This is a genomic window from Aquimarina ulvae (assembly GCF_053613295.3).
Genome location: NZ_JBSIBP030000002.1, coordinates 115,344 through 230,686, shown reverse-complemented (window position 1 = coordinate 230,686; position 115,343 = coordinate 115,344). Strand labels below are relative to the sequence as shown.

The following is a 115,343-nucleotide window of genomic DNA, read 5'->3' as shown; positions in this document are numbered from 1 at the left end:
AATGAACAGAATAAAAGCAAAGCTTTCAAAAAAATTAAAAAATAAATAGAATGGAACTATTGGAATTAAAATCAGTTTGGGATGTGATAGTTGAAGATACTATTACAAAAAATAATGTGGACGAATCTATGGTAGAAGAATCCATCAAAAAAGATTCAAAATCGGTATTGGCGAAAATAAGAAGAGTGATGTACGTGAAGTTTTCACTTGGTGGTCTTTCTTTGATTCTTTGTGTAGCAATGCTTATAGGTTCGTTCATAAACCCTGAAAAATTTCTGTTCTACGAAAGTATTTTTGATTTGACTGACAACCGTATATTCTTGGCAACGGCAATCGTTTTTCTTTCTGCTATGCTATCTTGGAACTTTAAGGCATTCCAAGAAATTAAACATTTTGAAACCAAAACAACAAACGTAAAAGAATCTTTGGTAAGGTTCATAAACATTATGGGGCGCGCTATAAAGCTCAACGTCTATTCTGGTGCGGTATTCAATTCAATAGCATTCGGTTGGATATGCTACTTAGCAAACAACAAAAAAGATTTTGTTGAAGGAACTTTTCAAATAACATTGATGGTCACTTTAGCAATTGTTTTAGGTGCAGTTGTTTTTTATTACATGTCACAATATGAGCAAAAAGTCAAGTTCGGCAACTATCTGGACCAACTAAAAGCATTTTTAAAAGACCTTCAGGAAAAATAAATCTGTAAAAGTGTAATTATAACATCTCTTCTGTAACATACTGTATAAACAAAACAATGTTACAATGAAAGATTCGACAAAATTTAGGAATCTAAAGCCAATTCAAAAAGTTGGTAGTATTATAATGCTACTAGCTGGGTTGATGGTTATTCTCAAAATCACAACATTACTTCCAAAAAGTGAATATACAACCGATGACGTTAGAAATTATATCTTTTTATTTGGTGCTTTATTGTACTTCATACCAAGGATATTGAATCTTTTTTTGGGTTCAAAATCAAAAGCGATGGCAATTACGGCACTATGCTTTTTAGGAAGTCAAACTATTTTAGCACAGGATTACTCTAAACAAATAAAAGCTTTTGAAAAAAGCTTTTCTGAGAAATCTGTTGCCCCTTTACAGGCATATGTGAGCCCAACGTTGAAGTTTGACCCAATTCCTGTGGCAAACACACCAGCGATACTCAAAAATATTGTTTCCAATCTTCCTAAACTAAACTCAATGGCTATTTTGGAAAGTTCCAAAGGCAAAGCAAAAGTAAAGTATGACTTTGTGGGGTTAGGTGTTCGCGAATCTCATGTATATTTTGATGGTGAAGGTAAATTTACACGGATTGAACTTATCGAGAACCTGATAAAACAGGAAATGGAAGCACAAAAGAAGATGAAAGCCAGTGTACAAGTTCCTAACCCTGGAACTTTGGGCGAGAAATACGAACCAGAAAAAGTAGAATTCAATGCCGCAGATGGTCTTTTGGTAACAGGAAACCTTTATGATATAGGAAAAGACAAACCAACAATACTATTGTGTCATCAAGCCGGCTATAACCGTTTTGAATATGCTGACATCGCACCAAAACTCAATGAGATGGGCTACAACTGTCTTGCTATTGACCAACGCTCTGGTGGAAATTTTGCAGAGAAATCCAATACAACTGCTGAAAGAGCAAAAAAGAATGGATTGAAAAATGAGATGGTAGATGCGCAACAAGATATCAAAGCGGCTATTGATTTCTTAAATAAAAAATACAACCAAAAGATAATTCTCTGGGGAAGTTCATATTCGTCTAGTTTGGCATTGTTAGAAGGTGTTTCAAATGATAACGTAAAAGCTATCATTGCCTTTAGTCCAGGTGATTATTTTGGCGATGCTGCACCTTCATTAAAAACTGCTTTCGTGAAAACAGACAAGCCATTTTTGGTGACGTCTTCCAAAGAGGAGGCTACGGCATTGACTTCCTTGTTGGGAACGGCAAAACAAAATGATAATCAATCACAGTTTATTCCAAAATCTGACGGGTTTCACGGTTCAAAAGCATTATGGACGGGTCAAAAAGGGGCTGAGGAATATTGGAACGCGACTACGGCATTCCTTAAATCAATCGATTAAATAAACATTTAATTAACTAAGTATGAGTTTTACGCCTTCCGATGGGTTTCCCTATTACTACAATCTTACGAAATACAATGATTGTAAAAAACTCTATTCGTCTTTGTTAATCTTAGAATTCCTTGAAACAATAGACGAGGAAAAGGCAACCTATCGCTATGCAATTGATAAATGGAGCATTAAACAAGTGATAGGGCACATTACTGACCATGAAAGGATAAAAATTTCACGCGCTTTTCTGCTTAGCAGAAAACAAAAAGTACAGTTATGGGGTTATGACCAAAATTCCTTGGTACAAAATAGCCGTTTTGAAGAAATGACCATTCAGCAATTGATTTCTGACCTTCAGAACGTCAGAAAAGGAAGTATCAGCTTCATTAATGGGTTATCAAATAGTCAACTGAAAATAAAGGGAATGGCCAATGAGTTTGAAGTAACTCTAGAAGATTTTTTAAAATCAATCATCGGTCACGAGATGCATCACATTGATATTCTCAAAGAGAGATATTTTTGAAAAGATGAAGTTCATGAGTATTATATCCCGGCAAATGATAAAAGAGAATGTCAAAAAACGAAAAGGATGGATTGCTGTTGGGAACACACTTATTATTTCAGGTTTCCTATCTTTTAGCAGTCATCCAGATTGGGGCATTTGGTGCTCTGCTATCGGTTTTGTTATTACACTGGCAAGTCTTCTAAAAAAGTAATGATGATGAAAAACCTCGTAATTAAATTCTCAGTATTTGTTTTAATACTATTTCTAAGTGCTTGCAAAACAGAGAAATCTAACCCGAAAGAGGATAATTCTTCAACCAAAGAAAATTTTTATTTTGGTCAAAAACCGCCTGGTTTAACTCCTGAAGTTTTTGCTCCTGATATCGTTTCAATTGATGGAAGGTTTGAGGGTACCGTTTCGTTCTCTCCGGAGTTGACTGAAATGTATTTTGCAGCTGATAACAAAGACGAAGAAACATCTATCTATTTTTCAAAACTCGAAGATGATGAATGGACCCCCATAAAAAGAGTAGATTTTACTAATGGAGAAAAAAAGGAAGAAATGCATCCATTCGTTAGCCCTGATGGTAAGAGGATTTATTTCACGGCTATGGACTCTGCTTTTGTAGATGAAAAAATTTGGTATGTAAACCGTTTAGGGGATTCTTGGAGTGATGCAACCCTGCTTGATACACCAATAAATGAAGACCTTGTGTTTTTCCCGAATCAGGCCAAAAACGGTGACCTTTATTATTTCAATTTGTCAAAATTTAAAACGTATTATGCCCCCAATAAAAATGGTGCGTTTCCCGAAGTAGAAGAAGTTGCACTTGAATTTGGTCATCATGCTTTCATTTCACCATCTCAAGATTACTTGATAGTAACTGCACGCAGTAATCAAGAAAAGGGAAGAAAAGACAATGATATGTATGTATATTTTAAAGAGAAAGGCGGTACATGGACAAAACCCACAAATCTTGGAAATACCATAAACACTAGTTTTAATGAAAAAGGGCCAAGAATCACTCCGGATGGTAAGTATTTGTTTTTTGGCAGGGACGAAAGAGCTATAGAGCCTGGACTATCAAATATTTATTGGGTAAGCACGGATGTAATAGAAAAGTTAAGGCCAAAACAATGAAACCAGAGTTCATACTCATTCACAAAAGCATTATGTTCTTGAATGCCGCGTCCTGAATAAAGGCTACATAATTTTAACATTATGTAGAAAAATGACAAAGTAATTAGACCATATTCAGAAACCTTTAAATTTAAAATTCTAAATAAACTTACAACAGGAAAGCCAAAAAATGAAAAAAGAACTTCTTAATCGTATAGATAACAACTAAGAAGGTGTATAACTAATAGAGCAAAAGTATAAACATAGAAAAAAGCTTAAGGCAGAACCAAAAAAGTAAACCATGAAAAACATAATAGGACTACTATTTTTAATATTTCTTTTTCTCTCATGTAATAATGAGCCAAAAAAGGTCATCGATACCGTAAAAAGTTCTTCACCAAAATACGAAACCTATAATTACTCAGGCTTTACAAAAGAAGAGATTTATGCATTTCATAATCATATTTACGAAGGTGGTAGCTGGACTGTGTATGGTGATACAGAGCGCTATTTTTATCTCAATTTTTCAGAAATTAAAAATCATTCACGTATTCGTAGGTCAGATACACCAAAAATTCTTGAGGAAACACCAAGAGATGATGTGAAAAATTTCATCACCACAACAGATTTGAAAAAAGGAGGTGGACTTTCATTAAACGACTATGTACAGCAAGTAGAAGTTAATGGGCTAATTATAATTCATAAGGGCAAAATTGTATTTGAAGGCTATCCAAGAATGTTCCCAACCGATTTGCATGTTAATTTCTTAATAACCCAAACCTTTGTGAGTACATCAATTGCCATTTTAGAGGATAGAGGATTAATTGATACCAGTAAACCTATTGATTATTACTTTGATGCCCTTAAAAATTCAGGTTGGGAAGGTGTCCCAATAACCGATATACTGTCCATGAGTTCCGGAATTGATCGGGCGTCAATGGACATATTTGAGCCAAGGTTTAATCCTATTGAAGATTTAGTTACCGCAAAATCTATTAAACCTTCAGGAACAGAACACCAATTTAACAATGCAGACGCACTGGTATTAACATTATTAGTCGAAAAGCTAAGCGGTCAAAGATTTAGTGACTTTGTAGAGCATGAAATATGGGAGAAAATAGGTGCGGAACATAGTGCACTTTTAGCAATTAACACAAATGGGATGTCTCTTTCCTATCTTGATGGTATGTCAACAACACTTCGAGACCTAGCTAGATTTGGTCTTGCTTTTACGCCTAGTGGTAGAGATATTGAAAATCCAATAATTTCTGATGCATACTTATCTAAAATACGGAATACAAATAAGAACCTCGAGACGATGTCACAAAATTTTAAAGAAACCATAAATCGCAATTATCAATGGAGTGCAGTTTTCGATGATGGCGATTTTTTTAAAGGAGCACATGGAGGGCAAGGTCTTTATATATCACCTACAAAAGATTTGGTTATCGCATTTTTCGGAACTTCAAATACTAATCGTGAAAGAAGTCAACTTGATGTCATTTCTCGACAGCTTTCCCAATCTGGACTGTTTGATATTGAATAGAATAAGGTACATATGGATAAAACTGAAACAGATTTAAATAGTTTACTAAAGAAGATGCAACCTTCATTGAACAAAGGGCAATTTGTCTTTTTTTCTTCACCAAAAATAGAGAGTAATATTCTTAAACAAGCAATACTTTTATTTAGAGAAACAGAGGGCAATACTGTAATTCTTCCAAAGAAAATAGCTGACAATTTAAACATAGCGTACTCGTCTATATTTTCTTGGATAACTCTTTTGGTGAACTCATCATTAAATGCCGTTGGATTTACGGCTAAATTTTCTTCTGAATTGGCAAAGCACAATATCAGTTGTAACGTAGTAGCTGGCTTTTACCACGACCATATTTTTATAAACAGAGCACATTCAGAAAAAGCGATGAACGTTTTGTACCGCCTTTCTGAAAGCTATAAATAACTTAAAAAAAATGAAGAACCACTTATCACATTTCGCAATCTATATCGACGATATGAAGCGGGCAAAACAATTTTACTCAAATCTCTTTGGATGGGATTACAATAGCTATGGGCCAGATGACTTTCTTCAAATAAAGGACAGTTCAGAGAATGACGCGTCTTTAATTGGTGCGTTACAAGCCAGAACATATAGTCCAATCGATGAAAAAATCATCGGTTTTGAATGTTCTACTGCTGTTGAAAATATTGACGATATTGTAGCAAAAATCGAAGCTAATAACGGTAAAATTGTTATGCCCAAAACTGAAATTCCGTATGTAGGCTGGTTGGTTAAGTTTCTCGACACCGAAGGTAATATTGTCTGTGCAGTTCAATATTTCGAGAGAGGCTAAACCAGAATTTATGAACCTAAACCAAACAAACGGATTGATAAAAATGAAAGTGTCCAATATTAAAATATTGATAACTATTCTCTTTTTCGGTATAGCGAATTTATCTGCTTTCAGCCAATCAATGATTACAGAACGCTCGTATTTAGAGAATGAAAATGGAAAAGAAATAACATATGAAGCTTTCGTTTCAAAAATGGATTCTGGAAAGTTTACTATGATTCCGTTACAGAACGATGCTAAAGAAGTGATAGGTTATAGACTTAAATCTTTAGTGGAAATTAAAGATAAACTCAATAAAAAAATAGCCAGCACTAAAATTGAAATTGGAGAAATTGTAGAGTTAAATGTGATTTACCATAAGCACATACTTATTCCTGTCACCTTCAATTCTGAAAATGAATCTAAAGAGGCGTGGATGATTTTTGATACAGGTACATTCATTCCTGTCATAATTACCAATGAAAGCTTTAAAAAGGAATTAGGCAGGCTAGAAAGTGTTGAATTAAACGGATTAAAAATTAGTAATCCAATAACTGGTACTTATGGGTTGCCATCTGTAATTCAACAGTACAATGATACATATACTAATGAAATAGGAGATAAACTTAACGGAAAAAAAATAGTTGGTATTATGGGTTATCAATTGTTGAAGGATTATTTGGTATCCATCGATTTAGGCGATGGTAAAATATACCTTAGAAATCAGCTTACAAAAGAAAAGGCTATATTATCAAATAAATATTTTAAGGTAAACTACCGTGATGATATTCAAAACATTTGGCTTCCAGTAAAGATTAATAATACTGAGGGGTTTGCCCATTTAGATACGGGTTACCCTTTTACCTGGGTTGAGGAAAGTCTTATAGCTAAAAAGATTGATAGTTTTACAATTAGCAATTTTGATGTTTTTAAGCATCAGTATATCGACTACAAAATGACTAAACAAACTAATAATTATTCTAATTTGCCATTTCAGTTAATAGCAAATATTGGCAACAATTTATTAAAGAATTTTGTGGTCACTATAGATTCTGTAAACAAGCAATTATTTTTTGAATTGACTGAAAAATAAAACAAACTATTATGTCCACCAAAAGAGAAATACACCCTGATTTTTTTAAACACTTGAAGTACAGAGAACAAGAGCTTATTGATTTGTATACTAGTCTTCGAGACTATATACTTTCAATTCATCCTAAAAGCAATGAACTTTTATACCATACCCACGCACTCACTTCATTATATTCAGTTTCAGCAAAAATGGGCGATGCTTTCTGTATGATTCCGATTTATACCAATCATTTAAATCTAGGTTTCAATAAGGGAACCTTACTCAAAGACCCACAAAATTTACTTCAGGGAACAGGTAAATGGATTCGTCATATTCCTATCGAAAAAGTGGAAGATTTTAATAATGAAGCGGTAAAGAGTTTAATTGAAAGAGCGATTGCTTTAGCCATTGAAGATTCAAATTCGAAAGAATTGAATCAAGGATTGGTCATTTCAAAAATTAAGAACTGATTTTAAGTCAATATTATTGGTAAACCGATATTAACGAGATAAAACAGAATAAAAATTTTGGTTAATTCCAGTATTTAATTATTTTTCAATTCAAATAGTTTTTATTGATATTCAAATCCCATATAATACCTTCCCATTTATCGAAATACTTAGTCGATATAATTTATCATAGGGATTTCCAACCAGCTCACAAAAAAGATAGATACCTTCCTGATGGAACTATAAACATAGTTTTTGAATTTACCAGTACACCTAAATATATCTACAAAAAAGGTACTGACGAAAAAATTCAAGAATGTAAAGACGCTTGGTTCTCTGGGGTTCAAAAGAATTTTTTGACCATTAGTGCCGAGAGTGAAGAGATGATGGTCATTGTATTTAAGCCAGGTGCAGGTTTCCCGCTAATTCACAAACCAGTTTCTGAATATACCGATAAGGTAGTACAAGCAGAAGATGTATTCGGAACAGGTATAATGAGCCTTTATAAAACTCTGAAGAAAACCGAAAAAACTGAAGATAAGTTCAAGATTGTAGAAAATTGGTTGGACGAACAGCTGAGTGAAGACGATTTTTACACCAATATTATTCAATATGCCATAGATGCGATTGAAAATTCGCCAACTCAAATAAATCTGAGCGAACTTTCAGATAAATTGGGGTATTCCCAAAAGCAGTTTATTCAACTATTCAAAAAGTACGTAGGAATAACCCCAAAACAATTCCACAGGATAGTTCGATTTAATGAAATACTTACCGCAGTTGAAAATAAGGAAGAAATATCCTGGACCATAATAGCTGCGGATTGTGGATATTTTGACCAAGCACATTTTATAAAAGATTTCCAGTCTTTCTCGGGTATCAACCCTAAAAAGTATATTAAGGACATCGAGGACTTTCCCAACTTTTTACCAGTCAAGTAAATTTTTTACAATTTTAAGCGATTGAATTACGATTACTTTGTACCATAATAAATCAATAAAAACAAATTATGGAATCAATGTACATTAATCATCTAGCAGTATTTGCCTGCGCATTTTTAAATTTAGCAGTTGGAGCATTGTGGTATAGTCCTGCACTATTCTACAAAGCTTGGAAAAAAGAAAACGGGTTAACCGATGAAGATTTTAAAAACATCAATATGGGAAAGATGTATGGTGTAAGTTTTATCCTAGCACTTATTATGTCGTATAATATGGCGTTTTTTCTCGGCGATGCAGAAACGGATTGGATTTGGGGAATTACGGCTGGGTTTTTAACAGGCTTTGGGTGGTGTGCTATGATTTTTGCAGCTATTGGGTTGTTCGAGAAGAAATCGTGGAAGTACATCTTTATCAATAGCGGATATATTATCGTTTACTTTACATTAATTGGTTTCATTCTTGGAATCTGGAGATAGAACAGTTATGAAAAAAATACTCTACGTCATTTTGACAATTACATTCAGTTTGGGATGTTGTGCACAACAGAAAATCGCATATAATGTTTTAGAAGATGCGGCAACACAAAATTATGAAATCTACGTTATGGACATAGATGGTACTAATAGCACCAATATTACCAACTCAAAATCTGTAGATTGGGTATATGATAGCTTTGAGGATAACATCTATTTCCTGTCTGACAGAAATGAATGCTTCCGATGCTTCTATCTTTATGAGATGGATTCTAATGGAAAAAATCTAAAAAAAATCACAGATTTCAAATTAGGGGACAGTTGGTTAAGTAGCAGAAAAGAAGGGAAAGAATTTATAGTAAAACCTGCCGAAACCAAGGATTCATCTTTTTATATTATTGATTCAGAAGGTACTATTATCGAGAAAATAAAAATTGACCTCACCTACTTTAATGACCCTACCTTTTCGCCAGATGGAGATAAAATAGTGTTTAGGGGAAGTGATAAAAAATCGCCAAGAGAACTTGGTTTTACCGATGCGCTTTATGTGATGGATTTGTCCTCAAAAGAGATGACTAAAATTACCTCACATCCCGATGAAAATGCGGGTAAACAATGGACTGGCTATTTGGCAGCAGCACCTAGATGGAGAGCGGACGGAAAAATATCCTTTGCTTCAAAGCGAGAAAATAATTACGACATATATACCATTAATCCTGATGGTACAGAAATGACATCGGTAACACCCTTAGAGAACAATCAAGTATATCATCATTGGAGTGCCGATGGAGAATTAATCTTTGAGGCATCGATGAACAATCACAATGGTTATGAGCTATTCAAAATAACTAAGTATGGTAAAACAGTTCAATTAACCAAGGACACAATTGAACAGTATGCACCTGTGTTTGTTAACCAAAAAAAGTAATGGCAGCCGTTGGATATTCTAAAACGCCACTTCTGAAGAAGTTAGGGATAAAAGAACAGATGAAGTTGCTCACCGTTAATGAACCGCGTCCCTATAAAGAGCTGTTCTCAAACTTTCCAGATGCTATTGACACCAGTCCACAACTGCAAAACCAAAGTCTTGACCTTATCCATATTTTTATAAAAACCAAGACAGAACTGGTTACAATCGTCAATAGAATAAAGCCTTTACTTAAAAAAGAAGGAATCCTTTGGGTAAGTTGGCCCAAAGGTTCTTCTAGTATCAAGACTGAGCTTAAACGAGAACCTATAAGGGAATATATTTTAAAGACCGGACTTGTGGATATTAAGGTGTGTGCAGTTGACGCTGATTGGAGTGGATTGAAATTTGTATTTAGAAAAAAGATAGATAAGCCTTTGCCCAAACTATGAAAAAGATTGGATTAATCGGTGGTATGAGTTGGGAATCAACACAGGTTTATTACCAAATAATAAATCAGCTCACTAGAGAAATAAAAGGTGGTCATCATTCAGCAAAGTGCATTATTGAGAGTTTAGATTTTGCGGAAGTGGCGAAACTTCAAAGCGCTAACAATTGGGACTTATTGAATGAAATGATGCTTACGTCCGCCAAAAACTTAGAACATGCTGGCGCTGAATGCCTGGTGTTGTGTACCAATACAATGCATTTATGCAGTCCTTCTATAATCTCTGGAACAAATATTCCATTTTTGCACATAGCAGAAGAAACTGGCAAAGCGATTGCGAACCAAAAATTAAAAAAAGTCCTCTTGTTAGGAACCGACTTTACTATGAAAAGTAGGTTCTACTCAAAAATACTCAATGAGAAATTCGGGATAGAGGTTTGTATACCAAGCAATGAGGATAGGACAATCATTCACCGTATAATTTACCAAGAATTAGTGCTTGGAGTTTTTAAACTACAATCCAAAATTAAATATATCCATATTATAGAAAAGGCAGTTAAACAGGGCATAGAAGGTGTTATTTTGGGATGTACAGAAATTCCCCTTCTTATTAAGGATGATGATATAAGATTGCCCGTTTTTGATACTACACATATCCACGCTGAAAGTGCAGTAAAGTTCTCAATTGCTTAACAGTTCCAGTCGCTAAGCTTAGAATTTGCTATTGCTTAAAGTAAATTTTTTACAATTATTTCTTTCCTAAGAGCCATTACTTTGTTGTGAACAAAAACAACACGTAAAATGGCAAAAACATCTTTTCAAATCGAGCAGGAATTTATAAATAATATAAATTCTATTACAGGTAACGACTTAAAATCCTGGTTAAAAATTATTGGGGAAACGAGCTTATCTAAGCGTAATGAAATTTTAAACTGGTTAAAATCAGAGCACAATTTCAGACATCAAGATGCTTCCCTACTTGCTGGAATCTATGTCAATGATGGCAAACCCGTCTATGCAGATTCTGGTGACCTATTGGAAAACCAGTTCAATAAGAAAGAACACCTAAGAGCGCTTTATGATACCTTGATGGAAACGATAGTCAAACGACTTCCAAACACCCGTGTCGAAGCAAAGAAAACCTACGTCTCGCTCAATGCGAAGCGAGAATATGCAGCTATCGGTATCAAGTCGAAAGAAATCCGCTTGGCCATGGACTTAGATGGTGAACCCAACGATGGTGATTTTGTAAAGCAAACCGGTATTGGTTGTATGCCACGGATTTCACATATGATAAAACTCACCGATGCATCCCAGATTACGGACAACCTTTTGGACAAGATAGAAAAGGCTTATAAACGAATGGAATAATTCATCTGACTATGGAAACACAACTATTGGAAACCTGGCAAATTCAAAATCAGCTTAACCTCTACTTGCTTGAGCATATAGACGAAGCGGATTTAGATGCTGAAATGACGAGCAAAGGACGCTCAGTTTTTAAGCAATTCGCTCATATAAATAATGTACGGTTGATGTGGCTTAAAGAAGCTGCACCAGAAATTTATGATAGTCAACATAAAATTGAAATGGACAACAATCTATCTAAGGAACTGCTTCAAAAAAAGCTGGTAACGACAGGTGAACTGATATTGATGTTATTATCCAAAGGCATAGCCGAAAACCGTATTAAAGGTTTTAAACCACATCCATTGTCCTTTTTGGGTTATTTAATTGCGCACGAAGCACATCATCGAAGTCAGATAATAATAGCCCTAAAACAAAGTGGGAAACCAGTAAGTAAAAAAATCGGTTTCGGATTATGGGAATGGGGAACTAAAATTTAAAAGTATGAGATATTTAATAACAATCCTGTGTATGCAACTTTTCATTTTCAGTTGCAATGCACAGATAAAATCGGGAAAACAAATCTTAATAAGTAAGGGCATCGATTTCCCTTTAACGGAACCCCATTTCTTAATCAACCCTAATAATGAGAAACACTTTCTTGTTGCGGCTATTGTAGGCACAGAACCAGAGGTGCTTGATTCTAATTTCCCTGCAAGTCATATTGTTCTATTTCAATCATTTGATAGCGGTAAAACTTGGCAAACCAAACATTTTGATGAAAATGTAGATTTAGGCGCAGACCCTTGGTTAGCCATAAACAAAAACGGAACAGTAATCCTCTCAGCACTAACAAAATTCAAGAACAAACAATCAGTTTATTTGGTCACATATACCTCAATGGATGAAGGAAAAACTTGGGAACATCCACAAAATTTTGGTTTTGGCCACGACAGGCAATCAATTATCGTAAACCCCAAAACACAGGAATTTTTAATTGTTTCTAGTAAATATTTTCTAAATGATGAGGAAAAGCGAAGAAGCGGTATGATGTGCATTCACTTGAGCAGAGCAGGCACTTTTATGAGAAGCAACACCTATTTACACGGTAATGTGGATATTCAAATGAATATGCCAGTTATAACACCAGATGGAGAGTTACTAATTCCGTTCATTGGGTATTTGGCGAATAATAAAATGCTTGAGTATCGAAAAACGTGGTTACTTCCATCAAAAAACTTCGGTAAATCATTTTCGGAGCCGCGGCTTATATATGAGTCGGAAACGGGACACACTAATATAGTTATTGACACAACTGAAAATTTTAAGAACAGGATTTACAGCACGAAACCATTCGGCAAGTTTCGTGAATATAAAGGTTTTGCAATGTTGTATACGGACGATAATGGCGAAAGCTGGTCCGAACAAGTAAAGTTTGGTAATGAAATTGGAGCTTCGGAGTATATGCGAAACGCTAATATATCAGTCAGTAAAAATGGTTTGCTAGGAATTTTTTGGTACGACAGAAGAAACGACCCAGACAAAAACGATATTTACTTCACAGCATCTTTAGATGGTGGCAATACATTTCTTCCCGAAGAAAAAATAACTAAAACTTCAACAAATCCAGCTACCAAAGAAAACGGATGGACTGGAAAACGCTGGCCAGTAGGTGGCGACTATGCAGGCATCCAAGCTCTATCTGATGGGAGCTTTCAACTCGTCTGGGCAGATAGTAGAAATGGTTATTATCAACTTTTCACTAACAATATTGCTATATCTCAAAACTAAAATTTAATACTTCAAGCTATGAAAAACCTAATAATCATTTTCCTTGTAACCTTTTTAATTTCTTGTAATTCCGATGATGACAATAGTCGGCAATGTCTCGAAGAACCGTGTGGTACAATTGTAGAGAACAGCGTAAACTTCACAGTATTTACTGATATTCAAAATTTTGAGGCTCTAAGCCTTAATTCAACTACTGATGTAACTGAAGTAAATCTATCAGGATTAGACGTAGCCAATCAAGTCTTTTTTAGCTGTTGGCAGGTATTAACAGTAACTCAGGTTCAAGATGTCTCGGTAACTATTTCTGGCGAAACGTTTGAGATTCCCAACATTGAAAATAATTCAAATTCTGAGCTTATTTCAATTAATATAACTGAACAGAATAACGAAATCGTTGTTGCTATTCAAGATTTTACCGAGTGTGAAGATGTCTTTGACCTATAATCTTAACGATTAAAAAGCTATGTAAAATGCAATTATCGAAGCTTAAAATTTTAATTACAACATTATGAAAAATATAAAACTCGCAGCCCTATTACTATTATTCTTTATATCATTTTATTCAACCGCCCAAGAATACCCAATTCATATAACCGAGAAAGGATATATAATGGTGCAGGTAGAAATAGCGGATAGCATAAGTGGAAATTTTATTTTAGATACTGGTGCTGGTGCTAATGTCCTTTCCCAAAAAATGTTCGACAAGATTAAAGAGCAAGCAACTAAAAAAGGATATTTCACGGGCTTTAGACACGATGGCGATAGATTAGATGGTGCCACTTTTGAAATCCCCTATTTGGCTTTAGGCCAAAAAAGACAGGAAAAGCCAATTATCGGCGTATATCCACCTCTGGATGCGATGGGTATTGATGGATTACTGTCTCTAAAATTCTTTGAAGAAAAACCATTTTCTATAGATTTTAAAAACAGTAAAATAACATTCTTAACCGATACGGAATCAAAACAACTTACTAAAAAGCATACTACAGTACCAATACAGCTTCATAAGCACACTAATGTGATGCTAGATGTTTTTATACCCATAACTATAAATGACAATATCGAGATATTAGCGGAATTTGATACTGGTAGCGGTTACGAGAGATATCTGATAAATCAGGAATATATTAATGACTTAGAGATACCAAAGGATGCCATTACCGAAGAAAAATACACCACACAAATTTCTAGAGAAGAACGAACGGACAAAGTTGTAGCCCTTAAATCCATATCCGTAGGTAATGGAATGAAAATGGCCAAGAAAAAAAATGTACGCACAATATTTAGAAAAGGAATGATTTTTAATGCGCTAATTGGTAGCGGATTATTTAAAGACTTTACAATAACTATTGACATTCCTAATAAAGTGTTTATTGTAGAATGATGTGTTTCTAGACACAGAAAGTCAAAAATTAAAATAACAGAATGCAAACCAGTATAAAAAACATACTTGATGAATATAAAAGTGAAATTGAAGACGTAGGTTTAGGTAACCTCGAAGATTTTTTGGTGGTAGAAAAAGGAATACAAATTTCCCGTAGATGCATCCAAGGTCTTAGAGTACTACTTAGAAATAAAGAATTTGATAGCCCGGAAGATGAGATAAGATTTTTCAAAGAGCAAAAGCCCTGTGTATACTCAAAAATAAAATTTTACTCAAAGCTCTACCAATTTCTATTAAGGCGACCTCAAGGTAGTCTAAACAAACAGCGTCGATTTATTGACCAAGAAATTGAAAAGCTGCAAGAGGACATTCACGAGAATTTAGATTTCGTGAAATATTAGAGAGAAGGCAGCACCTACCTAGATAAATATTATTTTTTGCGTGGCAAAGACGAGGTAAAACTAATCACCGATACCTCGTATTACTTGACCGATAATGAATTTTCGACCAGCCACGATAATTTGGTAGCAGAAATTTTAGCCTATGACTTACTAATTAACCATTATCAGCAACTTCTGGGAGAATTGCGATTTCTAAGGAAAAACGGCAAAGCTGCTAGTCGTCATACTAACAGTTTACGAAAAAGAGCTTTAAGATGGACGGCTTCAAAAACCGATTTAATCGAATTAATTTATGCACTTCATATTACCGGAGCAATCGAGGAAGGTCAATTATCAATTAAAGAATTGGCTGAATCTTGTGAAGAGTTATTTGAGTTAGAGTTTGATAATGTATATCGGACTTATTTAGAAATCAAAGGGCGTAAGAATAACAGAGCAAAGTTTTTGGATAAACTGAAGATTTCCTTGATTAATAAAATGGATAAGGATTTAGAATAATGAACTACATGGGACAAGCCTAAAAAGGGCCTTTTTCCCTCGGACCTTTGCTAGTTACTTTCCATTGGCCATCATCTTTAACAAGTTTAAAGATACCAGGCTTATTGTCATAATTAGAACTGTATTTGACCCACGCAGTATCAGTCTCGATTACTTCATCCGATATTGTAACCTTTGCATCATTATCAGCATCTGGCACTAAACCTTGAATCATCATCAAACTATCATAACCATCAGAAGTTGTATGTTTTTTTAAAGTGTTATTATCCTTGGCATAAAAACTCTCTACGACAGTTTTTACGGTTTCTGATGGCGACATATTCTTGGTTTCAGAACAAGAAATGAATAAAAGTAAGAGTGAGCTAATGACTAATCTTTTCATAATATTATTAATTTGGGTTATTGATATATCTGTGCGATATGTTCAGTTTTATATTGCGTTCGCCATCTTTCTCGTTCAATTCTAAAATCACCCTACGGTCATTGGACAACGAAAATTTGGGCATTACATAAACCAACCTTACCATTTTATCTTCTGCAATTTTTGAAGGCTGATGGTGCTTATAAATAGGTTTTTTATACAAACTCTGTAAAGATTTCCTTTTCCCTTTTTGTCGAGTCTCTATGGATAGGTTCAAGAAATTCAAATCGTAATCCATTGTAGAATTATTCTCAATCTGGATAACGAAGTAGAGCTCTTCTTTATCAAAAACAACATTTTCAATGGTCAAGACAATGCCTTGAGTTCGCTTCTTAATACGACCGATACGTTGGTTTCTGTTAAGAAGATAGGTGCAGAATTTTTGATAATAATAGGTTCTGTTATCTATATTTTTTTCAGAAGTTACAACCTGAATCGAATCGGTTACGATTGGCTTTTCATTCCCAATACTATTCGATAATGGGATAAAATAATTGAGCTTAGACAGCTGTTTTTTATATCTTACAATATACGAAAAAATCGCACCATTTCTATTGACTACCAGCAGATTACTTTCTTTCCCGGGCTTTGCCTGAAGTAGTCCGAAGTATTGTTCTTTTTCACGATTATAGGTAAAGATAAAATTATCCGAACCGGTTATGCCTTGTCGTATGGGTTCTGGAAAAAATAGCGCAACGTTTTTAGTGTCGTTTGCATAAATTGTATCTAGGACTGTATTCGTTTCCGCAGTCGCTTGTGCTAAGCAAGGTCGAGATACAAGAGCTGAAATCGACACAAGCAGTAATATAATTGTTCTCATAATTTCGGTTTTAGAATTAATTTGTAGTTGTTGAGCACAGTTACCTTTACACTTCGATTACGGCGTCTAAATACCTGTGTAATTCCGCCTACCTGCGGAACAGTTGGGATATTGATATCACCAATAACATCATCCAAAACTTCTGTGGTAGCTTCTGCCCTAAAATTGTTCTGTACATAGATGCCTTCGCTACCATCTAGCAAATCAAATGCCTTTAGCTTGGTAGGATGATGCTTTATGTTCTCAATTTCGATTAAAGCACGATTTGGCTGAAAGCTTATAAAACCAAAAACTGGTGTATTCTTTGGCATCGGCTTACCATTAATAGTAGCTGATTTAGTAAGGCGCATCCGTAATCTAGTGTTCGCTTTAACAACCTGGTCGCCATCGACAACCACATATATCGTTTCATCTGTATTACCAATAATTGAAACTTCATTGGGTTTTGGCGAAGCAGCAAAGAATAACTGATGTTCTAGCCCTAATTCTTTGGCTTGAATTTTTTGTTCTCGCATTATTTCGGCAGAATCGATTTGTATTGCGCTCTTTTGCGCAACTTCCTTTTGCCCTAAGTTGCGATACTTCTTTTTAGAATATTGAATCTTACCTGCGTCGTAAATACTATCTACAATGCGTTCTTTTTCTTGTTCTGGTAAATCAGGATTGTAAAGACCTGTTGAATCCAAAAATTTTTCATCATAGATGCTGGGTGCATTATTCTCGCGCACTTCTTTCAGGTCATTGATAGCATCCAGTTTTGAATCATATTCTTTTTGGTTTTCATCTAAATCAGGAACTAAGGTCTGTTCAAGGTTTTCATTCTCATTCTCATCATCGCCCATAACCATCATAGAATAGGAAATCAGGAATATGAAAATCACAGCTAATACAGCCGAAAAGACGATTTTATTTTTTTCTATCTTCATCTGTTAGTTTTTTTAAAGTGTTCTCGAAATAATTTGTAATCAACAAACCGTGGGGATTGTTTGGAAAGTTTCTATCAACAGGAATTAAGTTTCCACTAGAAACGAGTTCGTAGGTATCTATTATAGACCCTCTATTGATTTCAAAGACGGTAACCGTTCTAAAAATGTATATTCCGTTTTGTTCTTCAATTTGTGAATCAATGCTCAGTACTTTTTGAACGAGTGAATACTGAAGTAATCTGTTGTAGACACCATCCGCTTTTTTCTGACGGTAGAGATTGTCCACGGAACTATTACCCAGCCAAAGTGCCTTTTCCAAATTGCGTTCATAATTACTCGCATCTATATTATAGAAGTAGTTGTGGAACAGGTCTAGATGCGCCAAAGCTTCGACCTTAAAATTTTCTTTTTGTGTAACGAGCTTCAGCGGAATAATACTGCCATCCGTATTAATGGCGAAGGCGCTATTAAGCGCTTCTTTATTCGTTTTAAAAGCCATCCAAAGTGAAAAGGTGCTGGATAGCATTGCAAAAATGACAACTGCCAACACGATAAACCTGTTTAATTTTAAGACTTTATAGATATTTTTATAAGGTGTTTTCATTTTCATTGGAATTAGCTTGTAAACAATCTGAGGGTAAATGATGTGGCGCGCTTGTATAATTTGAACTTTAGAATAACAATGAAAAAAACTGACCCAAGCTGAACCACAGGTGCAAAAAAGCCCTGGCCAACATCTGTCTCAAAAAGGTTAGTCCAGAAGTTTGTATTGATTTCAGTATAGAGCGCATTTACGAATACATTGACCAGAAAGAAAGCTGGCACCAACATATATACCGCTGCATATAGTTTGAAAAAGGTATAGGCAAGCGAACGGAATTTTTCAAAAACTGCAAGACTTATCACTAATGGGAAAAAGGCCTGCATTATGCCTAATAGGAAATAGCGTTCTGCAAGGAATAGCGGATAGATAAACAAATCCAAAATCCAAAGTATGAGGCTAATGATAAACGCAAATATTTTGAACCCATAAAGAGGTGTAACCAGAGCTTCGTATAATAAGGCCATTGCCGCTTGAGCGGCCTCTAAAAAATTGATTTCTTCCTCGATAGGAATATCCTGCATCTGTAATGGTAACAAGGCTGGTGCTGTGCCACGATATTGCGCTTCTATGGAAACCAAGATACTATCGAAGAAGCCCAAAACCTGTGTTGAAAATATGACCAGAAGCACAACCGCAAAATTCTTGGTCAATTCCCCTGGGCTTAATCCCCAAGTGTAACCGTCCTTATCCGCAACACCTTCATTATACTTTTTTAGGATATTGACCAGAAAGAACAATACAGCAAGCGTTTTCATTCCTGCAATGGTATATTGCGAGAAACTACTGTTCTGTATGGTTTGAAATACCGCATCGACGTATTCCAGTCCAATCCCTAAAAGTATGGTTGCGGTCATTATTAATATTCTGTTTCTCGGTTATTGATTTTATCTTGCATTTTTCTAAAAGAAATGATATCTCGATAGCGTTTTGTTTTTGTGTTGATAATCGAAACCATTTCCTTAGATTCTTTCTCTTTCTGTTTTAAAACTTCGGCACGTTCTGCATCGGACATTTTAAGATTATCGCTGGATAAGATTTCGCTCATAAAATCAACCGTGTCCAAAGAGTTTTGAACTATGGCCTCAAAGGATTCCGCAACCCGTGTTACTTCCTCTGGTTTGATGTAAGGCGAGTTTAAAATATCCTGCAAATCGTTTTGCATTATATTGATAAGACGTTGATTGTTCTGTGCAATTTCTTCGACAGCTCTAAGTTGTTGAACAACACTAGATACTTTCTCTATTGCTTCTTTTGCATCTTTCAAAAACTTTACGGATTTGATAAGTTGAGAGGTCTGTTTTGCCGATTCTACAAGCGATTTTACCAAGCTGATAAAGTTGGTGTTGTCATAAACTGGCATTCCTTGAGCGGTAGCACCGCTTGGTGCAAAAATGGCAACCGTCAAGATTAGCGCGAACAAGATTGTTTTGATTTTTGTCTTCATAATATTATGTTTTAGATGTGAATTGAATTATTGCTTTTTCCATATCGTGATGCTCATTGTAGAGCTTCATTATTTCTTCGTTTTCCTGACCGTCGGTTAGGTAAGCTGCATAGACTTCTTTAGGAACTTCAAGCCTAAAAATGTTGCTTTCCTTTCCTATTTTGATAAACATTTCGGTATACTTCCGTGGTCCAGAAAGATTGTTTTTAATGGACTTTAATTGGTTTAAATCGTGACTAGATAGATTGAGTCTTTTGACCAGTTCGTCATAGCCTTTTTCATTATTCAAGCTATAAATGACCTGTGTGTTTTCTAATATGCTGGCTGATGTTGAATTGTTCGGAAGCTGATTTATGGATTGCAGAATAATACCAATCGCACCATTTTGTTTACGAATGGCTTGATAGTAGAATTCTACACTTTCCAGTACATTGTCAAACTTCAGTTGCTTCGCAAACTCGTCAAATAAAATGATGCCTTTTTCAGCTCTGTTTTTCCAAATGGTTCTTTGGATGGCAGACTTAATCAGCTTCAACATTACGGACAGGATTTCTTTGTTATCCTTTACTTCATCCAGTTCAAAAACAATCAGGCGTTTATCCTCAATCTTGTAGGTCTGGTCTTCGCTTACTTCAAAAAGGAAGCTATATAGACCATCGCCGACATATTCAGACATTACGTGCAAGAAGCTCGTGATATTGAAGTAGTCGGGATGGATTTTTAAGGTGTTCAGAAGGTCTTTCTGATTCCGCTCTATAAAGTTGTAAAAACCATCCAGCGAATGATTTTCTGAAGTATTGTTGTAATAGTGACGTAATATCTTTTTAACCGAAACCGACTGTGCTTTGGTAACTTTTAAATCAGAAGCAAAAAGTTCAAATAGGAAAACAGACAAGTCTTCCAACCGTTCCGGTGTCAGGTCATTTACATCACTTATATAAAAGGGATTGATGCCCAGATTTTTGCCACTTTCATAACGAAGCACCGTGTATTTTTCGGGATAGAGTTTGGCAAATTTGGTGTAGGATCCACCAAGGTCAATTATGACCAAGCGAACGCCACTTTCAAAATATTGACGTAAAATGTTATTGGCCAAAAAGGATTTGCCTTCACCCGTTGGGGCGAATATGGCAAAGTTTCGAGCCTTGATGCGTTTCTTTCGTTCGTCCCAGACATCTTTTAAAACGGGAATGTTATGCTCACGGTCATTGAAAATGATTCCGGTATCGTCAGATTTATAATTGGTGTTGTTGATGAACAGGCAGAGTGCGTGTTTTAAATCGGTAACATATAAATCGGCATTTGAAAAGTTAGACGAGTAACAGCAGAAACTGTTTAGGATATAGTTCTTCCGTTCTTCACCTCTTGGGTAATATGGAATGATGTCAAGTTCCTTAAACTCTGTCTTTATCCTGGAACCTATTTGACCTAGCTCTCGGGCTTCCCGAGCCCAATAGACAATGTTGAGATGACCTCTTATAATTCGCGCATTATCATCTGCATTGATTTGGTCAAGAATGTGCTGGATTTTGCCGAGTACGACTTTGTTTTGTGACCCAAAGTTGGAACTCTTATTGAGTTCCTCAACTTTTTTGTCGAGCATTTTGCGCCACTTCTGTTTATCATCGAGATACAGAATCTGATTGACGATATGATTTTCGTTAAGGGTAAGCCCTAGACCATCAATAAACCCTTGATGAAACACAAAATCGTCAGAAGTGAATTTCTCATTGGTCTTGCTACTCTGTACACTTTCGCCAAAGCACAGTTCGCTGTTGATGGCCAGGGAATCAAAATAGTTTTCCCCTATATAAATGTCATTTTTCCCCAGTATGGCATCGGTATCAAAGCCTTCGTTGAAACCGTTGAAATAGTCGCTTGTGAATTGTTGGATTTCTTCCGCTCTAAGCGAAACAAAACGCATCTTTCGACTATTGTTTATGAAGGAAACCGAATCACTAACCGAGTTGATAAAACTCTTTACATTATCGTCCAGTTCCTGAACGATTCCTTTTGAAACCTTGCGGAAAGGATTCACATATTTAGGATTATTTAATGCTTTGTTTTTAGTCAGGATGAAGAACAAATAACATTTATGTTCTATGTGTCCACGACCTTTAAAATGCTCGTGTGTGGCTTTCTCTAAAAAGGTAGTATTCGGTAGTTTTTCCGAGGTATAGGATTTCTTCAGATATACGTCTTGTTTATGAACGACTGTACCCACAGGAAGCGATTTCAATGCCTGAAACCAAGCACCGTGCATATCTTCAAAATCCTTTTCTGACAAGGAATAGATTTCTGGCAAGTTCCCTTCATAGCACAACACTACATTGCCATTATTGGTAAATATGATATTGTCTTGAATATCTACAATGGGTTGATATGCCGAAAGATTCATCTTATTCATAATCAAAGCCAGAGTTTCGTTTGTTACTAATAATTCTTGGGAAAGGCTTTGCCAGTTGGAATAATTGCGGATTGTGTGCAATCCTAGTTAAGGCTACATATAGCGAAGCGTTGAAAACTAGTACGCCAACAATAATCCCAAAACTGAATGAAAAAATGATGAACATTAACGACGCCAGTATGGACATCATCATTAAAGCAAACAGGGAAATGGGCAGCCCAAAAATGACCGCCCGTTTTCTAATGTTTCTATAGACTTCGAATTTCTTCATCGTTACACCACGATTCCAATGAGGTAAGTAAAGATTCCGACTACTGCACCTGCAATAAGTACAAAGACCAGAACTCTGGTAATACCTTTTTTGAGGTCTGCATTTTCGCCGAAGAAGTGTCCTGCATTAAATAAGAAACCCACCAAGAAGATGACACCCAATAAAATCGGGAATATGGTTCTTATGGTATCGCCAACATCGTTAACGGAATCTTCAATGCCACCAATCTGGGCAAAAAGCGAAGTTGATAATAGCGAAAGGATGGATGCCAAATAGTGTGATTTTTTCATAACGGAACGGTTTTAATTTGTGTTCATTTTCGTTATGAGAAATTTACATATATTTGATTATAAAACACTGTAAATAAGTATTTTGTGAATAAAATATTATTTGATATTGTTTGAATTAAGATGTTATTATTTGACATCAAATGCTATGATTTTTTGAAACCAAGCTGTTGATAACCCGAAAATTGAAAATGAAAAAAGTGCTCAAAAACGTCAGTTTTATGATTTTGCTCTTCAAAATGTGCATCATTTTGGCGCAAGAAACGAGTGCTCAAAAACGAATTGTAATTGACGTTGGACACGGCGGAAAAGATGCTGGTGCAATCGGCATAAATGGCATCCAAGAAAAGGATGTTGTACTCAATATTGCAAATGCCATTCTGAAGCTAAATAGTAATTTGGAAAAGCCTTTGGATATTTATTTGACTAGGTATACCGACACATTAATTTCTTTATCAGATAGAACGAAGCTGACAAAAGCTTTAAAAGCTGATTTGTTTTTGTCCTTGCATTGTAATCACTCGGATAACCCGGACGCAAGAGGTGTTGAAGTTTATGTGGCCAAGAAGGTATCTAAATATCGAAATAATGCCACTTGGTTGGCTTTTCAGCTTCAAGAAAAACTGAATATTAAGTTGGGTTTTGAGAGTAGAGGTGTCAAGTTTGCGGATTTTCAGGTGTTGCGGGAAAATGTTTCTTGTCCTGCTGTGTTGTTGGAATTGGGTTTTTTGAGTAATAGGGATGAGAGTGAGTATTTCAAAGTATCTCAAGGGTATTGTGCTTTAGCGATAGTATTATTAAATGAATTACTAGATAGATTATGAAGGATATCGGATTAAGATTAATTGAATTAATAAGGGAAGTTATAAAGGAGTACGCTTTTACAATAAGGAATTACTTAAAAACCAGATGAACACTGGTTTTATTGACTTTCCACCAATAATTTGTTAAAATAAAAAAAGGTTTGTATTTAGAAATGGCTTTTAATATCGCTACTTTTGAGAAAAAAGAACAGATGGTATTTTCTGGACACGACACTTTTCATTGCCGCTTGTTTTGGCTAAAGAAAGGTATAGATTACTTAAGCTCTGGTGAACAATTTAGGATTGATTCTGGGGTTGACCTTGGTGTAGGAAAAAATATGGTCAATTCAATGAAGTTTTGGTTAAAGTCTTTTGATGTCTTTGATGAAAAATCAGATTTAAAGCAGCCCTATGAGAAAGTATTTTTAGACGGTGGCTGGGACCCATATTTGGAAAACGAAGGAACGTTGTATTTACTACATTATAAATTATGTTCTAGAAACCACTCTTCGATTTATAATTTAATCTTCAGCAATTTCCGAAAAATCAAACCAGAATTCACACAGAAAAATTTTATTGACTTTGTAAGAGATTTGGATTCCAAACAAAAAGAAAAATTAATTATTAAAGATTTTTCTGTTTTTAAAAGGATGTACGGTCAATCCAACGGAGATTCATTAGACGATGGTTACACGGGATTATTTACTGAGTTGGGGCTTTTAAAAGAAATAGGAAAAAACAGAAATGGAAAAACCATTTATAGGGTTCATAATGGCAATCAAATAGGTATTCCAGAGGCTATAATTTTATATTGTATTTTAATTAATCCTAATTATTCAAAAACAATCAGTTTCAGCAGTTTATATACTGATGATTTTGGCGTGGGTAATATTTTTTGTTTTGATAGAGATATCTTGGAAGATAAATTAAAAAGTATTTCTAATAGATACAAGAATATAGTTTATAGCAGTGAAGCCGGAATAAAAGAGCTGCAAATCAAAAAAGAAATAGACCCTGTAACCGTTTTGGACGACTATTATGGATTATAAAATAAATACATCTACTAATATTATTCGGGATAGTAATTCCGATGTGAAATATTTGGTAACGCCGAATGCCGAAAGAGTCTTATCCTTAATTGAAGAAAATGTTAATAGAGGGCAGAAAGCCTTTAATCTTATAGGTTCTTTTGGTACAGGCAAATCATCCTTTTTATTAGCCCTTGAAAAATCCCTTTTAAAAACAAACGAATACTTTGCCGGCAAATTTAATGGTAAAGCAAAGGTCATTAAATTGGTTGGAGAATATCGTTCACTGACTGATTCACTAAACGATGAGTTTGGAATAAAGAATGACCTTGATGGGAATCAAAAGCTATTTGATGCTATTTATCAAGAATATCGGTCTTTAAAAAAAGAAGATGGTGCGCTATTCATTATTCTTGACGAGTTTGGTAAACATTTGGAATACGCAGTACAAAATGATACTTCGAGAGAAGTATATTTTTTGCAAAAGTTTGCAGAGTTTGTAAATGCGGAAGACCGAAACATCATACTCATTACGTCCATTCATCAGAATATTCTATCTTATTCAAATACTTTATCGAAAAATCAGAGAGACGAATGGAAAAAGGTTCAAGGACGATTTTATGAATTGCCTTTTAACGAACCGATAGACCAACTACTTCATTTAGTAGCCAAAGTATCTAAATCGGTCAAAAAAAATAAATTTCATACTTCAAAATTAGCAGAAAATCATACTCTATTTTCCTCGATAAATCCTAATTCAAATAAACTAGAGTCCTCGCTCTATCCGTTAAGCTTTATTAGTGGTTATGTTCTAGCTTCATCTCTTCAAAGGTATGGTCAGAACGAAAGGTCTCTATTCACTTTTTTAAACTCTATATATTTTTCACAAGTAAGAGAGAAAGAACAAAGGTTCGAGCTAGCAGATTTATACGATTATTTATTTCAGCACTTCTATTCTTTTTTAGTCGAAAAGGGGAATCCAGATTTCAATAAGTGGTCAGCGATTAGATTGGCGCTAGAACGGGCAGAAAGTATCGTTGACATTGATAGAAGTATTTCTGATGCTTTCTTAAAATCCATAGGTTTACTATCCATTTTTTCAAAAGCAGGCGCAAGACTAAACGAGAATTTCTTTGTAGAGTATCTTAACTATACTTTCGACAAAAAAAGAATTAGCCAAACGCTTAATATCTTAGAGAAAAATAAAATCATTAGATATAGCAAATTCGATGATTCCTTAAAACTTTTTGAGGGTACTGATTTGGATATCGAAAGCGCAATTTCCGAAGCGGAGAATAGAATTGATGAGATAGATGTTCTAAAAAAATTAAACTCTCATTTTGTTTTTCCAATACGTATTGCAAAAGCAGAAACCTACAAGAAAGGAACACCTAGATTATTTAAATTTGAGTTAACCAATAGGCCTGATAAAAAGACACCTGAAGGTCAGATAGACGGATTTATTAATTTGATTTTTTCTGAAAAATCCCTCTCTAAAAATGAAATGGCAGAAGCTAGTGTCTCGGACCTGCCAATTCTATTTGGATATTTTACAAACACTTCCGAGATAGCCGCTACCTTAAAAGAAATCGAAAAAACTGAGGAAGTTTTACGTAACATAGAAGACCAAAACGACCGAGTAGCTATCAGAGAGCTAAATGCCATAGTCAATAGCAATAAAAATCTTTTGGAGCACTATGTAATGGATAGCCTCTATTCATCAAAAGTTAGTTGGTTTAAGAACGGAAACGGTATAGAAATTAAATCGGGTAGAGAGTTTAATAAAATTCTTTCTAAAATTTCAGAGAAAGCATATCCGTTAACACCTGTTTTTCATAGTGAACTTATAAATAGGCATAAAGTTTCGGGTTCTATATCATCTGCTCGAAAGAATTATTGGAATGCGCTAGTAAATCGTAATGATGAAGAAGATTTAGGTTTTTCCAAGGATAAATGGCCTGCTGAAAAAACCATTTATTATAGTTTCTTAAAAAACACCGGAATACATCGTCTTGAAAATGATAAATGGGAATTAGGGCAACCTCTCAGAGCCGATTTTCAATCCTTATGGCAGGAGAGTCTTGATTTTCTTGATAAATGTAAAGTTCAAAGAAAAAGCATATTAGAATTTCAAAACCAATTAAATAAAGCACCACTTAAATTAAAGCAGGGTGTAATAGATTTTTGGATACCAACTTTTCTATTTATAAAAAGAGGGGATTTTGCCCTATATAACGAAAATGGATTTGTGCCATACATTGATGAGAACATCCTCTATATGATGACCAGAAACCCAAAGGAATATGTTATCAAGAGCTTTGTTTTAAATGACTTGAGGCTTAAGCTCTTTAATAAATATCGTCATTTCTTAAATCAAGATAATCTTGATGTATTGGACAAAAAGTCTTTTATTGAAAGTATAAGGCCTCTCTTGGTTTTTTATAAAAATCTAAACGTCTATTCGCAAAGGACAAGGACTATTTCAGATAGCGCAATACGTCTTAGGGAAACTATCGAAAAAGCCGTTGACCCTGAAGAAACTTTTTTTGAGAAACTGCCTGCGTCTCTGGGCTATAGTTTGAACGAGCTTTCAAATAATGATACGTTATTCGAAGATTATATAATTGACTTCCAGAATAGCATTGAGGAAATAAAAAATTCTTTTGAAGATTTATTGAATAGGATAGAGCTTTTCTTATGTAAAGAAATTCTAGGCACTGAAATGAGTTTTGAAGATTATTCTACAAAATTGAAAAACCGTTATTCTGGCATTAAAGAACATTACTTAAAGGCTCACCATAAATCACTTTATTGGAGACTATCTATGGATTTCAATGACCGCAACACCTATTTAATGTCCATTAGTCAGGCTGTGCTAGGTAAATCTTTGGAGAGAATAAATGATAAAGACGAAGAGACTCTTAAAATCGAGCTTAAAAAATCCTTGGAAGAACTGGACAACCTTGTTGACCTTAGTAAAATTAAAATTGATGAAAATGATGAACTCATCAAGCTTAAATTATCTACATTTCAAGATGGAGATATAGAAAAAACTGTTAGAATTACGCATAAACAGAGAGATAAAATTAATGCTATCTCTTCTGAGATTGAGGACTTACTAAATAGAGACAAGAATCTGCGATTACATATACTGGCATCGTTGTTAAATAAAGAAATCACTGAAGAATGAGCAAGGCTAGACACATATTGGGCATTTCTGGCGGGAAAGATAGTGCTGCTTTAGCATTATATCTCAATGGTAAATACCCACACATCGAATTCGAATATTATTTCTGTGATACAGGAAAAGAACTGGATGAAACCTATCGTCTAATCGAGCGACTCGAAGATGAGTTGCAACGACCTATCCAAAAATTAGAGAACAAAGAAATATCGAGTACAGGTGATAATCCATTCGATTTTTATTTCAAATCATTTAGAGGATATCTGCCATCGCCTCAAGCTCGATGGTGTACGTCGATGATGAAATTGAAGCCGTTTGAAGATTTCATTAAAGACTCGCCCGCTATCTCTTATGTAGGTATAAGAGGTGATGAAGATAGAGAGGGATATGTTTCTAGAAAGGATAATATCCAATCTATTTTCCCTTTTCGAAGAAATATATGGAGCAACGATGTAATATCAAACTTTTTCCATCCAGATAATAACGAGAATGCAATCTCTTACTTTTCTGAATTTTATAAAGGGGCTAAAATTGATAGAATAGCTTCTATCATACAAGAACCTTATAGCTTGAATAGAAACGATAGAAAAGAAACCGATAAAATACTCAAATCCAAAACAGACAGGCTACTAGACTTTGGAATTCCAGAATTAAATAGAACAATATTCAAACATTTGAAGAATACGTCTTATCCACTTTCTTTGGAAGAAGATTATGCCCTACTAGATAATGAAGATGTTTTGATAAGAGAAGACATTTTTCATATTCTCAGAACATCTAATGTAGGTGTTCCAAAATACTATGAGAAGGTTGAATATGAGGTAGATGGTCAAAAAGGAGAATATGCTAGAAGTCGTTCTGGGTGTTATTTTTGCTTTTTTCAACAGAAAATAGAATGGATATGGTTGTACGAGCAGCATCCAGACTTATATATGGAAGCAATGAAATATGAGAATGAGGAAGAATGTTTCACTTGGGCTGAAAATGAAACGTTGAAGGAACTGATAGAGCCTCGAAGAATTAAAGAAATTAAACTAGACCATTTAAAGCGCACGAGTAAGCAAAAATCTAAGGCATCCCCCTACCTTTTGGATATTCTTGAAGGAACTGAGCGTGATGGTTGTAATACCTGTTTTTTATAATAATGAAATATTCTATAGAGGAAGTAACAGTCCGGGAACTAACCGAACTAGTAAAAAATAATAAGATTGATTTAAACCCTTCTTATCAAAGAAACTTTATTTGGTCAACAAATGACCAAAGTTCATTAATTGATACAATGCTTAAGGGCTATCCTTTGCCCAATTTTTTTATTTACAAAAAGAGTGATGGTCAGTTTGAAATGGTCGACGGCCAACAACGAACAACGACTATATATAACTTTGTAAATGGCAAGGTCAAATCAACAAAAGAATTCGGCAAAATAACAATTCAGGATATTGAAGATGATAGAATATGGGAATATCGGCTTCCAGTAGTTTACTTGTCAGATGTAAAAAATCTCGAAACTCTAAATGAATTTTATGTTCTAATTAACAAAAAGGGTAAGCATCTGAATATCCCAGAAATGAACAAGGCTGATTTTTATAACAGCAGATTTTTAAATCTGGCAAATGAATTGTTATCTCATCAAGAGTTTATTGACCTTAACTTATTTACAGAAGCAAGTTCAAAAAGAATGAATGACAGAAGCTATGTAGAAGAATTGTTAGCCTATCTATATGAGGGAATAACTGAAAAGAAAAAAATTGTAAAGTCACTCTTGGAAAACGATATCGACGAAAATGAGTATGAAGAACTAAAAACTAATTTCAAAGTTGTTATTTCTATAATTCATCAGATGAATGAATATATACCCCTAGCTAAAACTAGATATAAGCAAAAAAGTGATTTTTACACTCTATTTTCATTTGTAGAAAAATATAGAGAACAACAATCTTCTGAACTATTTTCTTATCAGTATAAAATCTTGCTGCTTCTTGACCGAAAAGATGAAGAAGGAAGGCAATTCATTCGTCCTTCAAATGATGAATGTGATTTATTAAAAGACTATGCAACAAATTGTGTCTCACAGTCTAATTCTAAAATGGCAAGGCTTAGAAGATTGTCAATTTTTGAAACAGTTTTAAGAAATACTGACTTCCAAAAAAATGATGGATTCAGAGAGCTGCTCGAATACCTCTCTCAAATTTTTGGAGAAGAAAATATCGACTTGACCAATGTAGATGGATTTGAACTTATAAACTTATCACTACTTCCTGATGCATAATTTTACGTTTCCTGAAAATAAATGCCTTCATAAAGGTGTGATAAAAAATTATTCCATTTCCAATGGGAAATTTGACTTTTCCAGTATTGATATTAGCAAGCCCTCGGATAATCTGATTACTATCGATAAAATTGATTATTGTTTTACTTATATCAACTCAACAGGTCGTAATAAAGGAGGTAATTCAGTTATATTATTTTTGTACGAAAGTCAAAAAATTGACCGCGATGACTTATCCTATGAAGAGCCTGATTTGGTATTAAAAATTTTGAAATTCAAGAAAGCAACTAACCCGAGGTTTGCGCGTAAATCTGAAATAAGATTTAATAAAGAAGTTGAAGCACTTAGAGCTTGTAAAAACAATAAATATCAAAATGTTGTCGTAATTGAACAACACGGAACTTGTAAAATATTTAATCCGTTTAATAATAGCTATCAAGACTATCTATTTTATACAATGGAATATGCCGAAAGCGATTTAAAAGCATTTCTTGAGAATAACATCGAGCTTTCTTTAAATGAAAGAATTGCACTCTGTTTGAGCTTATCCAAAGGTCTAAAAGAATTAAATTCAATGGGCTACTTTCATAGGGATATAAAACCTGATAACATTTTTATTACTGATAAGACTTGGAAGATTGCTGACCTTGGTTTGTTAGACGAGCGTGACGAAAGTTTAGATATTGATGACCCAAATGAATTTATTGGACCGAGAGGTTGGCATTCACCCGAAGCGATGAATAAATACCTGTGCGAAGGCAAAGATTTTAAAGAAAATCACGATTGTATAATTGACCATCAATCCGATATCTTTCAACTAGGAAAAGTCTTTTGGTATATAATTCAGAATAATGCACCGACAGGTATTTTCAAACAGCAGGATGCATATATAAAGAATAATGATGTCTATGTAATAATTAGGACTATGCTCAACTATTCAAAAAAAAGACGGTACAAAAACATAGATGAAGTAATAAATCTGCTTAAACCAATCGAAAGAAAATTACAATTGGCAATTTAAAAGTTTCAATCCCCAATTCCCTGCATCATAGTTTCCATACCGCCGAAATTGAGAATAAAAGTAGAGTAATAGTGGTCAAAAAGGTCTTTCAGGTATTGCCCTAAATCAACATGTTCAAGTTCATCTTTTCCTTCAATTTTCTGCTTAATTTCGTATCCCCTATTTTTGCTTATAGTGTAGAGAAATAGAGTATGGAAATATACTGACGAGTAATATTTACGATTGGCCAATTCCAATTGCTCTTGGTTAATGTTCTTTTCTTTCGACTTAAAATTTTTGAGAACGCTACTGTCCATATTGATAAAAATCCTTTTGAGCATATCACCTTCCGCTTCAGGAATCATAACAGTACCGTAATCTACATCAAGGCTTGTAGCAGTTTCTACATCTTCCCAAGACACATCTACCTCAGAATCTTCTGCTGGATTTTTATACATAAATACAAGTTTTGGTAAACCTAAAAGCTCATTGTCACTTTCTTTTTTTGGTACTTTATTTTTTGGTTTGTTGTTATCAGCAATTTTGACCCAAAATAACTCTTCCAAATTCCCATTCGGTGAAGATAAATTTGCTTTTATCTGAACGCTATCCCCAACCTTTAATTTATCTTTTGGGTTGAGTGATATCCTTATTTTACCTTTATTTGGACTGCTTTTAACGACATTAAATATTTCACCTATTTCTTTTGGTTCGCCAGGTTCAGTGCCACCTTCGGTTTCATTAGGCCTGATATTTAAGACACTTACCATCAAGTCACCAGGTTCATCAACTCGGTCAAAGTAATCGTTCACAACATCAGTAGAAAATTTAATAGTCTTTTCACCGTTGAGGGGTATTTTGGGAACCTCAGTTTCGTTATCAGATTTCGAATCAATTTGAAAAAAAGATGGAAATCTATTAGGTTCAAATGGGGTTGGTTCTTGTTCAGTAGAAGAACGCTTTTTGTTACCTTCTTTCTTCTTTTCTTTCTTGATATCCAACTTAAACGTTTGACTCAAAAGCTTAGCCAGCTCTGAATCAAGCGGTAGGTTTTTTGTAAAATTTTTAAGTAGCTCATTAGTATTGGAAGAAGTGTCAATATCGACCGCTTGTTTTCTCTTCTTTTCAATTTCTGCAAGCCTTCCATCTTTTGCACTTAGCCTTTTTGCAAGATAACTTCTTAGGAATTGGGTTTCATCACCATCTTTAAGCCTATCTCTAGATGCCATAAATAACTCTTTCCGAAAATTATACTTCATATTGGTACAATCCACGTGAATCAGTAGATGACTTTTAAGAAGATTTAATTTTAAGGAACGTGTAATGAATTCAGAAGTATAGTTACCGTGGTTTTGACCATTAAGAGAAAACATTACGGACATTGAATTTTTGAAATACCTATCCTGAATAATTTTCTTGGTTTTCTTCAAATCATAGTCTTTCACCTTTGTCTTGAAGACGTAACAGGAAACCTTCATTGTGCCGAAGGTTTCATCCGAGAATTCTTCAGAAAAACTCTCGTCTAAATATTCGGATTCCTCAGATGACAGACGGCGCTTTAAACCGAAAAGGTCATTATCTAAAACCTTATTATTCGGATAACGTTCTTTAGAATCAACTGTTAAAATCGGAAGAGCAGGCTGAAACAAAAACTCGTTAATACTTTGATTCAAGTCTTGGGCAAATCCCGAGTAACCTTTTGGAAATTGATAAGAGTAAAGTTTTAAGATTGTACCTGTTTTAAACTTTCGATTATGTAAACCAAGGTCTATCTCGTCAATTGCAAATGAGGGTATTTTACCGTCTATAAGTAAATATTCGTACCACGTCTCTTTTGCTTGGTCTGACTCTTTTTTAGGATGTTCTCTAACTAAGGTAAAACCTAAATGACCATCTGCGGTGTATCTTTTTGACGCAACCAATTGATATCTCTTTTTACCACAAAAAACGATAGCACCACTTCCGCCCATATTATATTTACCCTGAACGAAATGAATATCATTCTTATTTCCTTTTAATAGAGATAGGAATGTATCTTCAAATTTTTCAGGATGCTGTCCTTCACCATTGTCATAAACAATTACTGAAGTAGGGTATTGATTACGTTGTGTTCGTGGTCCTTTCCCATCCGCAATAATTTGAATATTCTCTGACTGTTTTTTTCTAAAAGATGACAAATCCCAATTATTCTCGGGGAAAAATCTTATGATAGCTTCATCCATGGACTTCGGTGCTTCAAGAGATTTAGGATTTATTCCAGAAACCAAACATTCTTTTGTAAGTATCGCATCAACTGCATTTGTGACCTTTTCTATAAGCGCAGCTATCGGATTGGACTGTTGATTTTTAACTACGCCATAATTACTCTCATTATCACCAAGTGGTTTCCAGTTTTTATCATCAAAAATATCTGGATATACACCTATGATTTCCGATAGTTCATCTTCATCCTTAGCACTATATAGTTTTTCAAATAAAGATTCATTGTTGATTTTTGTTTGGGATTCAGTAAATAGGTTGGTCATATAGTTTTGAAAAATTATGATTTTGGAATACAATATAACAAAATCATATGCCGTAGGAAATAAACTAATGGTCATTCACTTCCTCTTATCACCCGAACTAGTATCAAAAGCAATCAAATTAAACAATTCCCGCATTCGGCTACGAACCCGATTTCCATAGCGTTGTTCTAGTTCTTCAGCATTTAGGTTCGTGGTAGCGTGGGTTTTGATTTTGTGTTTAGTATCCAGATAGAGTTCATATCGGGATAACAGTACTTCGCCCATCACGTTCAAATCTTTTCCATAAAACCTGCCAGCAGGTTCCACGCCTAAATCATCAAAACAATAAAATTTGTTATTGCCATATTCCTCAACCGTTTTAAAGCCAAGATGATTAAAACCGAAAGTGACATTCCGACAAGGAATCATTTCATAAGGTCGTTGTAAGGGAACAATGTGGCGCAATAATTTCATAAGGCTCGTTTTGCCGCATCCAACAGGTCCGGAAAGCAAAATGCCTTTGTCAATATCAATATCGTAGGTAGCACAGTTCTCTTTATCTTTAATGAAGTATGAACAAAGTTTAAGCAGTATGCTTTTATCCTCTTCATAGATTCTAAATTTCTTGCCAAACAATAGTTTTCCTTTTGCATTCAGGTAAATCAAAATTTTTGGAAAGTCATAGACAACGCTTTTTCCGTCAAATTTTCCCAGCGAATATTCTACACCACATTCGGTAATTTTAGAGGGGTTGTCCATAATCTTTGTTTTTAGTGGTTCGCAAATTGTCCTTGATTTGGTGCGCTTCTTTTTTGTTTGCTTTGTTTTCTTCTTCAAAAAGTTCGGTTCTATCCATCCAGTTTGTGGCCAATGAGCGCCAATCTCTGATTGGTTCGCCGTCACTAGTTTGCCATTCTCGTTCTGTGTAATGTTCATAGAATTTTTTTGCTTCATCGGCATCAAAACCTTTTTCTTCAAAAAATAAAATAACAGCCTGCCTGCCCTTTGGTTGTTTTATAGTGTTTTCTTGTTTAGTATTGTTTGTACTAGATACCAATGCTTGTCCACTGGTGGGACGGTGCTGTCCCACAACTGGTTCACGTATGGGATGGTACTGTTCCGCAAGTTGTTCTAATGTGGGATTGTACCGTCCCATATCTGGTTCGGTACTTGTCCTTATAATGGACATCTTAATTTTGCTGCCTTTATAGGGATTGTTGGAAGGAAAGTAGAATAGGTAATGCCAAGAATCGAGGTCGGTCACGCATCTATGGTAGGTGGATTTTGAACCAATCTTTGCAGCTCGCATCAAGTCACGACGGTTCACATAGAATTCATCCGCAAAACGGCTACTGTTCCATTCTTGGAACAACGCCATATACAGACTAATATGGCTAGGATTTAGGCGGTCATCAAAATAGAACTTTTCAAAAGCCGCGTTGAGTAGCTTTATATAATTCATCTTCTAAACGTCGAACTTGTGTTGAACACGATTAGCGTCCATCACTTTTTGAATTTCCTCTGTGTCATAATAGATAATCCCACCGACTTTAGTGTAAGGTAATGTGCCATTAATACGAAGATTTTGAAGTGTGCCAGGACTTACTTGAAGTAAATCCATCACCTCTGAGGATTTAAGGTATTTCTTAAGCTTTCCGCTGGCTTGTTTGGTCAATAATTTTTTAATGTCGTCGAGCAATTCCATTTTGAAATCTCGAAGGTCGTCTGTGGTAATAATACTTGTCGGCATAATAGAACGGTTTAAAAGAAAAGGACTATCAAGAATTCTAAATTTTTAATTGATAGCCCTTAACCTGAGTTGACTTTCGTTCTACAAATTTGAATAAGATTATTGGGTTTTGTTCACAACCTATTACCAAGTTGGATATAATTTTAACATCTTAATATTTAGCTAGTTTTGAGTGATTTTAGTCCAACTTAAAGGTGTTTGTAGGTCTAGAGTTTTATTAAAATACAAACACCCAAGTTGGTACCAACTTGGGTGTTTTCAATAGTGTTTAATCAAAATACCCTAACCTAAAATTGTTCGTAATTTACTCATATCTTCACAAACTTTTTTCTCTACAACCCGCGCGTATATTTGTGTTGTAGCCAATTTAGTATGACCTAACAATTTTGAAACTGTTTCGATTGGAACACCGTTGCTTAAAGTAACTGTTGTTGCAAATGTATGACGTGCCATATGAAATGTCAGGTTCTTTTTGATTCCACACAAATCGGCTATTTCTTTGAGGTAGCTATTTAATTTTTGATTTGAAAGTCGAGGAAGAATAGTATTACCGCCGTGAGTTCTTGGATGGTCTTTGTACTTTTTTACCAACTCAGCAGCTTGAGATAGCAACGGAATTTTAAACGGTGTTCCTGTTTTGACTCGTTCTGCAATTATCCAAGGATTGTCGTCCATACCTATAATGATATTATTGTGGGTCAGCTCAACAATATCAACATAAGAAATTCCAGTATAACAGCTGAAAATAAAAATATCCTTTACGGTAATAAGTCTTTCTATTGAAGAGGTCATATCTTCAATATTTCTCAATTCCTTAGCTGTCAAAAACTCACGTTCCTTCTTTTCGATTCTAATAGTATAATTATCAAAAGGGTCTCTATCCAGCCATTCCATTCTATAAGCTAAAGTAACCATTCTACGCAGACGTTTAATATGTTTCATTGCCGTATTATGACCGATTTTAGGTTGGCCTGGTTTTGGAACAAAGCTTCTGAGATAATTCTCAAAACCTACTACAAAACTGTAATCCATTTCAATAAGCAAGATATCTGATTTCTTGTATTCCTTTAAGATATAGGCGAGCATATATCTTTGGCTTGTTTTGTATTGACCAATCGTATTATTATGCAATTTGTGTTGCATTTTTTCATTGTGATAGTCAATTAAATTCCGGAAAGAATAACTTTTCCTTGATTCGCCCAAAAATCTATCTTTTATAGATTGTGAAGTAAAAGGAATTTCTTCTGATTTTAACTGCTCATATATTCGATAGATTTTCGATTGAACATCGTTCAAATAAAGGTTGAGTGCCTTCGAAATTTTACTGGTGCCATTTGCTCGTTGAGTTTTGGCGTTCCAAGTGGTAGCATTAACTTTTCGTTTCAAACTAACGTTGACTCGTTGGCCATTTAGCGTAAGTCGTACATAAATATTTGTCTGGTCATTTACAGCACGAGAAGCGTATATCCAGAACAGGATTGAAAATGTTGATGAAGTGCGCATAGTTGTCGTCATTTAATGGTTAAACATCGTTGGACGAAAGTCAAATCAACTATACTTATATCAGTAAGTTACATCATTCTGTCAACATTTTATTTATAAAAAAAGATATGTTGACGATTTGTGACCTTTTAAATGCAAATCATATCAAATTATATGATTGCCCTAAAACTATAAAACCTTGTAAATCATAAGATTTACAAGGTTTTGAGGAAATTTGATTTCCCATTAAGCGGTCTGGACGGGACTCGAACCCGCGACCCCCTGCGTGACAGGCAGGTATTCTAACCAACTGAACTACCAGACCGTTGCTTATTGCGGATGCAAATATACACCTCATTTTAATACTCGCAAATGTTTTTTTGGTTTTTTTTAAATTAAATTTTGATAATTATACAAATTTCTGCCTCTCAACTAAATACGTGGTTAGGATTTTGTCAAAATCTTTTGTGATATCTGACTCTACATACTTTATTTTGTATTGAGAACACTTTAGTTTAAGGTTGTAGAAATAAGACGTAACAGCCTCTTTGTAGTTTTCCTTGATATTGTCGGCATATAAATTCACATGCTCACCGGTTTCTATATCTACAAATCGAGTAGGTTGATTACTAAAGTCAAAATTTAACTCTTTCGTACTGTCAAAAGTGTGAAAAAGCACTACTTCGTGTTTGTTGTACTTAAGATGTCTTAGTGCCTCAAACAATTTTTCTGGACTGGAGGTAGCTTGTAGCATGTCTGTAAACAGGAAGATCAATGATCTGCGATGAATTTTTTCTGCTATCTGATGTAAAAATGTGTAGGTGTCTGTATTGTTCGTGTCTGGAGTAGTGGTTACAATCTGGCTTAGCTTGCTTAAAAGCATTTGATGATGTCTCTCGCTTCCTTTTTCTTGAGTATAATAGTCATATGTATCACTATAAATACTAAGACCAATAGCGTCTCTCTGTTTTTTTAAGATGTTCATTAAACAAGCAGTGGCGAGAACAGAAAAACTGATTTTATTTAACGATCCCAAATGATGTTCTTTTATGTCAGGATAATGCATAGAAGACGAATTATCAATAATGATATGACATCTTAGGTTGGTTTCTTCTTCATATCTTTTAGTAAACAACTTATCTGTTTTGGCATAAAGTTTCCAATCTATATGCTTGGTGCTTTCTCCATTATTATACACTTTATGTTCTGCAAATTCTGCAGAAAACCCGTGAAAAGGACTTTTATGCATGCCGGAGATAAAACCTTCTACGACCTGTTTTGCTAAAAGTTCTAGGTTTGTAAAGCCACCTGTTTTATTAATTTCATTTTGGATATTCATCATCCTTAATTGATTCTATAAAAGGTTATGCAATTTATTATAATAAACAATATACGGAGAAGTAAAGTATATTCTATGAAAAAAGGGTTGACAATCTGCCAACCCTTTTTAATTTGTTATGCGATGTCTTAGATCAAAGAATCTAATGCTTCTGCATATACATTTTTAGGAGAAACGCCTACTTGACGACCAACTACCTCTCCATTTTGGAAAACTAATACCGTTGGAATATTTCTAACTCCGTATTTCGCAGCAAATTCTTGATTCGCATCTACATCGACTTTACCTACCACGGCTTTTCCGTCATATTCTTCACTAATTTGTTCAATGATTGGACCTACCATTCTACAAGGACCACACCATGCTGCCCAAAAATCAACCAATACAGGTTTATCGCTTTTAAGTACTACTTCATCAAAAGTAGCATCCGTTATCTCTAATGCCATATTATTTATTGTTTAAAATTCTTAATCGCTTTTAGTTTCACAAAATTAGTCAATAATTCTCCCAAAGCTTACAACGATAATATTTGTTTTCACTATAGGGTTATCAGATTTCTTGATACCAAAGATATAGTAAATCAAGCATACAAAGAATTATTTTTTTAATCTTTAGCCGGTTTCTAATCAGATTTACAAAGTATATGAGCAACTGGTTTGATCTCAAAAAAAACTAACATTACATATAGTCATAAAAAGAGAATGGAAAAAAACCGAATTACCATATTGTAATCTTATTTTCAAAGAAAGCCATGCGATATTAGAAATGAAGCCTAGTTTTGCAATTATGATGCAAACCGAAACAGAAATCTTGGATTAGCTTGAAACATATTATAATGGAAATAAATTTAAATTTATTACTCATAGAAAATTTCCTTATGAGATAGATCTAAATGTTTATAGGGAGAAATACTCAAAAACATAATTGGTTTTGCTATTGTTTCTGAAAACCTTGAAGAAATAAAAAGGGCCTTGCAGCAATAACCTTATGGAATGAATGAAGCTTTTACGTTTTTTAAAGAGCTCTGTGAAGCAGATAATTGAGCCAGAAGCTTTTTTGATTAATTAATTTTCTCTTTTTTTTGACTGTAGATACCTATCAAATGAGTTCTTATATCGACTGAAACCTCATCACCTTCCGGTATTTTTACTTTCATCGTTTCACTTTTCACTAATGGCATATGACATTGAATACAATTGTTATTAGCCATTTCTACTGCGCGCGAATCGCCAGAACAATGTAAAGGTTTTTTCATCGTAGAGTGACAACCTACGCACTTTTGATTAAAGGAAACAAAATTCCCTCTTTCTACTTTATGTGGATCGTGACAAGTACTACAGTCAAGAGTGTTGCTTTTCGAAAAACACTTACTGGCTTTCAATAAGCCATATTGATTGCCGTGTACATCCAATTCTTTAAGACTTGATTCATCATAATCAGGGAAAGAAAACTTTTTTAAGGTATCCCCAACCATAAAAGAAAAGGCACGTTCTGTAGTTTCTGTTCGTAAACCAGAATGACATAATGCACAAGCATCCAATCGTTGTTGACGGGATAAGGAGCTATACTTTATGATATGTTTTGCAATCTTATCATTGGGATGTTGTTTGTGGTACGCTATGTGATTTTTTACCGGTCCGTGACAGCGCTGGCAATCAATTCCATATACTAAATTTTCTCGATGAAACTGATTAACATTCTTATTTCCTGATATATTCTGAGCATACGTGGTATGGCATTCCAGACAACGTTCTAATACGGGTCTCGCAGGTGCCAAATAATCCGGAGCTCCTGGACTATTAATCCAGCTATCAGTGGGTGTAAAATAAGAAGCTTGTAATTGGAGGAGGCTACTGTTATTCCACATTAAATAAGATTGCCCTTTAGTTCCAGAACCTACAACAATATCCATTTTAGCAGAATAAAAAGGAGCGTCTTGATCCTTAAAAACGGGTTCCTGATAAAAGATTGTATCTTTTTCTACAAAATTAAAGGTAATGTTTTCATTTAATCTTAGTGTATTCTTACCTGTCTCGAAACTTCCTTTGATTGTGTTTTTATTAGCAGTTTGAAATGAATTGAAATGTGCTGTATTATAATGATCCTGTACAATTTTGGGATGACATTCCATACAGGTTGACGAATCAATAAACTCCATTCCATTCGTATGCGTAGCGATTGGTACAATTGCTGTATACTCACTTTTGTCGTCAGGTTTTACCTGGTAAAAGACAAAATATAATCCGACACTGAGCATAATAATACCAATACTTAGAATATATATTGTATTCTTTTGCATATGTTTTTGATGTGTGATTCTTTTACAAGATATGATAATTTTAAAATAGACAAATTTATAATGTAACTAATAATTGATAAAGATGTATTTCTTTGTCGAGGCTCAATTTCTTTTTTAGTAACCCAGCAAAACATTTAGTTTTACCTCTAAAAAAGTTTTGTAGAGTTCTTAATGAGCTCGAGATTCTCTTGAAGTAAACGCAAGCGTTTGTCATAGTTATATTGAAAGTAATCCGATAAGGAATCGAATTTATAAAGGCGCTCCTATAAAGTTAGAAGGGGGAATAAAAATAATACTTCTTCAAATACTTTGGATTAGAATATTTTAGGATACTAACCGACCAGGAACTGGCGTGTTTGGAACGTAGTTTTTAATTCAGAATAAAAAAGCTTAGCAGCATATTGCAACTAAGCTTTTAATACTAATTAAAACAAACATTTATATCATTTTATTTGTCTTCTTGATTAGTTATTACGAGGTAATCCAACTTGAGTTCCAATTACACTTTCTGAAGGTTGTGTAATTACTGGGCAGTTAATAATTGCTCCTGTAGCGGTTAGCAAGTCAGATAATGAATTTGCTAATGGACTAGGGTTGGCATTTCCTCTAAAAGGAATTAGAATACCTTCTTCCAGAAGTTGATTTACTTGATTGAAGCTTTTTAGTATTGGACGATCTGATTCTGGAACAGTGAATTCGGTAACATGTGCATCCCACATTGGTGCATACCGTGTGTCATTAGGATCTATCGGAAAAGTATTTGTAGGATCCTGTACTTGTTGATCACTTAAAGAAGCTGTATTTAAACCTTGAACTCCAAAACCATCAGTATCTGTAGTTCTGCCGTTTGCTGTAGGGCTGAAAGGCAACATAGAACCTCCCGGAAATAATCCAAATGCTGGTAAGTTGGCCAATCTTGGAGCAAAAACTCCTAACTCTATAGCTGCAGGTCCGGGATCAGAAGTGTCTGTTACAATATGAAAATAATAAGGTCTTTCATCATGCCAACCATCTAAAAGCTGCATTACAACAGATGCTTGATCAATAGCTAGGTTAGGGTTATTTAGATCATCCTGATCATCAATACTATTTCCAGTTGGATTAGGAATTCTATCGTGAATACCAGTACTGTTGGCTACTAATTGAGCGTTAATAACTACACCACTAGGAAGTACTACATATGAAGACCATTTAGAATCTGCTATAGCACCTGGGTTAGCCTCTGCTGGTGGGAAACCAAATAATAGTCCATCTTCAGAACCAGCAACTAGTGATCTCTTAGGCGAAAAATCTACAGACCCTTCAAAAACTAGTCTTCCACTACGATTAAAATATGCTTTTTGTTCGCCACCTGATCCTACAGATGCTGCCATTCTAGGAGAAAAAATCACACCTAATTTTTTAGCCATAAATTTATCAGATGCTTCGGTTATTACATAATATCCTTTTCTTTTATTTCCATCTGGCAAGGTTTCCCAACCTTGAAACAAAGGAAACCTTGCTGTAGGTCCCGCAGGAACAATAGATCTGTCTATTCTGAAATCAATACCTAAAACACTTGGTAGAAAGACATTCTGTGATTCTGTAAACCTTAGTGCAGGATTAAATACATTAAACGGGATTCCACCATCTTTACGAATACTACTCAGTAATATTTTAGCTTCTTTTAAAGCTCTTAATGATTGGAATAAGCCTCTTGATTTAGCTTCTAATTCTAATTCATCTTCTGCTGTTTCATTTATTTCTAGTTGATCTTCCTGGACAATAGCATCATCATTACTGCAGGCCATGAAGAAAAAAGCTGCGAATACGCCTAAAAGCGATAATTTTAAATTTTTCATTTTTTGTGTTTTAAGAGTTAAATTCTAAAAAATTAAAAATAATTGGCCAATCATTTTTAGGAAATCAAAAGGTTTTAAGATTTGATATATGTTGAGACGCTACCAATATTTTATACTTACAGAGGAAAGTTTTAAAATATAATGAATAGTATGTTTTTAAAATCGATAATTTTTTTATTTATTTGATTTTCAGTATTTTGTATGGTAAATCGTTAAAAATTTTAATTTCAAAAAAAATAATTTATAACAAAAATTAGTATATTTTCTCACTATTTAAGAAAGTGAGAAAATGTTAGAAGTGTTAGATCACTAACATAAAAAGTAAATATCTTTATCTTTTTTATAGGGATCAATTGAAGAGTCTATATCTTTATAAGAAATCTAATAATGTTCAATTTTATATTGGAAATAATTGGAAATTTAATTCAGTTTATAATAAACAGAATCATTTTCTAGAGCTGTTAGTAGTTCTGGAGAAATATTTACTTTCTGTTTTCTGCTAGGCATATGTAATTTTAATTTTTCAGACATTTCAAAGATTACAAAATTCAAGGTATGATTTCCAGAATGTTCTGTCAACAGTCCTTTTAGATCATCAATTCTTTTATCAGAGAGAGCATTTATGTCTAATTGTATCGTTAATTTTCTGGCATAAGTTTCCATCACATCATGAAGTAACTGAAAACTATTAAACTGTATTCTTGGATCCCCTTTTTTACCAGTATCTCTGTTTACCCAACCTTCTTTAATAAACGCTTTTGCATAGACAAAGGTGCTTTGCACTAAAAACGGTCTGTGCTTAAGGTAGTCTTCGCCAAAAATTCTAAACTCATGAGCGGTGTTATAATCTTCAATGGTGAAGGTGGCCCAACCTTTCCCATTTTTCGAGGTTCGATGCTCCACGCCAGTGATGACACCACCAAATGAAATTTCACGATTTAGATTGTTTTCTAAATCTGTGAAATTTTGTAGTGTTCCATTACAGAAATATTTCATTTCGTATTTAAAGTCATCCAAAGGATGTCCAGATAAATAAATACCAACCACTTCTTTTTCCTGCGCAAGTTTTTCCATGGTTCCCCATTCCTCGCAAGGAGGAACAACAGGCTCAGGAATCTGAACATCACTAGCTTCACCAAACAAACTTACCTGAGAAGAATTTTCATTTTCCTGATATTTTGCCCCATACTTTATTGCCTTTTCAAGAAAAGTAATATCATCACCATCTTTATGAAAATATTGGCCTCTATGTGTTTCGGCAAATGAATCAAAACCTCCAGAGAGCGCTAAACTTTCGAATGCCTTTTTATTGGCAGCACGTAAATCAATACGTTTTGCCATATCAAATATGGATTTGTAATGCCCGCCTTCTTTTCTATTGTCTACTATAGTGGCAACAGCTCCTGTACCAACGCCTTTGATCGCTCCCATTCCAAATCGAACCGCACCATCTTTATTCACCGAGAATTTCCGGTAAGATTCATTGACATCTGGGCCTAAAACATCTAATTTCATTCGTTTACATTCTTCCATAAAGAACGTAACTTGTTTAATGTCATTCATATTGTTCGAAAGTACCGCGGCCATATATTCTGCGGGGTAATGGGCTTTTAGATAAGCGGTTTGATAGGCGATCCAAGCATAACAAGTAGAGTGAGACTTGTTAAAAGCATATGCTGCAAAAGCTTCCCAGTCCTTCCAGATTTTTTCAAGTTTATCCTCTGCATGACCTTTAGCAGCTGCTTGTTCAATGAATTTAGGCTTCATTTTGTCAAGAACTGCTTTCTGCTTTTTACCCATTGCTTTACGAAGGACATCAGCCTCACCTTTGGTGAAGTCTGCTAATTTTTGAGATAATAACATCACTTGCTCCTGATACACAGTGATTCCATAGGTTTCTTTTAAGTATTCTTCGCAGGCTTCCAGATCATATATAATTTCTTCTGTACCGTGCTTTCTATTGATGAAGCTTGGAATATATTCTAACGGCCCTGGTCTATATAATGCGTTCATCGCAATGAGGTCTGCAAAAACGGTAGGCTTTAACTCCTTCATATATTTTTGCATCCCAGGAGATTCATATTGGAACACTCCCACCGTTTCTCCACGCTGGAACAAGGCATAGGTTTCTTCATCATCCAAAGGAAAGTTTTCGGGGTCGAGTGCTACTCCGTGTTTTGCTTTAACAATTTTTACAGTGTCTTTGATTAAGGTTAAGGTCTTTAATCCTAGAAAATCCATTTTTAGCAGACCTGCGCTTTCTACCACTGAGTTATCGAACTGGGTGCAGTACATGTCAGAATCTTTTGCCAAAGCAACCGGAACGAATTTAGTAATATCGTCTGGCGTGATGATCACACCACAGGCATGAATCCCTGTGTTTCTAACAGACCCTTCTAGCACTCTTGCTTGATTTAGTGTTTCAGCTTCCAGGTCACTTCCTTCCGCAATATTAAGTAACTCGTTTACTTTTTCTAATTCATCACTTCTAAACTTTTTCTTTAGTACAGCTTCCTCTACGCCAAATATTTTACCAAGTTTTGACATATTAGGAATCAACTTGGCTATTCTGTCTGCATCACTTAGAGGTAAATCCAGCACGCGTGCTGTATCTCTTATCGAGGATTTTGCTGCCATGGTACCATACGTGATGATTTGTGCTACTTGATTAGATCCGTATTTTTCGATTACATAATCCATGACGCGTCCACGTCCTTCGTCATCAAAATCAATATCAATATCGGGCATGCTTACACGATCAGGATTTAAGAAACGCTCAAAAAGTAAATCATACTTAATGGGATCAAGGTTGGTGATCCATAAGCAATACGCTACTGCCGAACCTGCAGCAGATCCACGCCCCGGACCAACTGAAACCCCCATATCCCTAGCGGCACGAATGAAATCCTCAACAATTAAGAAATATCCAGGATATCCGGTATTTTCAATTACTTTTAGCTCAAAATCCAGTCGCTCATCAATTTCTGGAGTGATTTCTCCATATCGTATTTTGGCACCTTTGTAGGTTATATGCCTTAAGTATGCATTTTCTCCTCTTTTGCCTCCATCAATCTTGTCCTCTTCCGATTGAAATTCTTCTGGAATATCGAAAGCAGGTAATAATACATCTCTAGCCAGAACAAAAGGTTCTATTTTATCAACGATTTCCTGTATATTAATAATTGCTTCAGGAAGATCTTTGAATAAGCTTTTCATCTCTTCAGATGATTTAAAATAATATTCTTGATTAGGTAATCCGTATCGATAACCTCTTCCGCGACCTATAGGTGTCGCTTGTTTCTCTCCATCTTTAACACATAAAAGAATATCGTGCGCGTTGGCATTTTCTTTCTCACAGTAGTATGTGTTGTTTGTGGCTACGGTTTTGATATTATGTTTTTTAGAAAAATCTATCAAAACCTGGTTTACCCGATTTTCATCCTCTTGATTGTGACGCATAATCTCAATATAAAGATCATCGCCAAATTCTTCTTTCCACCAAAGTAGGGCTTCTTCTGCTTGTTTCTCTCCTATATTTAGAACTTTGCTTGGAACTTCACCATAAAGATTTCCAGTAAGTACAATAATATCCTCTTTATATTGCTTGATAACTTCTTTATCGATTCTTGGTAAATAGTAAAACCCATCCACAAAACCTATTGACGACATTTTAGCCAGATTATGATATCCGTTTTTGTTTTTAGCAAGCAAGACGATCTGATACCCATTATCTTTTCTGGATTTGTCTTTATGATTTTCGCACACAAAGAATTCACAACCTACAATTGGTTTTATTTCTATTCCAGTAGGTTCCTCCCCATTTTCAATAGCTGTCTCATTAGCAGCCTTTACATTTTTATTGTGGTTAGTAACTGCTGATACAAAATGAAAAGCACCCATCATATTGGCATGATCGGTCATAGCAACAGCAGTCATTTTATGTTTTGCTGTTTCTTTTACCAAATCAGGAATGCTGGTCGTTGATTGTAAAACCGAAAACTGCGTATGATTATGGAGATGTGCAAAGTTTACTGAATCGAGCGCAGCGATATTTTCTTTAATTTCTTGTTGGGAAATATCAGGACTTCCTTGTTGATCCAGCTCCTCTTGGATTTTTTTTGAAGCTTTTTTAAGATTGATGTGCTTAAGACCTATAAGCTGAATGGGTGCCGGGTTTACTTCTTTGAAATTTTCAAAATAATCCGGTTGTACATCAAGTTCTTCTTTGGTAAAAACTTGTTTTCTGATCAATTCTAAAAAACATCGGGTAGTGGCTTCTACATCAGCAGTTGCATTATGGGCTTCGCCAAAGGTAGTACCAAAAAGGAATTCATGTAATTCTGTTAAGGTGGGTAATTTAAATTTTCCTCCGCGACCTCCTGGAATTTGGCATAAACTAGCAGTTGTTTCTGTACAAGTATCCAGAACTGGTAATTCTTGTAGTTGATTATCAATACCAAGCCTATAGAATTCGGCTCCCATAATGTTAACATCAAAACCCACATTCTGACCTACCACAAATTTTGTTTTGGATAGCGCTATTTTAAATTTTTCTAGAACTTCTTCTAATTTGATACCATCTTGTTCTGCTAAAGCTGTGGAGATTCCATGAATTTTCTCGGCATCGTAAGGAATATTAAATCCTTCTGGTTTTACCAAATAATCCTGATGCTCGATACAATTTCCCATTTCATCGTGTAATTGCCAGGCTATCTGGATGCACCTTGGCCAATTGTTTGTATCACTTATTGGAGCATCCCAGCGTTTAGGTAAACCCGTAGTTTCGGTATCAAAAATTAAATACATAAAAAGATCAGTTTCGACAGAATTTTACTTCGGAATAGAAGCACTTACAAAAATAAGTAAAAGGAACACCCTATTAGAGAAAAATTGTTTACAGTTATTAACTAAAAAAAGCCGAAGTGTTAACTTCGGCTTTTTATAACTATTTATAATAATGTATCAAAAATGTGTTCGTGTTAAATACATTAATCGTTTATTAGGAAAAATTATGCTTGTATACTTTCAAATCTTTTAGCATCGTCTAGTGCGCTGATGGCTAGGCTTCTTTGCTTCATGATGAGTCGTTTGGTGCTTTCGGGTAATGAAACTTCGCTTAAAATTTCATTATATTCTTCTACAAAAGCTTCCTCTCCCCGCACAGTTTCCTTTAAAATAGCTTCTTCATCATTATTTGATAAAGCTGCTTTGAAGTTCATCCACACTCGGTGTGCATCCGCGGTGAAACTTGTTCCTTTTCTAGGGTCTTCACCATACAGTTTGATTTCATCTTTCAGTTCGTGTCCAAAATTATTACGTTCACTTTCGCGGTCTTTGAAATAGTCTTTCAACGCTACATTATCGACGTTTTCCATTGCAGTTTGATATCCTTTTTCTGCATCATAATTTTTTTCTAATAAGTCATTTAATCTTTTTGTAATTTTTTCTGTGTACTTCATAATCTTTTTCATTTTTAAAATTTCAATAAGTTATTTTATGATGTTTATTGTTTATCATCATTTTTAACTTAATAGTATATGCTGCCTAAGTCAAGCCATTTAACAGGGTTTGTGAACTTTTAACATCAATTAACAACCTGAAACCATTAGATTTGTTAAATATGTTAAACGAGAAAAGCGTTCATCAATTATTATGAAGAACGCTTTTGCAACTATAGTTGAGTTTGAATTAATATCCGTAATCAAATAATCCTTCTGTGACAATCATTCCACTGGCTGTAGTAAATTCAAAACTTCCACGAATACATTTGGATTCGGTGTTATGCGATGTTACAGTAAGTGTTCCAGTGATTGCGGATGATTTATCATTATACAAGCTATACGTTGCACTATATTCTCCGGATCCTGTTAAAGAATGTGTTCCGATAGCAACATCTATAGGAAAAACAATAGTTATTTCTTCATCTTCATTACTTGCTTTTATTAGAATTGATGGATTGTTTACTCCAAAAGGGATTGCATCGTGATCATCGGTGATCATTGGGTTGCTATTGATCATAGCTGTCAGGGATGCATTAAGAAGACATGGATTGGTTTCAGGATCTTCTTCTTCCTCTTCATCAACATTAATGATTATCTCTTCTTCCTCTTCTACTACTTCAGGAACAAAGTTTTCTATGGGTAGTTTATAAAACCATCCATTTTGGAAGCTCATGGATTTTCCGTTATTGCTCCTTAGATCTTTAAAATAAAAATTTCCGGAAACCTCATTGTTAGTGATTTCAGTAATAACTATTTGTCCGTTACTTACGCCATCTTCTGAGATAAATTTCACATCATTATCTTCAAAACTTACTTTGTTAGTGGCTTGTGGTTCTAGTCTGTAGGTTCCGATGCTGGTTGAAGAAGTAGTAAAACTTATCGATTCGGTACCGGTGTTTCCAACGATAACTAATGTACCATCATCGTGTATAATTGCTTTTCTAAAATCAGGCCTAAATAGTTTTCCATCCATTGTAGCCTGTAATCCAGGTGTGTTATATTCCAGATCCGTGGTACAAGAATTAAAAATTAGGCAGATTAGTACTAATAATGGGGTAATTTTTTTAATCATACGCTTGGGGCTTTAAAAATCTAAAAAACGATAAAAACGGTGTTTAGAAGTTCTGGTACAAACATATAAGGAAAATCTTAGTAAAACAATTTTTAATAGATAAAAAACGTATTTTTCACCGATTAATGATAGAAAAGATCGACAAAATACACAAAACATAGTTTATTTATAAATAAAAGTAAGTTTTTATACTTCTAATTAGGATACGGTTTTATGGATTAGGAAGGTTCTATACATATTAATTTTAAAAAATATGACAACACAAAATAAAGAGAAATCATTTTAGTGCTAATTTGTTAAAAATGATTACATTTGCCCACTTAATTATAAACAGGGTCGAGAACCCAAAAATTAATTCAAATATGTCTGTTAAAATTAGATTACAGAGACACGGTAAAAAAGGAAAGCCTTTTTACTGGATCGTAGCAGCAGATGCTAGATCAAAAAGAGACGGTAAATTTTTAGAAAAAATCGGTATCTACAATCCTAACACTAACCCGGCAACAATTGACTTAAATGTAGATGGAGCTGTAAAATGGTTACAAAATGGAGCGCAGCCTACCGATACTGCCAGAGCTATCCTTTCTTATAAAGGAGCGATGCTTAAAAACCACCTTGCTGGTGGAGTAAGAAAAGGTGCTTTAACAGAAGAACAAGCTGAAGAAAAGTTCAATGCTTGGGTACAGGAAAAAGAAAGTACTGTTACTGCTAAGAAAGATTCTTTAGCAAAGTCAGAAGCTGATGCAAAAGCAAAAGCTCTTGCTGCAGAAAAAGAAGTAAATGCTAAACGTGAAGCAGATGCTGTAGAAGCTGAGGCTGCTGCGAAAGCAGAGGAAACTGCCGCTGAAGTAACTGAAGAAGCTAGCAACGAAGAAGAATAGTTGTACTACTACTGATGAAGAAAGAAGATTGCTTCTATCTAGGCAGAATCGTAAGCAAATTTAGTTTTAAGGGTGAGGTATTAATAAAACTTGATACCGATGAACCTGAAAGTTATGTAAAAATGGAATCAGTTTTTGTTAGTTATAACAAAAATTTGGTTCCATTTTTTATAGAGAGAAGTTCACTCCATAAGAGCGATTTACTTAGAGTGAAGTTTGAGGATGTAGATTCGGAAGAAGATGCAGATGATCTCATGAAAGCAGAAATATACTTGCCACTAAGTCTCTTGCCAAAATTAGAAGGTGATCAGTTTTATTTTCATGAAGTAATAGGTTTTAAAATAGTAGATCTTACTTTTGGCGAAGTAGGTATAATTAAACATATTAATGACAGCACTGCTCAGGCACTTTTTGAGATTGATCGAAATGGTATTGAAATTTTAATACCAATGAATGATGAGTTTATAGATAAAGTGGATCGAGAAACAAAAACTGTTTTTGTAAACACTCCAGAAGGATTGATTGACCTTTATCTTTAGATAAAATCAAAAAAAAACAAGTTTTCAAATTTTTAAGAAGCTGAAAAAGTGTTTCAGTCTCCAGCTTCAATGGTACTTTTAATCCTCTAACGAAAACCCTAAGAAAAGAAGTTATAGGATCTAACCATTACTTAATGTTTATTCTAGACTTTTATTATAAATTAAGAGAAAAGCTATTTCAGATTTCAGATCTATTTGATGAAACCATTCCATTTTAAACAATTTACCATACATCAGGATCGATGTGCCATGAAGATCGGCACGGATGCGGTTTTACTGGGTTCCTGGGTTCCACTACCTGACACAGTGAATTCGATATTAGACATAGGCACGGGTACGGGCGTTATTGCATTAATGATGGCTCAGCGATCTTATGCAGAAACTATTGATGCTATAGAGATTGATGATCATGCCTACGAACAGTCGGTAGAAAATTTTGAAACATCGGATTGGGCAGATCGATTATTTTGCTACCACGCTTCTTTTCAGGAGTTTTTCCAAGAAATTGATGATCAGTATGACCTATTAATAAGTAACCCTCCATTTTATACTGATGATTATAAAACCTCAGATGCAAATCGTAATATGGCTCGATTTGCAGATGCATTGCCTTTTGAACACTTATTTTTTGGAGCTTCACACCTGTTGTCAGAAAAAGGAAGCTTTGCAGTTATTATACCTTATAAAGTAGAAAACACTGTGCTTGATATCGCAAAAAAAGTGGGATTATATCCTTACAAATTAGCTAGAGTTAAAGGAAATCCTTCCTCAGAAATTAAAAGGAGTATGGTTCTTTTTGGTTTTGATCAAGCCGATTATGAACCTGAAGAAATTATCATAGAAACAGCCAGACATCAGTATACAAAAAAATATATTGAATTAACCCGTGCATTTTATTTAAAAATGTAAGAGAATGAAGATAAAAGAGGAGAATTATTATAATTCTCCTCTTTTATTCAAATTCAATCACTTTACGAAATTTAACTTATATTTCTATAAATTAAAACTTTTAAAAATTGATGCGGTAATTAGTCTTTAGTTACCCAATTTCCTTCGGCATCACAATGTACTTCTACAGTTTCTCCATCTTCCTTGGTAAGTTCCAATTTAAACTCAGAAGCATCTTCTTTTGCGGCGGCTTTACTAATGGTTGCACCGGCAAAATCCTTCGCTACAGCATCAAGTACTGGTTGTGGAAGATTTTCAACAGCTAATTCAATATATTTCTCCTGAGTAGTAATCTCCATAGTTTCTTTAGAAGACATTTCTTCAGCACTAATACTTTGCGATCCTAATAAAAGTCCAAAAGCGAATACTGGTAATACAAATAAATTTTTCATTTTGTTTCTAGGTTTTAATTATTCTTTATTTTCTTATATAATAGAGAGGAATAATTGTGCCATATGGTTTTTGATAAATTATTTCAGCATAAGAAATTGAAAAACAGTGTTTTACATAAAAACACAATATTGTTAAAAGTATCTAAAATGTGTAGAAATCAGTTTCTAAATGCGGAAATTATCCACAAATATTTGTATTGGAAATGTGTTTATTTGTGGTATGTTTATGTCAATGAAGCTAGATTGTTGATATTAGATATCTTCAGTATTTTATATTATATTTTAAGAAGTCAAAAAAAATTGGCAGCTCTTTTTTCATTAATTACATTTGTTGGTGACTTAATTACCATAATTTTGAAAATAGTTTAAAAATAAATACACAATATATGAAGCCTGATCTTTTTGAAGCACCAGATTATTATAATTTAGATGAACTTTTGACGGATGAACATAAATTAGTCCGTGATGCTGCTCGTAGTTGGGTAAAACGAGATGTATCGCCTATCATAGAAGAGTATGCCCAACGTGCGGAGTTTCCGAATCAAATCATCAAAGGATTAGCAGAAATAGGAGCATTTGGCCCTTATATTCCTGAAAAGTATGGAGGAGCAGGATTGGATCAGATTAGTTATGGATTAATTATGCAAGAAATAGAAAGAGGAGATTCTGGAGTACGCTCTACAGCATCGGTACAATCCTCTTTGGTAATGTATCCTATCTGGAAATATGGTAGCGAAGAACAACGAAACAAATACCTTCCTAAACTTGCATCAGGAGAATTTATGGGATGTTTTGGTCTTACAGAACCAGATCATGGATCTAATCCTGGTGGTATGACCACTAATTTTAAGGATAAAGGGGATCACTATGTACTTAATGGAGCTAAATTGTGGATATCCAATGCTCCTTTTGCTGATATAGCAGTGGTTTGGGCAAAAGACGAAGAAGGAAGAATCCACGGGTTGGTTATAGAGCGCGGGATGGAGGGTTTTTCTACTCCCGAAACCCATAATAAATGGTCTTTGCGAGCTTCTGCAACCGGCGAACTTATTTTTGATAATGTTAAAGTACCAAAAGAGAACCTATTGCCTGGAAAGAGTGGATTAGGAGCGCCTTTGAGCTGTTTGGATTCAGCCCGTTTTGGTATTGCCTGGGGCGCTATTGGAGCGGCAATGGATTGTTATGATACTGCTTTGCGTTATTCCAAAGAAAGAATTCAGTTTGATAAACCTATCGGAGGAACTCAATTACAGCAAAAAAAACTTGCAGAAATGATTACCGAAATTACCAAAGCGCAATTATTAGCCTGGCGATTAGGAGTATTAAGAGAAGAAGGAAAGGCAACCTCTGCACAGATATCTATGGCAAAACGAAATAACGTGGATATGGCTATAAAAATTGCCAGAGAAGCCAGACAAATTCTTGGCGGTATGGGAATTACAGGAGAGTATAGCATTATGAGACACATGATGAACTTAGAAAGTGTAATTACCTATGAAGGTACGCACGATATCCATCTCTTGATTACAGGAATGGATATTACAGGAATAGCTGCATTTAAGTAATATGAATTATTAAAATAATAAGACGTCTTGGTTTTACTAAGGCGTTTTTTTGCATATTTTTCGCTCAAAAAATAAAGTTAATGAAAAAAGTAGTTCTTATTTTAGTAGGTAGTTTATTTGGTTGTGTTTCTTTTGCTCAGGATATAGCAAGGGTAGAGCCAGTACAATTTCGATTAAATTTTTTAGCTCCTGGTGCAGAAGTTGAGCTTGGAGTAACCAAGAGTTCTTCAATACTATTAAATGCAGGTTTTTTATGGGGTATTGGAACAAGTGAAGACTTTAACGGAACAACAGAGACCAATTTTGCGATCCTTCCTATACTTGATGGTCAATATAGATACTATTATAATTTAAATCAAAGACAAGAAAAAGGTAAAAACATATCCAAGAATAGCGGTAACTTTATTGCTGTTAAAAGTACATATTATTTTACTGAGAGTTTTTTGAAGGGGCTTGAAGGCAATGAAGAAGATCTTTTTACGGATGAAAGCGACTTGTGGGTAATTGGATTAACATACGGGATACAACGAACCTATTTTGATTGGCTTCATCTAGGTTTTGAGGGAGGAATTGGGTATGGAAAAACCCGAATAGATAGTTTGATATTACCCATACTATCTTTTACAATAGGGTATGCTTTCTAATAAATTTACAAATTAATTTTAAACCGATGAAAATATTTGGGCATCGTGGAGCAGCTGGTTTGGTTGCAGAAAACACATTAGAATCTATAGCAAAAGCTATGAAATATAACATTGATGGAATTGAAATTGATGTACATAAGTGTAAGTCAGGAGAATTGGTAGTCGTTCATGACAAAACCTTGCAAAGAACAACCAATGGCAATGGCGAAGTGTCTGATATTATTTGGCAGGATTTAAAGCAGTTTAGAACTGCTGAGGACTATAGAATACCTACTTTAAAGGAAGTTTTAGACCTTATAGATGGGAGATGTATTTTAAATATAGAATTAAAAGGCATCGGAACAGCACTACCAGTTATAGAATTATTAGATAAACATGTAAAGGATACGAAATGGAATTGTAATGATTTTATCGTATCTAGTTTTGATCATTCTCAGTTATTTCAAATAAAATCAATGACTTCTTTATTCAGGTTGGGAGTGTTAACAGAAAAAAATATTCCAAGCGTACTGAATGTCGCAGAGGCGTTAAAAGCATTTTCTATCCATCCACCGATATATTCTTTGACCCAAGAAGATGTTTTTTTAGCTTACAGAGAAAAATTTAAAGTATATACCTGGACCGTAAATGATCCAGCGAAGATAAAAACATTAAAAACTTGGAAGCTTGATGGAGTCATTACAGATTTTCCTAATTTTGCTTAATGCAATATGATCTCTTAATAATTGGTGGTGGAGCAGCGGGATTTTTTACAGCTATGAACGTGGCAGAAAAGGATCCTAATCTCAAGATAGCTATTCTTGAAAGAGGAAAAGAAGTTCTGTCTAAAGTTAGAATTTCTGGAGGAGGTCGTTGTAATGTGACCCATGCGGAGTTCGTTCCAGACGATTTAAGTAAAAATTATCCCAGAGGCCAAAAAGAGCTTATTGGTCCTTTTCACACGTTCATGACCGGTGATACGATGGATTGGTTTGATCGTCGAGGTGTAGCATTAAAAATAGAACCTGATGGAAGGATTTTTCCAGTTTCTGATTCATCCCAGACGATTATAGATTGTTTTTTATCAGAAACCCAACGATTAGGAATCAAAGTCCTGACTAATCATGTAGTAAAGGATTTTTTTAAAGAAAAGGAGAATTGGAAAACAATCACGAATCAAGGAAATTTTGAAGCTAAAAAACTTCTAATTGCTACCGGTAGTAATCCTAAAATATGGTCAAAGCTAAACACACTAGATCATCAAACTATTGATGCGGTTCCATCATTATTTACCTTTAATATAAAAGATCAAAGAATCAAGGATTTACCCGGTATCTCAACAGACGCCTCTGTTCTGGTGAAGAATTCTAAATTATTTAGTGATGGACCGTTACTGATTACGCACTGGGGGATGAGCGGCCCTGCAATCCTTAAGCTTTCAGCGTGGGGCGCAATTGAACTTAATTCCTATCAATACAATTTTGAAATTATCGTTAATTGGCTGCGGGATTATTCTAAAGAGGAAACTTTAGAAACACTAAAAGTTTTAAAAAATACAAATCCAAAACAACAAGTATCTAAATATGCTCAGTTTGAACTACCAAAAAGGCTTTGGCAAAATTTAGTTGCTTTTTCGGGAATCGATAAAACCACGCGATGGGCGGATACCAATAAAGTTCAATTGAATACACTCTCTGACGAATTGACTGGAGGTGTTTATAGTGTTAAGGGAAAGAGCACGTTCAAAGAAGAGTTTGTAACGGCAGGAGGGATCGATCTTAAAGAAGTGAACTTTAAAACCTTTGAGAGTAAGAAACACGAAAATTTGTATTTTGCCGGAGAAGTATTAAATATCGATGCTGTAACCGGAGGGTTTAATTTTCAAAATGCCTGGACAGGTGCTTATATTGCTGCTCAGGCAATCACATCAGTAGCATGAAAAAAAATATCGCTTTATTAAGAGGAATAAATGTAGGAGGTCATAAAAAAATAAAAATGGCTGATCTAAAACAGATGTTCGAGAAACTGGGTTGTAGTTCGGTAGTTACCTATATCCAAAGTGGAAATGTAGTTTTTGAAAATACTTCAGACGATCTGCCTGTTTTAGAAACAAAGATCCGCGTTGCAATTAAAAAGCACTTTGACTTTGATGTACCAGTAATTGTGATGACTCACCAAACTTTAAATGAAATTCTTCAAAACAATCCTTTTGCTGATAAATTGGCAACAGGTGAAATAGATAGTAAAAAAATGTATTTCATGTTTTTATGTGATCAACCGAATCCATTGGCAGTAAAAGAACTTTCTACAATTTCATATAACCCAGAGGAATTTACAATTACAAAAAAAGTAATTTATTTACACGTTTTCAATGGCTATGGCAAGACTAAGCTAAATAGTAACTTCTTTGAAAAAAAATTAAGGTGTAACACAACGACCAGAAACTTAAGAACAATGAATAAGTTATTGGAATTAAGTTTTTTAAGAGTATAATTGTTCAGATACTTTTCGGAAATCTGCGTAAAATTTTGTATCTTAAAATGGTTTAACCATTACCTTAATAACTATGAAAAAAATTACACTAGCACTTATGATTGTTTTGATGTGCAATAGCACACTTATAGCCTATACAAGTAACGAAGAGCCTATAAAACAACTATTAATGGATTATATTAGTAAGATCAATGATCTGGAAAGAGGAGCTAAAAAGAACGATATTTTGTATCTGTTTGATGAGAAATATAGCGGCAATACCGTATATGTCAATTTATCAGGTGCTTTGGTCAGAAAAAACTATGATAAGAAAAATATTTCATCCCAATTGGATGATATCATAAATGACGACAATTACAGTTTCAAGCTCACTTTAGAGGAAGTTGTTTTTAAAAGTCAAAAGGCAAACGCCGGAATCATATCTGCCGTTGTTAATTTTGAATCATTTATTAATAAAAAACTAGCAGAAAAAGGAACCATGTTAATGGACTTGGTTGGTATTAAGATTGATGAGCGATGGAAAATTGTTCAAAATAATATGGTTAGAGTTTCTGAAGCAAAAGACATTGGAGAGTGCGTTTGCTATATGTACGGAAATGGAGACACTAAGTTTGTAACAGAGGTTTATTTTCCTGCCGGACTAGAATACAATCAGCAACTAGAGTCTTTTCAGATTACTAGAAAAGATGATTCTCGATTAATAAAAACCCACAGTGATGAATTTTATTGGAAAGGCAATGGTGGGATATATTATAAAGGAAAATCTATCGGTAAGACAAAAGATTCAAAACAAGCCATACAAATAGCAGTTAAAAATTTATACAAAGATTCATGTATAAAGGTCGTATTCAATTAGATTTATTTTCAGCGTAAGAATTCAAAATTTATATACTAATGTATCCTGTTAGATTAGCACAAGGCAGGGTACATTATGAAATTGTTACGATCAATTTTGGATATTAGATTGTTTAAGTGAGACTGTAATTTGTCATTTTGGTTGCTTTAGAATGAGAGGGAGTCAATCAATATTTTCTCTAAAAATTTTTAAAAAAAGTAAAAAGTCTAATCTCTTAAAAATCCTTTCCAAGATATTTCTATAGCTTGGTTAATATGTTTGTCTAGTAGTTTTACTTTTTCATTTTCATGGATTTTTACAATAGAAACTACATTACCAAAAAATAGTTCTTCCATCACCATAGGATTGTATGACTTAAAAACTTTCTGCCGGATTCCTGTTTTAAAATAATTCTCAATTTCACTGTAATACTGTCTTGCTTTATCTTTTAAGGATTGAGGTATTTCTGGCGATCTGGCTATTTGTTCAGAAAATACAAATGCAAGTGGATTATTTACAAAATAATGAAATAAATTGATCCACATTGTAGAAAACTGTTTTTTTGTATCATCTTCAGGAATATTACGCATGACCACAGTTCCAAAATCTTGAGTGAGCATTAAATAGAGTTCAGTAATGATCTCTTCTTTGTTCTTAAAATGATGATATACAGTTCCATTGGCAACACCAGATTCTTTGATGATTTGCGAAAGCGAAGTTGCCTGGATTCCTTGTCTTGTAATTAATTCTAAAGTAGTTTGTAAAACTATTGACTTTTTGTTCATAAATAATTTATTCCTTCATTCTTGGTTTAGTTAAGTTGCCATATACTAAAATTTAATGCAGTCGCAAAAGCAACCCAAATCAAATAAGGGATAAGTAGGTAAGCGGCGGTCGAATTTACAACTTTAAACCACTTGATTGTAAATAATAACAGGATAAACAGGGCAAGTATATCCACAAGTGCAATCAATGGATTACGTATTCCAAAGAAAAAAATGGACCACGCAGCATTGAGTAAAAGTTGAAACCCAAAATGATATAACGCAATTTTTACCCATTTATGATAAAAACCTTTACTCCAAACAATACCCGCTGCAATTCCCATCATAATATAAAGAATTATCCAAACAGGAGCAAAAAGCCAATTAGGGGGCGTAAAGGATGGTTTTTTCAAAGCTACATACCATGTAGTAATCGATGTTTGTGTTGCAACGCTACTTAAAAAGCCTATTAATAGACATAATAAGACGGCGATGCCGATACGAAGTAACTTTTTTCTCATTAGGTTTAGTTAGTTACATACTAAAATAGCAATTTATTTTTATTAGCTTACTCTTTAATCCACTTAACCATTTATCTTTGCCAAAATTATTTTTATATTATGGGTGATTATAGTCAGTTTATCACTAAAACATCTTTATTATTACCAAATAAGGGATCTATTTCCTGTTCATCACCTAGTAATATTGCGTTAGTGAAATATTGGGGCAAACGACCTGTACAATTACCAGAGAACCCTTCTATAAGTTTTACATTAGACACTTGTAAAACAAAGACCACATTACACTATAAAAGATTAGAAAGTATCTCAGAAGATTTTCAGTTTGAACTGCTTTTTGAGGGAGAGCCAAAACCAGATTTCAAACCAAAAATTAGAAATTTTTTTCAACGAATTTATGAGTATGTTCCTTTTCTGAAAAATTATAAATTTGTTATCGAGACAAGCAATACCTTTCCTCATAGTAGTGGGATTGCCTCTTCTGCAAGTGGTATGAGCGCACTGGCGTATTGTTTGATACAATTAGAAAAACAGATAGATTCAGACCTAACAGATGAGAAGTATTTACAAAAAGTTTCCTTTTTGTCCAGATTAGGATCCGGAAGTGCTAGTAGAAGTATTGAAGGTCCTATTACTGTATGGGGTGCACATAAGGAGATAGTGGGAAGTAGTGATGCCTATGCCGTTCAATTTCCTTACGAGATTCATTCAAATTTCAAAAACTATCAGGATACGATCCTTCTTATAGATAAGGGTGAGAAACAAGTAAGTAGTTCTGTAGGTCACGATTTAATGCACGGTCATCCGTTTTCATCAGAAAGATTTAAACAAGCAAACAAAAACATAATCAAATTAAAAGACGTCTTGGTGTCAGGTGACTTGGATAGGTTTATTGAAATTGTAGAAAATGAAGCATTAACACTTCATGCTATGATGATGACTTCATTGCCTTATTTTATATTAATGAAACCTAATACATTATCTGTAATACATAAGATTTGGGAATATAGAAAAGAGACAGGGTCTAAGATTTGTTTCACCTTAGATGCCGGAGCAAATGTACACGTACTGTATCCTCACAGAGAAAAGGATCAAGTGATAGATTTCATTAAAAATGAGTTAGTTGTATATTGTCAGAAAGGGCAGTATATTTGCGATAAAATAGGATTAGGTGCCAAATTGTTGTAACTTTATCCTGAAGAGTTAGACAAATTGGATATAAGGCTAATAAACAAATGAAGGGACCGTTATTTTACTCGAAAATACTTTTATTCGGCGAATATGGAATTATTAAAGATTCCAAAGGGCTTTCTATACCCTATAATTTCTTTAAAGGAGCGCTAAAGGTTTCTGAAAATCCTGATTCACAGGCTGTTAAATCTAACAAAAGTCTTGTCGATTTCACAGAATATTTGGAAAAAATTCAAGATAAAGGTGTTGTCAAATTTGATATGCAGCGGTTGAAAGACGATGTAGCTTCTGGAATGTATTTTGACAGTAGTATTCCTCAAGGATATGGAGTTGGAAGTAGTGGAGCGTTGGTAGCAGCAATTTATGACAAATATGCTAATAATAAAATAACCGTTTTAGAGAACCTAACTCGTGATAAGCTATTAAAACTAAAAGAGGTTTTTGGATTGATGGAATCTTTTTTTCACGGCAGTAGCTCGGGGTTAGATCCCCTAAATAGTTACCTAAGCCTGCCTATTCTCATTAATTCTAAGGATAACATCGAGCCGGCGGGGATTCCTTCACAAAGTGTTGATAATAAAAAAGGAGCTGTTTTTTTATTAGATAGTGGTATGGTAGGTGAAACTGCACCAATGGTAAGTATTTTTATGGAAAGCATGAAACAAGAAGGTTTCCGTACAATGCTTAAAAATCAATTTGTTAAACATACGGATGCCTGTGTCGATGATTTTTTAAAAGGCGATATTAAATCCTTGTTCCTTAATATTAAGCAATTATCTAATGTGGTATTAGATAACTTTAAGCCTATGATTCCTGCACAATTTCATGCATTGTGGAAAAACGGAATCGAAACTAATGACTATTACTTAAAATTATGTGGTTCCGGTGGCGGAGGCTACATTTTAGGATTTACGCAGGATTTTGATAAAGCTCAATCTGTGCTCAAAGATTACAAATTAGAAGTAGTATACAACTTTTAATAGGTTCAAATCAGGATGTTTTCCAGAAAAAATAAACTCACTCTTCTTAAGCTATTGAGTTTTTTTTCTATCATAAGAGGTTATAATATTCTTATCATTGTACTGGCACAATATCTCACTTCGGTATTTATTTTGGCTCCAAATATCCCATTAAGAAAGGTGCTTCTCGATCCTAATTTGTTTGTGATCGTATTAGCATCAGCAGGAGTAATAGCCGCTGGATATATTATTAATAATTTTTACGATCGAGAAAAAGATATTATCAATAGACCCCAAAAAACGATGCTGGATCGTTTGGTTAGTCAGCGCACCAAACTTACTGGATATTTTGTACTTAATTTTCTTTCTGTAATTCTTGCTAGCTACGTGTCGTTCAGGGCAGTTTTGTTTTTTTCCTTATATGTTTTCGGGATATGGTTCTATTCTCATAAGCTAAAGAGAAAGCCTTTTTTGGGTAACTTTGTTGCCTCTACCTTATCAATAACGCCGTTTTTTGCTGTTTTCATATATTATAAAAATTTTGATGAGGTTATTTTCGTACACGCTACTTTTCTATTTTTAATGTTGGTGATGCGCGAAATGGTTAAGGATCTTGGAAACCTAAGAGGCGATGTGGCGCAGAATTATAAAACAATTCCTATTATCTACGGTGAGGCAACTTCTAAAAAACTAATAAGTTTACTTATACTTGCTTCCTGTATTCCAATTTATCTGCTTCTTACCAGGTATGAAATTGGATATATGTACTTGTATTTTTATGTTTGCCTGTCACTTTTATTTCTATTCCTTATTGCTTTATGGAAATCAAATAACAGGACGCATTATATCTGGTTACACAATACTTTAAAATTTATTATTGTATCAGGTGTGTTTAGTATTGTTCTAATTGATGTTCATATGATTCTTGATAGAATTCTTGGGTAACAAAAAAGCAGCTACATTTTTTTTATGCAACTGCCTTCTAATTACTTGTCTCAAGTATACGCTTATGCTTCTGGGTTTACTACTTTTAGCCTTAGTTTAAATACTTTGTTTCCTGTTTTCTTAATATCCGAATGAACTTTTTTATAATTCAATCTGTTTTTTACATAATAAGTAACTGCTTCTTTTTCAGAATCAACATTTAAGATTACAATCTCTCCTTTTGCATTTAGAATAAATTCGATGTCTGCATTAATTTCATTACAATCCAATTGGATTTGCGGCTTTTCTAATAAAAATGCTATTTCACTTCTTAGTTTTTGTTCGTTCGTTTCTTTTGTGTTTTTGTCATTTGCAAAAATCTGCGTTGATGCTAAAATGGCTACTGCGAATACAATTAATTTTTTCATTTTTTTTACGTGTTTATTAGGTTTGAGTTTTAAGATATTATTTGTTTTAATTTTACAAGACAAATGTAAATTTGAGAATCCTATTCTTTCGAGTTTACTTTTTATCAGAATGTATTGTTAAGTTTACTATTATGTAAATTAGTGTACATTTTAACATAAGTTGAATTTTATGAAATATATACTTATAATAAGTTTACTTTAGGAGTATCAATGCGGACTAATTTGATTGATGTTGCATTGATACATGTAGATATCTATTTAATGCGAATAATTCAATTTTTAACACGTCTCCAATGTTGCCAAAATGTTATCAGGTGGTTTAACTGTAAAGCAGATTGATACATTTAAGTGTTTGAAATTCAATTTTTTGCATATTATTTATTCGCTAACAGGATCTTGAATATTTAAAAATACGAACCAGAAATTTGAGATTTAAAAACAATAAAACTGAAATTCTTCATGAAAGATCAATTACTGACGGTTGCTATAGCGCAAATTTCGCCTGTTTGGCTGGATAAAAATGCAACCATTGAAAAGATTAAAGAATCTATCATTGAGGCAGCTACAAAAAAAGCAGCACTCGTTGTATTTGGGGAGACGTTACTTCCCGGATATCCTTTTTGGGTTTCGTTAACTGATGGTGCTCAGTTCGATAATAGGGTTCAGAAAGAAATCCATGCGCACTATGCTCAGAATGCGGTGGTTATAGAACAAGGGGATTTGGATGCTTTTTGTACACTGGCTAAAGAGTATAGTATTGCTATTTATCTAGGAATTATAGAAAGACCATTAGACCGAGGAGGTCATAGTATTTATGCTTCTTTAGTATATATAGATCAAAAAGGAGAAATCAAGTCTGTACATCGCAAATTACAGCCAACCTATGAAGAGCGATTGACTTGGGCACCTGGAGATGGTAATGGACTTAGAGTACATCCTCTCAAAGCTTTTACTGTTGGTGGTTTAAATTGTTGGGAGAATTGGATGCCGTTACCAAGAGCGGCATTATATGGACAAGGAGAAAATTTACACGTAGCCACCTGGCCCGGAAGTGATTATAATACCAGAGATATTACACGCTTTATTGCCAGAGAATCTAGGTCTTATGTGGTTTCTGTTTCTGGTTTAATGCGTAAAGAAGATTTTACGTCAGCAACACCTCATTTGGAGGAAATTCTTAAAAAAGCTCCTGATGTCTTAGCCAATGGTGGTTCCTGTATTGCTGGACCAGATGGAGAATGGGTTTTAGAGCCGGTGCTGAATAATGAAGGGATATTCATACAAACTTTGGATTTTGACCGGGTATTACAGGAGCGACAGAACTTTGATCCGGTTGGGCATTATTCCAGACCAGATGTAACGCAGCTAAGTGTGAATAGAAAACGACAAAGTACCGTTTGGTTTGGTGAGGATTAGTTGTTATTTCTAAAAACTAAACAACTATCTTTGCAAAAAATGTAAGATATGAGTCGTGGAGATAATTCTAATAGAGGAAAAGGAAGTGGAAGACAAGGAGGGAATCCAAAAAGAAAGTCATACGCCAGAGGTAATGCCCCTATAAAAAATAAAGATAATTCACCAAAGAAGATTTCTAATTCTGATGAGATCCGATTAAATAAATTTGTAGCGAACTCTGGGGTTTGCTCCAGGAGAGATGCGGATTTATATATACAAGCAGGAAACGTTTGGGTAAACGGAAAGCCTGTTACAGAAATGGGGCACAAGGTAAAATTGACTGACGAAGTGAAGTTTGATGGGCGTTTGATTACACCAGAGAAAAAGGAATATGTATTGCTCAACAAGCCCAAAGGTTTTGTAACCTCTACAAGTCCGGAAAAAACAAGAACGGTTATGGATCTGGTAGCGAATGCTTCCAGAGCAAGATTAAAACCTATAGGAAGATTAGAACGCAATACCACAGGATTATTGTTGTTTACCAACGATGTAGATTTAGAAAAGAAACTAACACATCACAAAACAGGCGTTCGAAAAATCTTTCACGTAGAGTTGGATCGTAATCTTAAGTTTGAAGATTTCCAGAAAATTGAGAAAGGGATCAAGCTAGAAGAAGGATTTATACCAGTAGATGAAATCTCTTATATAGAAGGCGCATCTAAGAATGAAATAGGAATCCAGTTAATGTCCTCAAAAAACGGTATCGTTACCAAACTTTTCGAGCATCTTAATTATGGAGTTTTAAAACTAGACAGAGTAATTTTTGCAGGGTTGACCAAAAAAGATCTACCGAGAGGTCATTGGAGAATACTAACTGAGCAAGAAGTTATTAATTTAAGAATGATGTAAACCAAGAATTACATAAATTAAAATGGAGGAACTAGATTATTAATTTAGTTCCTCTATTTTTTTAATACCTCGCCAATAATTCCTTCAACTCATCATAGTACTGTTTAGAAAGATAAATGCCATTATGACCAGCACCTTTGATAAGCGTAAGTTCGATTTTATCGGGATATAATTTCTTTAATCGTTTAGAGTGTTCTTCTGGTTTAATTAGAAAATCTTTAGAACCGTGAAAAACCCGTATAGGACACCTGACCTCACCTAAGAATTTATAAGATGGGATTTCGTAGTTAATCAATGACTTTGGAACAGGTGCTATACTAGCTATAAACTCATTCCAGGCATAATAAGGAGCTTCAAGTATCAGAAGTTTAGGGTTGTTTTTTGCTGCGGTATAGGAAGCAAACCCTGTTCCTATTGAATATCCTAATATAATAATATCTTTTTCTTCATAACGCGTAAGAACATAATCATAAACCTTTTGTGCATCGTTATATAGTTCGGATTCTTCTTCATAAAAGCTGTCACTTTTACCATATCCTCTATAATCTACAAATAGGACGTCAAACTTATTTTCTGTGTATAAATACGCACGTTCTCCCCACTCGTGGATCGCTCCTGCATTGCCATGGAAATAAAGAATAATACCTTTGCTTATTGAATCAGTTTTAAATAATAACGCATTTAAATCTATGTTATCTTCTACTGGAATATTAATTTCTTCAAAAGACTGATCGAAGGAATACGTGTAATCTTTATCTAAAACCTTAGGATTGAAAAAGAAACGCTCTTGTTTAACATATAAAAAAACATAACCGCAAAGTATTAAAATAACTATGAAAGCTAAGAATCGTACGAATCTTCTTCCTATTTTTCTGAAATTAATTCTCAATGTAAATTGATTTTAGTGATGTAATCTGGGTATGCTTAAAGCCTTCGAAAATAAAAATACCAAATACAAGGCTATATTCCAGAGCAACAAACCATAAATTTTCTTTAAAATCAGGATGGGTATATGCTGTATAACTAAATATAATGACAAAAGACCACCAAACTGGAAACCGGTAGTTAGTGAATATGCAAAGTGCAAGAGGAACAGCAATATACCAGGGATGGACAGTAGTTGATAAGAAATAATAGCTACAAATACCAAGAACCATAACGGTAATTAACTCGACGGTATTTTTATTTTTTCTAAAAAAAGTAAATAACAAGAGAATGCCAATGACGATTATTGGCAAAATTTTACCAACCGTGCCAATAATATTCCATCCAATAGTTTGATAACCAACCCACCGAATGATATAATAAATACTGGCGTTAAACTCAAAATTCTGAAACCAGAGACCAATAGTTTTACTAAAATTAGAAATGAATTCAGAAGATAAAAAAGGTGCAAAAAGAAGGATGGTAACGATCATGACGATACTATAAAAGCCACTAAGTTTCAAGAAACGTTTTTTAAGAGATGTCTTATCAATGCCGACAATAAACTTCTGAAAAAATAATGGTAAAAATAACAAAGGAATTAATTTAACCGAAACAGAAAGTGATAAAGTAATTGCTGCCCAATACCAGTGTCTCTTTTGTAACAAATATAAAGACCAGATTATAAAAAATATCATAACTGCCTCAAAATGAAGATTTCCAGTAAGTTCGATAATAACAAACGGATTTAAGATATACCAAAATATTCTATTTTCTGGAATTTTTAGTTTACGCAATAATTTTATCCCAAAGAAAAAAGTTCCAATATCTGCTAGGATAATAAGTAGTCTCATCACAATTGCAGAACCTAAAATACTTTTTCCTGCAAAAATTCCAGCCACTAAATAACAGAACTGACTTACCGGTGGATAATTGGTAAAGTGACTGCCATTAAGTGCTCCCATTCCTTCATATAATTCTTTTGCTTGAGCGATTGGAGCATTACCCTGCATAATCCAGGTCTCTGGCAATGATAAATAAGGATTGATTCCTTCCAGTAGCATTCTGCCGTCCCAAATAAATCTGTAGAAATCCTGAGAAAGATTAGGTATAGCGACAAGAAATATCATTCTAAACCCTAAAGCAATACCTGCTAAGAGTTTTATATTATGAGGATTGATTTTAATGATTCTGTAAGACACAAAAAACAATCCAGTCCAAAGGCCTATCATTTTTGTAAAATCTGTGCGTTCTAATTGATAAGCAAAACTCCAGTAAAATAAGGCGCAAAGCGAGGTGAAGATGATGGAAAACTTATGGTATTTCCAAATGCTAATCATTATAATTTAGAAGTCACAGATTTAAAGAATACAAAACCAAACCCAAGAAACAACATGATATGAAATAAGAACAATCCAAAATCCTGTAGTTTAAAAGCACTGTACAGGGCAAATGCAAAATAACACATCAATAATGCTTCTATAATGGTGTTTCCAGAAATGTTCTTGCTCACATATTTATTTCCTTTCCAAGAATCTTTTAGCGTACTTATATTAAATTTTGGAGTTCTCACAAATTCACTTTTCTTACCGAAGTGACCTTCTAGAACGGCCATAGAGTTGTGTACTGAGAATCCCATGGCGATCGAAAAGAAAGTGAAAAACATCTTGATGTATTCTATAAATTTCCAAAACCCTCCATTATGGATTTTCTTAAATGTGTGCCAGTAACAAAAGAAAAATATTACTGTGCTTAATGCGAAAAAGGCGATTACATTAAAATACCAACTAAACATTGGATTCCTATTTTTAATGTACATTACGGGAACACTTAATACAGCAACAAGTAATACTAATAGAAACATGCTGCTATTTAAAAGATGAAAGAAACTATGGAATTTTGTTTCGAAAGGAACAGTTTTATCTTTAAGAAGTTTCCAGTACAATTTCTGAAAATTCTCTGCGGCACCTTTGTTCCATCGAAACTGTTGCGAACGTGCAGCACTAATAACTACAGGTAATTCTGCAGGAGTTTCTACTTCTTCCAAATATTTAAATTTCCATTTTTTAAGTTGAGCACGATAACTTAAGTCCAGGTCTTCTGTCAATGTATCTCCTTGCCAATTTCCTGCATCTTCAATGCACTTTTTTCTCCATACACCAGCAGTTCCATTAAAATTAATGAAATGATTCTTATAGTTACGCCCTACTTGTTCCATAGTAAAGTGAAAATCCAACGCGAATGCCTGAATTTTAGTCAACATAGAATAATCCCTATTGATATGTCCCCAACGGGTTTGTACCACACCAATGTTTTTATTTTTGAAATAAGGAATTGTTTGTAACAGCCATTTTTGACCCGGAAGGAAATCAGCATCAAAAATCGCGATAAACTCACCTTTCGCAATTTTCAACCCTTCTTTTAAAGCTCCTGCTTTAAACCCCGTACGGTCTTCTCTGCATATATGATGAATATCTAATCCAGTTTTTTGAAGTTCTTTTATATGGGCTGCAGTAGTATGAATTGATTCATCAGTAGAATCATCTAGTACCTGTATTTCCAACTTATCTTTAGGATACTCTAACAAAGCGATATTGTCCAGTAACCGCTCCATGACATAGAGCTCATTATATACCGGTAGTTGTACAGTAATATATGGTGTTTCTTCTTCTATGGAAAGATCAAACGTAGGAGAGTTGTCATTCAGTTTTCTAGCTTTTAAATAGTTAAATAGTAAATTCAACTGGGCTAAACTGTACAAGAAAATTATTATTAACGCAACTGTATAAATTACAATGATAGCAATATCCATTACTGAAAGCTATATTTAAAAATCCAACTTAAAATCTTAACGCCTGCAAAGATAGCACCTTTTATGGTACCTGAAACTTTTGAAACGCCTATTCTCTTTTTATAGCGAACCGGAACTTCTACATATGAATAATGCTTTTTTATGGCTTTTAGTTGCATTTCTACAGTCCATCCATACGTTTTGTCTTGCATGTTTAGTTCCAGAAGCTTATTATACTTAATCGCTCTAAAAGGACCTAGATCTGTGAATTTTGCACCAAAAAATAACCTCATCAGACTTGTAGCAAGCCAATTTCCAAATATCTGAGGCACTGTCATTGATCCATTTTCTCTTAATTTTTTATCTCTTGCTCCAATCACCATGTCGATATCTTCATGGATAATAGGAGCAACGATCTTTGTCAACTCTTCGGGATAATCACTATAATCACCATCCAGGAATACAATGATATCTGAATTGGTTTTTTGAGAAGCTATATAATCCAACCCTTTTAAACAGGCATAACCATATCCCATTCTTTCTTCTCTTAATACTGTAGCTCCAGAATCTGTTGCCACAATTTCAGTATGATCAGTAGAATTATTACTTACAACAATTATCTCTGAAACCACTTTGGGAATCTCATTAATTACGTGACCAATAGAATTACCTTCGTTAAAAGCAGGTATAATGACTTTAATTATTGGATTCATTTACAGAGAGGCATTGGGGTTATCTTTTTTAAAGCTATAAATATCCGTCCATTCTCCAGTTTTTTGATCATCAATGTATTTTTCAGCTTTAAAAAGTTTATTTTTTCTATATAAAAGACCGTATCCGTTTTTTTTGTCATTTTGATATTGATACTTCCTTGTAACCTGATCCTTTATATTACTGGTGGCAATATCGTAAATAATCCACCATTTTTCTGCTTTATTATCTATAAAATGCCCTTCTTTAATGAGTTTGTTTTCTTGGGAATAGAAATACCAATATCCATTTTTTTTATTGTTGCTATAATGTCCCTGTTCCGAAATATTTCCATTGCGATGGTAAGTATACCAATAATCTATCTTTTGATTGTCCATTATCCAACCCTCAGCCTTAATAGCCCCATCTGTGTAGTACTCTCTATGATATTCTTTAGTAATTGCTATTTGGCTGCTAGAAAAAGCATATATCACGGTAAATATAAAAAGCTTATACATCATCATTGTATTTCTATAGAAACTTAGACGAAAGCTTTTAGCAATACCAACAATTAGAGTAAAAAAAGATCCTCATATAATTAAAAGCAACCCCTTAAAAATGTATTAATAAGCCTACGTAAATTAATTAAAAACTAATTAAAAGTGTTTTTTATCTAATTTTTTGTTAAATTTATCGATAAAATAAAATTTAAAACTATTGTTCTTTGTAAGGTTTAACGGGGCTAATTTAATGGATATTTATATGGATATTAGTAACACAACCCAAGAATCACCCAAGTTCTTCCAATTTGATAAGGTGCTATTTACAGTAATGTTTATTGCATTGCCAGGAATAATATTGGATGGTATCGTAGAATACAATGAGGGCGGTTTAAGCCCATATTTTTATAGAGCGTTGATCACTTTTGTCATAGTTACTGGTGGTTTATTAGTACAGAGAACAGGTTTAATGAGAAAGTCAAGATTGCTTACACTTTCTGTATATACGATAGTTCTTGGGATGATGTCTTCTGTTTTTTTCGGGATTCACGATCCGGATTTCAGCTTTGAATCATTTTTTTTAAAGGTTGAAGTAATCATTTCTTTGCTATTTTTTGCAGTTGGAATGTTAGTTCACTTTAGGCATATTATTTTTTTGTTGACAATTAATTTCCTTTTCATTTTCTTATGCACGTTTTATTATCCTTACTTTCCTCTGGAGAAATTGACGTTTTACTTTGTGATTGTTAGTGGTGGCGGACTTATGGCGTATTTCTGTCAGCGAGTATTAGTACAGTTATCCAGAAAAGTTAAAGAAGCAAATAGATTGATAAGTATAAAAAATGAGGAGCTAAAGGAAATGAATCAATCTAAAGATGACCTATTCAGAATTATCGGACACGATTTGAGAACACCATTTTATCAGCTAAGATGTTTAATAGATATGGTTGATGATGTTGATGATGAAAAGGAACGAGAACATATTAAAACGATGATTAAAGAAGCAGCGGATAGAGGTAATCATTTGCTTGAGGATTTATTGGAATGGGGAAACATTTATAAAAAACAGTCTCGGTTATTGTTAGAAAAAAAAGAAATATCTGTAATTGTGGATAAAGTTTTTGCGTTTTCAGATTTAAAAACAAAAAAGAAAGAAATTAGTCTGATCAATAGATTACCGAGAGATCTTAAGGTAACTATCAACCCTATTATGATGGAAACTGTAATGAGGAACTTAATTACAAATGCTATAAAATTTTCACACCGAGGTTCTGATATTATTGTAAAATCAGAAAAAATGGATAGTTACATAAGAATCGCGATAGAAGATAAAGGAGTAGGAATGTGTGATCATAGTATCTATAGTTTATTTACGGAAGAAAAAAACAATTCTACTACAGGAACCGAAAATGAAAGAGGTACTGGATTTGGTTTAAGTATTGCCAAGAAACTAGTGGAAAAGCAACATGGTATTCTCGAAATACAAAGTGAGTATAATAAGGGAACTACAATTAACCTTTATTTTCCTTATACCTTGAGCGCCTAATGGTATTATTAACCTAACATCTAAACACTAAGAGCCTAATCAGTCATTAGGCTCCTTTTGTTCAATGGAAATTAATGTGGTTACTTATTATTTACATGATCCATAAGATTTACATCATTTCCTAATAAAATTTCATTGGAGTTAATTCTTCCTTCCAGATTATCATTTTCTAATTTCAATACACCTCTAGGACATACGGCAGAACAAATCCCACAACCGACACAACTAGACCTAACAATATTTTCTCCTTTTTGCGCATAGGCACGAACATCGATTCCCATTTCACAATATGTAGAACAATTCCCACAAGAAATACATTGTCCTCCATTGGTAGTAATCCTGAATTTGGAGAATAATCGTTGTTGTGCCCCTAGGATAGCTGCCATTGGACACCCAAACCTACACCAAACTCTATTTCCTAATATTGGATAAAACCCAGTCCCAACTACCCCTGAAAAGATAGCACCAATAGCAAATCCGTATACTTTTTGATACTGACCGGCATCTATAAAAAATATTTTATTTCCTTCAGAAAAATGATTGAGTAATAATACGCCAACAATGCTTACTAATACTGCGCCTGCGGCAAATTTGGCATCCTTGTCTAAACGATTTCTTCTGTAAATCATAATTACAGTAAATACAGAAGATAAAAATAGGATGACTCCCGAAATGAATTGATTTTTTGTAAAAATACTACGATCAGGGTTGTTTCCGATATAGGAATAGAGCACCGCAATGGTCATTACTACTGCAAATACCAAAACTGCATGAATTGACCATCTTTCGAACTTCCAAGCAGATAGCTTTTTACTTGATAATTGCCTGAATGAATCTCCGGCAGTTTCCGCTAATCCTCCACAACCACAAACCCAAGAACAATACCAGCGTTTACCAAACTTATATGTTAAAAACGGGGATATTACAAAAATCGAAACAATTCCAAATAATAACATGATAAAACCTACAGTACCACTATTTAAAAACCCATTAATATTCCAATCATAGAAGAAGTAATAATTTAATGGCCACATATTTTTAAAATCATAATATGGATAGTTTAAAGCTTGCATGAATTCTGGGATTAAGAAAGCAAACCCTAACTGAAAAAACATAACCGATACCGTTCTTAGTTGTTGATATTTATTATGACGGTATTTTAAAATAAATTTATAGCCAAATACCAAAATAGCTACTGTATATAATGTTCCATATACAAACCATTCGCTGGCAGGTTTACCTTTTAATAACATGCTGAGTGGGTCAAACAGAGCAATTAAGCCAGTATTGGATGCTCCATCGATACCTAAACCCAATAATTCCGGGTAAAAATATAAAACTACATAAAACCCGGTTAATGCAATGCCTGCAATCCAACCGAGTAACCCTCGGGATGATATGGATTTAAACCAAACACCATCATTTTTTATACCCTCCAGTTTTGTTAGATACGCATCATTTGCAAATAGCAAAACTCCCACGGCAATCAGTAATAGGGATATGGTGAGAACGAGTCCTTTATTTGGTAAGTTATTATTAAAAAGTGCCAGAACTAAAATCAGTAACCCTACAAGACCTAATGCGGTAGATATTTTTTGTTTGATTGATAGTCCCTTAGGTTCTGGATTTGCTAGAGACATGCTATGATCTATTTTGTTGCTCATTTTTTTATGTTTTAATCGACTACGATTGAAGCAATGTTCAATTATAATGTCTATGTCTAATATTGTTATGCGTTTGCAAGTTGATTCTGAAATGCGGCAAGAATTGCTGACTCATGTTGTGAATATAATTCTGGGTCAAAATTAGCTTCTGCAAGATGTTTCAGTACGTAGTCTACATCTTTTTTCTCGGTCAACCAAGTGTCGAAGGTCTCGTGACGCATTCGTATTCCGAAAGTATTGATACCGAGAAATTCTCTGGTCTCTTTGTGGTACGAAACAGTAATACATTTGGTATCATCCTGATGTATCCAATGAAATTGTTGTTCATACTCTTTGGGTTTTCCAAATACCCAACCGTACGTTTGATATTCAATATCAAGAAACTTAGCGCTGTTAAACCAATGTCCGGGTTTGTATTCAATTTTATTTCCACAGATGGTTTGCGCTACCGTTTCGCCCATCATTCTACCTGTATACCATACTGCTTCGATTGGCCTTCTGTTACCAATAGGTTCATGCTGTTCTGCACAATCGCCAATTGCATAAATATTAGGAATGTTTGTCTCCAGAAAACGATTTACTTTTACACCTCTACCGATATTAATTCCAGAATCTTTTAAGAATTCTATGTTTGGTGATACACCTGCGGTAAGACCTACAACATCACAATCGATCACTTCTCCTGTTTCCTCAATGACAACCGATTTTACTTTTCCGTTGTTATCAGCAATTATTTCTTTCAGATTAGAACTTAAACGAAGGTCTATATGATGATTTATAATATGTCTGTTGATCATTCCGCTTTCACCAGGCGGGAGTACCCCGTTCCAAAAACTATTTTCTCTTACTAAAAAAGTCACAGGAATATCTCGTGATCGTAGCATTTCTGCCAATTCAATACCTATAAGACCTCCGCCGACAATCACAGCACGTTTACACTCTTTTTTACTGGGAGCGTGTTTCTCAAGATTTTCTAGGTCTTGTTTGTGATACATACCCATTACTCCAGTGAGATCTTGTCCAGGCCATCCAAATTTATTGGGTTTTGACCCTACAGCTATAATAAGTTTGTCATAAGATATGTTCTCTCCATTTTCAAAAATTAGTTGACTTCTCTGGGGATCTATTTTTGATACAAACCCACTTTTTAATGCGATTTGATTTTTTTTCCAAAACCAATTTTCATAAGGTTGTGTATGTTCAAATTTCATATGGCCCATGTAAACATACATTAAGGCTGTGCGAGAAAAGAAATAATCCGTCTCGGCAGATACAATAGTGATCCTTTTATCAGACATTTTTCTGATATGCCTTGCGGCTGTTACACCAGAAATTCCGTTGCCGATAATTACGATATGTTCCATAAAGAAATATGTTAGTTGAATTCAAATTTTAGTTTAAAAAAATAAGCTTCCATCTGTAAGTCGTTTATAAATATAAGAACTTAACGAGCGTAAATAATTTAGAATTGATCTAAAAAAGCTTTAATTCTGTAAGTTTTCATGAGAAATACGACGCGGGTACTTTCTCTAAAATGAATGCGCATACTCCCGAAAACAAATTCAAGATATTTTGTAAGTAGCAAACAAGCGATTCGACTCAATGCCCGTTACCGAGGTAAATTTTAACACTTTAAACTCATAATCAATATGACTTCTTCTAAGGAAGTTCATAAAACATTTAACTCATGAAAAGAATAGTATACATATTAGCTTTTCTAGCGGTAACCGTTAGTTTTTCTCAAAACACAACAGATTTTTTTACAAAATCGGATATCTTTTTTAAAAAACACGTAACTCAAGGAAGAGTAGATTATAAAGCAATAAAAAATAATCCTGTAGCATTAAAAGAATTATTGGACATTGCTTCAGGGATTAATGTTTCGAAAAATGATCCTAAAACTTTTCAGGCATTTTATATAAATGCATATAACCTGGCTGTTATAAAAGGAATTGTTGATAATTATCCGACAAAGTCTCCTTTAGATATCAAAGGCTTCTTTGATAAAATAACATATACATTAGGAGGAAATACAACAACATTAAACGATCTGGAAAATAAGTTACTACGAGCAAACTTTCCAAAAGAAGCACGTTTTCATTTTGCCTTAGTCTGTGCTGGGTTGGGATGTCCTCCAATAATTCCGGAAGCTTACAAACCTGAAATATTGGACAAACAGTTACAGCGTCAAGCAACGATCTCATTAAACAATCCCAATTTTATTAAAGTAAAAGGAAAAAGAGTGCAGCTTTCTCAAATTTTTGAATGGTACAAAGTTGACTTTACTCAAAATGGTTCTGAAATAGACTATGTAAATCAATTTAGAAAAGAGAAAATTCCTCCCGGAGCTAGAGTATCTTATTATCCATATAACTGGAACCTAAACGAAATTCAAATAAAATCAAACCTAAAGTAAGAGAAAGTACTCTTCTTAATTTAAACCTAATAAAATCATGAAACTTACTAGAAATATCACTACCTCGCTTTGCCTTTTATTAACCATTTCTTTTGGATTTGGCCAGGATGATGACTCATCTGTATCCAATATACAGGAATTTACACCATCAAAACTATTGAAAAAGGGACAGTGGGATATCAAATTTTTTAATAGCATTTATACGCAAACCGAACAAACGGACCAAGGATCCAATTCAGTAACCATAGATAGACAAACTTTTTTTACCAATACAACAGAAATTTTTACCGGAATAAGTAAGAATTCTAGAGTTAACATTGGAGCAGTGTTTCAAGTCAGATCGAATGCTTTAAATGGACAAGGAGCTTTAGACGTCTTTAGTTTTGAAGATAATGGTAATGATAGAAGATCCGGAATAACGACTATAGCACCAGCAATTCGGGTGCAACCTTTCAGAAGTTTGTCTACTTTTTCTTTTACCACTTCTCTGATTATTCCGATATTCGAAGATACTCCGGATGCAGTTAACGATGATGTTTTTTCTTTTTTGGACCAACGTAGTTTAGCTTGGGAAACCAAATTTTTCTACGATAGAACCTTTGGAGGTAATAAATGGCAAATTTTTACTGAAGTAGATTTTAAATTTAATTTTGGAGAAAAATCGAGTGAAGCAGATCCGTCTCAGGAAAATGTGAGTGAGCGCTTTGCAAATAACAGTTTGTTTTTACCTTTAAGTGCATTTCTTAGTTATTTTCCGACATCAAAGTCCACAGTTTTCATAAATGCTCAGCAATCTTTCTTAATTGATTTAGGAAATGATTTTGCTCAAAATGGAACTCAATTAGGATTTGGAGGAAAATATCAACTTACGGAGGTTCTTAATGTAGAGGCCTCTTTTGGAAAATTTGTTAGAGGAGAGAATTTTCAGGGATTAGGGCAAACATTTAGTTTAGGTTTAAGAGCTTTATTTTAAATCAAAACGAAATAATATTGTATTTTCAGCGGTATAAGAAATATATATGAAACGTTTTTTTATACTGCTGATTAGCTTGGTTTGTAGCAACTGTTCGGGACAGCAACCAAAAATAAATGGAGTTAGTTTTGTAGGGTCTCCAAGGGAGATTAATGAGACGCATATTAGTCCTATTGTTAAAGTTAATGCTAATTGGGCGGCTGTAATGCCATTTGGTTTTGTTAAAAATCTAAACGAGCCTTCTGTGGTTTTTAATATAGACAGACAATGGTGGGGAGAACGAGTAGAAGGAGTAAGGCGTACAATTGAATTGTTAAATGAGCAAGGCATTAAGGTGATGATGAAACCCCAAATATGGGTTTGGAAAGGTGCATTTACTGGTAATATCGACATGGATTCTGAACAAAACTGGCAAACTTTCGAGAAGTCATATGATGATTTTATAATGTTATACGTCCAATTAGCTCAGGAAATGAAAGTTCCAATCTTATGTATCGGTACAGAATTACACACTTTTGTGCAAAAAAGACCAAGGTATTGGCAGCAACTTATTAAGAAAATAAGATCAGTGTACCACGGAAAATTAACATATGCAGAGAATTGGGATCAGTTTGCGAATGCGCCTTTCTGGAAACAACTGGATTATATAGGGATTGATGCTTATTTTCCTGTTTCTGATAATAAAACGCCAACTATAGAAGAATTGAGAGAAGGCTGGCAACAACCCAAAAGTAAGATAGCAGCGCTACAAAAAACGATTGGAAAACCAATTCTGTTCACAGAATTTGGTTATAGAAGTGTTTACTATACCGGAAAAATGCCTTGGGATTCGAATAGAATGGAGGGTAATGTAGATTTACAATCTCAAAGCAATGCGTTGTCTGCGTTGTATAAAGAATTTTGGGATGAACCATGGTTTGCTGGTGGATTTCTTTGGAAATGGTATCACAACCATAAGAAAGCTGGAGGGGCAGAAAACAATAGATTCACAATACAAAATAAACCCTCAGAAAAATTAATCCAATCACTGTATAAAGATGATTAAAACTTATGCTATACGATTTTGTTTTTGCTTGCATTGCTTGATACTTTTTTGTACTCATAGTTTTGCGCAAGAGTTGAAGGTAGTTGATCTTAAAGTACAGGGAAACAAAAAAACTAAAGCAGCTTTCATCAAAAAAATAGCCAAAGTTAAAGCAGGAGCTATATTAGATTCAGTAGCCTTAGAAGAAGACATTAAAAGAATTAAAAGGTTACCATCCGTCGCTCACGCTTATTATCAGGTTTTTAAAGCCCAAGATAAAGATACCTACAACGTAATTTATGGAATAGAGGAGAATTTTACTATTATTCCAAGTGCTAATGTGTATACCACCAATGATGATGAATTTGCTTTTAGAGTAGGGCTTTATGAGTTTAACCTTTTTGGTCAAAATGTTACGTTTGGTGGCTTTTATCAGCATGATATATATAGTTCATTAGGGGTTAATTTCAGAGCTCCTTATCTGTTTAGTAGTAAGCTGGGTTTAGCATTTAATTATCAGAATCTCACCACTCAGGAACCCGTTTTTTTGGATACTGGTACTGCTGATTACAAGTACAATAACACCTCTTATGAACTATTGGGGCTATATGAGTTCAATTTTCAGAATCGGGTTGAAGCTGGTGTAAACTACTTCAACGAAGACTATACTTACAAAAATGGAGCAACAGGTCCAGGAGTGCCTTTGGATTTTGATGTAAATAAATTATTGTATAAATTGATTTATGAATACAATAATCTAGATTATTATTTTCAATATGTATCTGGATTTAGAAGCGTTGCTAATTTTCAATATGTGGTCAGTACAGAAAATGTATTACCAGATTTTGTAATTGGTTGGAATGATTTTTTATATTACCAAAGAATCGGTACTAAAGGAAATTGGGCTTCTAGATTGCGTTTAGGACTTGCAACCAATGATGACTCTCCATTTGCACCTTTTTCGGTTGATAATAACCTGAATATTAGAGGGGTTGGAAATACCATTGATAGAGGAACGGGAGTTATAGTGCTCAATACAGAATATAGACATACCTTATATGATAAAGATTGGTTTATACTGCAAAGCAATGCTTTTATAGATGGAGGTAGTTGGCGTAATCCGGGAGGAGATTTTGATGATTTTGGAGATTCTCAGAATTTTAGAATATACCCTGGTATAGGATTACGTTTTATACATAAACGAATTTTTAATGCTATTTTTAGGATAGACTATGGATATGGAATCACTAAAGATGCTACTAACGGTTTTGTATTTGGAATAGGACAGTATTTTTAAATAAAAACAGAGCTTGTTATTTAACAAACCCTGTCTGTTGTTGTAGTTACAAATAATTATTCAATAACTCCTGAAAGACACATATGTGTTTCTCTTGTTCCCAAACAGCAACCATTAGATAATGGATACCCACCGCAACCCAGACATTCTTCAGGTGTATAGGTAGGGCAACTAGCTCTATTGCTACCACCGTTTACAGATCTTTGTTCTTCTTTACTAAGGGTTTGAGCGTCTTTTAAATCTAAAATGTTTTTTAACATAATTAAGGTATTAAGAATAATATTTCCCCAAATATTTTGAGACACTTGAGGTTTATGTCTGTAAGATTTCTAATACTAATATAGGGAATTTATCTCTTTTTTGTGGTTTGTTTACAATTTGATTATGATTTTAGAAGCAATTTGTTTTGAATGTTTCTAAGCTTCGACATATATGGTTGTTTCTTCTAAGGTTAGAAAGGTAATACTGTGATTCCGATTAGACCTAAAATGGTTTGTAAATAGGCTTGGAGAAAACCTAAAGATTTTATTTCTTTATAAGTGTATTTTGCTATCGAGGTTGTAATACTGTCCGTCTTAGCCGTTCAATTTTACCATAAAAGAACCTTCACGAGTATATCCAAACGTGTTGTTAATTCTTATAACGTGATCAATTCAGGCTTTTAAACGTGAATGCTCTCCAAAGTTAGACATAGATCTACTGATCAAAATAAGAGCTGCATCTTTTAATTCTGAAATAAGCTCGTCTGATAACATCGTGGCTTTTACTAATTCGGAGGTAAAATTTGCAGGTGTAGTTTAAAATCCTTTAGTTGATTCTGAGAAATATGAGGAATAGGTGTATTGACAATATCTCTAATAATTATTTCTTCATTTGGATTAGCGGTTAGCTGTTGTTCTTGAAATTGATCGGCAATTTTTCTACTGTCAGCATTTTTGACTCTAGAGTTGGCATCTATTCTTAATAGTTTCATAGCAATTTTATTTTTTAAGATGTATGTATTTATATATCGATGTAAAATCCAGGTCGCCAAACCCATATTGCTTAGCTTGTGCAAAAATTTCTTTAGTCATGTTTAGATTAGGAGCTGCTATAGCACTTTCATAAGCAGAAACACTTGATAGATGAAGATCCTTATGCATCCATTTTAATGGAAAATTAGCCTCATAATTGCTAGCTTCTAGTTTTGAACGTAACGCTGCCATCACTGGTGCGACAACAGGGGTTGTAAGTAGTACATCGAATAAGGTTTCTTTGGTTATTCCCATTGCTTCGCCTATCATCAGTGCTTCTGCAAATGCAACCATAGATTGAGCTAGTAGCTGATTAATTAACATTTTCATAGAAGCTCCTGCACCTGTTTTTCCAAGATGAAGCGTTTTTTTACCCATAACCTGAAGTAGAGGCCTTGCTCTGTCAACGTCTTGATCTTCTCCTCCAACTAGAAATAGTAATTCACCATTCTCTGCAGGCTCTTTAGTGCCAGCTACTGGCGCGTCTAAATAATGTATTTGATATGCTGTGGACAGTAGGTGCATTTCTTTGGTAAAGGAAGGGTGTACAGTACTGCAATTCATCCAAAGACTTTGTTTTTTCATATTCTTCAGGAAACCCTGTTCTCCAGTGGCCACTTCTTTTACAACTTCGGGAGTAGAAAGCATGGTAATTACTACGTCAGAGTCTTCTGTAACTTCTCTTGGTGTTTCAGCCCATGTAGCGCCGTGAGTTATCAAATTTGCTGCTTTTTGTTTGGTTCGGTTATATATTTTGAGATCATAACCATTCTTTAGAAGATTTGTAGCCATCCTACTTCCCATAATACCAAGTCCGATAAATCCGATTCTTTTCATTTATATCCGTTTTTGTTTCTGATACAAATGTCATCGAAATCAAAGAAGATAAATTTTCTAAAAAACCAGAAGTTGTATTTTTCGGTCAAAAATTTAGATCCAGATATCTTTTCGATATTTTATCTGAAATTGTTTAGGAGAAATATTGAGTTTATGCTGAAAAACTTTGATGAAATGCGATGTGTTTTTATAACCAACTTGTCTTGCAATACTAGAGACTGTTTCGGTGTTTCTTTTTAATAGTATAGAAGCTTTTTCGAGTCGTTTTTGGGTAAGCCATTTCTTAGGAGGAATTCCAAATCTAGACTTAAAATCTCTTCTAAAAGTAGAGATGCTTCTTCCAGTTAAATATGCATAGTCCTCTATATCCAATGGTTTGTCAAAATTCTCTGCCATGAAGGTTTTAATATTCTTTTTTGCTCTTTTTTTTAGTTGAAATAATTTGGCAATAAATTCGTTCCCTTTCTCCGAAACACTTATGAGATATAATAGTTCTAATAATTTCGATTTGGTAAATTGGTGTTGGTTCTTGTTTCGGTACAAGGTGATCAACGTGTCTGTAAACAATCGTACATTTTGATCATATGGTAAAATCAGGAGTTTAGTTAGGTTCTCAATGTTTGGTGTTTCAAAATTATTTAAAATTTCATCTGTGATTTTTTCTTCAAAGAAGAAAACAATAGCCTCAAAAGATTGATTTTTTGGGATGATATCAGATATCATATACAATCCTTTAGGTAATAAGATAATTTGATTTTTATTAACCACTGCAAAATCTCCTTCAGAAGTTTCAACTTGTAGCGACCCATTAAGTACTAAGGTTAGTGCGTGTGAAGCCAAGTAACGCTGATTTTGTAAATCTGCTTGTTGTACTTTTTTCAGTAAGACACACGAGAGACCATCCTTCAAAACTTTTTCTATTTTAGGATGCTGATAAAATACTTGAGGGACTATCTTCATAACAAACAAAAATCCAAAGAATACACAGACTTAACTACCGGGATAGTCTAAAAGTAGTGATTTTCGGTCAAAACAGTAATCAATGACAATTTTAATTGGTATTATACTACTACTAATATTTCTATTGCTCAATACCTACGGGAGTAAAGCTTTTTTTGATTTTTAAATAACTACAATTTTCTATAGATTTGTAATTATTTTTTAAAAGAATATCGTTTTGAATTTTATCAGCTTAAATATTTGATTAAATGCTAGGTCTAGAAGAGAGTAGTCCACTTGATATGTTGCGGCAGTTTGCTATTCATTTTGATGCTAATTTGGAAGAGAATCTTGGAGCGGCAACACTTAGTTTAGATAACAAGCATGGTGAAGGTACTATATCTTTATATGAACTTTTTCCTGGTCTAACTGCTTGGGTTTATAATATTACATTTAATTCTGAACTAGTTGTCGACCTAAAGTTTTCGTCTGATAGGCCTTATTATTTTGGATATCATATTTCTGGGTTTCAGATGCAGAAATTTGCTCACGAGACAGCATATCAAAAAATAGAACAAGGACAAAATTTCATACTCATAAGTGAACCAGGCACCAGTTCTGAATTTAAGATGAGTAGTGATGTCAAATTTGAGAGTTGTTATTTAATTTTAACACCTTGTTTATTAGAGGGATCTAACAGCGTTGCGAGAAAAAAAATAGAACAGAATCTAAAAGATATATTTCTACAGATAACAGAAGAAAGGCCCTATCGTTATTTTGGAAATATCGATGCACATGCAGGAACATTTGCAGAAATTATTATAAAGAATTCAAGAACGGATCTAGTAGGTCGACTCTTAACTGAGGGTGCAATAACAAATTTACTTGCGGCACAAATTGAAGCTCACGATTTAGATAATCAAACCGATAGTTTTCTACCCAAACTCACAAAATCAGAATTGTCGAGGATTACCGAACTCGGTGATTATATAAGGGATAACATCGCTAATAAATTAACAATTTCAGTTCTTTGTAAATATTTAGGTTTTTCTCCAAAAAAACTTCAAGCTGGCGTTCGGTTTTTATATAATTATTCTGTTAATGAATACATAAGTAATATTAGGATGGAAGTCGCAAAGGAGCATATATATCAAACAGACAAAAGCATTTCCGAAATATGCTATACGGTTGGGTATTCTAGTAGAAGTTACTTTTCAAATTTGTTTTATAAAAGGTTCGGAATCCTTCCTAGTAAATATAAAGAGTCATTTTATAAAGATAGTCTGGTATATGAAGTAAGCTATCGATCCATAGCAAGTGAGGAATTAAGTGACTCTGATCTAAAACGAATACTGGATATTTCAAGAAAAAATAATAAAAAAAGCAATATTACAGGATGCTTGATTTATTATAAAAATGTGTTTTTTCAATTAATTGAAGGACCTAAAAACGAAGTATTACCATTGTATGATAAAATAAAAAAGGATGAAAGGCACGCTGATGTGATTACTATGTGGAGAGGGTCAAAACCTACTCGTACCTTTCGCCAATGGGATATGGCAACGTTGTCTGATGATGGTGTTTTAAATATATCATATCAGGATACTGTCAAAGAATTAAATCTGGAACATCTTATAGGAGAAGCTCATAAGAACTCTTTAATGTCTCAAAATCTATGGAGAAAAGTACGTACGATCATTGATGTTTCAAGAAAAGCTAGTAAGAACTAGTTTTAAATTTTCGATCTCTGATTTTGTTGTGCTTTTTTCAGTAATAAGAAAGGGGTATTGTTACTCAATACTTTTCTTATGTTAGAATACTGATAATATACTCGATGGGTTCTTTCATAGCAAATAAAACCGGTTATTTTTGATCAACGTGGTGGTATAAGCCAGTGCGTAAGAAGGATAAAGGTATTTCTATAGTTTTCATCTCAATAGTTATTAAGGAGAAGTTTTAAGAAACAACTTTTTCTTTATAATATCGATATAGATCTTCTGATGAAGCACCTAACCATCTTCTTACATGGATATTCAGGAAATGGTACTGCAATCGCCAGACTCCTACTTCTTGATAACGCCTGGCAGAGGTTATTACATATTTTGGAATGACAACAAATTTGTTTATTGCAAATAATCTATCTACGAGATCATTATCTTCATACACGACATACGCTTCATCATAGCCGTTTATTTCCTTAAATAAAGATTTTGTAATAAATTGACTTTGGTCGCCTCCGCGGCAGCGTTTACTTTTGAACTGTGTCAACCAACCTAGAAAACGTAGCCACCAGTGATTAGAATCGAATCTCATCCTGAAACATCCGGCTTCATTTCCTTTATGAACTTCTCTTGCAATATCTGAGTCATATCCTTTAGGAGGAAAAGAATCAGCGTGCAAAAAATAAAGAATATCTCCCGATGCGGCGGCAGCTCCCATATTCATTTGTTTGGCACGTCCTTTTTCTGAAGAGATTATTCTAACAGCTACACGCTGAGTATGTGCAAAATCCTGAACTTTTTTTTTGGATCCATCTATGCTGCCTCCATCTACAACAATAATTTCTCTTATTGTATCTGCTGTGTCTGTAGATCGTGTTAAATGGCAAAGCAGCTTACTAATTGTAGCTGCTTCATTTAAAATCGGTATGATTATAGAAATACTCAATGAATTCGACATTTTTTAAGTCTATAAATTTACATATTTACTTTTCAAAAAACCTGGATTAGTGTTGTTTTAGTCAAATATATACCCATCAAGAGAGGTCTAAAATTCATTCAAGTTCCAATGATAATCCTTTTGCCCTTTTTCTTTCTGATCCGCAATTTTAATATTGGAGTAACGATTGATAAAATTGATTACATTTACACGATTAAGTTTGAAATCTATATTATACCAATCGAATATTTTAGAAACAGCAACCTCATAAGGGGTTATAGCATTTTTTGTCGGATTATTGATGAATTTTTCGGTCTGACTATCTGTCGCTATTTGCAGATTCTCTCCAGAATATGCCCTGTTCCATACGCCTGGGCAAGAAATGGAAGCATAGTTAATTGCAAAGCGGATTAGAGGGTAGCCAAATTTCCTTAAGATTTTATGCGCTAATTGGTCAAGACTAAACCATTTCTCATCAATTTTGATAAACTTTTTATCCCAAGTTTTTTTCAAATCTTTAATCCTTTTAATAGGATAGCTATCGATGATCAATTTTACTGTATAAGTATTGTATGCATTAATCCAATATACTGTTTTATCATTCCCTGACCAACTGCTATTGGTAGTGTTTTCTAATAGCTCTTGAAAGTGTTGATATAACAAAGAAATATCCCTCATAAATCATTATAGTTTATATTACCATTCTCTGAAGCATTTAATAAAAGAGCATGATCTCAGGTATCGTGTGTAAATTTTTCTTGACAGAATCCTAAGAATGTAAACATTATCGTGATACCAAAGTAGCAATCATTTTCATAGTGTTTTGTTTTATCAATAATAAAAATGTAGTAAGGAAATTCCTATAATTAAAAACTTACGTTCATATACACGAGCCTTCTTTGAGTAACGGCTGTGAATGTTTGGTTAAAGTTTTTTTAATGAAAAAAATCACTGTTTTTTGAATTTTATTACATTTTCTCATTCAAGCTCCAATCGTATTTTTTATATCCTTTCTTTTTTTGTTTATCAATTTTAGTTTCTGAGTATTTGTTGATAAAATCTTTTGCATCTTCTCCGTCTACTTTGAAATCCCTTTTGAACCAACTAAAGATTTTTGATACTTCTACTACATCTTCTGTTATTGTATTTCTTTTGGGGTCATTAATAAAATTTCGAGTTAGTGTTTCTAGAGCTTCATTAACATTGGAGGCGGTGAATGCTCTGTTCCAGACAATCGGGCAAGAATATGAAGCACAGTTTATTGCAAAATGAATTCTGGGTTCGTCTAGTTTTCTGAGAATTTTGTGTTCTAGTTCGTTTAAGCTGTGTAAAACACCATTAATTTTGAAGAACTGTCTGTCCCAAGGATCTTTGATCTCCTTAATACTTTTTAGTGGATAATTATCTATAATTAACTTTATAGTATAAGCATTGTATGCATTAATCCAGTAGGCCAACGTTTCTTCCTTACTCCATGTTGTAGTTGGAGGATTGTCAGAAAGGTACGTGAAATACTTATACAGTTGGGCACTATCCTTCATAAAACCTTCATAATCTACTTTGCCATCCTCAGACACATTAATTAACAAAATCTGATCCCAAATAGCGTGATCTAGATTTTGTTGTGCTTTGATTTGAAAAGAGCTGGATGCTATTAATACCAATATAATTAGTTTAAAGGTGTTCATTTTATTGTCTTTTAAAAAATATCTTTCCAAATTTTTCTGCATAGAAGAAAGATAGTTCAACTTATTATTTTTTTATGCTTTTATATAACGAGGTTTTTCACGAAACATTCGTTAAATACTTGATGTTAGTCCAAAGTGTATGCCAGACCTTACAAGTACAAACAGAGGCTTTTTTGATTTTGTGTGTTACTGATGGATTCCGTATTATTGTAATCGAACTATTTTTTATGATTAGTACAGGCTTGACACTTCCTTGTGGAGCAATACTAAAAAATAGGTTGGTAAAGTCAGCTATGACTGAGCGTATTAGCAATAACAGGTTTGAACCTACAAAAGGACATGAAAAATTGTATGAGGATTGGGCATGTACTGGAGCGGGATTATTGATTACGGGTAATGTTGTAATAGATCGCAAACATCTCGAATCTTCTGGTAATGTATGTTTTCATGATGAGAAGATGTTGCCAAAACTAATTTCTCAGGCTGATACAGGCAAAAGACAAGGAAATCATATATGGGTTCAAATATCTCATTCTGGAAGGCAGACAAGTAAATTTAATGTCAATCATCCATTAGCACCATCTGCAGTACAGCTAAAAAAATTAGGTCTTTTTGGTACACCCAAAGAAATGATCGAAGAAGATATTTTGGATGTGATTCAACGGTTTGTAAAAGCAGCTAACCTATCAAAATTAGCTGGTTTTACTGGTGTCCAGATTCATGTTGCCCATGGGTATTTATTGAGTCAGTTTTTATCCCATAATACCAATATAAGACTTGATTGTTGGGGTGGAAGTATTGAAAACCGGAGTCTTTTATTAGGTATGATTATTAGAGAAGTTAGAAAAGTTAGAAAAGTTGTTGGAACTAGTTTTCCTATTTCTGTTAAATTGAATTCTGCTGATTTTCAGAGAGGGGATTTACGGAGTTCGCTTCATTGGAAGTAGTTAAAATGTTGGATCAAGAAAAGATCGATCTACTCGAAATATCTGGAGGAACCTATGAAAAACTAGCTTTCTTTATAATGAACGAGGAAGACACTAATTTAAAAGAGCGTACTCAGCAGAGAGAAGCATATTTTATTGATTTTGCCAAGAAAGTAAGCGCTATAAGTACGCTACCCTTAATGATTACTGATGGTTTTAGGTCCTATGATTTTTGCAACGAAGTATTAGCAAGTAGTGAAGTGGATCTTATTGGTATGGCTCGCCCATTTATTACTAATAGAGAAGAAATACCTAATTTTTTAAATGGAACTTTACCAAATCTCAAAAACTTAGTGCTTCGTACCGGATTAAAAGCGTTTGAAGATGGTGCAGAAGGTGGTTTTTACGCCAGACAAATCATACGATTTTCCAAAGGGAAAGGATTGAGATCTAATATGAATCCTCTTTGGTGCTCCATATTTTTAATACAGTACGAATTCAGAAAAGCAATGGCTAAGAAATTTGCTTAAAAGAATAATGAGGTCCAAAAAGCCTGCTATGTATGATACGATCACATTGATATTTTAAGAGCAATTGTTTGGTTTTGTTATAGAAATCAAAATGAAGGGAAAGCAATGTTTTAGACCTCATAAAAGTATAAAGGCTGTTTTTTTTTTGTGTTTTAACAACAGCCTCCACCGTCATAATGATAGGTTGATTCACTAATAAAGATATCATCTCTTTCTAGATCTGCAAGAGCACCAGCAGTTTTGTCACACACGGCTAACGGTTGATTTTTAAGCAATATGTGCCCTTTCTTATCGTCAAAGTAATCTTCTTCTCCAAAATAAATAGCCGCTTTGCCTGTAAAGATACAAGGTCCATCTTTTGGCATTGGGTCTTTGATGGCAGCAACTTCTATTGACTCTATATAGATTAGTTCATCTGTTTCATAATTCTTAGGATCTAGAATACGATATGGCTTACGCGCTCTGATTTCGATGGTTCCAAAACCAACATCGGTTAAGGCTTTTACATATTCAGCAATTGGCAAACTACCACTTAGACAAAGTGCTCTTAATCGTTCATCATTTCTAAGTGTTTTATTCATTGGTTGTTCGCACGTAGGGTCACTCATTACTAATCGACCGTGAGGTTTTAATACACGATACATTTCCTCAATGGCTTTTTTAAGATCTTCTGCTTTAAAAATATTGAATAAACAATTTTGGGCAGCAACATCGATACTGTTATCTTCGACAGGAAGATGTAATGCATCTCCAAATCTAAGGTCTACAAAATCACTACTGAACCAATCATTCTGTTGTTCCGCTTTTTTAAAGTTTTTATGGGATGCATCCAACATTTCTTGTACAACATCAACGCCTATTACACCATTTTTTTGGCGAGAAAAATATGAGAATTGTAATAATTCCATACCTCCTCCAACACCAACATAAAGCACTTTTGGATTGTTTGTTAAGTCACGGGCGTTTACAGTACTCCCGCAACCATAATTCATTTCTTGCATAATTTTCGGGATTTTTAATCCCGGTAATTCCCAAATTGGGTTCGTAGTACAACATAAACCTACATCTGGAGTTAGTGCTGCTTCTTTATATACATCATGAGTAGTTTCTAAATAGCTCATATTTTTCTTTTTTCTGGGTAATTAATTAGAATTTATACTATTTAAAGAGATTGGATCAATTCTTTAAACAAAAGAATCATTTCTGGCTCGGCTTTTCCAGCCATTGCTATGATTTCTTGAATATCTACTGGTGTAAGATTATCGGGATCACATTCATCGGTCAGCACCGATACGGCGGCTACCTGAAGTTCTAAGTGATTTGCTACAATAACCTCTGGAACAGTACTCATTCCAACTGCATCCGCTCCGATAATTTTTAAATAACGATATTCTGCACGAGTTTCAAGCTGGGGCCCTACAACAGAAGCGTATATACCTTTATGCAAATTGATATTATTTTCTTTAGCAATAAACGTTAGTTTGTCATTAATTTCAACATCATATGGAGCGCTCATATCTGTAAAACGAGTTCCTAGTTGCTCTACTCCTTTGAAAGCTAAAGGAGAACCTCCTTGAAGGTTTATATGATCGTCAATTAGCATTAATTCTCCTTTTTTAAAATTTAAATTAATTGCCCCAGATGCATTAGAGACTAATAACGTTTTAATGCCTAATTGATGCATGATCCGCACAGGATATGTTACGTCCTGCAGCGAATATCCCTCGTAAAGATGAAAACGTCCTTGCATTACCACTACATTTTTACCTTCTAATATTCCATAAATCAATTTGCCTTTATGGAATTCTACTGTGGCGGTCGGAAAATTAGGGATGTGATTGTAGCTGACCTCTTTGATGATTTCTATTTCATCAAGTAGTTGCCCTAATCCTGTTCCCAATATGATACCGATTTGTGGATTAACAAATCCTTTTTCCTGTAAGTATTCTGTCGTTTCTTTAATGTACTTAGTCATTTTGATAGCTTAATAAATGTTGAAAAACTGAAATATCTTTGATGTCTTCATAGTAATCTATGTCATTTCGTTCTTCTAATAATTTAGTATTGGTTAGTTGTAAATCGTTTAAGGTGTTTTTTAATACTGTATTTGTTCCCCAAGATTTGTTTTCAAAAACCTGCGGGTTCAGCTTTTTCATTCCTAATAAATAATACCCTCCATCCTCTGCTGGGCCTATTACGTAGTCGTATATTTTTAACATATCAAATGCATTATCGATGTCTGATTGACTAAGGTCATACATATCACTACCTATGATGATGATATTTGTGTATCCAGCTTCGAATCCGTTTCTAAATGCATTGAACATTCGGGCACCAAGATCTTCCCCTACCTGAAGATTTTTATTATAAATAGCTGCATCCCAGATATCATTATGTCCAATGCTTGTAGAATAATGAACTTCTTTGGTTGGCTTGAGATTTTTGGTAATCGAAACCGTATGTTTTAACAAAAGGTCGTATACTTCCAGAGCTGCTTGATCTCCAATAGTAGCTGCCAATCGAGTTTTACATTTACCGAGTTCTGGATTTCTGGTAAAAATCATTAAGAGGTTCTTTTCTTTCACTTTTTATGTACTTTTTTGCCTTTATGTAACCATTTTCCCCATTGTCTGGAAAATGTGTGTATGTTATCTGTCTCTCTTCCTTTCGAATCAACTACTTTATAGCCCTCATTTTTCCATTCAAAAATTCCACCATAAAGATTATATATGTTATAATAACCAGCTTCTTTTAGTTTTTCTGCAACATCTTCTGATCGTATTCCTAAACTGCAATAAACAACAATCTTAGATTCTTTTGGAATTTTCATACTGGACATCATATCTGTATTAAAATGATTATATCCTACAAAGATCGCCCTATCTATATGACTCGTTTGATATTCTAGTATTTCTCTTGCGTCCAATAGAACAGCTTCATTCTGTATAGCGTTTAGTTCCTTTGCTGAGATGTACGGAATATTTTCGTTGTTATAATTATCAAGCAACTCATCAAGTGAATTCTGACTCATAACAAAAAGTGGTGAAATAATACAAGTTAGTACTAAAATTGTTTTTTTCATATTACATAATACTACTAATAACACATATTGCTTAGTTTTACTTTGTTATAAATTATCAGTGTAAGAATTCGTTTACAAAAAATAACAAGTCTGATGTTGTCAACGTTTTCTGTAAAATATTTTTGAAAGGAAAGCTATTGTAAGAATTAAAAAATAAAAATAATTCTACTTAAGCTAAAGAAAAAGGTGATCCTTTGTTGTAAAAAGATGATATTTGATATGTATCCTTTAGTAATTTATAGGAACCAAATACCTCTTTTTTTGGATGTATGATCCTATATATAATTTTTTTAAGAATAGTAGAGAAAGCAAAAGCAAGTTTGGCTATAGTTTTTAAATCGTTGATACAGTCAATATCTCTTAGAGTTTCGAGCTGCGCAATCTCAATTTTTGCAGTTTTAATTAAATTGGATATGTTCTTAGCTAATTCTTTTGATTGCCAAGGAAGGTTTAAAAACGCACTTCTATTAAATTGTGATTTATGTAATCCCATGAGATAAAATCCTCCATCCAGAGAGGGCCCTAGTACAAATTTTCTATTTTCAAGTTGTATGGCGCTTTCTAATAAATGATGCTTTTTTAAATGAGGAGTATCATTTCCAATAGTGATTATATTTTCGAATCCAAGGCCATAGGTGCTCTCAATAGCATGAACAAAACGTTCCCCAAAGGTTTTGCCTTGTTGATCTTTTTCTGTAAACACAAAATATGGAAGCCCAGCTTTTTTTACAACCTTAAGTGTTTTTTTGGTAAGCTCTGTAAACAGGCGTTCCCCTCCAATAATGGGCTTGTGTAGTAGCTCTTCTTTCGAGGAGTTTACAAAAACTAATATGGCGGTTTTTACTTTCATTGTAATTATGCTACAGTTCCTTGACAACTACTTCCGGATCCTGCAGTACATCCGTAGCAGTGCTGAGAAATAATAATATCTCTATTTTGTAGTAATTCTTCATTATACTCACTAATATGTTTCACCTTACTTGCGACCTTGAGATCTAACATCTGATTGAAATCACAATCGTAAAGCCAACCATCCCAACTAATAGAAATGGTATTTGTACACATCACGTTAGCCACAGCGGCTGGATTATAAGCCTCTACCAAAGCGTACATATAATCTTCATAATTCTCTGAAGCAATTAGATAATCCAAAAACCTACTAATCGGTAAATTAGTAATTGCAAACAAATTATGAAAGTGAATTCCAAAATCTTCTAATAAAGCTTTTTTAAAGTCCTTTTCCATTGAAGCCTGATCACCTGGTAAAAATGCCCCTGAGGGATTATAAACCAGATCTAATTTCAAGTCGCTACCTGCCATACCATATCCTCGTTCATTAAGATCCTGAAGTGCCTTGATAGACTTATCAAAAACGCCATCGCCCCGCTGCTTATCAGTTTTGCCACGGGTCCAATGAGGCATAGAAGAAACGACGTGAACATTATGTTTTTTAAAAAAGTCGGGTAGATCGTAGTACTTTTTATTGGCTCTAATAATGGTAAGATTACTTCGCACAATGAAATCTTTGATTCCCGCTTTACTCGCTTCTTCTACAAACCATCTAAAATTAGGGTTCATTTCAGGAGCCCCACCAGTTAAATCCAGCGTATGAGCTCCAGTAGTTTTAATAACATCCAGACACTGCAGCATAGTTCCTTTGGTCATAATTTCTTTTCGATCTGGACCCGCATCAACATGACAATGTTCACAAACTTGGTTGCACATATAGCCTACGTTAATTTGAAGTATCTCTAATTTACGCGGACGTAGGGGTTTATAGCCGGCTTCGGCAATTTTATCAGCAAACTTAGGTAACTCACCATTTTCGAAAATCCCGTTATTAAGAATTTCCAATTGTCTATGGGAGTCTGCTAGTTCATTATTTCTCTTTTGAAGTGACTTGGTAGTCATAAATTGTATTTAACGGTGATATTTTTTTTAATATTTCGTATTGTTCGATTGCTTACATAGAGAGTTTTTCATATTTATTCATCATTTGTACGCCGTGGACTAATGTTGCTCCACTTTCAATAGCAGCTCCTGCGTGTACTGCTTCCATCATCTCTTCTTTAGTAATACCTTTTTGAAGACCATCTTTGGTATAAGCATCGATACAATAAGGGCATTTAACAACATGAGAAACTGCAAGTGCAATTAATGACTTTTCGCGCGCGGACAATGCACCTTCTTCAAAAACTTTTCCATAGTAATCAAAGAATTTAGTGCCCAGTTCTTCACTCCATTCTGTTATTTTTCCAAATTTTCTAAGATCGGCGGGATCATAATATGTTTTCGACATGTTGTATCATTTTTTAGTTATAGTCGTTCATCATTAGTCGTACAGCAAAGCTCAAAACTTACAATAAATCCATAATTTTTAATAATGACTAAAGTCAACATTATGAAGGTAAAATAAAAGTTAATGTTAAATTATTAAGTGTTTTTTATTAAAAATCATTGGTTATTTGGCTTGTGTAGATGTTTTAATAGCATATGTTTCTGAGTTCTTTTTTCTTTAGTGGATTGGATTATTTTGAGGAAAAATGTTAAGAAAGCATACGTATTTAAAGTTGAATTTGTCTTAAGGTGTTCTTCAAAAAAGATAACAACACCGTGCTTTATAGTATTTATAGAATCTATACCGAGGCTTGTTTTTTCAGATATAAAAGTATTAAGGATATGTTAGTTTTTATGATTTAATATTATGATTTTAAGTATTTTATGATTTATTTTTTTAGTATTTTAAAATAAGTATACCGTATTTGTACATAAAATGTTAAGATTGACATGTTGTTATTTATGATCGTGTATTGTTGTAAATTTATATGTGCCAACATTCAAAAATCTAAAATATTTATGTACGTTTTGCATAATGAGATGGTTAATATTTTGCAACGATGGAGAACAAAATATTTATTTTATCAATTCTAATCAATAACTAAATAAAAACAAGATCTGTGAAAGCTTTTAAAAAATCGAATAGTAAGAATGTTAATTTAATAATGATTGTAGGGTTTCTCTTTATGCTGCCGGGGTTTTGTTTTTCTCAAAATGCAGCAGGGAGTAAAAAATCATCTATTGATCTTGAAAAGAAAGTAGATTCTGTACTTTCATTAATGACATTAAAAGAAAAAGTAGGACAACTTGTATTATATAATGGGAGTTGGGATGTTACCGGACCTCCTTCTGATGTAGGTAGTAAGGAGAAGTATCAAAAACTAAAAAATGGAGAGGTTGGTGCTATGCTTAATGCCACGTCGGTTTCAGGAACTAAAGAATTACAAAAAACGGTAATGGAAAATTCAAGATTAAAAATACCGTTACTTTTTGGGTATGATGTCATACATGGTTTTAAGACCATTTTTCCAATTCCGCTTGGAGAAAGTGCAAGCTGGGATCTTGAAGCGATAAAAAAGTCTTCGTCCGTAGCAGCCAAAGAAGCAACAGCTTCGGGGATTAATTGGGCATTTGGACCGATGGTGGATATTTCCAGAGACGCCCGTTGGGGAAGAATTATGGAAGGAGCAGGAGAAGATCCTTTTTTAGCTTCAAAAATTGCTGTGGCAAGAATCCGAGGTTTTCAGGGCGATGATCTGTCTAAAAACAATACGTTAGCGGCATGTGCAAAACATTTTGCAGCTTACGGTTTTGCTGAAGGAGGAAGGGATTATAATACTGTAAGTATAGGTGAGTACGAGTTGCATAATACGGTCTTGCCTCCATTTAAGGCAGCAGTAGATGCTGGGGTGGCTTCTATGATGAGCGCCTTTAATGAAATTGATGGAATACCGGCAACCGGACATAAAGGATTGCAAAGAGATATTCTGAAAAATACTTGGAATTGGGATGGTTTTATAGTTTCAGATTGGGCGTCTATTGCAGAAATGATATTTCACGGGTATGCAAAAGATAAAACACACGCTGCAGAACTAGCGATCCAAGCTGGTAATGACATGGATATGGAAGGAAGAGCCTATGAGACAGGTTTAGAACAGTTGGTAAAAGATGGGAAAGTAGATGAGAAACTAATTGATGAAGCTGTCAAAAGAATACTTAGAGTTAAATTTAAATTAGGATTGTTTGATGATCCTTTTAAATATTGTGATGAAGAGCGAGAAAAAAATGACATTTATACAAAAGAACATTTAGAAGCTGCTAGAGAAGTAGCAAAAAAATCCATTGTTCTACTAAAAAATGACACTAATCTATTACCTCTTAAAAAAGATGTAAAAAGTCTAGCCGTTATCGGTCCATTGGCTGATGATAAAGATACTCCAATAGGAAGCTGGAGAGGGATGGCAACACCTAATTCTGCAGTTTCCTTATTAGAAGGGATTAAAAATGTAGTTGGACAAAGTGCAAAAATATCACACGCTAAAGGAGTGGAACTCGGAGTTGGTGAAAGAAGTTTTGTGCGTGATTTAAAGGTGAACCGAGATGATTTTACAGGTATTGAAGAGGCGGTAAAAATCGCAAAAGGTGCAGAAGTAGTGATTTTAGCTATTGGGGAAGAAGCTTTTCAATCAGGAGAAGCCAGAAGTCAGGTGAGTATAGAACTTACAAAGCCTCAACAAAAGCTATTTGAGGCTGTGTATGCGGTAAATAAAAACATTGTAGTTGTTCTGATGAATGGTCGGCCAATGGCAATAAGTAATATTGCCGAAAAAGCACCTTCGATAGTTGAGACCTGGCATTTGGGATCATCATCTGGTAGCGCAATAGCAGATGTACTATTTGGTGATTATAATCCTTCTGGAAAACTACCAGTTTCTTTTCCGAGACATGCAGGCCAGATACCATTATATTATAATGTAAAAAATACAGGAAGACCTTCAAACCCAGATGGAATGGTGTTTTGGTCCCACTATACCGATGAGAAAAACGATGCTTTGTTTCCATTTGGACATGGGTTAAGCTATACTTCTTTTGAGTATAAAGATTTTAAAATAAGTGCTCCATCTTTTACTTCTGGAGGAAGTATATCGGTTTCTGTTACATTGACAAATACTGGTGAGAGAAAAGGAAAAGAAGTTGTGCAATTATATATTCGTGATTTAATAGGTAGTTTAACCAGACCTGTAAAAGAATTAAAAGGTTTTGAATTAGTTGAGTTAGCACCTAAGGAAAGTAAAACAATAACTTTTAAGATTAATGAAGAGATGATCCAGTTTTATACAGTAAATAAAAAATGGGAAGCAGAACCTGGTGATTTTAAAATATTTATAGGAGGGAGTTCCGTTACGGATAGTGAAGTTGATTTTACTTTTAAAAAATAAATAATGCAGAAATTATATATAGTGTTACTGACTTTAATTGTGGTAAGTTGTACATCAGAATCAAATAATGATAATAAAAAGTCTATGTCAGAAGGACCAGCAATAAATTCAGAAACAGATACAAAAGTAGCAACATTACTTTCTGAGATGACCTTAGAAGAAAAGGTAGGGCAGATGACACAGATTACACTGGATGTTGTGACCAAAAGCGATAATCAATACAGTTCATCCCAACCTTATCAATTAGACTCTGCATTGGTTCATAAGGCGATTCATACCTACAAAGTTGGTTCTATTCTTAATACTCCGGGAGTACCTTTGTCAAGAGAAGATTGGTATACTACTATTAAAACTTTTCAGGATGAAGCAGCAAAAACACCAAGAAAGATTCCGATTATTTATGGAATCGATGCTATTCACGGGGTTAATTATACCACCGGAGCCACGTTATTTCCTCAGCAAATAGGACTAGCAGCAACATTTAATAAAGATTTGGTGAAAGAAGTGGCAAAAATTTCTGCCTATGAAACCAGGGCGTCTTCAATTCCTTGGAATTTTTCTCCAGTTTTAGGTTTAGGAAGAAATCCTCTATGGCCGCGATTGTGGGAAACCTTTGGAGAAGATGTTTACTTAGGAAAAACATTAGGAGTTGCTATGGTAGAAGGGTATCAGGGAACCTTGGGAGATCCAAATACTGTAGCCTCTTGTATGAAGCATTATTTAGGGTATAGTGTTCCCCTTTCTGGTAAAGACCGTACACCTGCTTGGATACCGGAAAGAGAACTAAGACAATACTTTTTACCAGCATTTAAAGAGGCAGTAGATGCAGGATCGGTTACGTTAATGATCAATTCGGGAGAAATTAACGGGGTTCCGGTACATGCCAGCAAGTTTTTATTAACAGATGTATTACGAGAAGAATTGGGTTTTGATGGAATTGCGGTTACAGACTGGGCGGATATCAATTATCTTCACACACGACATAAAGTGGCCGAAACAATAAAAGATGCAATTAAAATGTCTGTCAATGCAGGAATAGACATGAGTATGGTGCCACATGATTTTGAATTTGCTGAGCTATTAGTCGAACTCGTAAAAGAAGGAAGTGTTTCGGAAGAAAGAATTAATAGTGCAGTTTCTCGAATACTGAAAGTTAAAATGCAATTAGGGTTGTTCGAAAACCCTGTGACAAATCCAAAGAATTATCCAGATTTTGGATCTGATAAATTTGCTGCGGTAAGTAAAGAGGCCGCTTTAGAGTCTTTTACCTTATTAAAAAACAACGATAGTATACTACCTCTTAAAAAAGGAACCAAAATATTAATTACTGGCCCAACGGCGAATACGATGAGGTCACTTAATGGAGGTTGGTCTTATAATTGGCAAGGAAGTGAAGCAGATATCTATGCTAATGATAAGAATACCATTGCAAAAGCTTTTGGAAGTTTTGAGAATGCCACTTTTGTGCAAGGTGTTTCTTTTAGTGAAAAAAAGAATATCGATGCAGCAGTAAATGCAGCCAGACAAAGTGATGTGGTGCTATTATGTTTAGGTGAAAACTCCTATACAGAAACACCAGGAAATATAAACTCTATTATGATGCCAAAGGATCAGATCGAATTGGCAAAAGCACTTTCTAAAACAGGGAAGAAAATAGTTCTCGTTTTATTAGAAGGAAGACCTATTATTTTTAGCGAAATAGAGCCGTTAGTCGATGCGGTTTTTATGGGATATCTGCCCGGTAATTATGGAGCCGATGCTTTAGTAGATTTGTTATATGGAGTAGAAAATCCATCAGGTAGATTACCAATAAATTATCCGAAACATCCACACGCATTCGTGAATTATAATCATAAACATTCCGACAATATTGCAGTTCCAAATTATTATGAATCGGATTACGATCAACAATACGAATTCGGAGATGGGTTGTCATATACTAATTTTGAATATACTAATTTATCATTAAGTGCTTCGGAAATGGATCAAAACGGATTGATTGAGGTTTCTGTAGATGTTACTAATACAGGAGCAAGAAAAGGAAAAGAAGCGGTGTTGCTTTTTGTTAGCGATCTATACGCTAGCATTACACCAGAGGTTCGTGCACTAAAAGGGTATGAAAAGATAGTACTGGAAGCTGGTGCGTCTAAACAGGTTTCATTTACAATTACCAAAGATGCGCTGTCTTTTGTTAATGAAAAATTAGAAACAGTTGCCGAACCCGGTGATTTTGAAATTAAAATTGGCGAATTAAAGAAAAAAATAATGCTTAAATAATTGTCAAGTTTAGATGTCTGAATTTTTTAATGAATTCATATGGATTATTTTTTAATATGCTGTAAACTACTTGTCTGTAAAACTTGTTAAGATTTTAATGGTATATTTGATAAGCTTACGTATGTAAAAACTCTTCTAATGTATCGTCTTTTAGTAATTTTTTATTGTTTGTCCTTATCGGTTTTTGCACAATCCATAAGTAATAAAACACTGCCTAAAATCACCCATTATGACACTAAAAACATGGGGTTTAATGCGCAGTCATGGGATATCAAGCAAGATAAGAGTGGGTTGATTTATATTGCTAATGGCCCAGAGGTTTTGATATTTGATGGTACCGATTGGACTTCTGTAGCAACGAACCCTGAAATGGTCAATAGAAGTTTGTTTGTTAAGAATAAAGACACCATTTATTTTGGAGCAGATGGGCACCACGGAATATTAATAAAAGATAATACCGATTATGAGGTACAACTGTTAAGGAATAATAAAAAGGATGTTGCTGCAGACATAGAAGAATACTGGAGAACACATTATATTGATGATGAAATTATTTTTCAGACATTCAGGAATTTATATGTAAACCAAGGTAATATAATCACGAAAATACCTGCCCCTTATCGTTTTAAATGGAGCTACCAGGTAGATGATCAGATATATGTTAATGATCTCAAATATGGGGTGTTCAGATTGCAAGAGACCAACTTACTACCTGTAGTAAGCGATGCTGACTTAAATGAGAATATTATTGGAGTTACAAAAGTAAATGGAGAGTTAATTGTCATTACGGATACAAAAGGACTTTATAAACTTTTTAATAATGCTTTAGTTCCTATAAATTTCACAACATCTGATGAAATTCAAAAGGCGCAGATTTTTTCCTTTCTTAAACTTACTGATAGCAGAATAGCGCTGGGTACTGTTTCTAATGGTCTTTATATTTTGGACCTTCAATCAGGAAGAACAGAGAATATCAACAAAAGAAATGGGTTGCAGAATAATACAATTCTTTCTATATATCAGGATGATGAAGACAATCTTTGGTTAGCATTAGACTATGGAGTCGATCATATAAAACTAAATTCACCTCTTACTTACTATTATGATCATTATGGGGAATTGGGAACCACGTATGCAGTTGTAAAAGAAGAAAAACTTTCTTATCTGGGAACGAATCAGGGCCTTTATGTTACAAATAATGATCCTTCAAATTCTAATAATGAGTTTGAATTATTGTTGAATGGACAAGTGTGGAATATAGAAGAAGTCGATGGTAAGATTTATGTCGGACACGATAAAGGAGCATATGCGTTAGAAGGAAAAATTCTAACCAAAATGGGAGAGGATTTAGGCGCCTGGAATTTTAGAAACTATCTTCAGTCCGGCCACAGCAATGTTATTGTTTCGGGGAATTATAATGGTGTTTCTGTGTATGAAAAAATTGATAAACAATGGAAAGAATATAAACTAAAGGGTTTCGAAAAATCAGGAAGATTTTTGGAAGTTGATGAAGACAATAATCTCTGGGTCGCTATAAGCACTGATGGTGTTTTTAAGTTTGGTTTAGATTTTGATGCTAAAACGTTGATAAACCAGGACTTTTATCCAGTCAGCGATTTTGGTGGGAGAAAAATTTCACTTTCAAAAATTGAAAATGAAATTATTATTACTTCAAATTTTCATTCATATACATTCAACAACAAAGAAAATACTTTTATAAAATCTGAAATAGGTACGAATCGTGGTTATGCTCCCCGAATATTAAAAAGAGGAGATGAGACATGGTATCTCGAAAATGATAAAGTAGTTGTAGAGGACATAAATGGCCTAACGGTACTTCATGAGCTTAAGGATCAATTAGTGCCCGATGTACTTAATGTTTTTTCTTTGACTGAAGAGCATAAAATCATTCCTGTCTTTAATGGTTTTGCCATGCATTCTAAAAATAGAAAAACAAATTCAGAAAGAATACGAAGCGATATTCTTATTCGGGATTTTGTTTCTGTAAATAGTGGTAGATCCTATGTTTCTGGTGCCGAAATTCCATTTTCTGATAATGATCTGAAGATCAATTATGCTCTTCCTATTTATGGTCACCAAATAGAGTATCAAACTAGGCTCAATGACCAGGAATGGAGTAAAAAAACTACCGCTACAGAGAAAACATTATTTAATCTGATCGAAGGAGATTATACGTTTAAAATAAGAGCAAAATACAATGAGGATTTTAGAGAAAGCAATTTTAATTTTAGCATAAAACCACCAATTTATAGAACCCATTTGGCTTATCTTTTATATCTGCTCCTATTTTTAATGTTAATTGTTTCGGTAATTGGGATTAACCGATATAAAATGAAGAAACAAGAAAAGTTCTTATTAGAGGAAAAAGCTAGAAAACTAAAAAAACAGGAAGAGGAACATAGAGCTCAAAAATTAGAACAAGAACATAAAATTATTGAACTAAATAACTCTAAGTTACAAGATGAGATAAAAGCAAAAAGTAGAGAGCTAACCCAGATTGCATACGTAAACTTAAACAAAAACAAAATACTTAAGAAAATAAAGGATAAAATTATTAAAGTACAAGATGCTTCACCACAAAAACTACCAACAAATAGTTATAACGAATTGGTTAGATTAGTAGATTATTATATTACGGATAAGGAAAGTAAGCTATTCGAAATTAATTTTGATAAATCTCATCAGGAGTTTTATGAGAAACTTTCTAAAAACTATCCAAATCTTACTTCCAAGGACTTAAGGCTTTGTGCATACCTGAAAATGAACCTCTCTTCTAAAGAAATAGCACCACTATTAGGAATAAGTTCACAAAGTGTAGATGTTAGCAGGCATAGATTAAGAAAAAAGCTTAATTTAGGCTCCAAAGATAATTTGACTAATATTCTTATAAGTCTTAAGTAAGAAATTTCTAATAGTAAGATCATGAGGAAAAAGGTTACCCTAAAACAACTTGCAAAAGAATTGAACTTATCCATCTCAACGGTTTCAAAATCTTTAAAAAACGATTCTGAAATAAGCGAGAAGACCATTAATAGAGTTCATGAATTGGCTAATTTTTATAATTATAAACCTAATGCATTAGCGGTAAGTTTAAAAAGTAATAAAACGAACACAATCGGAGTGTTACTGCCAGAAATTTTGAATCATTTCTATGCTAAAGTATTATACGGGATAGAACAGGAAGCCTCCAAAAACGGATATAAGATTGTTACCTGTATCACTAATGAATCTTACAAAAAAGAAGTAGAATATTTAGAAATACTTAATTATAGTAGTGTCGATGGCTTTATTTTGGCGTTGAGCAAAGAAACACAAATGCTTAATAAACTAGATCATTTTAAAGATTTAAAAAGAGACAATGTGCCCTTAATAATGTTTGACCGGGTTAGTGATGAAATAGATTGTGATAAGGTCATAGTAGACGATAAAGATGCATCAAAAACTGCAGTTAGGCATTTAATAAATACAGGGTGCAAAAAAATAGCAGTAATCTCTACTATCTTTGACTTAAGTGTTGGTAAGTTAAGGTTAGAAGGAGCTCGCGAAGAAGTCGCCACTAATAAAGATGTGTCATTAATAGAATTACCAATAAAAAATATCGAAACTGAAGAAAAAGAAATAGAGTCATTTCTTGAAAATAATGAAATTGATGCAGTGCTAGGATTAGATGAGACCGCTGCTGCGATAGCGATAAACATGTCCAATAAATTAGGGTATAAAATACCAGAAAAAATCTCCGTAATTGGTTTTACTGATGGATTGTTGTCTAAACATTCATATCCGAAATTAACATCAATATCTCAACACGCAGAGGAACTAGGTGCTAAAGCGGCAAAAATGTTGGTTGAACGTTTGTCTAAAGGCTCAGAGAATACTGATAAAGCAAAAACAGAAATTGTTAAGACCTCATTAATTCTAAGAGATTCCACAAATTAATGTTATTGTACTACAAATGTTTTCTTTTGTGGTCCAACTCCGGTGATAGTTAATTTGTTCCAAACCTTTGGTAGTATTGGATTTTTCTGAATAATCCCTTCATTTGTAAGGTGTAATCCTCCAAAACCAAATAATACAGTTTGCAACATTCCTCCGGCACCGGTAGCAAAATAGGGATTGTTGCTCGTAGCGGATTCAGCAAGTGCTCCAAAAGGAGGTCTTTTATTGGGTTTGTAACTTCTTTTAAAAAGCCTAAAAGCATTTTCTGCATCACCTAAACGCGCATAGATAACGGCAAACACACTTTGTGCCATGGCAGGACCTTCTGCAGCAAGTTTGGGTTCATAATAAGATAAATCCTTTAAAATTGTATTTTTATCCGATATGATATCTAAGGGATAGGCCAATAAATTTACATCCGCTTGTTTTATCCGATTCCCATTATAAGAACTATGTTCTTTAGTAGTTCCATCTTCAAATTTATGAATGGTAATATTTTCAGCAACCTGATTCCAGATGCTTTTTGATGTTACTCCTAATTCTTTTGCAGCAAGTGAGGCGTATCGTAAACAAGTAATGGCAGAGCCATTGGTAAAAGCATTATCATCAACATTAGGTGCAAACTCATTAGCGCCTACTACATTTTTGATCGAATAAGACCCATTAACATTTTTGGTGGCTCGGCTTACCCAATAATCAGCTACCTCTTTTAGTAGAGGAAATCCTCTTTCTCGGAGCCATTGCTTGTCTTTGGTAACACTGTAGTAATTCCAGAAAGCAATACCAACATCTGCAGTTATATGGTGCTCAAAGGTTCCAGTTAAAGCCCAAGCAGGAGTAGCCTCTTCTCCAGTATCATCACTTTCCCAAGGAAACATAGCTCCTTTATATCCAAAATTCACTGCTTTTCTTTTTGCAGCATCAAGTCGGTCAGATCTATAGTTAACCAGTGATCGGGCAATACCCTGATTTAAAACCAGTAATGGAGGAAACATCCATAACTCAGTGTCCCAAAAAATATGCCCATTATAGTTTTGAGAACTTAGCCCCATTGGAGCAATACTGAGATTAGAGTCGGCTCTGGAGAATGCATAAAGATGATACAACGCTAACCTTACATCTAATTGCGACTGTAAATCGCCCTCTATAATGATATCGCCTTTCCAGAGATCTTTCCATAAATCTTTATGCTGGGACAATAAATCTTTTCTTGGTGTTAATAAATTAAAAATTACAAAACGCTCGCTTTCACTTTGAGGATCAAAAAAATCTTGTGTAGAACATTGGGCAGCAGTCCACGCAAATTCATAGAGCTTATCTTTTTTTATTTTTTTTTCAAATGACAATTGGTTTTCATATTCAGAAGTTTTGGTATGAATCAATTCTGGTCGCTGTTCTTCTCGTGTAGAGTTTATATCATGCCATATAAATGTTGCAGATGTTCCTACTGTATGTCTGCCTAGTCTACTTTTTGCAACGGTCTGTAAAATAGGCATAGTAGTTTCTGCATCTTTTAGTATTCTAAATGTACTTAAAGGATTTTGGTATTCTTTAGGAGGTTCGATTTTCCCAATCATCTTTATATCAATATCCTGAAAAGCTTTAATTTCAAAATCTATATAAGCAGCGTAGGGTACATTTCTAAGAGCATAAAGTGTGTAAGAAATTTCAGCAATTGAATTGTAATTAAATGAAGTAGTAAAACTAGCTTCTTTCATGTTCAATGTTTGTTTCCAATTACTAGTATTGTCATTATTTAGTTTAGTATCGTTAATGAATAAATCAAAGTTTCCAAAGTTCATTCCTAAAAGTATCTTACTAACACCAAGAGGGGATTCTTTGTCATATACATTATTAAGGATAACTTTATCAGTCTGTAAAATGTTTGCAGAAGGTAGAATACCGATTCTTCCATTAGCAGATACAATACCTGTGTAATTTTGATTAGTAGTAGTAGATAAGGTCCACCCATTTTTTTGTGCTACTACAGAAGTAACAGTAAAAAGTAGAATAGATGTTAAGACGTGAATAGTTGTAGTAATCTTTAGCAGCATAATAGCAGTTGTTAGTGAAGCAAAAAAAATTAATCTAAATACGCTATACAATGTACTAAACAAATTTTGAAAAACTAAATTCAGAAAAACCAATGAAATAAAACAACCCTTTGTATTGTTGTTTTATTAAAGAAAATTGATATTTTTCTGAAACTAAGCGAGATTTTTAAGTACTCTCTCGTTCAGTAAGTTTAGTTTCAAGAACAATGATTTTTTTTTGATGATCCATATCATCAGGTTCATTAAATTGGTTTATTAGAAGTTCTGCAGCTTTTTGACCCATTTCGAAGCTAGGTTGTGATACACACGTTAGTGTTGGGACAAATATTTCTCCAAAACCAAGGTCTCCAAAACCGATGACAGCGACTTCTTCTGGTATTTTCTTGTCCAAATTTAATAAGGTTTTCATTGCCAACAGACCATAATTATCAGTGCATGCAAAAACGGCATCCGGGGTAATGGATAAACATTTAAAAAAATCTAAGATTTCTTTATCTTCAAATGCTCTGTCTAGCGAATTGCAATGCAAAACTAATTCTTCATATACTGGAATTTCATACTTTGTTAATGCATTTATAAACCCTTTGTATCGATTTTGAAAAACCTTTTTTTGCTTAATCCCACCGATAAATGCTATTTTTTTCTTTCCTTTTTTGATTAAAAATTCCACAGCAGAAAATGAAGCTTTTTCATCATCAATCATCACGTGATCCGCTCCAGAAACCTGTTTTCCTATATTATCAAATAACACCATTGGTATTCCTTTATCTACCAAATCATTAAAATGAGCAATATTTTCAGTTTCGTGAGTAGGAGACAGAATGATACCATCTATAAGACCTTTTTCAAAAGAAATAAGATTTTCTTTTTCAAATTCATATGAATTTCTTGACGAACTAATGAGTATTTTATAATCATGTTTTCTGGCATATTGATCGATCCCTCTACATACTTCAATAAAAAAAGGTTCATCATATCGTGGGATCAATACACCAATAATATAAGTCTTGCCAGAACTAAGACTTTTGGCAATTTGATTGGGCATATAGCCCATCAACTTTGCTGTGCTAAATACTTTTTCACGTGTGCTTTCTTTAACTCTCGGGTTTTCATCCAATGCACGAGAAACTGTTGCTATAGAAATGTTTAGTTTTCTTGCGATATCCTCAAGCCTAACTCTTCTTTTTTTAGAACCCATTAAAATTATTATTAAAAAATTATCAATGAATCTTTAATTTTGCTAAAAAAACAATAATACAAACGCTTGTATTTATTTTATTAGAAGATTTACTTTTCTGAAATGCCATTTGTTTTGTTATTTGTACTAGAATTAACTTGTAAAAAATTAATGACACTGAAATCTATAGAACGTATAAGTTTATGAAAGCTTCCCCAAAATTAAGTGTTCAAATTTCCTATTTGATGTTTCTATGCTAATTTATGATAAATAATGTTAAAATATTAATTCTTTTAAGAAATTGAAATCTAGTTTGATAAGAATTTTATGAACTGTTTCTTCACAATCAGGAAGAAAAATGTTAAGTTTATGTCTATATAAAATCTATACTTAATCGATTTAGTTCTTTCAAAATTGTCTGGTTTTATAAGTGCGATTTATGAGTTATAACATTGATTTTTAGGAAATTAAAATAGTAATGTAATAGTTTTTATTGAATTGTATAGGTAATGTAAAGGTTTAGGTGTTTGAAATTCTATATAAATAATATTGTATTATATTGTAGTTTTGTTAAAAATTATGTTTAAAATACGTTAATAATGGTTTGTTTTAACGATTTTTTTGAGAAAATGATTTTTCACAATGGTTTTGAAAGAGTTTTAGATAAATCATTGTTGCAATCTTGTCTAAATCGATATTGAAGTTAAAAATATTGTATAATGTTAAAATTATATTAGGTGAAGCTTACTTGGTTTAGAAAAGGAACTATTTATCAAATATATCCTCGCAGTTTTAATGATAGTAATAATGATGGAGTTGGAGACTTGAGAGGTATAATCGAGAAATTAGATTATTTAAAAAGTTTACATATTGATATTATATGGTTAAGCCCCATTTTTAGTTCTCCAAACGACGATAATGGATATGATATAAGTGATTATTGTGCTATTATGCCTGAGTTTGGAACTATGGATGATTTTGATGAATTATTGATAGAGACGCATAAAAGAGGAATTCGACTGATATTGGATTTAGTAGCTAATCATTGTTCCGATGAGCATATGTGGTTCGAAGAAGCTAAAAAATCTAAAATGAATCCGTATAGAGAGTATTTTCATTGGAGAAAACCAGCTGTGGATGGTGGGCCGCCTAACAATTGGAAGTCTTTCTTCGGAGGGAGTGCTTGGGAGTTTGATGAAACTTCAGGGGAGTATTATTTGCATCTGTTTACCAAAAAACAACCCGATCTTAATTGGGAAAATCCTAAGGTGAGAGAGGAAATTTATGATGCTATGCGTTTTTGGTTAGATAAAGGAGTCGACGGATTTAGAATGGATGTGATCCCGTTGATATCAAAACCTGTTGGTTACCCAGATGCATCGGATATTGGATTCAGAAAGATCATTGAAAATGTATATGCAAACGGTCCGACTCTTCATCAATATTTAAGAGAAATGAATGAAAAAGTTATAGCGAGATACGACGCTTTTTCTTTGGCAGAAGGTGTAGGAGTTAATGAAGAAATCGCTGGACTCTATGTGAATGAAGATAGAAATGAGTTGGATATGTTGTATCATTTTGATGTTCTGGAGTGCACCATAGTTAATGGGAAATTTGAGGAATCATCTTCATTTGATTTGGTTCAAATGAAAAATATATTCAAAAAATGGAGAGATGCTGTACATGAAACTGGTTGGATAGCAAATGCTATGGGAAACCACGATTTTGCACGAATGGTATCAAGATTTGGAAATGATAAGCGTTATCGTTCAGAGTCTGCAAAGATGTTAATGACAATGTTGTCTACTCAAAATGGCACATTAACTATATATCAGGGCGATGAAATTGGCATGACCAATGTTTCTTTGCAAGATGTCAATGAAGTAAGAGATGTACAATCTTTGAATTTTTACGAAGAAAACAAAACAACCAAAAGATATCCGGAAGAATTGGCCTTGGAAATGATCAACAATGAAGGTAGAGATAATGCTAGAACACCAATGCAGTGGAATGATGAAATAAATGGAGGTTTTTCTGTTAAAGAGCCTTGGTTAAAAATAAATCCGAATTATGTACATATTAATGTTCAGAATCAGGAAAAGGATTCTGATTCTGTGTTGAATTTTTATAGAAACGTACTAAGTATTCGAAAAAAGCATGATGTTTTTGTATATGGAAATTTTAAAGAGATATCGTTTAATAATCCAAATCTCTATATATACGAAAAAACCCTTAACGAAAATAAAATAATGGTTATGCTAAATTTTAGCAGTATAGAAGAGTTGTTTATTTCTGAAAAGGACCTGAAGGAAGCTGATATTCTTGTAAATAATTATAAAAATCTCGATACAGATCGAAATAAGGTATTGCTAAAACCATACCAAGGAGTGATCTTAGGTATAAAATAATAGTTAGATATAACAAATATGGATCAAGTAGAAAGTGAAATTAGTTTTTGTTTGTTAGCGAAGGAGTTTTTCTGATAGTACTCCTTTATAAGAGGTAACATAGGGGCATCTTAAACTGGTAACTTTTATTTTCAAAATGTTTATTTGTAGTTACTAAATACGTCAATTGTTCTAATAAGACTGCGATGCCTCTGTTACTTTTTTAAGAAAAATTAAAATTTTTAACGATAAAAGTAGCAATAATTAACAACTAAATATTTAAATTTAATCAAACTCTAAATTATGAAAAGTATGATACTCAAAAAACTCATGTTTCTTTTTGTATTTATCTCGGGGAATATGATGTTTGCACAAATCACGGTTACAGGAGTGGTTTCTGATGCAAACGGTCCAGTACCAGGGGTAAATGTTCTTGTAAGGGGAACCCAAAATGGAGCGATTTCTGATTTTGATGGAAATTACACGCTAAACAATGTACCGGAAGACGCTACATTAATTTTTAGTTATGTAGGTTTCCAAACCAAAGCAGTGTCAGTTAATGGTCAAACAGTCATCAATGTTACTATGACAGAAGATGCCGCTCAGTTAGAAACTGTAGTGGTAATTGGATATGGAACACAATCTATTAAAGATGCAACCGGTTCGGTGGCAGTTGTTACATCCGAGGATTTTAACAGAGGAAATATTGTCTCTCCAGAAGAGCTGATCCAAGGTAAAACTGCCGGTGTGCAGATTACACAAAATAGTGGTGAGCCTGGGGCAGGAGTAGCACTTAGAATTAGGGGTACCACCTCTGTTCGATCTAATAATAATCCTTTATTTGTAGTAGATGGAGTTCCACTAGCCGGAGATGATACTGCTGCAGGAGGTGCTGACTTAGGAATCGGAACGAGTTCTGCTAGAAACCCATTAAATTTCCTAAATCCCAATGATATAGAAAGTGTAAGTATTCTGAAAGATGCTTCTGCAACTGCAATATATGGATCAAGAGGTGCTAATGGAGTCGTTATTATTACAACAAAAGCAGGTAGAGGAGCTCCTAAGGGGGTTTTTGAGTATTCTTCTTCTATAAGCATTGCTAAGCCGGCAGAAGAATTTGATTTATTAAATAGAGAACAATACCTGGCTGCAATAGATCAGTTTGGAGGAAATGTTTCAGCTCAGGATTTTGGAGCTAATACTAATTGGCAAGATGAAATTACCAGACAATCAGAATCTATAAATAACAGTTTGTCATATTCTCATAATTATAACACAGGAAATGTAAGAGCTTCTTTTGGATATGGAAAGCAATTTGGTGTGGTTAAGAAAAGTTCATTAGAAAGAATAACTGGAAGGATCAATGCTACGCATAGATTTTTCAATGACAAATTGAAATTAAATCTACAAGGTACTTTATCAAGAGTCAATGACGAAGCGCCACCAATTACGAATAATGCAGGGTTTCAAGGAGATTTATTGGGAGCAGCTTATTCCGCAAACCCAACTTGGCCAGCTTCAACAGGTTTTGTGCCTGGAGGATCAAATATAAATCCCTTGGCATTGCTGAATTTTAGCCAAAATGAAACTAAGACGAATAGATATTTAGTTAATTTTTCAGCAGATTATAGCATTACACAAGAGTTGAGTGCCAAAGTAACTTTAGGGTATGATAACTCTGAGTCCACCTCTATAAATGTATTATCTAGTGAAATCACAGGGTTTAATAATGGAGCTCCAGGGAATGGAAGAGGAGCCCTTAATGATATTGATGTAGAAAATCAATTATTAGAGGTAACATTGAACTACGAAAAAGAATTCGGTAACTCTAAACTTTCTGCGTTGGCCGGTTTTTCTTATCAAGAATTTGCTAGAAGTGGTAGAACCGTTCAGGGTTTTGGATTTAACACAACGAATTTAGACCAAATGGGCGATAGTCTAGAAGCCTCTGCTAATTTAATCGAAAGTTCTATAGAGGGATCTTACCAACAATATGGAGTAGCACCCAATGGATCGTTCGTAAACAGATTATTTCCTGAAATATTACAAGGTGATGTCTTAAATGCACCGGCAATACCATTGACATCAGTATTAGGTGACACCTTTGATTTTACGGATGAGCTACAATCTTTCTTTGTGAGAGGTACCTATACAATAGCAGATAAATATATTTTAACAGCTACTGTTCGTGCAGATGGTTCTACGCGATTCGGACCAAATAATACTTATGGGTATTTTCCATCTGGTGCATTTGCCTGGAAACTAGATCAAGAAGATTTTGTTGGAGATGCTTTTTCAACTCTAAAATTAAGACTTGGTTACGGGATCACTGGTAATCAGGATGGACTTGGTTTTGGTAATTTTACAATCAGACGTAGATTTATTGCAGGAGGAATTGCTCAAGATGGAGTAATCAATGCCCCAGGAACAAGTCGTGTGTCTTTTGAAGATCCTAATTTACAGTGGGAGGAAACTAGTCAAGCGAATGTGGGTATCGACTTTGGTTTCTTTGGAGATCGATTAACAGGAACTATTGATGTTTATCATAAAGATACTCAGGAGTTATTATTGAGTATTCCAAATGCACAACCGACTCCGCAACCATTCAATTTTACAAATATAGATGCGAATGTTATTAACCAAGGAGTAGAATTTTCTATTAATTATGACATACTTCAACAGCAAGATTTAAATTGGAATTTTGGATTTAACATTGCGTATAATAAAAATGAACTTCAAAATTTTGATGGACAGATTCCATCCGGACAAATTAGTGGACAAGGATTAACCGGTGCTTTTTCTCAACTTCTGGCAGAAGATCAACCGCTGTTCTCGTATTACTTAAGAGAGTTTGCAGGATTTGATGCTAATGGACAATCTATTTATCCTAATGGAGATGTACAAGAATTTGTTGGCAAAAGTGCTTTACCCGATATCAATGTTGGTATCTCTACTTCTTTTGATTATAAAAACTGGGATGCCTCACTATTTTTCGCGGGTCAGTTTGGACATTATATCTATAATAATACAGCAAATGCATTTTTTACCGCTGGTAGTATCAACGGAGGAAGAAATGTTACAACAGATGTTTTAACGAATGGAGAATCTGCTGCTAATGCCCCTGATGTGTCTACACGTTTTCTCGAAAAAGGAGATTTCTTAAGATTACAAACGGCTTCTTTAGGGTATAATTGGCCATTATCTGGAGAGGGAGTTTTTAAAAGCCTACGTATTTTTGCAACAGGACAAAATCTTTTTGTAATTACAGACTACAGTGGTTTAGATCCTGAGGTAAATGTAAGCGCACCACTTAATGGAGTCCCAACAGCGGGAATTGATTATACAGCCTTTCCAAGACCGAGAACCTATACATTTGGATTAAATGCAACGTTTTAAAAAATTAAGATTATGAAAGAAAAGAAATTTAAATTCGGATTATCGGCATTCATGTCAATAATACTATTGATCTCCTGTACAGACCTGGAGATAGAACCTACAGATTCGGTAATCGAAAACCTTACAGGTGAGTTTACTGGAGTTGGAGATGTAGATGCCGCCATAGGTAATGTGTACAATGCAGTATATGGTCAGATTGGGGATCAACAAAACTTGTATGCTCTAAACGAGGTAACTTCTGATGAGCTTTTAGTGCCCACAAGGGGAACAGATTGGGGAGATAATGGGTTGTGGAGAAATTTACACGAACATACTTGGACGGCAATTCACCCATTCGTACTAGGAAATTGGAATAACTTAAATACGAATGTTTTTAATACTACTGAGATTATTGACGCAAGAAGTGGTGCCGATGCTGCGCAATTGGCAGAGGCTAAGTTTTTAAGAGCATTTAGTATGTTTTGGATACTGGATATGTATGGACAAGTGCCATTTAGAGAAGCCGATGAAGGGCCAGAAATTGACCCAATAGTACTTACAAGAACGGAGGCAGTTGATTTTGTGATCACTGATCTTACTGAGGCGATACCCGATTTACCTGTTGTGGGGCCTAGTACATCAACTAATAAAGCATCAAGAGCAGCAGCAAATTATTTGTTAGCTAAAGTACTCCTGAACAAGCATATTTATAATGGATCCGGAACACCGGATGCAGCTGATATGACTGCTGTGGTAAATGCGGTTGATGCTATTGCGGCTGATGGTTATGGATTACAAGCAGGTTATTTTGAAATTTTTGAAGAGAGTGTAGATACTGAAACTATTTGGTTTGCCGAAACAGGTGTTGGAAACAGAATCTGGAACGGATTACACTATAATCAAAATGCACCCGGTAATGATGGTGGTGGTTGGAATGGCTGGTCTACCTTGGCGGAATTTTATGATTTATTTGAAGGAGACCCCAACATCAATATACCTGGAAGTGGACAAGAAGAGCGAAGAGGATTTGTACCAACCGATGGATCTAACTTGGGTATTGGATTTGGTTTTTTAATTGGACAACAATATGATGAAACCGGAGCTCCAATGACAGATAGACCGGGACAACCACTAGTGTTTACCAAAGAGTTCCCTGGATTATTAGGAAATGATGAGCGTACTGGAATTAGAACTATAAAATATCATCCAGAGAATGGATCTTTTGCCAATCACGAGATTGTATTTAGATATGCTGATGCACACTTAATGAAAGCAGAAGCAATTTTTAGAGGAGGAACTTCAGGAGATGATGCGCTAACCTTAATAAATGATTTGAGAGCCATTAGAAATACCTCTACTAGTTTGACTGCCTTAACAGAGCAAGACATATTAGATGAAAGAGGAAGAGAGTTGTATAAAGAATTTTGGAGGCGTAATGATCAAATCCGTTTTGGAAAATTTGCAGAGCCTTGGGGTTTGAAAAGTAGCACAGAGGATTTTAGAGTATTGTTCCCAATTCCCGATACTGCATTACTGTCTAATCCTAATTTAACACAAAATCCTGGTTACTAACATATTAAATTGCTAAGATTTGTTAGAGCAGAGCCCTTCAACCATTGAAGGGCTCTGCTAATTAAAGTATTTGAACCAAAGACTTACAATTGCGTATCCCTACTAAAAATATTAGTATTTATATACCACTATTTCTTCTTTTTTTATCTTGTAAAAAAGAGGACGTGATGTATCGTTTTCAGTTGTTGCCTGAAAAAAAAACTGGTATCAATTTTCAAAATAAACTTGAAGATACTCCAGAACTAAATATACTAACATATCTTTATTACTATAATGGTGCTGGTATTGCAGTAGGTGATTTTAATAATGATGGTTGGGAAGATTTGTATTTTGTTTCAAACCAAAATGAAAATCAATTATATATAAATCAAAAGGATTTTAAATTTTCTGAAACCACCTCAGATCTTCTTAAAGATAAAGAAGGATGGTCTACAGGGGTCACTACTGTAGATATAAATAACGATGGTTTATTAGATATTTATGTGTGTAAAGTTGGAAATTACAGAGGGATAAAAGGAAAGAACAAACTCTTTATAAACCAGGGATCTGATGATAAAGGAATTCCTTATTTTAAAGAAGAGGCAAAAGACTATCAATTGGATATCTCTAGTTTTTCTACACAGGCTAGTTTTTTTGATTATGATCGGGATGGGGATTTGGATATGTATCTTTTAAATCACTCAGTACACCCTAACCGTACGTATGGAAGAGGAATCAAAAGGGAGCAGGTTGATTCGCTTGCTGGTGATCGATTGTATCGAAATGATCATAGTAAATATGTCAATGTTTCTAGCAAAGCAGGGATTTTTCAAGGTTCAATAGGATATGGCTTAGGGATAGTTACAAGTGATATTAATAATGATGGCTACCCTGATATGTATGTCAGTAATGACTTTTTTGAAAATGACTACTTATATGTCAATCAGCAGAATGGTGCTTTCAAAGAAGTAATTACTTCTGGCTTACACAAAATACAGCATACATCTCACTTTTCTATGGGTGCAGATATTGCTGACATCAATAATGATGGATTTTCCGATATTATATCATTAGATATGTTGCCAGAAGATTTAGCGACCTATAAATCATCTGGAACTGAATATGGATTCACAATTTATAATCAATATCTTAAAAATGGATATCAACCCCAATACATGCAAAATGCGTTGCAAATAAACAGAGGTAATGGAAATTTCAGCGAACTTGCTTTTTTTTCTGGGATTGCAGCCACTGAATGGAGTTGGACATCATTAATGGCAGACTATGATAATGATGGTTTTAAAGATATTTTTATCTCTAATGGAATTAAAGGAGCAACCAATGATATGGACTTTATAAGTTTTATCGCCAATGATAATATTCAGAAACGTATAGATGCAGGAATGACTAAAGAAGATTTAGCCTTGATTGATGAATTACCAAATAAAAAAACAGTAAATTATTTTTATCGTAATAATGGCGATCTAACTTTTGAAAATGTTTCTAACTTCTGGTCAGAGAGTTTACCTTCTTATAGTAATGGCGCAGTATATGCAGATTTAGATAATGATGGTGACCTGGATATTGTAACAAATAATATTAATGAAAAAGCCTTTGTTTACCAAAACAAAACAGATACGTTGGGAGATCATAATTACCTAAAAATACAATTGAAGGGGTCGGCAAAAAATCGCAATGCGATTGGTGCCAAAGTAACAATTTTTACTAATAATGGGTTACAAACTTCAGAAGTATATGCTACCAGAGGATATTTATCTTCAGTTTCCTCTATAGTACATTTTGGTTTAGGTAATGGTTCTGATATAGACTCTATTAGTGTTCAATGGCCCGATGGAGGTTCTTCAACACATAAAAACATAGCAATAAATACGACAATCACTTTAGCGAAAGGTAAGGTTAAGAATACGATGAGTGTTACTAAAAAACCTTTCTACATGATTAAAAATGATTCATTACTGGTAAACTTTAAACATCAGGACTATGAAACAAAAGATTTTAGTGTAGAACCCTTAGCACCTTATGCAGTTTCTAACGAAGGTCCCCATATTTCTGTACAAGATGTAAATAACGACGGATTAGAAGATGTTTTTATCCCTGGTGGAAGATTTAAACCTGGGACATTATTTTTACAAGAGATGTCGGGTAGATTTAATAAAACAAAACAACCTGATTTGGAATTATACAAAAAATATGAAGATATTGATCAGCATTTTTTTGATGTAGACCTAGATGGCGATTTGGATTTGATTACGATTTATGGAGGAAATGAAAACTATTCTGGGTATGAGAGAGGGCCTGTACTATTCGTTAACGAAAATGGCAAGTTCAAAGCTAAATCTGATGCTTTTCCAGAAATAGAAATAAATGCTTCGGTAGTCATTACTTCCGATATCGATAATGATGGGGATATAGATATTTTTATTGGAAGCAATAGCGTATCTGGATCTTATGGAAAATCACCTGAAAATTATCTTTTCGAAAATGATGGGAAAGGCACTTTTAGAGAAATAACGGCAACGAGTGCTGTAGAGTTATATACCATAGGACAAGTATTTGATGCAAAATTTGTGGATCTTAACAAAGATAATTATCAGGATTTAATATTAGTTGGGCATTATATGCCGATAACATTTTTTATAAATGATACAAAAGGAAATTTTAAAAAAGAACACATCATTTCATTGGAAAACACAAATGGTTGGTGGAATTGTATAGCAGTTCAGGATATGGATAGAGATGGAGATCTTGATATTATAGCAGGTAATTGGGGACTGAATAGTCGCTTACACGCATCAATTGAAGAACCGATACAATTGTATCGCAATGATTTTGATACTAACAGCAAAGTAGATCCAATAGTAACGTATTTTTATCAGGGAAAAGAAACGCCCATTGCAACCAAAGATGAATTGACAAAACAGATCCCTCAACTTAACAAGAGGTTTCTGTCATATAAGACATTTTCCGAGGCTAACTTTTCAGATTATTTTTCAAAAGAAAAAATAGATCAAGCAGAGAAAAAACAAGTTTTAACCCTTGCAACATCATATTTTGAAAATAAAGGTAACTTTAATTTTCTTCAACACAAGCTGCCTTGGGAGGCTCAAATTTCTTCGGTTCACGATGTGTTGATTCAAGATATAAATAATGATCAATACCCCGATATAATTCTAGGAGGTAATACCTATGAGATCAGCACTCAATTAAGTAGATTAGATGCATCTTATGGAGAAGTATTATTAAATGATACAAAAGGAAATTTCAGCAGTGCCAATAATACAGGTTTGGAAGTGAATGGAGCTGTAAGATCAATAGAATCAATCAAAGTTAAAGATTCGACGTATTTTTTATTCGGAATTAATAACGATCGCATCAGAGTGTTTAAAAAACTAAAAAGGTAGTAT

Annotated in this window: 105 protein-coding genes, 1 tRNA gene and 1 pseudogene (2 of these 107 cut by a window edge); 59 read left to right on the top strand and 48 right to left on the bottom strand. The window is 34.1% G+C overall.

Annotation, left to right across the window (positions count from 1 at the left end; all coding sequences use genetic code 11):
- The 22 genes and pseudogenes from ACWGOQ_RS04630 to ACWGOQ_RS04525 form a co-directional block, all read left to right on the top strand.
- A protein-coding gene (locus ACWGOQ_RS04630) for an RNA polymerase sigma factor (RefSeq protein WP_452056291.1) crosses the window boundary here: on the top strand, window positions 1-49 show its 3' portion. Its footprint begins 455 nt before the window's first position; only the last 49 of its 504 coding nucleotides appear in the window; its start codon lies off the left edge, out of view; it ends in the stop codon at window positions 47-49.
- Between the two features lies 1 nt (window position 50).
- On the top strand, window positions 51-701 hold the full coding sequence (locus tag ACWGOQ_RS04625; RefSeq protein ID WP_452056292.1) for a hypothetical protein: 651 nt from the start codon (window positions 51-53) through the stop codon (window positions 699-701).
- A gap of 64 nt (window positions 702-765) precedes the next feature.
- The gene (locus ACWGOQ_RS04620) at window positions 766-2,091 is read left to right on the top strand and encodes an alpha/beta hydrolase (RefSeq protein ID WP_452056293.1); all 1,326 of its coding nucleotides are present in this window, start codon (window positions 766-768) and stop codon (window positions 2,089-2,091) included.
- A 22-nt stretch (window positions 2,092-2,113) separates the two neighbouring features.
- A complete protein-coding gene (locus ACWGOQ_RS04615; protein WP_452056294.1) occupies window positions 2,114-2,605 on the top strand; it encodes a DinB family protein in 492 nt (163 codons plus the stop codon).
- A gap of 13 nt (window positions 2,606-2,618) precedes the next feature.
- Entirely contained in the window at window positions 2,619-2,798 is a 180-nt protein-coding gene (locus ACWGOQ_RS04610; protein ID WP_452056295.1) for a hypothetical protein, read from the top strand.
- Window positions 2,799-2,803: 5 nt separating this feature from the next.
- Window positions 2,804-3,727, top strand: a complete 924-nt coding sequence (locus ACWGOQ_RS04605) for a TolB family protein (RefSeq protein WP_452056296.1) — start codon at window positions 2,804-2,806, stop codon at window positions 3,725-3,727.
- Window positions 3,728-4,007: 280 nt separating this feature from the next.
- Window positions 4,008-5,252: a serine hydrolase domain-containing protein gene (locus ACWGOQ_RS04600; RefSeq protein WP_452056297.1), complete on the top strand. Its 1,245-nt coding sequence runs from the start codon at window positions 4,008-4,010 to the stop codon at window positions 5,250-5,252.
- A 12-nt stretch (window positions 5,253-5,264) separates the two neighbouring features.
- A complete protein-coding gene (locus ACWGOQ_RS04595; protein ID WP_452056298.1) occupies window positions 5,265-5,669 on the top strand; it encodes an ACT domain-containing protein in 405 nt (134 codons plus the stop codon).
- A gap of 10 nt (window positions 5,670-5,679) precedes the next feature.
- A complete protein-coding gene (locus tag ACWGOQ_RS04590) occupies window positions 5,680-6,060 on the top strand; it encodes a VOC family protein (protein WP_452056299.1) in 381 nt (126 codons plus the stop codon).
- A gap of 10 nt (window positions 6,061-6,070) precedes the next feature.
- Window positions 6,071-7,132 (top strand): hypothetical protein, encoded by a 1,062-nt coding sequence (locus ACWGOQ_RS04585; RefSeq protein WP_452056300.1) that lies wholly within the window; start codon window positions 6,071-6,073, stop codon window positions 7,130-7,132.
- 11 nt (window positions 7,133-7,143) lie between these two features.
- Complete coding sequence (locus tag ACWGOQ_RS04580) at window positions 7,144-7,581, top strand: DUF1801 domain-containing protein (protein ID WP_452056301.1); 438 nt, start codon at window positions 7,144-7,146, stop codon at window positions 7,579-7,581.
- Between the two features lie 104 nt (window positions 7,582-7,685).
- Window positions 7,686-8,501, top strand: a complete 816-nt coding sequence (locus ACWGOQ_RS04575) for an AraC family transcriptional regulator (protein WP_452056302.1) — start codon at window positions 7,686-7,688, stop codon at window positions 8,499-8,501.
- 68 nt (window positions 8,502-8,569) lie between these two features.
- Window positions 8,570-8,977, top strand: a complete 408-nt coding sequence (locus ACWGOQ_RS04570) for a DUF1761 domain-containing protein (RefSeq protein WP_452056303.1) — start codon at window positions 8,570-8,572, stop codon at window positions 8,975-8,977.
- Window positions 8,978-8,984: 7 nt separating this feature from the next.
- Window positions 8,985-9,902: a TolB family protein gene (locus ACWGOQ_RS04565; RefSeq protein ID WP_452056304.1), complete on the top strand. Its 918-nt coding sequence runs from the start codon at window positions 8,985-8,987 to the stop codon at window positions 9,900-9,902.
- Window positions 9,902-10,333, top strand: a complete 432-nt coding sequence (locus tag ACWGOQ_RS04560) for a DUF3052 domain-containing protein (RefSeq protein ID WP_452056305.1) — start codon at window positions 9,902-9,904, stop codon at window positions 10,331-10,333. Before ACWGOQ_RS04565 ends, ACWGOQ_RS04560 begins: the two co-directional genes overlap by 1 nt.
- Window positions 10,330-11,022 carry an aspartate/glutamate racemase family protein gene (locus ACWGOQ_RS04555; protein WP_452056306.1) on the top strand — a complete coding sequence of 231 codons (693 nt, stop codon included), beginning with the start codon at window positions 10,330-10,332 and terminating at the stop codon, window positions 11,020-11,022. The genes ACWGOQ_RS04560 and ACWGOQ_RS04555 overlap by 4 nt, the downstream gene beginning before the upstream one ends.
- Before the next feature lie 108 nt (window positions 11,023-11,130).
- A complete protein-coding gene (locus tag ACWGOQ_RS04550) occupies window positions 11,131-11,700 on the top strand; it encodes a DUF5655 domain-containing protein (protein ID WP_452056307.1) in 570 nt (189 codons plus the stop codon).
- Window positions 11,701-11,711: 11 nt separating this feature from the next.
- On the top strand, window positions 11,712-12,176 hold the full coding sequence (locus ACWGOQ_RS04545) for a DinB family protein (RefSeq protein ID WP_452056308.1): 465 nt from the start codon (window positions 11,712-11,714) through the stop codon (window positions 12,174-12,176).
- A 31-nt stretch (window positions 12,177-12,207) separates the two neighbouring features.
- On the top strand, window positions 12,208-13,467 hold the full coding sequence (locus ACWGOQ_RS04540) for a sialidase family protein (RefSeq protein ID WP_458202378.1): 1,260 nt from the start codon (window positions 12,208-12,210) through the stop codon (window positions 13,465-13,467).
- A gap of 18 nt (window positions 13,468-13,485) precedes the next feature.
- The gene (locus ACWGOQ_RS04535) at window positions 13,486-13,911 is read left to right on the top strand and encodes a hypothetical protein (protein WP_452056310.1); all 426 of its coding nucleotides are present in this window, start codon (window positions 13,486-13,488) and stop codon (window positions 13,909-13,911) included.
- Window positions 13,912-13,975: 64 nt separating this feature from the next.
- Entirely contained in the window at window positions 13,976-14,851 is an 876-nt protein-coding gene (locus tag ACWGOQ_RS04530; protein ID WP_452056311.1) for an aspartyl protease family protein, read from the top strand.
- Window positions 14,852-14,892: 41 nt separating this feature from the next.
- Window positions 14,893-15,750, top strand: a pseudogene (locus ACWGOQ_RS04525) (RteC domain-containing protein).
- Between the two features lie 19 nt (window positions 15,751-15,769).
- Here ACWGOQ_RS04525 and ACWGOQ_RS04520 read toward each other — a convergent pair.
- The 8 genes from ACWGOQ_RS04520 to ACWGOQ_RS04485 form a co-directional block, all read right to left on the bottom strand.
- Window positions 15,770-16,132 carry a nuclear transport factor 2 family protein gene (locus tag ACWGOQ_RS04520; protein WP_452056312.1) on the bottom strand — a complete coding sequence of 121 codons (363 nt, stop codon included), beginning with the start codon at window positions 16,130-16,132 and terminating at the stop codon, window positions 15,770-15,772.
- Window positions 16,133-16,139: 7 nt separating this feature from the next.
- Window positions 16,140-16,991: a DUF4138 domain-containing protein gene (locus ACWGOQ_RS04515; protein WP_452056313.1), complete on the bottom strand. Its 852-nt coding sequence runs from the start codon at window positions 16,989-16,991 to the stop codon at window positions 16,140-16,142.
- A complete protein-coding gene (gene traM, locus ACWGOQ_RS04510) occupies window positions 16,988-17,917 on the bottom strand; it encodes a conjugative transposon protein TraM (protein WP_452056314.1) in 930 nt (309 codons plus the stop codon). Before traM ends, ACWGOQ_RS04515 begins: the two co-directional genes overlap by 4 nt.
- A complete protein-coding gene (locus tag ACWGOQ_RS04505; protein ID WP_452056315.1) occupies window positions 17,898-18,521 on the bottom strand; it encodes a conjugal transfer protein TraK in 624 nt (207 codons plus the stop codon). Before ACWGOQ_RS04505 ends, traM begins: the two co-directional genes overlap by 20 nt.
- An 11-nt stretch (window positions 18,522-18,532) precedes the next feature.
- Complete coding sequence (locus ACWGOQ_RS04500; protein WP_452056316.1) at window positions 18,533-19,375, bottom strand: hypothetical protein; 843 nt, start codon at window positions 19,373-19,375, stop codon at window positions 18,533-18,535.
- A gap of 2 nt (window positions 19,376-19,377) precedes the next feature.
- A complete protein-coding gene (locus ACWGOQ_RS04495; RefSeq protein WP_452056317.1) occupies window positions 19,378-19,965 on the bottom strand; it encodes a conjugal transfer protein in 588 nt (195 codons plus the stop codon).
- Between the two features lie 4 nt (window positions 19,966-19,969).
- Entirely contained in the window at window positions 19,970-22,372 is a 2,403-nt protein-coding gene (locus ACWGOQ_RS04490) for a TraG family conjugative transposon ATPase (protein WP_452056318.1), read from the bottom strand.
- A gap of 273 nt (window positions 22,373-22,645) precedes the next feature.
- A complete protein-coding gene (locus ACWGOQ_RS04485) occupies window positions 22,646-22,933 on the bottom strand; it encodes a hypothetical protein (RefSeq protein ID WP_008610937.1) in 288 nt (95 codons plus the stop codon).
- A gap of 188 nt (window positions 22,934-23,121) precedes the next feature.
- On the opposite strand from ACWGOQ_RS04485, the gene ACWGOQ_RS04480 reads away from it, so the two are divergent.
- From ACWGOQ_RS04480 to ACWGOQ_RS04455, 6 genes are all read left to right on the top strand, one after another.
- Window positions 23,122-23,754, top strand: coding sequence for an N-acetylmuramoyl-L-alanine amidase family protein (locus tag ACWGOQ_RS04480; RefSeq protein WP_452056319.1), 633 nt, complete (start codon window positions 23,122-23,124; stop codon window positions 23,752-23,754).
- A 152-nt stretch (window positions 23,755-23,906) separates the two neighbouring features.
- Window positions 23,907-24,782: a DUF4007 family protein gene (locus ACWGOQ_RS04475; RefSeq protein ID WP_452056320.1), complete on the top strand. Its 876-nt coding sequence runs from the start codon at window positions 23,907-23,909 to the stop codon at window positions 24,780-24,782.
- Window positions 24,772-27,951 carry a hypothetical protein gene (locus ACWGOQ_RS04470; RefSeq protein ID WP_452056321.1) on the top strand — a complete coding sequence of 1,060 codons (3,180 nt, stop codon included), beginning with the start codon at window positions 24,772-24,774 and terminating at the stop codon, window positions 27,949-27,951. The genes ACWGOQ_RS04475 and ACWGOQ_RS04470 overlap by 11 nt, the downstream gene beginning before the upstream one ends.
- Entirely contained in the window at window positions 27,948-29,087 is a 1,140-nt protein-coding gene (locus ACWGOQ_RS04465; RefSeq protein ID WP_452056322.1) for a phosphoadenosine phosphosulfate reductase domain-containing protein, read from the top strand. The genes ACWGOQ_RS04470 and ACWGOQ_RS04465 overlap by 4 nt, the downstream gene beginning before the upstream one ends.
- Window positions 29,088-29,089: 2 nt before the next feature.
- Window positions 29,090-30,214 (top strand): GmrSD restriction endonuclease domain-containing protein, encoded by a 1,125-nt coding sequence (locus ACWGOQ_RS04460; RefSeq protein ID WP_452056323.1) that lies wholly within the window; start codon window positions 29,090-29,092, stop codon window positions 30,212-30,214.
- On the top strand, window positions 30,207-31,235 hold the full coding sequence (locus tag ACWGOQ_RS04455; RefSeq protein WP_452056324.1) for a protein kinase domain-containing protein: 1,029 nt from the start codon (window positions 30,207-30,209) through the stop codon (window positions 31,233-31,235). The genes ACWGOQ_RS04460 and ACWGOQ_RS04455 overlap by 8 nt, the downstream gene beginning before the upstream one ends.
- A gap of 5 nt (window positions 31,236-31,240) precedes the next feature.
- Here the strand turns inward: ACWGOQ_RS04455 and ACWGOQ_RS04450 are convergent, their stop codons facing one another.
- The 13 genes from ACWGOQ_RS04450 to ACWGOQ_RS04390 all read right to left on the bottom strand — a co-directional run bounded on the left by ACWGOQ_RS04450 (window position 31,241) and on the right by ACWGOQ_RS04390 (window position 49,002).
- Window positions 31,241-33,739: a hypothetical protein gene (locus ACWGOQ_RS04450; protein WP_452056325.1), complete on the bottom strand. Its 2,499-nt coding sequence runs from the start codon at window positions 33,737-33,739 to the stop codon at window positions 31,241-31,243.
- Window positions 33,740-33,814: 75 nt separating this feature from the next.
- On the bottom strand, window positions 33,815-34,477 hold the full coding sequence (locus ACWGOQ_RS04445; RefSeq protein WP_452056326.1) for a P-loop NTPase family protein: 663 nt from the start codon (window positions 34,475-34,477) through the stop codon (window positions 33,815-33,817).
- Window positions 34,461-35,180, bottom strand: a complete 720-nt coding sequence (locus tag ACWGOQ_RS04440) for a hypothetical protein (RefSeq protein ID WP_452056327.1) — start codon at window positions 35,178-35,180, stop codon at window positions 34,461-34,463. The genes ACWGOQ_RS04445 and ACWGOQ_RS04440 overlap by 17 nt, the downstream gene beginning before the upstream one ends.
- Before the next feature lie 3 nt (window positions 35,181-35,183).
- Window positions 35,184-35,468 (bottom strand): helix-turn-helix domain-containing protein, encoded by a 285-nt coding sequence (locus tag ACWGOQ_RS04435; protein WP_452056328.1) that lies wholly within the window; start codon window positions 35,466-35,468, stop codon window positions 35,184-35,186.
- Between the two features lie 282 nt (window positions 35,469-35,750).
- A complete protein-coding gene (locus ACWGOQ_RS04430; protein WP_452056329.1) occupies window positions 35,751-36,971 on the bottom strand; it encodes a site-specific integrase in 1,221 nt (406 codons plus the stop codon).
- 230 nt (window positions 36,972-37,201) lie between these two features.
- Window positions 37,202-37,275, bottom strand: a tRNA-Asp gene (locus ACWGOQ_RS04425).
- Between the two features lie 84 nt (window positions 37,276-37,359).
- Complete coding sequence (locus ACWGOQ_RS04420; protein ID WP_452056485.1) at window positions 37,360-38,289, bottom strand: DUF58 domain-containing protein; 930 nt, start codon at window positions 38,287-38,289, stop codon at window positions 37,360-37,362.
- A gap of 128 nt (window positions 38,290-38,417) precedes the next feature.
- On the bottom strand, window positions 38,418-38,735 hold the full coding sequence (gene trxA, locus ACWGOQ_RS04415) for a thioredoxin (RefSeq protein WP_027394894.1): 318 nt from the start codon (window positions 38,733-38,735) through the stop codon (window positions 38,418-38,420).
- A gap of 614 nt (window positions 38,736-39,349) precedes the next feature.
- A complete protein-coding gene (locus tag ACWGOQ_RS04410; protein ID WP_452056330.1) occupies window positions 39,350-40,588 on the bottom strand; it encodes a cytochrome c3 family protein in 1,239 nt (412 codons plus the stop codon).
- A 464-nt stretch (window positions 40,589-41,052) separates the two neighbouring features.
- A complete protein-coding gene (locus ACWGOQ_RS04405) occupies window positions 41,053-42,429 on the bottom strand; it encodes a hypothetical protein (protein WP_452056331.1) in 1,377 nt (458 codons plus the stop codon).
- A 420-nt stretch (window positions 42,430-42,849) separates the two neighbouring features.
- The gene (gene dnaE / locus ACWGOQ_RS04400) at window positions 42,850-47,235 is read right to left on the bottom strand and encodes a DNA polymerase III subunit alpha (RefSeq protein WP_452056332.1); all 4,386 of its coding nucleotides are present in this window, start codon (window positions 47,233-47,235) and stop codon (window positions 42,850-42,852) included.
- 203 nt (window positions 47,236-47,438) lie between these two features.
- Entirely contained in the window at window positions 47,439-47,888 is a 450-nt protein-coding gene (locus ACWGOQ_RS04395) for a ferritin-like domain-containing protein (protein ID WP_452056333.1), read from the bottom strand.
- Window positions 47,889-48,117: 229 nt separating this feature from the next.
- The gene (locus ACWGOQ_RS04390; RefSeq protein WP_452056334.1) at window positions 48,118-49,002 is read right to left on the bottom strand and encodes a DUF6252 domain-containing protein; all 885 of its coding nucleotides are present in this window, start codon (window positions 49,000-49,002) and stop codon (window positions 48,118-48,120) included.
- A 362-nt stretch (window positions 49,003-49,364) separates the two neighbouring features.
- Between ACWGOQ_RS04390 and ACWGOQ_RS04385 the strand changes: the two genes are divergently transcribed.
- The 3 genes from ACWGOQ_RS04385 (at window position 49,365) to ACWGOQ_RS04375 (ending at window position 51,331) form a co-directional block, all read left to right on the top strand.
- Window positions 49,365-49,883: a 30S ribosomal protein S16 gene (locus ACWGOQ_RS04385; RefSeq protein WP_452056335.1), complete on the top strand. Its 519-nt coding sequence runs from the start codon at window positions 49,365-49,367 to the stop codon at window positions 49,881-49,883.
- Window positions 49,884-49,897: 14 nt separating this feature from the next.
- Window positions 49,898-50,422: a ribosome maturation factor RimM gene (gene rimM / locus ACWGOQ_RS04380; RefSeq protein ID WP_452056336.1), complete on the top strand. Its 525-nt coding sequence runs from the start codon at window positions 49,898-49,900 to the stop codon at window positions 50,420-50,422.
- A gap of 198 nt (window positions 50,423-50,620) precedes the next feature.
- Window positions 50,621-51,331, top strand: coding sequence for a tRNA1(Val) (adenine(37)-N6)-methyltransferase (locus ACWGOQ_RS04375; protein ID WP_452056337.1), 711 nt, complete (start codon window positions 50,621-50,623; stop codon window positions 51,329-51,331).
- 119 nt (window positions 51,332-51,450) lie between these two features.
- Here ACWGOQ_RS04375 and ACWGOQ_RS04370 read toward each other — a convergent pair whose 3' ends face one another.
- Entirely contained in the window at window positions 51,451-51,762 is a 312-nt protein-coding gene (locus tag ACWGOQ_RS04370) for a hypothetical protein (RefSeq protein WP_452056338.1), read from the bottom strand.
- 386 nt (window positions 51,763-52,148) lie between these two features.
- On the opposite strand from ACWGOQ_RS04370, the gene ACWGOQ_RS04365 reads away from it, so the two are divergent.
- From ACWGOQ_RS04365 to ACWGOQ_RS04340, 6 genes are all read left to right on the top strand, one after another.
- Entirely contained in the window at window positions 52,149-53,327 is a 1,179-nt protein-coding gene (locus tag ACWGOQ_RS04365; RefSeq protein WP_452056339.1) for an acyl-CoA dehydrogenase family protein, read from the top strand.
- Window positions 53,328-53,407: 80 nt separating this feature from the next.
- Window positions 53,408-53,971: a hypothetical protein gene (locus tag ACWGOQ_RS04360; RefSeq protein WP_452056340.1), complete on the top strand. Its 564-nt coding sequence runs from the start codon at window positions 53,408-53,410 to the stop codon at window positions 53,969-53,971.
- A 26-nt stretch (window positions 53,972-53,997) separates the two neighbouring features.
- On the top strand, window positions 53,998-54,675 hold the full coding sequence (locus tag ACWGOQ_RS04355) for a glycerophosphodiester phosphodiesterase (protein ID WP_452056341.1): 678 nt from the start codon (window positions 53,998-54,000) through the stop codon (window positions 54,673-54,675).
- Complete coding sequence (locus tag ACWGOQ_RS04350) at window positions 54,675-55,889, top strand: BaiN/RdsA family NAD(P)/FAD-dependent oxidoreductase (protein ID WP_452056342.1); 1,215 nt, start codon at window positions 54,675-54,677, stop codon at window positions 55,887-55,889. The genes ACWGOQ_RS04355 and ACWGOQ_RS04350 overlap by 1 nt, the downstream gene beginning before the upstream one ends.
- Window positions 55,886-56,443 carry a DUF1697 domain-containing protein gene (locus tag ACWGOQ_RS04345; RefSeq protein ID WP_452056343.1) on the top strand — a complete coding sequence of 186 codons (558 nt, stop codon included), beginning with the start codon at window positions 55,886-55,888 and terminating at the stop codon, window positions 56,441-56,443. Before ACWGOQ_RS04350 ends, ACWGOQ_RS04345 begins: the two co-directional genes overlap by 4 nt.
- A 73-nt stretch (window positions 56,444-56,516) precedes the next feature.
- Complete coding sequence (locus ACWGOQ_RS04340; RefSeq protein ID WP_452056344.1) at window positions 56,517-57,299, top strand: hypothetical protein; 783 nt, start codon at window positions 56,517-56,519, stop codon at window positions 57,297-57,299.
- A 206-nt stretch (window positions 57,300-57,505) separates the two neighbouring features.
- Here the strand turns inward: ACWGOQ_RS04340 and ACWGOQ_RS04335 are convergent, their stop codons facing one another.
- Together ACWGOQ_RS04335 and ACWGOQ_RS04330 are read right to left on the bottom strand one after the other, a co-directional pair.
- The gene (locus tag ACWGOQ_RS04335; RefSeq protein WP_452056345.1) at window positions 57,506-58,063 is read right to left on the bottom strand and encodes a TetR/AcrR family transcriptional regulator; all 558 of its coding nucleotides are present in this window, start codon (window positions 58,061-58,063) and stop codon (window positions 57,506-57,508) included.
- Between the two features lie 26 nt (window positions 58,064-58,089).
- Window positions 58,090-58,563, bottom strand: coding sequence for a TspO/MBR family protein (locus ACWGOQ_RS04330; RefSeq protein WP_452056346.1), 474 nt, complete (start codon window positions 58,561-58,563; stop codon window positions 58,090-58,092).
- Between the two features lie 99 nt (window positions 58,564-58,662).
- Here ACWGOQ_RS04330 and ACWGOQ_RS04325 point away from each other — a divergent pair, with 99 nt between their 5' ends.
- Genes ACWGOQ_RS04325 through ACWGOQ_RS04315 form a run of 3 tightly spaced genes read left to right on the top strand, consistent with a single transcriptional unit; the run spans window position 58,663 to window position 61,655 of the window.
- A complete protein-coding gene (locus ACWGOQ_RS04325) occupies window positions 58,663-59,748 on the top strand; it encodes a diphosphomevalonate decarboxylase (protein ID WP_452056347.1) in 1,086 nt (361 codons plus the stop codon).
- Window positions 59,749-59,795: 47 nt separating this feature from the next.
- Window positions 59,796-60,731, top strand: a complete 936-nt coding sequence (locus ACWGOQ_RS04320) for a mevalonate kinase family protein (protein WP_452056348.1) — start codon at window positions 59,796-59,798, stop codon at window positions 60,729-60,731.
- A 15-nt stretch (window positions 60,732-60,746) separates the two neighbouring features.
- Window positions 60,747-61,655: a geranylgeranylglycerol-phosphate geranylgeranyltransferase gene (locus ACWGOQ_RS04315; protein ID WP_452056349.1), complete on the top strand. Its 909-nt coding sequence runs from the start codon at window positions 60,747-60,749 to the stop codon at window positions 61,653-61,655.
- Window positions 61,656-61,717: 62 nt separating this feature from the next.
- Here ACWGOQ_RS04315 and ACWGOQ_RS04310 read toward each other — a convergent pair whose 3' ends face one another.
- Window positions 61,718-62,062, bottom strand: coding sequence for a hypothetical protein (locus ACWGOQ_RS04310; protein ID WP_452056350.1), 345 nt, complete (start codon window positions 62,060-62,062; stop codon window positions 61,718-61,720).
- Between the two features lie 459 nt (window positions 62,063-62,521).
- Between ACWGOQ_RS04310 and ACWGOQ_RS04305 the strand changes: the two genes are divergently transcribed.
- Both ACWGOQ_RS04305 and ACWGOQ_RS04300 read left to right on the top strand, forming a co-directional pair.
- On the top strand, window positions 62,522-63,478 hold the full coding sequence (locus ACWGOQ_RS04305) for a carbon-nitrogen hydrolase family protein (protein WP_452056351.1): 957 nt from the start codon (window positions 62,522-62,524) through the stop codon (window positions 63,476-63,478).
- A 48-nt stretch (window positions 63,479-63,526) separates the two neighbouring features.
- A complete protein-coding gene (locus tag ACWGOQ_RS04300; protein WP_452056352.1) occupies window positions 63,527-64,366 on the top strand; it encodes a pseudouridine synthase in 840 nt (279 codons plus the stop codon).
- Between the two features lie 61 nt (window positions 64,367-64,427).
- Here the strand turns inward: ACWGOQ_RS04300 and ACWGOQ_RS04295 are convergent, their stop codons facing one another.
- Genes ACWGOQ_RS04295 through ACWGOQ_RS04275 form a run of 5 tightly spaced genes read right to left on the bottom strand, consistent with a single transcriptional unit; the run spans window position 64,428 to window position 69,289 of the window.
- Window positions 64,428-65,255, bottom strand: a complete 828-nt coding sequence (locus ACWGOQ_RS04295) for an alpha/beta hydrolase (RefSeq protein WP_452056353.1) — start codon at window positions 65,253-65,255, stop codon at window positions 64,428-64,430.
- Complete coding sequence (locus tag ACWGOQ_RS04290; protein WP_452056354.1) at window positions 65,245-66,630, bottom strand: MptA/MptB family glycosyltransferase; 1,386 nt, start codon at window positions 66,628-66,630, stop codon at window positions 65,245-65,247. Before ACWGOQ_RS04290 ends, ACWGOQ_RS04295 begins: the two co-directional genes overlap by 11 nt.
- The gene (locus ACWGOQ_RS04285) at window positions 66,630-68,102 is read right to left on the bottom strand and encodes a cellulose synthase family protein (protein WP_452056355.1); all 1,473 of its coding nucleotides are present in this window, start codon (window positions 68,100-68,102) and stop codon (window positions 66,630-66,632) included. Before ACWGOQ_RS04285 ends, ACWGOQ_RS04290 begins: the two co-directional genes overlap by 1 nt.
- Window positions 68,102-68,794, bottom strand: a complete 693-nt coding sequence (locus ACWGOQ_RS04280) for a glycosyltransferase family 2 protein (protein ID WP_452056356.1) — start codon at window positions 68,792-68,794, stop codon at window positions 68,102-68,104. The genes ACWGOQ_RS04285 and ACWGOQ_RS04280 overlap by 1 nt, the downstream gene beginning before the upstream one ends.
- Window positions 68,795-69,289, bottom strand: a complete 495-nt coding sequence (locus ACWGOQ_RS04275; RefSeq protein WP_452056357.1) for a toxin-antitoxin system YwqK family antitoxin — start codon at window positions 69,287-69,289, stop codon at window positions 68,795-68,797.
- Window positions 69,290-69,533: 244 nt separating this feature from the next.
- On the opposite strand from ACWGOQ_RS04275, the gene ACWGOQ_RS04270 reads away from it, so the two are divergent.
- Window positions 69,534-70,817, top strand: coding sequence for a sensor histidine kinase (locus ACWGOQ_RS04270; protein WP_452056358.1), 1,284 nt, complete (start codon window positions 69,534-69,536; stop codon window positions 70,815-70,817).
- 80 nt (window positions 70,818-70,897) lie between these two features.
- On the opposite strand, the gene ACWGOQ_RS04265 is transcribed toward ACWGOQ_RS04270, so the two are convergent.
- Both ACWGOQ_RS04265 and ACWGOQ_RS04260 read right to left on the bottom strand, forming a co-directional pair.
- The gene (locus ACWGOQ_RS04265) at window positions 70,898-72,481 is read right to left on the bottom strand and encodes a 4Fe-4S binding protein (protein ID WP_452056359.1); all 1,584 of its coding nucleotides are present in this window, start codon (window positions 72,479-72,481) and stop codon (window positions 70,898-70,900) included.
- Window positions 72,482-72,546: 65 nt separating this feature from the next.
- Window positions 72,547-73,845, bottom strand: coding sequence for an NAD(P)/FAD-dependent oxidoreductase (locus tag ACWGOQ_RS04260; protein WP_452056360.1), 1,299 nt, complete (start codon window positions 73,843-73,845; stop codon window positions 72,547-72,549).
- Between the two features lie 323 nt (window positions 73,846-74,168).
- Between ACWGOQ_RS04260 and ACWGOQ_RS04255 the strand changes: the two genes are divergently transcribed.
- Genes ACWGOQ_RS04255 through ACWGOQ_RS04240 form a run of 4 tightly spaced genes read left to right on the top strand, consistent with a single transcriptional unit; the run spans window position 74,169 to window position 78,191 of the window.
- Window positions 74,169-74,897, top strand: coding sequence for a DUF547 domain-containing protein (locus ACWGOQ_RS04255; RefSeq protein ID WP_452056361.1), 729 nt, complete (start codon window positions 74,169-74,171; stop codon window positions 74,895-74,897).
- A 37-nt stretch (window positions 74,898-74,934) separates the two neighbouring features.
- Entirely contained in the window at window positions 74,935-75,870 is a 936-nt protein-coding gene (locus ACWGOQ_RS04250) for a hypothetical protein (protein WP_452056362.1), read from the top strand.
- Between the two features lie 46 nt (window positions 75,871-75,916).
- Window positions 75,917-76,915, top strand: coding sequence for a glycoside hydrolase family 113 (locus ACWGOQ_RS04245; protein ID WP_452056363.1), 999 nt, complete (start codon window positions 75,917-75,919; stop codon window positions 76,913-76,915).
- Entirely contained in the window at window positions 76,908-78,191 is a 1,284-nt protein-coding gene (locus tag ACWGOQ_RS04240) for a POTRA domain-containing protein (protein WP_452056364.1), read from the top strand. The genes ACWGOQ_RS04245 and ACWGOQ_RS04240 overlap by 8 nt, the downstream gene beginning before the upstream one ends.
- 56 nt (window positions 78,192-78,247) lie before the next feature.
- Here the strand turns inward: ACWGOQ_RS04240 and ACWGOQ_RS04235 are convergent, their stop codons facing one another.
- The 4 genes from ACWGOQ_RS04235 to ACWGOQ_RS04220 all read right to left on the bottom strand — a co-directional run bounded on the left by ACWGOQ_RS04235 (window position 78,248) and on the right by ACWGOQ_RS04220 (window position 81,001).
- Window positions 78,248-78,451 carry a hypothetical protein gene (locus ACWGOQ_RS04235; RefSeq protein ID WP_452056365.1) on the bottom strand — a complete coding sequence of 68 codons (204 nt, stop codon included), beginning with the start codon at window positions 78,449-78,451 and terminating at the stop codon, window positions 78,248-78,250.
- A 506-nt stretch (window positions 78,452-78,957) separates the two neighbouring features.
- On the bottom strand, window positions 78,958-79,164 hold the full coding sequence (locus ACWGOQ_RS04230) for an NAD(P)H-dependent oxidoreductase (protein WP_452056366.1): 207 nt from the start codon (window positions 79,162-79,164) through the stop codon (window positions 78,958-78,960).
- A 7-nt stretch (window positions 79,165-79,171) separates the two neighbouring features.
- On the bottom strand, window positions 79,172-80,041 hold the full coding sequence (locus tag ACWGOQ_RS04225) for an NAD(P)-dependent oxidoreductase (RefSeq protein ID WP_452056367.1): 870 nt from the start codon (window positions 80,039-80,041) through the stop codon (window positions 79,172-79,174).
- A 93-nt stretch (window positions 80,042-80,134) separates the two neighbouring features.
- Entirely contained in the window at window positions 80,135-81,001 is an 867-nt protein-coding gene (locus tag ACWGOQ_RS04220) for an AraC family transcriptional regulator (RefSeq protein ID WP_452056368.1), read from the bottom strand.
- 248 nt (window positions 81,002-81,249) lie between these two features.
- Between ACWGOQ_RS04220 and ACWGOQ_RS04215 the strand changes: the two genes are divergently transcribed.
- Entirely contained in the window at window positions 81,250-82,710 is a 1,461-nt protein-coding gene (locus ACWGOQ_RS04215; protein WP_452056369.1) for a BLUF domain-containing protein, read from the top strand.
- Window positions 82,711-82,936: 226 nt separating this feature from the next.
- Here ACWGOQ_RS04215 and ACWGOQ_RS04210 read toward each other — a convergent pair whose 3' ends face one another.
- From ACWGOQ_RS04210 to ACWGOQ_RS04200, 3 genes are all read right to left on the bottom strand, one after another.
- Complete coding sequence (locus ACWGOQ_RS04210) at window positions 82,937-83,659, bottom strand: TIGR04283 family arsenosugar biosynthesis glycosyltransferase (protein WP_452056370.1); 723 nt, start codon at window positions 83,657-83,659, stop codon at window positions 82,937-82,939.
- 87 nt (window positions 83,660-83,746) lie between these two features.
- On the bottom strand, window positions 83,747-84,316 hold the full coding sequence (locus ACWGOQ_RS04205) for a DUF547 domain-containing protein (protein ID WP_452056371.1): 570 nt from the start codon (window positions 84,314-84,316) through the stop codon (window positions 83,747-83,749).
- A gap of 290 nt (window positions 84,317-84,606) precedes the next feature.
- Complete coding sequence (locus ACWGOQ_RS04200; RefSeq protein WP_452056372.1) at window positions 84,607-85,326, bottom strand: DUF547 domain-containing protein; 720 nt, start codon at window positions 85,324-85,326, stop codon at window positions 84,607-84,609.
- A gap of 74 nt (window positions 85,327-85,400) precedes the next feature.
- On the opposite strand from ACWGOQ_RS04200, the gene ACWGOQ_RS04195 reads away from it, so the two are divergent.
- Window positions 85,401-86,273 (top strand): oxidoreductase, encoded by an 873-nt coding sequence (locus tag ACWGOQ_RS04195; RefSeq protein ID WP_452056373.1) that lies wholly within the window; start codon window positions 85,401-85,403, stop codon window positions 86,271-86,273.
- 5 nt (window positions 86,274-86,278) lie between these two features.
- Entirely contained in the window at window positions 86,279-86,782 is a 504-nt protein-coding gene (locus tag ACWGOQ_RS04190) for a beta/alpha barrel domain-containing protein (protein WP_452056374.1), read from the top strand.
- Between the two features lie 152 nt (window positions 86,783-86,934).
- On the opposite strand, the gene arsM is transcribed toward ACWGOQ_RS04190, so the two are convergent.
- The 7 genes from arsM to ACWGOQ_RS04155 form a co-directional block, all read right to left on the bottom strand.
- Entirely contained in the window at window positions 86,935-87,903 is a 969-nt protein-coding gene (arsM, locus tag ACWGOQ_RS04185) for an arsenosugar biosynthesis arsenite methyltransferase ArsM (protein ID WP_452056375.1), read from the bottom strand.
- Window positions 87,904-87,944: 41 nt separating this feature from the next.
- A complete protein-coding gene (locus ACWGOQ_RS04180) occupies window positions 87,945-88,757 on the bottom strand; it encodes a purine-nucleoside phosphorylase (protein WP_452056376.1) in 813 nt (270 codons plus the stop codon).
- The gene (locus ACWGOQ_RS04175) at window positions 88,750-89,346 is read right to left on the bottom strand and encodes a TIGR04282 family arsenosugar biosynthesis glycosyltransferase (RefSeq protein WP_452056486.1); all 597 of its coding nucleotides are present in this window, start codon (window positions 89,344-89,346) and stop codon (window positions 88,750-88,752) included. Before ACWGOQ_RS04175 ends, ACWGOQ_RS04180 begins: the two co-directional genes overlap by 8 nt.
- Window positions 89,347-89,363: 17 nt before the next feature.
- Window positions 89,364-89,864: a rhodanese-like domain-containing protein gene (locus ACWGOQ_RS04170; RefSeq protein ID WP_452056377.1), complete on the bottom strand. Its 501-nt coding sequence runs from the start codon at window positions 89,862-89,864 to the stop codon at window positions 89,364-89,366.
- A gap of 169 nt (window positions 89,865-90,033) precedes the next feature.
- Window positions 90,034-90,714, bottom strand: a complete 681-nt coding sequence (locus ACWGOQ_RS04165) for a TIGR04282 family arsenosugar biosynthesis glycosyltransferase (RefSeq protein ID WP_452056378.1) — start codon at window positions 90,712-90,714, stop codon at window positions 90,034-90,036.
- A 5-nt stretch (window positions 90,715-90,719) separates the two neighbouring features.
- Window positions 90,720-91,775, bottom strand: coding sequence for an arsenosugar biosynthesis radical SAM (seleno)protein ArsS (arsS, locus tag ACWGOQ_RS04160; protein WP_452056379.1), 1,056 nt, complete (start codon window positions 91,773-91,775; stop codon window positions 90,720-90,722).
- A 52-nt stretch (window positions 91,776-91,827) separates the two neighbouring features.
- Complete coding sequence (locus ACWGOQ_RS04155) at window positions 91,828-92,163, bottom strand: arsenosugar biosynthesis-associated peroxidase-like protein (protein ID WP_066313279.1); 336 nt, start codon at window positions 92,161-92,163, stop codon at window positions 91,828-91,830.
- A gap of 724 nt (window positions 92,164-92,887) precedes the next feature.
- On the opposite strand from ACWGOQ_RS04155, the gene bglX reads away from it, so the two are divergent.
- The 4 genes from bglX to ACWGOQ_RS04135 all read left to right on the top strand — a co-directional run bounded on the left by bglX (window position 92,888) and on the right by ACWGOQ_RS04135 (window position 101,374).
- Window positions 92,888-95,140 (top strand): beta-glucosidase BglX, encoded by a 2,253-nt coding sequence (gene bglX / locus ACWGOQ_RS04150; RefSeq protein WP_452056487.1) that lies wholly within the window; start codon window positions 92,888-92,890, stop codon window positions 95,138-95,140.
- A 3-nt stretch (window positions 95,141-95,143) separates the two neighbouring features.
- The gene (locus ACWGOQ_RS04145; protein ID WP_452056380.1) at window positions 95,144-97,417 is read left to right on the top strand and encodes a glycoside hydrolase family 3 N-terminal domain-containing protein; all 2,274 of its coding nucleotides are present in this window, start codon (window positions 95,144-95,146) and stop codon (window positions 97,415-97,417) included.
- Between the two features lie 138 nt (window positions 97,418-97,555).
- The gene (locus ACWGOQ_RS04140) at window positions 97,556-100,339 is read left to right on the top strand and encodes a helix-turn-helix and ligand-binding sensor domain-containing protein (RefSeq protein WP_452056381.1); all 2,784 of its coding nucleotides are present in this window, start codon (window positions 97,556-97,558) and stop codon (window positions 100,337-100,339) included.
- Window positions 100,340-100,360: 21 nt separating this feature from the next.
- On the top strand, window positions 100,361-101,374 hold the full coding sequence (locus ACWGOQ_RS04135) for a LacI family DNA-binding transcriptional regulator (RefSeq protein WP_452056382.1): 1,014 nt from the start codon (window positions 100,361-100,363) through the stop codon (window positions 101,372-101,374).
- A 2-nt stretch (window positions 101,375-101,376) separates the two neighbouring features.
- Here the strand turns inward: ACWGOQ_RS04135 and ACWGOQ_RS04130 are convergent, their stop codons facing one another.
- The gene (locus ACWGOQ_RS04130; RefSeq protein WP_452056383.1) at window positions 101,377-103,428 is read right to left on the bottom strand and encodes a kojibiose hydrolase; all 2,052 of its coding nucleotides are present in this window, start codon (window positions 103,426-103,428) and stop codon (window positions 101,377-101,379) included.
- A 166-nt stretch (window positions 103,429-103,594) separates the two neighbouring features.
- Window positions 103,595-104,626 (bottom strand): LacI family DNA-binding transcriptional regulator, encoded by a 1,032-nt coding sequence (locus tag ACWGOQ_RS04125; RefSeq protein WP_452056384.1) that lies wholly within the window; start codon window positions 104,624-104,626, stop codon window positions 103,595-103,597.
- A gap of 716 nt (window positions 104,627-105,342) precedes the next feature.
- Between ACWGOQ_RS04125 and ACWGOQ_RS04120 the strand changes: the two genes are divergently transcribed.
- The 5 genes from ACWGOQ_RS04120 to ACWGOQ_RS04100 all read left to right on the top strand — a co-directional run.
- Window positions 105,343-107,013, top strand: a complete 1,671-nt coding sequence (locus tag ACWGOQ_RS04120; protein ID WP_452056385.1) for an alpha-glucosidase — start codon at window positions 105,343-105,345, stop codon at window positions 107,011-107,013.
- A gap of 282 nt (window positions 107,014-107,295) precedes the next feature.
- The gene (locus ACWGOQ_RS04115) at window positions 107,296-110,388 is read left to right on the top strand and encodes a SusC/RagA family TonB-linked outer membrane protein (protein ID WP_452056386.1); all 3,093 of its coding nucleotides are present in this window, start codon (window positions 107,296-107,298) and stop codon (window positions 110,386-110,388) included.
- Window positions 110,389-110,400: 12 nt separating this feature from the next.
- Window positions 110,401-111,939 carry a RagB/SusD family nutrient uptake outer membrane protein gene (locus ACWGOQ_RS04110; RefSeq protein ID WP_452056387.1) on the top strand — a complete coding sequence of 513 codons (1,539 nt, stop codon included), beginning with the start codon at window positions 110,401-110,403 and terminating at the stop codon, window positions 111,937-111,939.
- 167 nt (window positions 111,940-112,106) lie between these two features.
- Window positions 112,107-115,340 carry a VCBS repeat-containing protein gene (locus tag ACWGOQ_RS04105; RefSeq protein WP_452056388.1) on the top strand — a complete coding sequence of 1,078 codons (3,234 nt, stop codon included), beginning with the start codon at window positions 112,107-112,109 and terminating at the stop codon, window positions 115,338-115,340.
- A 1-nt stretch (window position 115,341) separates the two neighbouring features.
- Window positions 115,342-115,343 carry a 2-nt sliver of a VCBS repeat-containing protein gene (locus tag ACWGOQ_RS04100; protein ID WP_452056389.1) on the top strand. The gene runs 3,319 nt beyond the window's last position, so only 2 of the gene's 3,321 nt are visible here; its start codon straddles the right edge of the window (only 2 of its three bases are visible, at window positions 115,342-115,343); its stop codon lies beyond the right edge, outside the window.

Coding starts and splice junctions, on each gene's coding strand:
- ACWGOQ_RS04395 (WP_452056333.1), bottom strand. CDS start 47,888: ATGAAGTACACAGAAAAAATTACAAAAAGATTAAATGACTTATTAGAA.
- trxA (WP_027394894.1), bottom strand. CDS start 38,735: ATGGCATTAGAGATAACGGATGCTACTTTTGATGAAGTAGTACTTAAA.
- ACWGOQ_RS04220 (WP_452056368.1), bottom strand. CDS start 81,001: ATGAAGATAGTCCCTCAAGTATTTTATCAGCATCCTAAAATAGAAAAA.
- ACWGOQ_RS04535 (WP_452056310.1), top strand. CDS start 13,486: ATGAAAAACCTAATAATCATTTTCCTTGTAACCTTTTTAATTTCTTGT.
- ACWGOQ_RS04315 (WP_452056349.1), top strand. CDS start 60,747: ATGTTTTCCAGAAAAAATAAACTCACTCTTCTTAAGCTATTGAGTTTT.
- ACWGOQ_RS04560 (WP_452056305.1), top strand. CDS start 9,902: ATGGCAGCCGTTGGATATTCTAAAACGCCACTTCTGAAGAAGTTAGGG.
- ACWGOQ_RS04320 (WP_452056348.1), top strand. CDS start 59,796: ATGAAGGGACCGTTATTTTACTCGAAAATACTTTTATTCGGCGAATAT.
- ACWGOQ_RS04605 (WP_452056296.1), top strand. CDS start 2,804: ATGAAAAACCTCGTAATTAAATTCTCAGTATTTGTTTTAATACTATTT.
- ACWGOQ_RS04405 (WP_452056331.1), bottom strand. CDS start 42,429: ATGAAAAATTTAAAATTATCGCTTTTAGGCGTATTCGCAGCTTTTTTC.
- ACWGOQ_RS04225 (WP_452056367.1), bottom strand. CDS start 80,041: ATGAAAAGAATCGGATTTATCGGACTTGGTATTATGGGAAGTAGGATG.
- ACWGOQ_RS04530 (WP_452056311.1), top strand. CDS start 13,976: ATGAAAAATATAAAACTCGCAGCCCTATTACTATTATTCTTTATATCA.
- ACWGOQ_RS04215 (WP_452056369.1), top strand. CDS start 81,250: ATGCTAGGTCTAGAAGAGAGTAGTCCACTTGATATGTTGCGGCAGTTT.
- ACWGOQ_RS04190 (WP_452056374.1), top strand. CDS start 86,279: ATGTTGGATCAAGAAAAGATCGATCTACTCGAAATATCTGGAGGAACC.
- ACWGOQ_RS04580 (WP_452056301.1), top strand. CDS start 7,144: ATGTCCACCAAAAGAGAAATACACCCTGATTTTTTTAAACACTTGAAG.
- ACWGOQ_RS04255 (WP_452056361.1), top strand. CDS start 74,169: ATGAAAAGAATAGTATACATATTAGCTTTTCTAGCGGTAACCGTTAGT.
- ACWGOQ_RS04175 (WP_452056486.1), bottom strand. CDS start 89,346: ATGATTTTTACCAGAAATCCAGAACTCGGTAAATGTAAAACTCGATTG.
- ACWGOQ_RS04490 (WP_452056318.1), bottom strand. CDS start 22,372: ATGAATAAGATGAATCTTTCGGCATATCAACCCATTGTAGATATTCAA.
- ACWGOQ_RS04300 (WP_452056352.1), top strand. CDS start 63,527: ATGAGTCGTGGAGATAATTCTAATAGAGGAAAAGGAAGTGGAAGACAA.
- ACWGOQ_RS04170 (WP_452056377.1), bottom strand. CDS start 89,864: ATGAAAAAAACAATTTTAGTACTAACTTGTATTATTTCACCACTTTTT.
- ACWGOQ_RS04435 (WP_452056328.1), bottom strand. CDS start 35,468: ATGCCGACAAGTATTATTACCACAGACGACCTTCGAGATTTCAAAATG.
- ACWGOQ_RS04210 (WP_452056370.1), bottom strand. CDS start 83,659: ATGTCGAATTCATTGAGTATTTCTATAATCATACCGATTTTAAATGAA.
- ACWGOQ_RS04600 (WP_452056297.1), top strand. CDS start 4,008: ATGAAAAACATAATAGGACTACTATTTTTAATATTTCTTTTTCTCTCA.
- ACWGOQ_RS04260 (WP_452056360.1), bottom strand. CDS start 73,845: ATGGAACATATCGTAATTATCGGCAACGGAATTTCTGGTGTAACAGCC.
- bglX (WP_452056487.1), top strand. CDS start 92,888: ATGCTGCCGGGGTTTTGTTTTTCTCAAAATGCAGCAGGGAGTAAAAAA.
- ACWGOQ_RS04505 (WP_452056315.1), bottom strand. CDS start 18,521: ATGAAAACACCTTATAAAAATATCTATAAAGTCTTAAAATTAAACAGG.
- ACWGOQ_RS04180 (WP_452056376.1), bottom strand. CDS start 88,757: ATGACTAAGTACATTAAAGAAACGACAGAATACTTACAGGAAAAAGGA.
- ACWGOQ_RS04480 (WP_452056319.1), top strand. CDS start 23,122: ATGAAAAAAGTGCTCAAAAACGTCAGTTTTATGATTTTGCTCTTCAAA.
- ACWGOQ_RS04200 (WP_452056372.1), bottom strand. CDS start 85,326: ATGAACACCTTTAAACTAATTATATTGGTATTAATAGCATCCAGCTCT.
- ACWGOQ_RS04515 (WP_452056313.1), bottom strand. CDS start 16,991: ATGAGAACAATTATATTACTGCTTGTGTCGATTTCAGCTCTTGTATCT.
- ACWGOQ_RS04495 (WP_452056317.1), bottom strand. CDS start 19,965: ATGAAGACAAAAATCAAAACAATCTTGTTCGCGCTAATCTTGACGGTT.
- ACWGOQ_RS04130 (WP_452056383.1), bottom strand. CDS start 103,428: ATGCTGCTAAAGATTACTACAACTATTCACGTCTTAACATCTATTCTA.
- ACWGOQ_RS04455 (WP_452056324.1), top strand. CDS start 30,207: ATGCATAATTTTACGTTTCCTGAAAATAAATGCCTTCATAAAGGTGTG.
- ACWGOQ_RS04230 (WP_452056366.1), bottom strand. CDS start 79,164: ATGAAACTATTAAGAATAGATGCCAACTCTAGAGTCAAAAATGCTGAC.
- ACWGOQ_RS04485 (WP_008610937.1), bottom strand. CDS start 22,933: ATGAAAAAATCACACTATTTGGCATCCATCCTTTCGCTATTATCAACT.
- ACWGOQ_RS04240 (WP_452056364.1), top strand. CDS start 76,908: ATGATTAAAACTTATGCTATACGATTTTGTTTTTGCTTGCATTGCTTG.
- ACWGOQ_RS04585 (WP_452056300.1), top strand. CDS start 6,071: ATGAACCTAAACCAAACAAACGGATTGATAAAAATGAAAGTGTCCAAT.
- ACWGOQ_RS04265 (WP_452056359.1), bottom strand. CDS start 72,481: ATGAGCAACAAAATAGATCATAGCATGTCTCTAGCAAATCCAGAACCT.
- ACWGOQ_RS04365 (WP_452056339.1), top strand. CDS start 52,149: ATGAAGCCTGATCTTTTTGAAGCACCAGATTATTATAATTTAGATGAA.
- ACWGOQ_RS04235 (WP_452056365.1), bottom strand. CDS start 78,451: ATGTTAAAAAACATTTTAGATTTAAAAGACGCTCAAACCCTTAGTAAA.
- ACWGOQ_RS04420 (WP_452056485.1), bottom strand. CDS start 38,289: ATGAATATCCAAAATGAAATTAATAAAACAGGTGGCTTTACAAACCTA.
- ACWGOQ_RS04245 (WP_452056363.1), top strand. CDS start 75,917: ATGAAACGTTTTTTTATACTGCTGATTAGCTTGGTTTGTAGCAACTGT.
- ACWGOQ_RS04360 (WP_452056340.1), top strand. CDS start 53,408: ATGAAAAAAGTAGTTCTTATTTTAGTAGGTAGTTTATTTGGTTGTGTT.
- ACWGOQ_RS04460 (WP_452056323.1), top strand. CDS start 29,090: ATGAAATATTCTATAGAGGAAGTAACAGTCCGGGAACTAACCGAACTA.
- ACWGOQ_RS04445 (WP_452056326.1), bottom strand. CDS start 34,477: ATGGACAACCCCTCTAAAATTACCGAATGTGGTGTAGAATATTCGCTG.
- ACWGOQ_RS04465 (WP_452056322.1), top strand. CDS start 27,948: ATGAGCAAGGCTAGACACATATTGGGCATTTCTGGCGGGAAAGATAGT.
- ACWGOQ_RS04520 (WP_452056312.1), bottom strand. CDS start 16,132: ATGAAAAGATTAGTCATTAGCTCACTCTTACTTTTATTCATTTCTTGT.
- ACWGOQ_RS04115 (WP_452056386.1), top strand. CDS start 107,296: ATGAAAAGTATGATACTCAAAAAACTCATGTTTCTTTTTGTATTTATC.
- ACWGOQ_RS04470 (WP_452056321.1), top strand. CDS start 24,772: ATGGATTATAAAATAAATACATCTACTAATATTATTCGGGATAGTAAT.
- ACWGOQ_RS04125 (WP_452056384.1), bottom strand. CDS start 104,626: ATGGGTTCTAAAAAAAGAAGAGTTAGGCTTGAGGATATCGCAAGAAAA.
- ACWGOQ_RS04590 (WP_452056299.1), top strand. CDS start 5,680: ATGAAGAACCACTTATCACATTTCGCAATCTATATCGACGATATGAAG.
- ACWGOQ_RS04615 (WP_452056294.1), top strand. CDS start 2,114: ATGAGTTTTACGCCTTCCGATGGGTTTCCCTATTACTACAATCTTACG.
- ACWGOQ_RS04410 (WP_452056330.1), bottom strand. CDS start 40,588: ATGCAAAAGAATACAATATATATTCTAAGTATTGGTATTATTATGCTC.
- rimM (WP_452056336.1), top strand. CDS start 49,898: ATGAAGAAAGAAGATTGCTTCTATCTAGGCAGAATCGTAAGCAAATTT.
- ACWGOQ_RS04335 (WP_452056345.1), bottom strand. CDS start 58,063: ATGAACAAAAAGTCAATAGTTTTACAAACTACTTTAGAATTAATTACA.
- ACWGOQ_RS04430 (WP_452056329.1), bottom strand. CDS start 36,971: ATGCGCACTTCATCAACATTTTCAATCCTGTTCTGGATATACGCTTCT.
- ACWGOQ_RS04355 (WP_452056341.1), top strand. CDS start 53,998: ATGAAAATATTTGGGCATCGTGGAGCAGCTGGTTTGGTTGCAGAAAAC.
- ACWGOQ_RS04350 (WP_452056342.1), top strand. CDS start 54,675: ATGCAATATGATCTCTTAATAATTGGTGGTGGAGCAGCGGGATTTTTT.
- traM (WP_452056314.1), bottom strand. CDS start 17,917: ATGAAGATAGAAAAAAATAAAATCGTCTTTTCGGCTGTATTAGCTGTG.
- ACWGOQ_RS04250 (WP_452056362.1), top strand. CDS start 74,935: ATGAAACTTACTAGAAATATCACTACCTCGCTTTGCCTTTTATTAACC.
- ACWGOQ_RS04105 (WP_452056388.1), top strand. CDS start 112,107: ATGTATCGTTTTCAGTTGTTGCCTGAAAAAAAAACTGGTATCAATTTT.
- ACWGOQ_RS04270 (WP_452056358.1), top strand. CDS start 69,534: ATGGATATTAGTAACACAACCCAAGAATCACCCAAGTTCTTCCAATTT.
- ACWGOQ_RS04325 (WP_452056347.1), top strand. CDS start 58,663: ATGGGTGATTATAGTCAGTTTATCACTAAAACATCTTTATTATTACCA.
- ACWGOQ_RS04280 (WP_452056356.1), bottom strand. CDS start 68,794: ATGAATCCAATAATTAAAGTCATTATACCTGCTTTTAACGAAGGTAAT.
- ACWGOQ_RS04555 (WP_452056306.1), top strand. CDS start 10,330: ATGAAAAAGATTGGATTAATCGGTGGTATGAGTTGGGAATCAACACAG.
- ACWGOQ_RS04550 (WP_452056307.1), top strand. CDS start 11,131: ATGGCAAAAACATCTTTTCAAATCGAGCAGGAATTTATAAATAATATA.
- ACWGOQ_RS04385 (WP_452056335.1), top strand. CDS start 49,365: ATGTCTGTTAAAATTAGATTACAGAGACACGGTAAAAAAGGAAAGCCT.
- ACWGOQ_RS04195 (WP_452056373.1), top strand. CDS start 85,401: ATGCTTTTATATAACGAGGTTTTTCACGAAACATTCGTTAAATACTTG.
- ACWGOQ_RS04370 (WP_452056338.1), bottom strand. CDS start 51,762: ATGAAAAATTTATTTGTATTACCAGTATTCGCTTTTGGACTTTTATTA.
- ACWGOQ_RS04595 (WP_452056298.1), top strand. CDS start 5,265: ATGGATAAAACTGAAACAGATTTAAATAGTTTACTAAAGAAGATGCAA.
- ACWGOQ_RS04440 (WP_452056327.1), bottom strand. CDS start 35,180: ATGAATTATATAAAGCTACTCAACGCGGCTTTTGAAAAGTTCTATTTT.
- ACWGOQ_RS04475 (WP_452056320.1), top strand. CDS start 23,907: ATGGCTTTTAATATCGCTACTTTTGAGAAAAAAGAACAGATGGTATTT.
- ACWGOQ_RS04310 (WP_452056350.1), bottom strand. CDS start 62,062: ATGAAAAAATTAATTGTATTCGCAGTAGCCATTTTAGCATCAACGCAG.
- ACWGOQ_RS04450 (WP_452056325.1), bottom strand. CDS start 33,739: ATGACCAACCTATTTACTGAATCCCAAACAAAAATCAACAATGAATCT.
- ACWGOQ_RS04620 (WP_452056293.1), top strand. CDS start 766: ATGAAAGATTCGACAAAATTTAGGAATCTAAAGCCAATTCAAAAAGTT.
- ACWGOQ_RS04375 (WP_452056337.1), top strand. CDS start 50,621: ATGAAACCATTCCATTTTAAACAATTTACCATACATCAGGATCGATGT.
- ACWGOQ_RS04305 (WP_452056351.1), top strand. CDS start 62,522: ATGAAAGATCAATTACTGACGGTTGCTATAGCGCAAATTTCGCCTGTT.
- ACWGOQ_RS04275 (WP_452056357.1), bottom strand. CDS start 69,289: ATGTATAAGCTTTTTATATTTACCGTGATATATGCTTTTTCTAGCAGC.
- ACWGOQ_RS04540 (WP_458202378.1), top strand. CDS start 12,208: ATGCAACTTTTCATTTTCAGTTGCAATGCACAGATAAAATCGGGAAAA.
- ACWGOQ_RS04205 (WP_452056371.1), bottom strand. CDS start 84,316: ATGAGGGATATTTCTTTGTTATATCAACACTTTCAAGAGCTATTAGAA.
- ACWGOQ_RS04565 (WP_452056304.1), top strand. CDS start 8,985: ATGAAAAAAATACTCTACGTCATTTTGACAATTACATTCAGTTTGGGA.
- ACWGOQ_RS04625 (WP_452056292.1), top strand. CDS start 51: ATGGAACTATTGGAATTAAAATCAGTTTGGGATGTGATAGTTGAAGAT.
- ACWGOQ_RS04145 (WP_452056380.1), top strand. CDS start 95,144: ATGCAGAAATTATATATAGTGTTACTGACTTTAATTGTGGTAAGTTGT.
- ACWGOQ_RS04340 (WP_452056344.1), top strand. CDS start 56,517: ATGAAAAAAATTACACTAGCACTTATGATTGTTTTGATGTGCAATAGC.
- ACWGOQ_RS04500 (WP_452056316.1), bottom strand. CDS start 19,375: ATGACCGCAACCATACTTTTAGGGATTGGACTGGAATACGTCGATGCG.
- ACWGOQ_RS04330 (WP_452056346.1), bottom strand. CDS start 58,563: ATGAGAAAAAAGTTACTTCGTATCGGCATCGCCGTCTTATTATGTCTA.
- ACWGOQ_RS04345 (WP_452056343.1), top strand. CDS start 55,886: ATGAAAAAAAATATCGCTTTATTAAGAGGAATAAATGTAGGAGGTCAT.
- ACWGOQ_RS04570 (WP_452056303.1), top strand. CDS start 8,570: ATGGAATCAATGTACATTAATCATCTAGCAGTATTTGCCTGCGCATTT.
- arsS (WP_452056379.1), bottom strand. CDS start 91,775: ATGACTACCAAGTCACTTCAAAAGAGAAATAATGAACTAGCAGACTCC.
- ACWGOQ_RS04165 (WP_452056378.1), bottom strand. CDS start 90,714: ATGAAAGTAAAAACCGCCATATTAGTTTTTGTAAACTCCTCGAAAGAA.
- dnaE (WP_452056332.1), bottom strand. CDS start 47,235: ATGTATTTAATTTTTGATACCGAAACTACGGGTTTACCTAAACGCTGG.
- ACWGOQ_RS04135 (WP_452056382.1), top strand. CDS start 100,361: ATGAGGAAAAAGGTTACCCTAAAACAACTTGCAAAAGAATTGAACTTA.
- ACWGOQ_RS04545 (WP_452056308.1), top strand. CDS start 11,712: ATGGAAACACAACTATTGGAAACCTGGCAAATTCAAAATCAGCTTAAC.
- arsM (WP_452056375.1), bottom strand. CDS start 87,903: ATGAGCTATTTAGAAACTACTCATGATGTATATAAAGAAGCAGCACTA.
- ACWGOQ_RS04610 (WP_452056295.1), top strand. CDS start 2,619: ATGAGTATTATATCCCGGCAAATGATAAAAGAGAATGTCAAAAAACGA.
- ACWGOQ_RS04155 (WP_066313279.1), bottom strand. CDS start 92,163: ATGTCGAAAACATATTATGATCCCGCCGATCTTAGAAAATTTGGAAAA.
- ACWGOQ_RS04290 (WP_452056354.1), bottom strand. CDS start 66,630: ATGATTAGCATTTGGAAATACCATAAGTTTTCCATCATCTTCACCTCG.
- ACWGOQ_RS04140 (WP_452056381.1), top strand. CDS start 97,556: ATGTATCGTCTTTTAGTAATTTTTTATTGTTTGTCCTTATCGGTTTTT.
- ACWGOQ_RS04390 (WP_452056334.1), bottom strand. CDS start 49,002: ATGATTAAAAAAATTACCCCATTATTAGTACTAATCTGCCTAATTTTT.
- ACWGOQ_RS04110 (WP_452056387.1), top strand. CDS start 110,401: ATGAAAGAAAAGAAATTTAAATTCGGATTATCGGCATTCATGTCAATA.
- ACWGOQ_RS04285 (WP_452056355.1), bottom strand. CDS start 68,102: ATGGATATTGCTATCATTGTAATTTATACAGTTGCGTTAATAATAATT.